100 protein-coding genes (1 of these 100 running past the window's edge) are annotated in these 113,158 nt (G+C 67.2%); 67 read left to right on the top strand and 33 right to left on the bottom strand.

All coding sequences use genetic code 11. The annotated features are described in order from the left end of the window. Together FK527_RS06855 and FK527_RS06850 are read right to left on the bottom strand one after the other, a co-directional pair. On the bottom strand, nt 1-898 hold the 5' portion of the coding sequence (locus FK527_RS06855) for an aromatic ring-hydroxylating oxygenase subunit alpha (RefSeq protein WP_144731494.1). Its footprint begins 239 nt before the window's first position; only the first 898 of its 1,137 coding nucleotides appear in the window; its start codon is at nt 896-898; its stop codon lies off the left edge, out of view. 191 nt (nt 899-1,089) lie between these two features. Next, nucleotides 1,090-2,319, bottom strand: a complete 1,230-nt coding sequence (locus FK527_RS06850) for a helix-turn-helix domain-containing protein (protein WP_144731491.1) — start codon at nt 2,317-2,319, stop codon at nt 1,090-1,092. Between the two features lie 240 nt (nt 2,320-2,559). On the opposite strand from FK527_RS06850, the gene FK527_RS06845 reads away from it, so the two are divergent. The 7 genes from FK527_RS06845 to FK527_RS06815 all read left to right on the top strand — a co-directional run bounded on the left by FK527_RS06845 (nt 2,560) and on the right by FK527_RS06815 (nt 10,573). Continuing rightward, entirely contained in the window at nt 2,560-3,027 is a 468-nt protein-coding gene (locus FK527_RS06845; RefSeq protein WP_144731488.1) for a (2Fe-2S)-binding protein, read from the top strand. A 31-nt stretch (nt 3,028-3,058) separates the two neighbouring features. Further along, nucleotides 3,059-5,446, top strand: a complete 2,388-nt coding sequence (locus FK527_RS06840; protein ID WP_144731485.1) for a xanthine dehydrogenase family protein molybdopterin-binding subunit — start codon at nt 3,059-3,061, stop codon at nt 5,444-5,446. Nucleotides 5,447-5,457: 11 nt separating this feature from the next. Continuing rightward, nucleotides 5,458-6,249 carry an FAD binding domain-containing protein gene (locus FK527_RS06835; RefSeq protein WP_144731482.1) on the top strand — a complete coding sequence of 264 codons (792 nt, stop codon included), beginning with the start codon at nt 5,458-5,460 and terminating at the stop codon, nt 6,247-6,249. Between the two features lie 102 nt (nt 6,250-6,351). Further along, entirely contained in the window at nt 6,352-7,275 is a 924-nt protein-coding gene (locus FK527_RS06830) for an AAA family ATPase (protein WP_144731479.1), read from the top strand. 230 nt (nt 7,276-7,505) lie between these two features. Then, the gene (locus FK527_RS06825; protein ID WP_144731593.1) at nt 7,506-8,780 is read left to right on the top strand and encodes a vWA domain-containing protein; all 1,275 of its coding nucleotides are present in this window, start codon (nt 7,506-7,508) and stop codon (nt 8,778-8,780) included. A 58-nt stretch (nt 8,781-8,838) separates the two neighbouring features. Then, on the top strand, nt 8,839-9,432 hold the full coding sequence (locus FK527_RS06820; RefSeq protein ID WP_144731476.1) for an SRPBCC family protein: 594 nt from the start codon (nt 8,839-8,841) through the stop codon (nt 9,430-9,432). A gap of 52 nt (nt 9,433-9,484) precedes the next feature. Then, complete coding sequence (locus tag FK527_RS06815) at nt 9,485-10,573, top strand: XdhC family protein (protein ID WP_144731473.1); 1,089 nt, start codon at nt 9,485-9,487, stop codon at nt 10,571-10,573. A gap of 282 nt (nt 10,574-10,855) precedes the next feature. Here the strand turns inward: FK527_RS06815 and FK527_RS06810 are convergent, their stop codons facing one another. Beyond that, on the bottom strand, nt 10,856-11,215 hold the full coding sequence (locus FK527_RS06810) for a HepT-like ribonuclease domain-containing protein (RefSeq protein ID WP_144731470.1): 360 nt from the start codon (nt 11,213-11,215) through the stop codon (nt 10,856-10,858). Further along, nucleotides 11,212-11,502, bottom strand: coding sequence for a nucleotidyltransferase family protein (locus FK527_RS06805; protein ID WP_144731467.1), 291 nt, complete (start codon nt 11,500-11,502; stop codon nt 11,212-11,214). The genes FK527_RS06810 and FK527_RS06805 overlap by 4 nt, the downstream gene beginning before the upstream one ends. Before the next feature lie 211 nt (nt 11,503-11,713). Between FK527_RS06805 and FK527_RS06800 the strand changes: the two genes are divergently transcribed. From FK527_RS06800 to FK527_RS06785, 4 genes are all read left to right on the top strand, one after another. Next, entirely contained in the window at nt 11,714-11,959 is a 246-nt protein-coding gene (locus tag FK527_RS06800) for an exodeoxyribonuclease VII small subunit (RefSeq protein ID WP_144731464.1), read from the top strand. Beyond that, nucleotides 11,956-12,909: a polyprenyl synthetase family protein gene (locus tag FK527_RS06795; protein WP_144731461.1), complete on the top strand. Its 954-nt coding sequence runs from the start codon at nt 11,956-11,958 to the stop codon at nt 12,907-12,909. The genes FK527_RS06800 and FK527_RS06795 overlap by 4 nt, the downstream gene beginning before the upstream one ends. Nucleotides 12,910-13,004: 95 nt before the next feature. Next, nucleotides 13,005-14,909, top strand: a complete 1,905-nt coding sequence (gene dxs / locus FK527_RS06790) for a 1-deoxy-D-xylulose-5-phosphate synthase (RefSeq protein ID WP_144731458.1) — start codon at nt 13,005-13,007, stop codon at nt 14,907-14,909. A gap of 138 nt (nt 14,910-15,047) precedes the next feature. Continuing rightward, on the top strand, nt 15,048-16,130 hold the full coding sequence (locus FK527_RS06785) for a TRAP transporter substrate-binding protein (protein WP_144731455.1): 1,083 nt from the start codon (nt 15,048-15,050) through the stop codon (nt 16,128-16,130). 98 nt (nt 16,131-16,228) lie between these two features. Here FK527_RS06785 and FK527_RS06780 read toward each other — a convergent pair whose 3' ends face one another. From FK527_RS06780 to FK527_RS06755, 6 genes are all read right to left on the bottom strand, one after another. After that, nucleotides 16,229-18,061 carry a TRAP transporter large permease gene (locus tag FK527_RS06780; RefSeq protein WP_144731452.1) on the bottom strand — a complete coding sequence of 611 codons (1,833 nt, stop codon included), beginning with the start codon at nt 18,059-18,061 and terminating at the stop codon, nt 16,229-16,231. Nucleotides 18,062-18,082: 21 nt separating this feature from the next. Next, nucleotides 18,083-18,700 carry a TRAP transporter small permease subunit gene (locus tag FK527_RS06775; RefSeq protein WP_144731449.1) on the bottom strand — a complete coding sequence of 206 codons (618 nt, stop codon included), beginning with the start codon at nt 18,698-18,700 and terminating at the stop codon, nt 18,083-18,085. Between the two features lie 216 nt (nt 18,701-18,916). Next, nucleotides 18,917-20,614, bottom strand: coding sequence for an ABC1 kinase family protein (locus tag FK527_RS06770; protein ID WP_144731447.1), 1,698 nt, complete (start codon nt 20,612-20,614; stop codon nt 18,917-18,919). A gap of 96 nt (nt 20,615-20,710) precedes the next feature. Then, a complete protein-coding gene (locus tag FK527_RS06765) occupies nt 20,711-22,279 on the bottom strand; it encodes an alkaline phosphatase D family protein (RefSeq protein ID WP_144731444.1) in 1,569 nt (522 codons plus the stop codon). Nucleotides 22,280-22,329: 50 nt separating this feature from the next. Further along, nucleotides 22,330-23,868 carry a GGDEF domain-containing protein gene (locus FK527_RS06760; RefSeq protein ID WP_144731441.1) on the bottom strand — a complete coding sequence of 513 codons (1,539 nt, stop codon included), beginning with the start codon at nt 23,866-23,868 and terminating at the stop codon, nt 22,330-22,332. 56 nt (nt 23,869-23,924) lie between these two features. Then, nucleotides 23,925-24,902 carry an NADPH:quinone oxidoreductase family protein gene (locus FK527_RS06755; protein WP_144731438.1) on the bottom strand — a complete coding sequence of 326 codons (978 nt, stop codon included), beginning with the start codon at nt 24,900-24,902 and terminating at the stop codon, nt 23,925-23,927. Between the two features lie 99 nt (nt 24,903-25,001). Between FK527_RS06755 and surE the strand changes: the two genes are divergently transcribed. The 15 genes from surE to der all read left to right on the top strand — a co-directional run bounded on the left by surE (nt 25,002) and on the right by der (nt 40,410). Then, entirely contained in the window at nt 25,002-25,820 is an 819-nt protein-coding gene (gene surE, locus FK527_RS06750; protein ID WP_144731435.1) for a 5'/3'-nucleotidase SurE, read from the top strand. Beyond that, nucleotides 25,820-26,587, top strand: coding sequence for a protein-L-isoaspartate(D-aspartate) O-methyltransferase (locus FK527_RS06745; RefSeq protein ID WP_144731432.1), 768 nt, complete (start codon nt 25,820-25,822; stop codon nt 26,585-26,587). The genes surE and FK527_RS06745 overlap by 1 nt, the downstream gene beginning before the upstream one ends. A gap of 13 nt (nt 26,588-26,600) precedes the next feature. Next, nucleotides 26,601-27,518, top strand: coding sequence for a peptidoglycan DD-metalloendopeptidase family protein (locus FK527_RS06740; protein ID WP_144731429.1), 918 nt, complete (start codon nt 26,601-26,603; stop codon nt 27,516-27,518). A 21-nt stretch (nt 27,519-27,539) separates the two neighbouring features. Then, complete coding sequence (locus FK527_RS06735) at nt 27,540-28,580, top strand: RluA family pseudouridine synthase (protein WP_144731590.1); 1,041 nt, start codon at nt 27,540-27,542, stop codon at nt 28,578-28,580. Nucleotides 28,581-28,724: 144 nt separating this feature from the next. Then, entirely contained in the window at nt 28,725-29,381 is a 657-nt protein-coding gene (scpB, locus tag FK527_RS06730) for an SMC-Scp complex subunit ScpB (protein WP_144731426.1), read from the top strand. A 41-nt stretch (nt 29,382-29,422) separates the two neighbouring features. Continuing rightward, nucleotides 29,423-30,799 (top strand): pseudouridine synthase, encoded by a 1,377-nt coding sequence (locus FK527_RS06725; RefSeq protein ID WP_144731423.1) that lies wholly within the window; start codon nt 29,423-29,425, stop codon nt 30,797-30,799. Nucleotides 30,800-30,904: 105 nt separating this feature from the next. After that, nucleotides 30,905-31,330: a nucleoside-diphosphate kinase gene (ndk, locus tag FK527_RS06720; protein WP_144731420.1), complete on the top strand. Its 426-nt coding sequence runs from the start codon at nt 30,905-30,907 to the stop codon at nt 31,328-31,330. A 76-nt stretch (nt 31,331-31,406) separates the two neighbouring features. Next, nucleotides 31,407-32,558 (top strand): dual-specificity RNA methyltransferase RlmN, encoded by a 1,152-nt coding sequence (gene rlmN, locus FK527_RS06715; protein WP_144731417.1) that lies wholly within the window; start codon nt 31,407-31,409, stop codon nt 32,556-32,558. Between the two features lie 101 nt (nt 32,559-32,659). Beyond that, the gene (gene pilW / locus FK527_RS06710) at nt 32,660-33,424 is read left to right on the top strand and encodes a type IV pilus biogenesis/stability protein PilW (protein ID WP_425460419.1); all 765 of its coding nucleotides are present in this window, start codon (nt 32,660-32,662) and stop codon (nt 33,422-33,424) included. Next, nucleotides 33,417-34,436 (top strand): helix-turn-helix domain-containing protein, encoded by a 1,020-nt coding sequence (locus FK527_RS06705; RefSeq protein ID WP_144731414.1) that lies wholly within the window; start codon nt 33,417-33,419, stop codon nt 34,434-34,436. Before pilW ends, FK527_RS06705 begins: the two co-directional genes overlap by 8 nt. Continuing rightward, on the top strand, nt 34,436-35,743 hold the full coding sequence (gene ispG, locus FK527_RS06700; RefSeq protein ID WP_144731411.1) for a flavodoxin-dependent (E)-4-hydroxy-3-methylbut-2-enyl-diphosphate synthase: 1,308 nt from the start codon (nt 34,436-34,438) through the stop codon (nt 35,741-35,743). The genes FK527_RS06705 and ispG overlap by 1 nt, the downstream gene beginning before the upstream one ends. A 99-nt stretch (nt 35,744-35,842) precedes the next feature. Beyond that, nucleotides 35,843-37,174, top strand: coding sequence for a histidine--tRNA ligase (gene hisS / locus FK527_RS06695; protein WP_144731408.1), 1,332 nt, complete (start codon nt 35,843-35,845; stop codon nt 37,172-37,174). Between the two features lie 17 nt (nt 37,175-37,191). Next, complete coding sequence (locus FK527_RS06690) at nt 37,192-37,893, top strand: YfgM family protein (protein ID WP_144731406.1); 702 nt, start codon at nt 37,192-37,194, stop codon at nt 37,891-37,893. Beyond that, nucleotides 37,890-39,038 carry an outer membrane protein assembly factor BamB gene (bamB, locus tag FK527_RS06685; RefSeq protein ID WP_144731403.1) on the top strand — a complete coding sequence of 383 codons (1,149 nt, stop codon included), beginning with the start codon at nt 37,890-37,892 and terminating at the stop codon, nt 39,036-39,038. Before FK527_RS06690 ends, bamB begins: the two co-directional genes overlap by 4 nt. A 28-nt stretch (nt 39,039-39,066) precedes the next feature. Then, complete coding sequence (gene der, locus FK527_RS06680; RefSeq protein WP_144731400.1) at nt 39,067-40,410, top strand: ribosome biogenesis GTPase Der; 1,344 nt, start codon at nt 39,067-39,069, stop codon at nt 40,408-40,410. Nucleotides 40,411-40,443: 33 nt separating this feature from the next. Here the strand turns inward: der and FK527_RS06675 are convergent, their stop codons facing one another. Further along, nucleotides 40,444-41,883, bottom strand: a complete 1,440-nt coding sequence (locus FK527_RS06675) for a bifunctional serine/threonine-protein kinase/universal stress protein (RefSeq protein WP_144731397.1) — start codon at nt 41,881-41,883, stop codon at nt 40,444-40,446. After that, nucleotides 41,880-42,653 (bottom strand): metallophosphoesterase family protein, encoded by a 774-nt coding sequence (locus FK527_RS06670; RefSeq protein WP_144731394.1) that lies wholly within the window; start codon nt 42,651-42,653, stop codon nt 41,880-41,882. The genes FK527_RS06675 and FK527_RS06670 overlap by 4 nt, the downstream gene beginning before the upstream one ends. Nucleotides 42,654-43,045: 392 nt before the next feature. On the opposite strand from FK527_RS06670, the gene FK527_RS06665 reads away from it, so the two are divergent. The 3 genes from FK527_RS06665 (at nt 43,046) to FK527_RS06655 (ending at nt 45,618) form a co-directional block, all read left to right on the top strand. Next, nucleotides 43,046-43,756 (top strand): TerC family protein, encoded by a 711-nt coding sequence (locus FK527_RS06665; RefSeq protein ID WP_144731391.1) that lies wholly within the window; start codon nt 43,046-43,048, stop codon nt 43,754-43,756. Between the two features lie 7 nt (nt 43,757-43,763). After that, nucleotides 43,764-44,237, top strand: a complete 474-nt coding sequence (locus FK527_RS06660; RefSeq protein ID WP_246072697.1) for a hypothetical protein — start codon at nt 43,764-43,766, stop codon at nt 44,235-44,237. 70 nt (nt 44,238-44,307) lie between these two features. After that, nucleotides 44,308-45,618: a lipase family protein gene (locus FK527_RS06655; protein ID WP_144731388.1), complete on the top strand. Its 1,311-nt coding sequence runs from the start codon at nt 44,308-44,310 to the stop codon at nt 45,616-45,618. A 61-nt stretch (nt 45,619-45,679) separates the two neighbouring features. Here the strand turns inward: FK527_RS06655 and FK527_RS06650 are convergent, their stop codons facing one another. From FK527_RS06650 to purE, 4 genes are all read right to left on the bottom strand, one after another. After that, nucleotides 45,680-46,636 carry an SGNH/GDSL hydrolase family protein gene (locus FK527_RS06650; protein ID WP_144731384.1) on the bottom strand — a complete coding sequence of 319 codons (957 nt, stop codon included), beginning with the start codon at nt 46,634-46,636 and terminating at the stop codon, nt 45,680-45,682. Between the two features lie 76 nt (nt 46,637-46,712). Next, nucleotides 46,713-47,900, bottom strand: coding sequence for an L-threonylcarbamoyladenylate synthase (locus FK527_RS06645; RefSeq protein WP_144731381.1), 1,188 nt, complete (start codon nt 47,898-47,900; stop codon nt 46,713-46,715). 20 nt (nt 47,901-47,920) lie between these two features. Beyond that, a complete protein-coding gene (locus FK527_RS06640) occupies nt 47,921-49,093 on the bottom strand; it encodes a 5-(carboxyamino)imidazole ribonucleotide synthase (RefSeq protein ID WP_144731378.1) in 1,173 nt (390 codons plus the stop codon). Continuing rightward, nucleotides 49,090-49,590 carry a 5-(carboxyamino)imidazole ribonucleotide mutase gene (gene purE, locus FK527_RS06635; RefSeq protein ID WP_144731375.1) on the bottom strand — a complete coding sequence of 167 codons (501 nt, stop codon included), beginning with the start codon at nt 49,588-49,590 and terminating at the stop codon, nt 49,090-49,092. The genes FK527_RS06640 and purE overlap by 4 nt, the downstream gene beginning before the upstream one ends. 105 nt (nt 49,591-49,695) lie before the next feature. On the opposite strand from purE, the gene trxA reads away from it, so the two are divergent. Further along, the gene (trxA, locus tag FK527_RS06630; RefSeq protein WP_144731372.1) at nt 49,696-50,610 is read left to right on the top strand and encodes a thioredoxin; all 915 of its coding nucleotides are present in this window, start codon (nt 49,696-49,698) and stop codon (nt 50,608-50,610) included. 26 nt (nt 50,611-50,636) lie between these two features. On the opposite strand, the gene FK527_RS06625 is transcribed toward trxA, so the two are convergent. After that, nucleotides 50,637-51,737: a sensor domain-containing diguanylate cyclase gene (locus tag FK527_RS06625; protein WP_144731369.1), complete on the bottom strand. Its 1,101-nt coding sequence runs from the start codon at nt 51,735-51,737 to the stop codon at nt 50,637-50,639. Between the two features lie 62 nt (nt 51,738-51,799). Then, nucleotides 51,800-52,720, bottom strand: coding sequence for a phosphoribosylaminoimidazolesuccinocarboxamide synthase (locus FK527_RS06620; protein WP_144731366.1), 921 nt, complete (start codon nt 52,718-52,720; stop codon nt 51,800-51,802). Nucleotides 52,721-52,944: 224 nt separating this feature from the next. Here FK527_RS06620 and hpf point away from each other — a divergent pair, with 224 nt between their 5' ends. From hpf to hprK, 3 genes are all read left to right on the top strand, one after another. Beyond that, nucleotides 52,945-53,280, top strand: coding sequence for a ribosome hibernation-promoting factor, HPF/YfiA family (gene hpf / locus FK527_RS06615; protein WP_144731364.1), 336 nt, complete (start codon nt 52,945-52,947; stop codon nt 53,278-53,280). Between the two features lie 257 nt (nt 53,281-53,537). Beyond that, the gene (locus tag FK527_RS06610) at nt 53,538-54,008 is read left to right on the top strand and encodes a PTS sugar transporter subunit IIA (RefSeq protein WP_144731361.1); all 471 of its coding nucleotides are present in this window, start codon (nt 53,538-53,540) and stop codon (nt 54,006-54,008) included. A gap of 48 nt (nt 54,009-54,056) precedes the next feature. Next, nucleotides 54,057-55,019 carry an HPr(Ser) kinase/phosphatase gene (gene hprK / locus FK527_RS06605; protein WP_144731358.1) on the top strand — a complete coding sequence of 321 codons (963 nt, stop codon included), beginning with the start codon at nt 54,057-54,059 and terminating at the stop codon, nt 55,017-55,019. Nucleotides 55,020-55,042: 23 nt separating this feature from the next. Here hprK and fur read toward each other — a convergent pair whose 3' ends face one another. Then, nucleotides 55,043-55,474 (bottom strand): ferric iron uptake transcriptional regulator, encoded by a 432-nt coding sequence (gene fur, locus FK527_RS06600; RefSeq protein ID WP_144731355.1) that lies wholly within the window; start codon nt 55,472-55,474, stop codon nt 55,043-55,045. Between the two features lie 82 nt (nt 55,475-55,556). Here fur and FK527_RS06595 point away from each other — a divergent pair, with 82 nt between their 5' ends. The 8 genes from FK527_RS06595 to FK527_RS06560 all read left to right on the top strand — a co-directional run bounded on the left by FK527_RS06595 (nt 55,557) and on the right by FK527_RS06560 (nt 65,427). Beyond that, a complete protein-coding gene (locus tag FK527_RS06595; RefSeq protein ID WP_144731352.1) occupies nt 55,557-56,129 on the top strand; it encodes an outer membrane protein assembly factor BamE in 573 nt (190 codons plus the stop codon). A 102-nt stretch (nt 56,130-56,231) separates the two neighbouring features. Beyond that, entirely contained in the window at nt 56,232-57,065 is an 834-nt protein-coding gene (gene dapB / locus FK527_RS06590; protein WP_144731349.1) for a 4-hydroxy-tetrahydrodipicolinate reductase, read from the top strand. A gap of 19 nt (nt 57,066-57,084) precedes the next feature. Continuing rightward, nucleotides 57,085-57,756 carry a MotA/TolQ/ExbB proton channel family protein gene (locus FK527_RS06585; RefSeq protein WP_144731346.1) on the top strand — a complete coding sequence of 224 codons (672 nt, stop codon included), beginning with the start codon at nt 57,085-57,087 and terminating at the stop codon, nt 57,754-57,756. Between the two features lie 12 nt (nt 57,757-57,768). Further along, the gene (locus FK527_RS06580) at nt 57,769-58,194 is read left to right on the top strand and encodes an ExbD/TolR family protein (RefSeq protein ID WP_144731343.1); all 426 of its coding nucleotides are present in this window, start codon (nt 57,769-57,771) and stop codon (nt 58,192-58,194) included. A 97-nt stretch (nt 58,195-58,291) separates the two neighbouring features. Beyond that, a complete protein-coding gene (leuS, locus tag FK527_RS06575) occupies nt 58,292-60,997 on the top strand; it encodes a leucine--tRNA ligase (protein WP_144731340.1) in 2,706 nt (901 codons plus the stop codon). 5 nt (nt 60,998-61,002) lie between these two features. Beyond that, on the top strand, nt 61,003-61,611 hold the full coding sequence (locus FK527_RS06570; RefSeq protein ID WP_144731337.1) for an LPS-assembly lipoprotein LptE: 609 nt from the start codon (nt 61,003-61,005) through the stop codon (nt 61,609-61,611). Between the two features lie 73 nt (nt 61,612-61,684). Continuing rightward, entirely contained in the window at nt 61,685-62,740 is a 1,056-nt protein-coding gene (gene holA, locus FK527_RS06565; RefSeq protein ID WP_144731334.1) for a DNA polymerase III subunit delta, read from the top strand. A gap of 350 nt (nt 62,741-63,090) precedes the next feature. Next, nucleotides 63,091-65,427: a protein-disulfide reductase DsbD family protein gene (locus tag FK527_RS06560; RefSeq protein WP_144731331.1), complete on the top strand. Its 2,337-nt coding sequence runs from the start codon at nt 63,091-63,093 to the stop codon at nt 65,425-65,427. A gap of 46 nt (nt 65,428-65,473) precedes the next feature. Here the strand turns inward: FK527_RS06560 and argB are convergent, their stop codons facing one another. The 3 genes from argB to FK527_RS06545 all read right to left on the bottom strand — a co-directional run bounded on the left by argB (nt 65,474) and on the right by FK527_RS06545 (nt 68,637). Next, the gene (argB, locus tag FK527_RS06555; RefSeq protein WP_144731329.1) at nt 65,474-66,364 is read right to left on the bottom strand and encodes an acetylglutamate kinase; all 891 of its coding nucleotides are present in this window, start codon (nt 66,362-66,364) and stop codon (nt 65,474-65,476) included. A 74-nt stretch (nt 66,365-66,438) separates the two neighbouring features. Continuing rightward, nucleotides 66,439-67,539: a glycosyltransferase family 4 protein gene (locus tag FK527_RS06550; protein ID WP_144731327.1), complete on the bottom strand. Its 1,101-nt coding sequence runs from the start codon at nt 67,537-67,539 to the stop codon at nt 66,439-66,441. Nucleotides 67,540-67,659: 120 nt separating this feature from the next. After that, nucleotides 67,660-68,637, bottom strand: a complete 978-nt coding sequence (locus FK527_RS06545) for a GMP reductase (RefSeq protein ID WP_144731324.1) — start codon at nt 68,635-68,637, stop codon at nt 67,660-67,662. 254 nt (nt 68,638-68,891) lie between these two features. Here FK527_RS06545 and FK527_RS06540 point away from each other — a divergent pair, with 254 nt between their 5' ends. Then, on the top strand, nt 68,892-71,351 hold the full coding sequence (locus FK527_RS06540; protein WP_144731321.1) for a UvrD-helicase domain-containing protein: 2,460 nt from the start codon (nt 68,892-68,894) through the stop codon (nt 71,349-71,351). Next, nucleotides 71,348-71,596, top strand: a complete 249-nt coding sequence (locus FK527_RS06535) for a hypothetical protein (RefSeq protein ID WP_144731318.1) — start codon at nt 71,348-71,350, stop codon at nt 71,594-71,596. The genes FK527_RS06540 and FK527_RS06535 overlap by 4 nt, the downstream gene beginning before the upstream one ends. 81 nt (nt 71,597-71,677) lie before the next feature. Here FK527_RS06535 and FK527_RS06530 read toward each other — a convergent pair whose 3' ends face one another. The 4 genes from FK527_RS06530 to FK527_RS06515 all read right to left on the bottom strand — a co-directional run bounded on the left by FK527_RS06530 (nt 71,678) and on the right by FK527_RS06515 (nt 76,127). Then, nucleotides 71,678-73,618 (bottom strand): PhoX family protein, encoded by a 1,941-nt coding sequence (locus FK527_RS06530; protein ID WP_144731315.1) that lies wholly within the window; start codon nt 73,616-73,618, stop codon nt 71,678-71,680. A gap of 101 nt (nt 73,619-73,719) precedes the next feature. After that, nucleotides 73,720-74,520 (bottom strand): BPSS1780 family membrane protein, encoded by an 801-nt coding sequence (locus FK527_RS06525; protein ID WP_144731312.1) that lies wholly within the window; start codon nt 74,518-74,520, stop codon nt 73,720-73,722. Nucleotides 74,521-74,637: 117 nt separating this feature from the next. Beyond that, nucleotides 74,638-75,588: a homoserine kinase gene (locus FK527_RS06520; protein ID WP_144731309.1), complete on the bottom strand. Its 951-nt coding sequence runs from the start codon at nt 75,586-75,588 to the stop codon at nt 74,638-74,640. Between the two features lie 101 nt (nt 75,589-75,689). Then, entirely contained in the window at nt 75,690-76,127 is a 438-nt protein-coding gene (locus FK527_RS06515) for a hypothetical protein (protein WP_186298401.1), read from the bottom strand. Nucleotides 76,128-76,216: 89 nt separating this feature from the next. Here FK527_RS06515 and polA point away from each other — a divergent pair, with 89 nt between their 5' ends. Next, nucleotides 76,217-79,024 (top strand): DNA polymerase I, encoded by a 2,808-nt coding sequence (gene polA, locus FK527_RS06510; protein ID WP_144731303.1) that lies wholly within the window; start codon nt 76,217-76,219, stop codon nt 79,022-79,024. A gap of 290 nt (nt 79,025-79,314) precedes the next feature. On the opposite strand, the gene FK527_RS17490 is transcribed toward polA, so the two are convergent. Then, nucleotides 79,315-80,865, bottom strand: coding sequence for an aspartate aminotransferase family protein (locus FK527_RS17490; RefSeq protein WP_246072696.1), 1,551 nt, complete (start codon nt 80,863-80,865; stop codon nt 79,315-79,317). A 196-nt stretch (nt 80,866-81,061) separates the two neighbouring features. Here FK527_RS17490 and speB point away from each other — a divergent pair, with 196 nt between their 5' ends. The 12 genes from speB (at nt 81,062) to gabT (ending at nt 95,954) form a co-directional block, all read left to right on the top strand. After that, nucleotides 81,062-82,012: an agmatinase gene (speB, locus tag FK527_RS06495; protein ID WP_144731300.1), complete on the top strand. Its 951-nt coding sequence runs from the start codon at nt 81,062-81,064 to the stop codon at nt 82,010-82,012. Beyond that, a complete protein-coding gene (locus FK527_RS06490; protein WP_144731297.1) occupies nt 82,009-83,322 on the top strand; it encodes an NAD(P)/FAD-dependent oxidoreductase in 1,314 nt (437 codons plus the stop codon). The genes speB and FK527_RS06490 overlap by 4 nt, the downstream gene beginning before the upstream one ends. A gap of 202 nt (nt 83,323-83,524) precedes the next feature. Beyond that, nucleotides 83,525-84,286: a gamma-glutamyl-gamma-aminobutyrate hydrolase family protein gene (locus FK527_RS06485; protein ID WP_144731294.1), complete on the top strand. Its 762-nt coding sequence runs from the start codon at nt 83,525-83,527 to the stop codon at nt 84,284-84,286. Between the two features lie 74 nt (nt 84,287-84,360). Next, nucleotides 84,361-85,767: a glutamine synthetase family protein gene (locus FK527_RS06480; protein ID WP_425460417.1), complete on the top strand. Its 1,407-nt coding sequence runs from the start codon at nt 84,361-84,363 to the stop codon at nt 85,765-85,767. Nucleotides 85,768-85,822: 55 nt separating this feature from the next. After that, nucleotides 85,823-87,223 carry an aspartate aminotransferase family protein gene (locus FK527_RS06475; protein ID WP_144731291.1) on the top strand — a complete coding sequence of 467 codons (1,401 nt, stop codon included), beginning with the start codon at nt 85,823-85,825 and terminating at the stop codon, nt 87,221-87,223. Nucleotides 87,224-87,378: 155 nt separating this feature from the next. Further along, nucleotides 87,379-88,473, top strand: coding sequence for a polyamine ABC transporter substrate-binding protein (locus FK527_RS06470; RefSeq protein ID WP_246072695.1), 1,095 nt, complete (start codon nt 87,379-87,381; stop codon nt 88,471-88,473). A gap of 111 nt (nt 88,474-88,584) precedes the next feature. After that, nucleotides 88,585-89,706 carry an ABC transporter ATP-binding protein gene (locus FK527_RS06465; RefSeq protein ID WP_246072694.1) on the top strand — a complete coding sequence of 374 codons (1,122 nt, stop codon included), beginning with the start codon at nt 88,585-88,587 and terminating at the stop codon, nt 89,704-89,706. An 11-nt stretch (nt 89,707-89,717) separates the two neighbouring features. Continuing rightward, nucleotides 89,718-90,644 (top strand): ABC transporter permease subunit, encoded by a 927-nt coding sequence (locus tag FK527_RS06460; RefSeq protein ID WP_144731282.1) that lies wholly within the window; start codon nt 89,718-89,720, stop codon nt 90,642-90,644. Continuing rightward, nucleotides 90,641-91,501, top strand: coding sequence for an ABC transporter permease (locus tag FK527_RS06455; protein WP_144731279.1), 861 nt, complete (start codon nt 90,641-90,643; stop codon nt 91,499-91,501). Before FK527_RS06460 ends, FK527_RS06455 begins: the two co-directional genes overlap by 4 nt. 55 nt (nt 91,502-91,556) lie before the next feature. Next, nucleotides 91,557-92,990, top strand: coding sequence for a DUF3138 family protein (locus FK527_RS06450; RefSeq protein WP_144731276.1), 1,434 nt, complete (start codon nt 91,557-91,559; stop codon nt 92,988-92,990). Nucleotides 92,991-93,068: 78 nt separating this feature from the next. Next, nucleotides 93,069-94,586, top strand: coding sequence for an aldehyde dehydrogenase (locus tag FK527_RS06445; RefSeq protein WP_144731273.1), 1,518 nt, complete (start codon nt 93,069-93,071; stop codon nt 94,584-94,586). 84 nt (nt 94,587-94,670) lie between these two features. Beyond that, nucleotides 94,671-95,954 carry a 4-aminobutyrate--2-oxoglutarate transaminase gene (gene gabT, locus FK527_RS06440; RefSeq protein ID WP_144731270.1) on the top strand — a complete coding sequence of 428 codons (1,284 nt, stop codon included), beginning with the start codon at nt 94,671-94,673 and terminating at the stop codon, nt 95,952-95,954. Between the two features lie 86 nt (nt 95,955-96,040). On the opposite strand, the gene FK527_RS06435 is transcribed toward gabT, so the two are convergent. Continuing rightward, on the bottom strand, nt 96,041-96,508 hold the full coding sequence (locus FK527_RS06435) for a bacteriohemerythrin (protein ID WP_144731267.1): 468 nt from the start codon (nt 96,506-96,508) through the stop codon (nt 96,041-96,043). 113 nt (nt 96,509-96,621) lie between these two features. Between FK527_RS06435 and glcE the strand changes: the two genes are divergently transcribed. Genes glcE through FK527_RS06420 form a run of 3 tightly spaced genes read left to right on the top strand, consistent with a single transcriptional unit; the run spans nt 96,622 to nt 100,180 of the window. Then, a complete protein-coding gene (gene glcE / locus FK527_RS06430) occupies nt 96,622-97,797 on the top strand; it encodes a glycolate oxidase subunit GlcE (RefSeq protein ID WP_144731264.1) in 1,176 nt (391 codons plus the stop codon). Nucleotides 97,798-97,805: 8 nt separating this feature from the next. Then, nucleotides 97,806-99,053 carry a glycolate oxidase subunit GlcF gene (gene glcF / locus FK527_RS06425; protein ID WP_144731261.1) on the top strand — a complete coding sequence of 416 codons (1,248 nt, stop codon included), beginning with the start codon at nt 97,806-97,808 and terminating at the stop codon, nt 99,051-99,053. Between the two features lie 53 nt (nt 99,054-99,106). After that, entirely contained in the window at nt 99,107-100,180 is a 1,074-nt protein-coding gene (locus tag FK527_RS06420) for a ProQ/FINO family protein (RefSeq protein ID WP_246072693.1), read from the top strand. 90 nt (nt 100,181-100,270) lie between these two features. On the opposite strand, the gene FK527_RS06415 is transcribed toward FK527_RS06420, so the two are convergent. From FK527_RS06415 to lplT, 3 genes are read right to left on the bottom strand one after another with little or no spacing between them, the layout of a single operon-like run. After that, on the bottom strand, nt 100,271-100,507 hold the full coding sequence (locus FK527_RS06415; protein ID WP_222116135.1) for a hypothetical protein: 237 nt from the start codon (nt 100,505-100,507) through the stop codon (nt 100,271-100,273). After that, a complete protein-coding gene (locus tag FK527_RS06410; protein ID WP_222116134.1) occupies nt 100,494-100,712 on the bottom strand; it encodes a hypothetical protein in 219 nt (72 codons plus the stop codon). The genes FK527_RS06415 and FK527_RS06410 overlap by 14 nt, the downstream gene beginning before the upstream one ends. Before the next feature lie 55 nt (nt 100,713-100,767). Beyond that, on the bottom strand, nt 100,768-102,069 hold the full coding sequence (lplT, locus tag FK527_RS06405; protein WP_144731255.1) for a lysophospholipid transporter LplT: 1,302 nt from the start codon (nt 102,067-102,069) through the stop codon (nt 100,768-100,770). 139 nt (nt 102,070-102,208) lie between these two features. Here lplT and alr point away from each other — a divergent pair, with 139 nt between their 5' ends. From alr to FK527_RS06370, 7 genes are all read left to right on the top strand, one after another. Continuing rightward, nucleotides 102,209-103,315, top strand: a complete 1,107-nt coding sequence (gene alr, locus FK527_RS06400) for an alanine racemase (protein WP_144731252.1) — start codon at nt 102,209-102,211, stop codon at nt 103,313-103,315. 337 nt (nt 103,316-103,652) lie between these two features. After that, nucleotides 103,653-105,659, top strand: a complete 2,007-nt coding sequence (locus FK527_RS06395) for a proton-conducting transporter transmembrane domain-containing protein (protein WP_144731250.1) — start codon at nt 103,653-103,655, stop codon at nt 105,657-105,659. Then, complete coding sequence (locus FK527_RS06390; protein WP_222116133.1) at nt 105,656-106,597, top strand: respiratory chain complex I subunit 1 family protein; 942 nt, start codon at nt 105,656-105,658, stop codon at nt 106,595-106,597. The genes FK527_RS06395 and FK527_RS06390 overlap by 4 nt, the downstream gene beginning before the upstream one ends. Nucleotides 106,598-106,599: 2 nt before the next feature. After that, nucleotides 106,600-107,235, top strand: a complete 636-nt coding sequence (locus FK527_RS06385) for a hypothetical protein (RefSeq protein WP_144731247.1) — start codon at nt 106,600-106,602, stop codon at nt 107,233-107,235. Beyond that, the gene (locus FK527_RS06380) at nt 107,232-108,686 is read left to right on the top strand and encodes a proton-conducting transporter transmembrane domain-containing protein (RefSeq protein ID WP_144731244.1); all 1,455 of its coding nucleotides are present in this window, start codon (nt 107,232-107,234) and stop codon (nt 108,684-108,686) included. The genes FK527_RS06385 and FK527_RS06380 overlap by 4 nt, the downstream gene beginning before the upstream one ends. Before the next feature lie 5 nt (nt 108,687-108,691). After that, nucleotides 108,692-110,215, top strand: a complete 1,524-nt coding sequence (locus tag FK527_RS06375; protein WP_144731241.1) for a hydrogenase large subunit — start codon at nt 108,692-108,694, stop codon at nt 110,213-110,215. Between the two features lie 6 nt (nt 110,216-110,221). Further along, complete coding sequence (locus tag FK527_RS06370; RefSeq protein WP_144731238.1) at nt 110,222-110,968, top strand: NADH-quinone oxidoreductase subunit B family protein; 747 nt, start codon at nt 110,222-110,224, stop codon at nt 110,966-110,968. Nucleotides 110,969-110,988: 20 nt separating this feature from the next. Here FK527_RS06370 and tgt read toward each other — a convergent pair whose 3' ends face one another. Continuing rightward, nucleotides 110,989-112,161 (bottom strand): tRNA guanosine(34) transglycosylase Tgt, encoded by a 1,173-nt coding sequence (gene tgt / locus FK527_RS06365; protein ID WP_144731235.1) that lies wholly within the window; start codon nt 112,159-112,161, stop codon nt 110,989-110,991. Between the two features lie 81 nt (nt 112,162-112,242). Here tgt and FK527_RS06360 point away from each other — a divergent pair, with 81 nt between their 5' ends. Then, nucleotides 112,243-112,683 carry a universal stress protein gene (locus FK527_RS06360; RefSeq protein WP_144731232.1) on the top strand — a complete coding sequence of 147 codons (441 nt, stop codon included), beginning with the start codon at nt 112,243-112,245 and terminating at the stop codon, nt 112,681-112,683. A 42-nt stretch (nt 112,684-112,725) separates the two neighbouring features. Here FK527_RS06360 and FK527_RS06355 read toward each other — a convergent pair whose 3' ends face one another. Beyond that, the gene (locus FK527_RS06355; protein WP_144731229.1) at nt 112,726-113,121 is read right to left on the bottom strand and encodes a hypothetical protein; all 396 of its coding nucleotides are present in this window, start codon (nt 113,119-113,121) and stop codon (nt 112,726-112,728) included. Nucleotides 113,122-113,158: the final 37 nt, after the last annotated feature.

Genomic DNA, 113,158 nt, shown 5'->3' with positions numbered 1-113,158 from the left:
ACTCCACCATGTTCAGCGTCTTGTCGAGGCTGACCGGGTGCACGGTGGAGACGGTGAGCACGTGCGGGTACCACTCGATCATGATGTGCGGGTAGTACGTGAGCCAGATCGCGCCGCGCTCGGGCATCTTGCCGTTGCGGTATTTGAGCAAGACCTCGTGCCACTTCTTGTAAACGTCGGAGCCGGGCCGCGCGAAGGTTGCGGCCACGCCCACGGTCTGCACCGAGAAGTTCTCGCGGAACTCCCAGCGCAGGTCGTCGCAGGTCACGAAATTGCCCAGGCCCGGGTGGAACGGGCCGACGTGGTAGTCCTCGAGATAGACCTCGATGAAGGTCTTCCAGTTGTAGTTGCACTCGTGCAGCTCGACGCGGTCGAGCGCATAGCCGCTGAAGTCGAGTTCGGCACGCGGGCCGAGCTGCGCGAGGTCGGCGGCTATGTCGCGCCCGTTGTCTTCGAACAGCAGGCCGTTCCAGGAGCGCAGCGGGTAATTGCGCAGGTTCAGGCACGGGTCTTGCGCAAAGTGCGGCGCGCCCAGCAGTGCGCCCTGCGCGCTGTAGGTCCAGCGGTGCAGCGGGCACACGATGTTGCCGCCCGCGCTGCCTTTTTGCTGCGTGTAGAGCGATCCGCGCCCTTGCAGCATCACCGCCTGGCGGTGGCGGCAGACGTTCGAGACCAGTTGCACCTGCCCTTGCGCATCGCGCACCAGCGCGCGGCCGCCGTTTTCCTGCGGCAAAGCGTAGTAGTCGCCCGCGTTCGGGACGCAGAGTTCGTGCCCCACATAGCGGGGCCCAGGCTGAAAGATGCGCTCCAGTTCGCGCTGGAACAGCGCCTCGTCGAAATAGCTGGAAACTGGTAGTTGGCTTGCGGCCTGCTGCAGTCGAAGACTTAAATCAGACATGGGTGACCTGACCTAAAGACTCCCCACAGGGAGGATGCGCCGTGCATCTTGACAATGAAACCGGCAGGAGCCAAGCGACCCCCGCCGGAAGGGAATGGGATTGTAGCGAGCAGGGTTATTTGCGGGGTGATTCCCGTAGGGGCCGTGCGTGAATTGGGGCGCGGCAAGAGCGTTTTGGCGTGTGCAGGCGGCTACGGCTTCTTTGGGTTGCCGAGCTTGCGATAGACCGTGGCCCGGCTGATGCCCAGGGCGCGCGCCGCCTGCGCGACGTTGCCGCGCGCGGCCCAGACGGCCTGGCGGATCAGCGCCGTTTCGGTTTCGCGCAGCGGCGCGGGCACGTTCGCTGCGGTTGCTGCGGTTGCTGCGGTTGCTGCGGTTGCTGCGGTTTCGGCGCTGGCACTCGGCGCGCCGGGCGGTGCGGTCAGCGCCACTAGCGTGCGTTGGGGCGCGGCCGGCAGTGCCAGGCCGTGCAGGCGCAGGCCCGACCACAGGGGTAGTTCGAGCGGGGCCGGCCCGTGGCGCGCGGCTTGCTGCGCCGCACCCAGCAACATGCCCCAAGGCAGCGCGCACAGGTGGCCCCAATGCAAGGCGGTGCCCGGCGGCAATTGGGGCAGCGGCATGAGCTGGCGCGCCACGCCGTTACTGCCGAGCACCTGCCCGTCGGCGTCCAGCACGAGCAAGCCGTCGCCTTCGCCGCCGAGCGGGCTGCCGGGCCAGTTCACGCGCAGCAGCAGCGCGTGCGCTTGCTGCAGCAGCAGCGCGTCTTCGATCGCGCGTGCCGAGCGCGCCGCGAGGTGGCGCAGCTCGGGGCGCTCGGGCACATCGACGCCCGTCAGGTCGAGCATGCCCATGCAGCGCCCCCAGGGGTCGAACAGCGGTGCGCCGGCGCAGCTGTAGCACGTGTTGTCCTCGAAAAAGTGCTCGCCGCGGTGCAGCCACACGGCTTGCTGCTCGGTCAGCGCCGCGCCTATGGCCGTGGTGCCCACGGCAGACTCGGACAGGTCTATGCCCACCCGCCCGATGGCACGGGCGCGTGGGTCGCCGTCCGCGGGCTGGCCGTGCAGGCCCTGCACTGCAAGCACGATGCCGCGCGCGTCGGTCAGCAGCGCAAAGTAGCGCATGCCGGTGATGGTGCGCGCGAGCTGCTCGAGCACAGGGCGGGCTGCTTGCAGCAGGTCGTGGTGCTGCTCGTGGATGCGGCGCAATGTGGCGGAGCCCACGGCGTCGAACACCACGCGCTGCGTCGGCTGCAGGCCGCTGGCTAGGCAACGCTGCCACGAGCGCGCGAGCCACGGCTCCAGGCCCGCGGCCGCGGCCAGCAGGGCAGTGGCATGTGCGCCTGGCGCGTCGCGCAGCGCCTGGCGTGCCTGCGCGACGAGCGCGAGGCGATCGGGGGACGCTGGCGGGGCGGTGAGGGACATCCGGGCCTCTCGAAAAGGTCGTGCGCAAACGGGCGCGCGCAGCCGGGCGCGTGATTCGGCGGATTCGTGCAGCAGGGTGGGAAAGATCATGCCCGGCCGCATCGTGCCGCATGTCACATTTTGAGAATATCCGCGCAGGGCCCAAGGAAATTCAGGGTTTTCCCCAAAAAACGGCGCGTGGACGCAGGTCAAAAATGGCAGGCGATCCACCTGTCCCACCCGCTTCGAGGAGACCCACCGATGCAAGTCCACTTCACCGTCAACGGGCGCGCCGCCAGTGTCGATGTGCCGCCCAACACCCTGCTCGTGCACGCGCTGCGCGAGCAGCTCGCGCTCACCGGCACGCACGTAGGCTGCGACACCAGCCAGTGCGGCGCCTGCACGGTGCTCGTCAACGGCCGCGCCGTGAAGTCCTGCGCCATGTTGGCCGTACAGGCACAGGGCGCCGAGGTGCAGACCATCGAGGGACTGGCCGCGCCTGACGGCACGCTGCACCCCATGCAGGCTGCGTTCAAGGAGTGCCACGGCCTGCAGTGCGGCTTTTGCACGCCGGGCATGGTGATGAGCGCAGTGGACTTGGTCAAACACCACCCGCAGGCCAGCGAGGCCGAGATCCGCGAGCTGCTCGAAGGCAACCTGTGCCGCTGCACGGGCTACCAGAACATCGTGCGCGCGGTGCAGCAGGGCCGCGAGGCCATGGGCGCCTGAACCCACCCACCACCTTTCAAGGAGATCAGACATGGGTGCTTCCGACTTTTCCCGCCTGCCGCACATCGGCGAATCCGTGCGCCGCAAGGAGGACTACCGCTTCCTCACGGGCGCAGGCCAGTACACCGACGACATCACGCTGGCCGCGCAAAGCTACGCCGTGTTCGTGCGCTCGCCGCATGCGCACGCCAAAATCAACAGCATCAACACCGACGCCGCCAAGGCCGCGCCCGGCGTGCTTGCCGTATTCACGGGCGCGGACGTCGCTGCCGACAAGATCAACGGCCTGCCCTGCGGCTGGCTCATCACGAGCACCGACGGCCAGCCCATGAAGGAGCCCGCGCACCCCATCCTGGCGCAGGGCAAGGTGCGCCACGTGGGCGACCAGGTGGCCATGGTGGTGGCGCTCACGCAGCAGCAGGCGCGTGATGCAGCCGAGCTCGTCGAGGTTGATTACGACGTGCTGCCCGCCGTGGTCAACGTGGCTGACGCCGCAGCGGGCGCGGTGCCCGGCGCCGTGGTGCACGACGAAGCGCCCGACAACCGCTGCTTCCAATGGGCCATTGGCGACAAGGCCGCGGTCGATGCAGCGTTTGCGGGCGCGGCGCACGTCACGCGCCTGGACCTCGTGAACAACCGCCTGATCCCCAACGCCATGGAGCCGCGCGCGGCGATCGGCGCCTACAGCCGCGCGAGCGACGAATACACGCTCTACGTGGCGAACCAAAATCCGCACGTCGAGCGCCTGTTGCTCACGGCCTTCGTGATGGGCCTGCCCGAGCACAAGGTGCGCGTGATCGCGCCCGACGTGGGCGGCGGCTTCGGCTCCAAAATTTATCTCTACGCCGAGGACGTGTGCGTGACCTGGGCCGCGAAAAAGCTCAACCGCAGCGTCAAATGGGTGGCCGAGCGCAGCGAATCCTTCGTGAGCGACGCGCACGGGCGCGACCACGTGAGCCACGCCGAAATGGCCATGGACAAGGACGGCAAGTTCCTCGCACTGCGCGTGCACACGCACGCCAACCTGGGCGCATACCTTTCGACCTTCTCCACCGTGGTGCCCACCATCCTGTACGCCACGCTGCTCGCAGGCCAGTACGGCACACCGCAGATCTTTGCGCAGGTCGATGGCTGGTTCACCCACACCGTGCCCGTCGATGCCTACCGCGGCGCGGGCCGGCCCGAGGCGACGTACTTGATCGAGCGCCTGGTGTCGCGCTGCGCCTGGGAGATGGGCCTGTCGCAGGACGAAATCCGCAAGCGCAATTTCATTACGCAGTTCCCCTACCAGACGCCGGTGGCGCTGCAGTACGACACGGGCGACTTCCACGCCTGCATGAACAAGGCGCAGGAGCTCGCCGACGTGGCCGGCTTTGAAGCGCGCCGCGCCGCGAGCGCCGCCAAAGGTCTGCTGCGCGGCATAGGCTACAGCAGCTACATCGAAGCCTGCGGCCTCGCGCCGAGCAACATCGCGGGGGCGCTGGGTGCGCGCGCGGGCCTGTTCGAGGCTGGCGAGGTGCGCGTGCACCCCACGGGCAGCGTGACGGTGTTCACCGGCTCGCACAGCCACGGCCAGGGGCACGAGACCACCTTCGCGCAGGTGGTGGCGGCGCGCCTGGGCATTCCGGTCGAAAACGTGGACATCGTGCACGGCGACACCGGGCGCGTGCCCTTCGGCATGGGCACCTACGGATCGCGCTCGCTCAGCGTGGGCGGCTCGGCGATCATGAAGGCGCTCGACAAGATCGAGGCCAAGGCCAAGAAGATCGCCGCGCATCTGCTCGAAGCGAGCGACGCCGACATCGACTTCCAGGGCGGCGAATTCATCGTGCGCGGCACCGACAAAAAAATCCCCTTCGCGCAGGTCGCGCTCACGGCCTACGTGCCGCACAACTACCCGCTCGACAAACTCGAGCCGGGCCTGAACGAAACCGCGTTCTACGACCCGACCAACTTCACCTTCCCCGCGGGCACCTACATCTGCGAGGTCGAGATCGACCCGGCCACGGGCGCCACGCGCGTCGACCGCTTCACCGCGGTCGATGACTTCGGCGTGATCATCAACCCCATGATCGTCGAAGGCCAGGTGCACGGCGGGCTGGTGCAGGGCATCGGCCAGGCGCTGCTCGAAAACTGCGTCTATGACCGCGAAACCGGCCAGCTGCTCACCGGCAGCTACATGGACTACGCGATGCCGCGCGCGGACGATTTCCCCAATTTCCAGCTCGGCCATGTGTGCACGCCCTGCACGCACAACCCGCTGGGCTCCAAGGGCTGCGGCGAGGCGGGGGCGATCGGCTCGCCGCCCGCGGTCATCAACGCCGTGCTCGACGCCCTGCGGCCGCTGGGTGTCAAAGACTTCGACATGCCCGCATCGCCGCACCGCGTGTGGCAAGCCATCCAGAACGCCAAAGCCTGAGGAGAACCCGCATGTACGCCTTCACCTACGAAACCCCCGCCAGCGTGGCCGAGGCGGCCAGCCTGGCCGCGGCCGGCGGCAAACCCATCGCCGGCGGACAGAGCCTGCTGCCCTCGATGCGCCTGCGCCTGGCCAACCCGGGGCAGATCATCGACCTCAACGGCATCGCCGAACTCGCCGGCATCCGCCGCGAGGGCCAGGCGCTGCGCATAGGCGCCATGACGCGCCACATGGACGTGGCCGCGAGCGCCGAGGTGCAGTCGGCCATCCCTGCGCTGGCGCACCTTGCCGCGCACATTGGCGACCGCCAGGTGCGCGCGCGCGGCACGCTGGGCGGCTCGGTGGCCAACAACGACCCGGCAGCCTGCTACCCGAGCGCCGTGCTGGGCCTGGGCGCCACGGTCATCACGAACCGGCGCGAGATCGCCGCGGACGACTTCTTCCTCGGCATGTACGCCACGGCGCTCGATGAAGGCGAGCTGATCACCGCGATCCGCTTCCCCATCCCGCAGCGCGCGGCCTACCTCAAGTTCAAGCAGCCGGCCTCGCGCTTTTCGCTCGTGGGCGTGTTCGCGGCGCAGACCGCGGGCGGCGTGCGCGTGGCCGTCACGGGCGCCGCGGGCTGCGTGTTCCGCCACGCTGGGCTGGAGGCGGCGCTGAACCAGCGCTTCACGCCCGAGTCCGCCGCCGCGGTCAAAATCGACCCGAGCGAGCTCAACGCCGACATCCACGCCAGTGCCGAATACCGCGCGCAGCTCATCAGCGTGCTGACGCAGCGCGCCGTGGCGCAGATGCTGGGGTGAGCCCTTGCATGCGTCGGGGGCACTGCAGAGCCATCGAAAGTTAAGCAAAATCGCCGCTTTGCGCTTATGTAGAAAGCGCTAGTAGCTATCAAAAAATAAGCAATGCAAGCCCCCGCACCCCTACCACAACCCCTCAGCGTCGATGCCCTGCTGCACGCCCTGCAAGCCGAGGGCTACTTTGCCGACCGGCGCCTGGCTACCGCGGTGTTCCTGGCGCTACGGCTGCAGCGCCCGCTGCTGCTCGAAGGCGAGCCTGGCGTCGGCAAGACGGCGCTTGCGCAGGCGCTCGCGCGCGTGCTGGCGCGCAGCCTGATCCGACTGCAGTGCTACGACGGCCTCGAGCAGCGCGAGGCGCTGTACGAGTGGAACTACGCTGCGCAGCTCTTGCACATGCGCGCCGCCGAAGGCCGCGGCGGCGCCGACACCGCGCAGCTCGAGCGCGAGGTCTATCAGGAGCGCTACCTCATCCGCCGCCCGCTGCTGCAGGCGCTGCAGGCGCCCGCGCCCGGCGCGCTGCTGCTGATCGACGAGGTCGATCGGGCCGACGAGCCTTTCGAGGCCTTTTTGCTCGAATACCTCGGCGAGTACCAGGTCAGCATCCCGGAGCTTGGCACCATCCGCGCCCAGGCCACGCCCGTGACCATCCTCACGAGCAACCGCACGCGCGACCTGCACGACGCCGTCAAGCGCCGCTGCCTGTACCTCTGGCTCGACTACCCCGAGCGCGAGCGCGAGCTCGCCATCGTGCGTGCGCAGGTGCCGGGGGCGAGCGCGGCGCTCGCGGCGCAGGTGGCCGACTTCGTGGCGCGGCTGCGCAGCCAGCCTTTTGCCGACGCCTTCCAGCGCGTGCCCGGCATCGCCGAGAGCGTCGAATGGGCCAAGGCGCTCGTTGCGCTCGACACGCTGGTCGTCGATCCCGAAGTGGTGCGCGACACCGCGGGCGTGCTCTTCAAGCAGCGCGAGGACGTGGCCGCGCTCACGCAGGACATGGCCGCCGCGCTGCTGCAGCCCGTAGAAGCCGTGTGAGGCACCATGTCGGGGTGCAGCGCAGGAGCAAGGCGATGACGGGCTTTTCGCAGGGAATCCAAGCCGCAGCCGAAGCCCGAGCGGGGGGCCGAGCTGAGGCCGAGGGTGGGCCCGATCGGGCGGGCCATGGCGCGCCAGCGCTAGGAGCCTGTCGGACTTTGGGCGTCGAGAGCGAGAATGCGCCCCAGCGAGGCCAGTTTTTGCCGGATTCGCCGCCCCATAGTGGTGCTATGGGGCAAGAAGACGGTAAAAAATGGGCCGCTGCGGCGCATTCGCAGCCGACGATTCCAAAGGCCGACAGGCTCCTAGCGGTGTCCCAGCTCGGCGACGCGCGCCGCGGCAAGCTCGCCGAGAACCTCGGCGGCTTTGGCCGCGCGCTGCGCCGCGCCGGTGTGCGCGTCGATGCCGCGCGCATGGCCTTGGCGCAGCAGGCGCTGTTGCTCGTGGGGCTGGAGCGTGCAGACTTTCGCGCCGCGCTCGAGGCCGTGTTCGTGAGCCGCGCCGAAGACCGCGCGGTGTTCCACGAACTGTTCGACCTGTATTTCCGCAACCCCGAAGTCGCGCAGAAACTGCTCGCGCAGATGCTGCCGCGCGGCCCCGCCCCGGCACTCGCGCCGCCCCGGCGCCCGCGCGTGGCCGAGGCGCTTGCGCCCTTGCAGGCAGCGCAGCAGGCGCAGCCGCGCGCGGACGAAAAGTTCGAGCTCGACGTTGCGCTGGCCGCAAGCGCGCTGCAGCGTCTGCGCCAGGCCGACTTTGCGCAGCTCTCGGCGAGCGAATACCGGCTCGTGGAGCGCCTGGCGCGCGAGATCGCGCTGCCGCTGCCGCAGTACGCCGCGCGGCGCACGCGCCCGGGCCTGCGCGGCGCGCGCATGCACTGGCCCGGCGCGCTGCGCCGCGCCACGCGCCACGGCGGCGAAATCGTGCAGCTGCCGCGCCTGGCGCGCCAGGCGCGCCCCTTGCCGCTGCTGGTGCTGGTCGATGTGTCGGGCTCGATGGAGCGCTACGCGCGCCTGCTGCTCGCCTTTTTGCATGCGGCCACGGCATCGGGTGGTGCGCAAGGCGCCCTGCGGCGCGACGTGTTCGCCTTCGGCACCGACCTGACCGACCTCACGCCCGCGTTCCGTCAGGCCGACACCGACGCCATGCTCGCCGCGGCGGGCCGCGCCATCACCGACTTTGCGGGCGGCACGCGCATGGGGGCGAGCCTGGCGCAGCTGCGCACGCGGCACGCGCGCCGCCTCGTGGGGCGGCGCACGCTGGTGCTGCTCATCAGCGACGGCCTGGACACCGGCGCGCCCGCGCTGCTCGAACAAGAGCTCGCCTGGCTGCGGTGCCACAGCGCGCGCCTGCTCTGGCTCAATCCGCTGCTGCGCTTTGCCGACTACAAGCCCAGCGCGCGCGGCGCCACGGTGCTGCACCGCCAGGCGCACGCCATGCTCGCCGTGCACAACCTCGAACACCTGCAGCAGCTCGCCGCGAGCCTCGCGCGTCTGCTGCGGACATAGAACGGCAACACGCTCTTGGATTCGCCGATCGAAATATCTCGCAATAAAGGAAAACACCATGGAAATGCAAGCCAGCCGCACCCTCGCCGTGAGCCAGCAACAGGCCTGGGATGCGCTCAACGACCCCGAGGTGCTCAAGCTGTGCATCCCCGGCTGCGAAAAGATCGAAGCCACGGGCGAGAACCAGTTCAGCGTCGCGCAGGCACTCAAGATCGGTCCGGTGTCGGCCAAGTTCGCGGGCAAGATCAAGCTCTCGGACATCGTCGCGCCGCAAAGCTACACGCTCGCTTTCGAAGGCTCGGGCGGCGTGGCGGGCTTCGGCAAGGGTACGGCGCAGGTACAGCTCGTCGAGCTGCCGCCCGACGAATCGGGGCGGCCGCGCTGCGAGCTGCGCTACACCGTGCACGCCACCGTGGGCGGCAAGATCGCGCAGCTGGGCCAGCGCCTGATCGACGGCGCGGCCAAGTCCATGGCCGAGGACTTTTTCCAGCGCTTCGACGAAGAGCTGCAGCGCCGCTACCCGGCGCCCGCCGCCCCAGAGGCGGCCCCGGCACCGGCCGCCGCGCCGGCTGCGGGCGGCATCCCGACCTGGGTCTGGGCCGTGGGCGGCGCCGTGGTGGTGCTGCTGCTCGTCTGGTGGTTCGCGAAGTGAGCCCTCCTGACCGATGGCTTGGTGCACAAATGCGTGAGTGAAGGAGCGAACGATGGAAAACCTCGATCTCGTGGTGCTGCGCAGCCTGCACGGCTGGCGCGCAGCGGGCCGGCATGCGCTGCTGGCCACGGTGGTGCGCACCTGGGGCTCGTCGCCGCGGCCCGTGGGCTCGATCATGGCGCTGTGCGAAGACGGCGCGGTGGTCGGCTCGGTTTCGGGCGGCTGCATCGAAGACGACCTCATCGCGCGCTACACCAGCCGCTACCAGCGGCCTGCAGCGGCGCAGGCGCCAGCGCCGCAACAGAGGCAAGACCCGCACCGCATCGCGCCCGGCGCGCCTGAGTTCGTCAAATACGGCATCAGCGCCGACGAGGCGCACCGCTTCGGCCTGCCCTGCGGCGGCACGCTGGAGCTGCTGCTCGAATACGACCCCGCGCCCGAGCCGCTGGGTGAGCTGATCGCCGCGCTCGACGCGGGGCGGCTCGTGCAGCGCAGCGTGCGCCTGGCCGACGGCGCGGTCACGCTCACGCCCGCCGCTGCACCCGCCGCGCTGACGCTGGACGCGCAGCAGCTCACCAACACCTTCGGCCCCGGCTACCGCATGCTCTTGATCGGCGCGGGCCAGCTCGCCGAATACCTTGCCACCATGGCGCTGTTCAGCGGCTTTGCCGTCACGGTCTGCGACCCGCGCGAGGAATACCGCAGCGCCTTCCAGGTGCCCGGCGCCACGCTCGTGACCGACATGCCCGACGACGTGGTGCAGGCCTTTAAGCCCGACCGGCGCAGTTGCGTGGTCGCGCTCACGCACGACCCCAAGCTCGACGACCTCGCGCTCATCGAGGCGCTGCAGACCGAGGCTTTCTACATCGGCGGCATAGGCTCGCGCCGCAACAACGCCGCACGCCGCGCGCGCCTGATCGAGCACTTCGGCCAGACCGAAGAGAGCCTGCGCCGCCTGCGCGGCCCGATCGGCATCTACATCGGCAGCAAGACACCCCCCGAGATCGCCGTGAGCGTGATGGCCGAAATCCTGGCCGTGAAAAACGGCGTCACCCTGCCGCGCGACCTCGAAGTGGCGCAAGCCAAGGATTTGCGCGAGCTCGCGCACAACGATGCGGGCGGGCAGGTTTGCGGGGTGTGAGCGTCAGACTGCCGCCGAGAATCCGAGGAGCCTGTCGGACTTTGGGCGTCGATAGCGAGAATGCGCCCCAGCGAGACCAGTTTTTGCCGGATTCGCCGCCCCATAGTGGTGCTATGGGGCAAGAAGACGGTAAGAATGGGCCGCTGCGGCGCATTCGCAGCCGACGATTCCAAAGTCCGACAGGCTCCTAGGTCGGGTTTCATCCAATGGGCGGCGTCGGCGCCATCGAACACCTCATTCGGACGGCGGCTTTCTGGCCGATGCCGAGCGGCCCATGGCGTTTTATGGCGGAGCATCTTGGCGCACGGTGGCGAGTTGCTCGCGCAATTGCGGCAGTGCCGTTTGCACGGTATCCCACACCAGATCGAGGTTGATGTCGAAGTAAGCGTGTGCGATGCGATTGCGCATGCCGCGCATGGCACGCCACGGAACCAGAGCGTGCGTCTGGGTGAACTCGGCATGACGCTCCATCACCTGGGTCGCGGCCTCACCAATGATGACGAGGCTCATGATGACGGCCTGCTGCGTGCGCTTGTCTGCGAGGAAGTCCTCTTTGGCGAAGCCTTCTACGAAGCTGCAGGCATCGGTCGCGGCTTGCAGCATGTGGTCGAGGTAGTCGGGCAAGCGATGCTTTTCGCTCATACCGGCTGCGCCTGCGCGAGCACCTTGTCCCGGAATGTTGGTGGCAGGTCGCCAGGGGTCAGCACATCGACATCCACGCCGAGCAGGGCTTGCAGCTCTTCTTGCAGGTCGCCCAAGTCCAATAGCGTGGTTCCGGGAAGCGCATCGACCAGCAGGTCGAGGTCACTGCCGTCCTGATCGGTGCCACGCAGCACCGAGCCGAAAACGCGCGGGTTCGCCGTGCGAAAGTGGCGCACCGCTGCGCGCACCGCGCTTCGTTTCATCTCGAGTGCAATGGACGGGCGCATGGGCATCCTTTTTGGGGAACGAAACGTAGCATTGCAGTGCAATCCTCCGGGGGGGCGCGCTGGGGCGGCGGCAGCCCACAGGGGATTGCCATGGCAGGTGTCTGACCAAACGATCTTGAATTCGCCGGATGATAGGCAATCCATGGTGGAATTCCAAGCATTGGCTGCGGTCTAGAATCGCCTTTTCATCCCGCCCAGCCTCTTCTTGCCCATGCCCCAGGACCTTCCTACCGCTTCATCTTCCGAAGCCATGCCCGCGAGCTACGAAGCCGCGCTTGCCGAGCTCGAACAGCTCGTGGCGCGCATCGAGTCCGGGCAACTGCCGCTCGACGACATGCTCGCGGCGTACCAGCGCGGGGCGGCGCTGCTCGCGTTTTGCCGCGCCCGGCTCGAAGCCGTGCAGGAGCAGATCAAGGTGCTCGACGACGGCCAGCTCCAGCCCTGGACACAGGAATGAGCCGCGTGCAAACCGCCACCGCCGCCGAATTTGCGCTCGACGCCTGGAGCCGCGCCGAGCTCGCGCGCGTGGAGCGGGCGCTGTCGCAGTGGGTGGGCGTGGAGGCGCCCGATGGTCTGGGTGAAGCCATGCGCTACGCCGTGCTCGGCGGTGGCAAGCGCCTGCGTGCATTGCTCGTGCGCGCGGCCTTCGAGGCCGTGCGCAGCGGCGCAGCCCCCCATGACGCCGTGACGCAGTGCGCGCGCGAAGACATGGCGCTGCGTGCGGCCTGCGCGGTGGAGCTGATCCACGCCTATTCGCTCGTGCACGACGACATGCCCTGCATGGACGACGACGTGCTGCGCCGCGGCAAGCCCACGGTGCACGTGCAATACGGCGAGGCGCTGGCGCTGCTCGCGGGCGACGCGCTGCAGGCATTTGCCTTCGAGCTGCTCACGCCCGACGACGCGCCTGCTCTGGCCGAAGTCCAAGCCGCGCTGTGCCGCCTGCTCGCACGCGCTGCGGGCTCTGCAGGCATGGCGGGCGGGCAGGCCATAGACCTCGCGAGCGTGGGACGCACGCTCGACCTTGCGCAGCTACGCCGCATGCACGAGCTCAAGACCGGCGCGCTCTTGCAGGCCAGTGTGCGCATGGGCGCGGCCGCTGCGATGGCTTTGCAGGCGCCCGCGGGGGCCGCGCTCGCGCGCTACGGCGCTGCGCTGGGTCTGGCTTTCCAGGTGGTCGATGACATTCTGGACGTGACCGCCGACTCGGCCACGCTGGGCAAGACCGCCGGCAAGGACGCCGCGCACGGCAAGCCAACTTACGTTTCGCTGCTTGGCCTCGAAGGCGCACGCGCGCAGGCGCAGCAGTTATGGGCCGAGGCGCATGCTGCGCTCGCCGCGAGCGGCCTGCCCGACACCCGCGCCCTCGCCGCGCTCGCCGACATGGTGGTATGCCGCTCCCACTGAATGCACAGGCACCATGGCAGCCCCTTGAATATTCGTACAAAATCGGGCTCTAGCGCCCATCCCACAAGCGCAAGCAGCTATTGAAAAAGTAGTCTATGTCCCAGTCACCCTACGCTCTGCTGCAGACCATCGACAACCCGGCCGATCTGCGCCGCCTGCCGCGCGCGGAGCTCAAACGCCTGGCCACCGAACTGCGCGCCTTCGTGCTCGACAGCGTCTCCAAGACCGGTGGGCACCTGAGCTCCAACCTCGGCACGGTGGAGCTGACCATCGCGCTGCACTACGTCTTCAACACGCCGCACGATCGTCTGGTGTGGGACGTGGGGCACCAGACCTACCCGCACAAAATCCTCACGGGCCGGCGCGAGCGCATGGCCACGCTGCGCCAGCTCGGCGGCATCTCGGGCTTTCCGCTGCGCAGCGAAAGCTCCTACGACGCTTTCGGCACCGCGCATTCGAGCACCAGCATCTCGGCGGCACTGGGCATGGCGATCGCGGCCAAACTCGAGGGTGAGCAGCGCCATTGCGTGGCCGTGATTGGCGACGGCGCCATGACCGCGGGCATGGCTTTCGAGGCGCTGAACAACGCGGGCGTGGCCGAGGCCGACCTGCTCGTCATCCTCAACGACAACGACATGAGCATCAGCCCGCCCGTGGGCGCGCTGAACCGCTACCTCGCGCAGCTCATGAGCGGACATATCTACTCTGCGGCGAAAAACGTCGGCAAGACCGTGCTGCGTCCCGTGCCGCCACTGCTCGAGCTTGCCAAGCGCTTCGAGCAGCAGGCCAAAGGCATGGTGGTGCCGGCCACGCTGTTCGAAAAATTCGGCTTCAACTACATCGGCCCGATCGACGGCCACGACCTCGATTCGCTGCTGCCCACGCTGGAAAACATCAAGGAGCTCAAAGGCCCGCAGTTTTTGCACGTGGTGACCAAGAAGGGCCAGGGCTACAAGCTCGCCGAGGCCGACCCCGTGGCTTACCACGGCCCGGGCAAGTTCGACCCGGCCGTGGGCCTGGTGCCGCCCGCGGTGGCGCCGCGCCAGACCTTCACGCAGGTGTTCGGCCAGTGGCTGTGCGACATGGCGGCGCAGGACGAGCGCCTGGTGGGCATCACGCCGGCGATGCGCGAGGGCTCGGGCATGGTCGAATTCCACCAGCGCTTTCCCGCGCGTTATTTCGACGTGGGCATCGCCGAGCAGCACGCCGTCACTTTTGCCGCGGGCCTGGCCTGCGAAGGGCTCAAGCCCGTGGTCGCGATCTATTCCACCTTCTTGCAGCGCGCCTACGACCAGATGATCCACGACGTGGCGCTGCAAAACCTGCCCGTGGTGTTCGCGCTCGACCGCGCGGGTCTGGTCGGCGCCGACGGCCCCACGCATGCGGGCGCCTACGACATCGCCTTCATCCGCTGCATCCCCAACATGGCGCTCGCGTGCCCGGCCGACGAGCGCGAGTGCCGCCAGCTTTTGAGCACCGCCTATGCGCAGAACCACCCCGTGGCCGTGCGCTACCCGCGCGGCGCGGGCGTGGGGGTGGCGCCGTTGCCCGATCTTGAGGGGCTGCCCTTCGGCAAAGGGGAAGTCCGCCGCCTGCGCCGCGGCCACGCGGGCGAGGCGCCCGAGACCGCGCCGCGCATCGCCATCCTCGCGTTCGGCACGCTGCTGTACCCGGCGCTGCAGGCTGCCGAGGCGCTAGACGCCACCGTGGTCAACATGCGCTGGGCCAAGCCGCTCGACGAGGAATTGCTGCTCGAAGTCGCCGCGAGCCACGACGCGCTCGTGACCGTGGAAGAGGGCGCCATCATGGGCGGCGCGGGCAGCGCCGTCACCGAGGCGCTGAACGCCGCGGGCCTGCTGCGGCCCGTGCTGCAGCTGGGCCTGTCCGACCGCTTCATCGAACACGGCGACCCGGCCAAGCTGCTTGCGCTGCAGGGGCTCGATGCGGCAGGCATAGAGCGCAGCGTGCGGGAGCGCTTCGACCTGCCTGCGCAGGTGTGAAGGTGGAATGCCATGCATGCTGCTTCGGGGTGAAAACAGGGGTTTTCCCGTAATCGGTATGGGCAGCATATTTTTACAATGAACGCTTCGGGGGCTGGAGCGCGGCGTGCAGCCCATGTTTTACTCAGGAGAAAACCCATGGATCGTCGTTCCTTGATCAAAAATGCCGGTATCGCCGGCGTGCTGGCTGCAGGCGCAGCGCCGGCAGTGCACGCCCAGGCGGCAGTGCGCTGGCGCATGGCGTCGAGCTTCCCGAAGTCGCTCGACACCATCTTCGGCAGCGCGGAGAAGTTTTCGCAAACCGTCAAGGAACTCTCGGGTGGCAAGTTCGAGGTTTCCGTGCACCCGGCGGGCGAACTGATGCCGGCGTTCGGCGTGGTCGATGCGCTTGAAAAAGACACGATCGAAATGGCGCAGACGGCCGCGTATTACTTCGCCGGCAAGGACCCTATCTTTTCGATGAGCTGCGCCGTGCCCTTTGGTCTGACCACGCTGCAAGTGAGCGCCTGGAAAGACCACGGCAACGGCCGCAAGCTGCTCGACGCCTTCTTTGCCAAATACAACTTCCGCACCATGAGCGCCGGCAACACCACTACGCAGATGGGCGGCTGGTACCGCAAGGAAATCAAGACGCCGGCCGACCTCAAGGGGCTCAAAATGCGCCTGGGTGGCGGTATCTTTGGTGAAGCCATGGCCAAGCTGGGCGTGGTGTCGCAAAGCATGCCCGCAGGCGATGTGTACCAGGCGCTCGAAAAGGGCACCCTCGACGCGACCGAATTCGTCGGCCCCTACGACGATGAAAAGCTGGGCTTCAACAAGGTCGCGCCTTTCTACTACTACCCCGGCTGGTGGGAAGGCGGCGCCGACCTGGAGTTCTTCATCAACAACAAGGCCTTCGAAAAGCTCTCGGCCGAAAACAAGGCCATCGTCAAGGCGGCCGGTGCCGTCGCGGCTGCGGACATGACCGCCAAGTACGGCGCCCTGAACCCGCAGGCGCTCAAGCGCCTCGTGGCCAGCGGCACCAAGCTCAAGATGTTCCCCAAGCCGGTCATGGACGCAGGCTTCAAGGCTTCCATGGAGGTCTATGAGGAGCACCGTGCCAAGTCGCCCGAATTCAAGAAAATCTACGATGACATGCGCGCTTTCCAGCGCGACCAGATTTTGTGGAACCGCTTCTCGGAGTTCCCGTACAACCAGTACATGAACACCGTCAAGATCTGAGGCTGCCTCAATAGCTGCTGGGGGGCTCACCTCCAGCAGCTGCGCAACAAAAAAGCCGCGACGAATCGCGGCTTTTTTGTGTCCAAAACCAACGCGCGCTATTTCTTTTTCAGCGCATCGTTCATGGCCTTCATGGGGTCTTCGCCTTCTGCACCATAGCCCTGTGCATCGGGCGGGCTGGGCTCGGTGGGGCTTGCGGCGTCGGGTGCCGGCGCACCCTGGCTGGCGGCATCCATATCGGGCGTGGCAGCGGCGTCGTCGCCCGTGCCGTAGCCGCTGCTGCCTTCCAGGCTGTCGCGCATCTCGGCGCCCACGGCGTCCATGTCGACCTTGACCTGCGCGTCCAGGCTGCCCGTCACCAGGCCCGGGAAGGCGATCAGCACGCCCACCATCACCAGCTGCATCAACACGAAGGGAATCGCGCCCTTGTAGATCTGCATGGTGGTCACGGGCTCCATGCGCTTGCCGGTCACCTTGTCCATGTAGGGTTTTTCGGGCGCTACCGAACGCAGGAAAAACAGCGCAAAGCCGAAGGGCGGGTGCATGAACGAGGTCTGCATGTTCACCGCAAGCAGCACGCCAAACCAAATCAGGTCTATGCCCAGCTTGTCCGCCACCGGCCCGAGCAGCGGCACGACGATGAAAGAGAGCTCGAAATAGTCGAGAAAGAACGCGAGGAAAAACACCACCACGTTCGCAAAGATCAAGAATCCTACCTGCCCGCCAGGCAGGTTGCGCAGCAGCTCCTCCACCCACTTGTGTCCGTCTGCGGCCTGGAACACCATGCTGAACACGGTGGAGCCGATCAGGATGAACATCACGAACGAAGCCAGTTTGGTGGTCGATACCAGCCCCTGCTTGAGCAAAGACCAGCTCATGCGCCCGCGCAGCGCGGCCATGATCAGCGCGCCCACCGCGCCCATGGCCCCGCCTTCGGTGGGCGTGGCCACGCCCAGAAAGATGGTGCCCAGCACGAGGAAGATCAGCAGCAGCGGCGGAATCAGCACGAAGGTCACGCGCTCGGCCAGGCGCGACAGCAGGCCGAGCTTGAGCAGACGGTTGATCAGGGCGATCAGCCAGGCCACGAACACGCCGCCGCACATGGCGACCACGACTTTTTCGTCGGTCGGCACGGCATCGACCGCCTGGCCCTGCCACCAGCTGTGCAACTGGGGCATGTAGTGCGCCATGGCGCCTGCCACCGCTGCCGAAATGGCGAGCACCACGAACAGCGAAGGGTAGCCGCTGCTGCCGTTGGGCTCACGGTAGGTGCGCGCCTCGGGCGGCAGCGCGGGCACCATCGCGGGGCGGAAAATGGCCAGACCCACCACGAACAGCACGTACATGCCCACCAGGATGAAGGCTGGAATGAAGGCGCCCTTGTACATGTCGCCCACGCTGCGGCCCAGCTGGTCGGCCATGATGATCAGCACCAGCGACGGCGGGATGATCTGCGCCAGCGTGCCCGAGGCCGCGATCACCCCCGCTGAAACGGGGCGGTTGTAGCCGTAGCGCAGCATGATGGGCAGCGAGATCAGGCCCATGGAGATGACCGACGCTGCAACCACGCCCGTGGTGGCCGCGAGCAGCGCGCCGACGAAGATCACGGCCAGCGCGAGCCCACCGCGCACGGGGCCGAACACCTGCCCCACCGTGTCGAGCAAGTCCTCGGCCATGCCGCTGCGCTCCAGAATCAGGCCCATGAGCGTGAAAAAGGGCACGGCCAGCAGCGTATCGTTGGCCATGATGCCGATCAGGCGCTGCGGCAGCCAGGCCACGATGGAGGCCGGGAACACCCCGAGCTCGATGCCGATCAGGCCGAAAAACAGGCCGCAGGCCCCGAGGCTGAAGGCCACGGGAAAGCCCAGCAGCAAAAAGAGAATCAGCCCCGCGAACATGAACAGCGGGAAGTTGGCGGTCAACAATTCCATGGTGGTGGCTCCTGCCGGTGTTCAGCGAGCGCCGCCGGCAGCGGGCGCGGTGTCTTTGTTTTGGGTGGCGCGCAGCAGCTCTTCGGCGAGTTCTTCCTCGGCGGATTTCTCGCCCACGCGCCCCATCGGGTCGGGCCCCTGGCCGCGCAGGTAGGCAATGCGCTTGATCAGCTCCGACCAGCCTTGCAAGAGCAGCAAGGCAAAGCCCACGGGCAATGCGAGCCACACGGGCCAGCGCACCAGGCCGCCGGCGTTCGCCGACATTTCACCCGACTGGAATTTTTCGATCACCATTGGGATGTTGAGGTACAGCACCACCACGCACAGCGGCGTGAGGAAAAAGGCGAAGCCCAGAATGTCTATCCACACCTGCACCTTCTTGGGCAGGCGGCTGTTGAGCACGTCGATGCGCACATGCTCGCGCTGCAGCAGCGTGTAGCCCGCGGCCACCAGAAACGACCAGGCGAACAAGTACCACTGCACCTCGAGCCAGGCGTTGGAGCTGTAGTTGAACACCTTGCGCACCACCGCGTTGCCCGCGCTGATGAGGGTGGCGGCAAAAATCAGCCAGATGGCGTATTTGCCGACCTGGGCGTTGAGCCAGTCGATCGCTTTGGATAATTTGAGCAATGCCTGCATGCTGTCTCCTTGGTAAGGCGGTGCACGAGCCCGGCCCATCGATCAATGGGCGTAGGGGGCTCGGTGGGACAAACCCGCCATTGTACGAAGCGCTGCACGAAGCACTGTACGCGCCATGCAGGTGGCGCGGTGGCGGTGTTATCCCTGAGGATGCACGTGCCTGCCCGGCCCGCGTGGCCGAGCAGGCGGATTCACTCGTGGCGGGCTCACTCGGGCTCACTCGTCATCGCCGCGGTGGCTGCTGCGCCAGATCGCGCGCACCAGCCACAGGCCGCAGACCACGGCCGCGATGAAGCCCAGAAAGCCGAAGGCCGGCAGCCCGAACAGCGTAGGGCCGCCCTGCACGGTCATGACGATGGACGAGCCGACGATCAGCGCGGCAATCACCAGCGCCATGGCCAGGCGGTTGGCCGAGCGGTCGATCTGGTCGCCCACGCGCTTGAGGTGCGCGACCTCCACGTTCACCTGCAGACGCCCGCGCCGCGCGTTGCGCAGCAACCGCGTGAGGTCGTCTGGCAGGTGCTCCAGCGTGGCCAGGCTGCGGCGCAGCGCCTGCCAGGCGCGCCGGCCCACGGCGCGCGGTGCGTAGCGGGCCCGCGCCACCTGTTGCAGCAGCGGCTCGGCCTCGGCCGCCATGTGAAAGTCCGGGTCGAGGCCGCGGCCCATGCCCTCGAGCGTGATGAAGGCCTTGATGAGCAGCGCCAGATCGGACGGCAGGCCCAGCCGGTGCGTGCGCAGGATCGCGGTGACGTCGGTGAGCATCTGCGCGAGGCTCAGCTGCGCGAGCGGCACGTTTTGGTACTGATCGACGAAAGCCTCGATCTCGGTCTCGAGCTGCGCCAGGCTCACCGTGTGCGCGTTGCTCGTCCAGTCGAGCAAGACCTCGGCCACCGTGGGCGGCTGCGGCTCCACGAGCCCCAGCAGCAAGTGCAGCAGCTCGTCGCGCCGGCGCTGCGAGAGCCGCCCGACCATGCCGAAGTCGATGAAGGCGATGCGGTTGCCGGGCAGGTAGAACACGTTGCCGGGGTGCGGGTCGGCATGGAAAAAGCCGTCCTCGACGATGGTCTTGAGCACGGTGAGCGCACCGCGGCGCGCGAGCAGCTGCCGGTCGAAACCGGCCTCTGGCGTGAGCTGCTCGAGCGCGTTGCCGGGCACGCCCGCGATGAAGTCCTGCACGTTGATGCGCTCGCCGGTGTAGCGCCAGTGCACGCGCGGGATCAGGATGTAGGGCAGCGCCGCGAGGTTCGCTGCGATGCGCTCGGCGTTGCGGCATTCGGCTGCAAGGTCGAGCTCATGCCGCAGCGAGCGCGCGAACTCGCGCACCAGCTCCTGCGGGTGAAAGGGCCGCAGGTGGGGCAGCTCGGCTTCGGCGAGCGTGGCCAGGCGTTGCAGCAGGCGCAGGTCGGCTTCGATGACCTCGGCGATGCCGGGGCGGCGTATCTTGACCACAACCTCGGTGCCGTCGTGCAGCCGCGCGCGGTGCACCTGCGCGATCGACGCGGCGGCGAGCGGCTCGGGGTCGAAGTGCGCGAACACTTCCTCGGGCTCGCCGCCGAGGTCGGCGCGCAGCTGCGAGCGCAGCGCGTCCAGCGGCAGCGCGGGCACGTTGCTGTGCAGTTTTTCGAATTCGGCGATCCACGGCGGGCTGAACAGGTCGGCGCGCGCCGCGAGGATCTGCCCGAACTTGACGAAGGTCGGCCCCAGTTCCTCGAGCGCCAGGCGCACCTGCACGGGCGGCTCGAGCCGCGCCAGGTCCGTGGGTGGTTGCCAGTGCAGCCTGGCACCTGCACGCTCTAGCGTGTTCGCCAGCCCAAGCCGGCGCACCGTGTCGCCAAAACCGTGGCGCACCAGCACGCCCAGGATTTCTCTGAGGCGTCCCAGATCGCGTGCGGCTTCCAGGGTTTCTAGCAGCATGGCGGAAGAGACCGGCGTGTGGCCGCGCCGAAAAATGAGTGATTTCGGCCCCTTGTGCCCGTATTATCTGCGTAACAAGATATCATAAATATAGTATCAGGCGACCACGGGACCGGCCCGGCCATCTTCGACCACGAAGCGCGCCTGGGTGCTGACGCCGCTGTCCGCGTCCATCGCATCGTCGAGCACGCGCAGCGAAGTCGTCCAGCGCCCGGGGGTGATGTCGGCCAGGCCGTAGCCGCGCTGCTCGCAGCGCGCGAACAGCACGTGCGGGTTGTGGCGCGCGATCGCGTCCACCCGGGCCTGCGTGGTGCCGCTGCGCGAGCTGATCGAAGTGCCGCAGAACTCGCTCGCCAGCACGCGCGGCGCGCTACGGGCATCGGGCGCGGTGTCCTCCTGTACCTGACACACGTAGTTCTGGTGGATGTCGCCGCCCAGCAGCACGGTGTTGCGCGGCGCATGGCGGGCAATCGATTGCAGCAGGCGCGCGCGTGCCGCCGGGTAGCCGTCCCAGCCGTCGGTGGACTGCAGGCCCGTGGGGTAGCGGCGCGGCGAAAACAGCGTCTGCTGCGCGATCACGCTCCACTGCGTGTGTCCGCGCTGCGCATCTGCCGCCAGGCCCGCATCCAGCCAGTGCTCCTGCGCCGTGCCTAGCAGGCTGCGCTGCGGGTCGGCAAGTTCAGGGCAATCCGCGGACTGCACGGCGCCCGCGCTGCGTGTGCCCGGCCTGCGGCAGGCCTGCCAGTGGCGGTACTGGCGGTTGTCGAGCAGGTGCAGCTGCGCAAGCCGCCCCCAGCGCAGGCGGCGGTAGATCTGCAGCGAAGAAAATTCCGAGCTCAACATGCTCGCGGCGCGCAGTGGCATGTTCTCGTAGAACGCCTGCCAGCCGGCGTTGCGCTGCGCTACGAAGGCGGACGCATCCAGACTGCCTTGGTCGGCCGCATAGTCGTTTTGCACCTCATGGTCGTCCCACACCACGGCCCAGGGGCAGGCCGCGTGCGCCGCCTGCAGCGCCGGGTCGCTTTTGTGCAGGGCGTAGCGCGCGCGGTAGTCGGCCAGGGTGCGCGCCCGCGGCAGTGCGTGCGTCCGGGCAAGCCCGGTGCTGTCCGCAGCGATGGCGTTTTCGTAGATGTAGTCGCCCAGGAACAGCACCAGGTCGGGCGCGTCTGCGCAGACGTGCCGCCAGGCGGCGTAGTGCCCGTCCTCCCAGCGCTGGCAGGACGCAAACGCCAGGCGCAAGGCCGCGGGCAGCTGCGCGTCGGCGGGGGCAGTGCGCGTGCGGCCCGTGGCGCTCACGGCGTCGCCGAGCATGAAGCGGTAGTGGTACCAGCGATCGGCCTGCAGGCCCTGCAGCTCCACGTGCACACTGTGGCCGAGTGCGGGCCAGGCCTGCGCCTGTCCACGCTGCACGATGCGCCTGAAAGCCGCGTCGTGCGCGAGCTCCCAGTGCACGGTGAGCGGCCCCTGCAGGGCATCGGGCTCTGCGTCGGGCAGGATGCGCGTCCACAGCACCACGCCATCGGCCGTGGGCTCGCCGCTGGCCACGCCCAGGCGAAACGGGTCGTGTTGCAGCGCCGGGCCCAGGCTCCAGGCCCAGCGCGGCAGGGTCGCGGCCGTTGCTGCCAGGCTCGCGGACTGCAGGAAAGTGCGGCGGTGCAGGTTCATGGGTACCTCCTTTCGTGCGGCTTCCACTGGAGAGGCCGGCATTCAGCAACTCAGGCCGCCACGACGCGGTTCTTGCCCGCGCGCTTGGCCAGGTACATGGCGGCATCGGCGCGCAGCAGGGCCTCGGTGCTGTTTTCGGTGTCCTGCAATTGCACCACGCCCGCGCTGAAGGTGATCAGCACCTTCTCCTTGCCTTGCAGGAAAAGCCGCGTGGACAGTTCGCGCTGCAGGCGCTTCATGGCCGCGACGCCGTTTTCCAGCGCGGTGTCGGGCAGCAGCAGCACGAATTCCTCGCCGCCGTAGCGCGCCAGCAAGTCTTGCGGGCGCATGACTGCGCGCGCCACCTCGGCCAGATGCACCAGCGCGGCATCGCCGCTCAGATGGCCCAGGCGGTCGTTGAGCTCCTTGAAATTGTCGAGGTCCAGCAGCGCCAGGCACAGCGGCGCGCCGAGGCGGCGTGCGCGCGCGATTTCGCGCTCCATGGCTTCGTCGAGGCCCTTGCGGTTGAGCGCGCCGGTGAGCGGATCGTGGCGCGCCTGGGCGCTGACTTGCTCGAGCTCCTCTTGCAGGCGCAGGATTTCTTCCTGGCGCTGCTCGGTGCGGGTGCGCAACTCTTGCAGTTCGGTGTGCATCAGCCGGCTGTCCAGCGCCATGTTGCGGGTTGCCTGCATGGCCTCCTGCAGCACGGGCGCGATTTCTTCGAGCGTCGTCGCCTGGCCAATCTGCGTCGCACAGCGCTCCATGGTCTCGTGGTAGGTGCCGCTGGCTGCGGTCATCTTGGCCAGGCGCTCGATGAAGCTGGCCAGCAAGGCCTTCATCTGCTCCTGCGCCTCCAGGCTGCGCCCGTGCGCTTCCCCCTGCTTGATAATCACGTCCTTCAAGCGGCTTTGCACACCGTCGAGCCGGCGCAGCGTGATCGGCGGCGTGGCCGCGGCTTTCAGGGCTTCGGCCTGGCCCTGCAGCCAACGGTCATCGGCGCTCAGCACGGCGATGTTCTCGAACACCATGTGCAGCAATTCGAGCAGGCGCGCGCGGATGGCGGCCTGCTCCTCGGTGGCGAAGGACAGGCGGTAACTGAAGTTGCCCAGCATCAGCTGCACGGTGGACAGAGGAGGGTCCGGCTCGCGCAAAAAGGCGACGAGTTGCTGCGCCATGTCGTGGATGCGCACGTCTTCCTCGCCGAGCGCGGGCAGCGTGGTCTCGACCAGCCGGGCCAGCATTTCAGCCAGTTCCTTGGGCAAGGCGGCCATGCCGGGCGTGTCCGCTTGCGCGCCGCCCGCGGCCGCGGCGGTGGCGGTCGGAGACAGTCCGAGGCCGGCATAGCCCACCATGACGCTTTGCAGCAAAGCCCAGTCTTTGTGCGCCACCGCACGCTCGAACTGATCGAGCAGACGCTTTTGTGCCGGCGTCTGCGCCGGCAGAACGCGCAGAATGCCGCGCAAGTGGGTCTCTGGAAAGGGCGCAGGGGTGCGCCCGCCGGAGATCTCCTCGTACAGCGCGCGGTAGTGCTCCGGCGTGGGCGGCAGGCGGCGCGCAGCCAGCTGCTTGAGGGTTTCGCGCGCGATCTCGGAAGCGGGACGGTCGGCCATGGAGAGGCGGTGATGGAAGTGTCAGGGGCGGCGGACCGGATGGGGCAGGAGTGGCTTCAGTCGTTCACCAGCACCAGTTTGCCCTGCACACTGCGCGCCCCCATGTACGCATATGCGGCGGGCAGTTCGGCCATGGGCAGCGCGCGGTCGATCACGGGCTTGATCTTGCCCTGCAGATACCAATCGACCAGCTCGGCCATCATCCTGGCGTAGGCCTGCGGCTCGCGTTTGGCGCATTCGCCGAGCGACACACCCACCACGGACGCACCGCGCAGCAGGGCCAGGTTGAGCGGCAGGGACGGGATGGCACCCGAAGCAAAGCCCACGACCAGATAACGGCCGCGCCAGGCGATCGAGCGAAAAGCCGGCTCGGCCAGATCGCCCCCCACGGGGTCGTAAATCACATCGGGGCCTTTGCCGCCCGTGAGCGCCTTGAGCGCTTCGCGCAGGTTTTGCTGGCTGTAGTTGATGGCCTCGTCGGCGCCGATGGAGCGGCACAGGGCGCACTTGCTGTCGCTGGACGCCGCCGCGATCACGCGCGCCCCCAGGTTTTTGGCGATCTGTATGGCCGCCGTGCCCACGCCGCCGGCGGCGCCGAGCACGAGCACGGTTTCGCCCGCTTTGAGCTGCGCGCGATCGACGAGCGCATGGTGCGAAGTGGCATAAATCATCACGAAAGCGGCGGCATCCACGTGCGAAAAGCCCGCTGGCAGCGGTAAACACTGGGCGGCAGGCACCACGGCATGGGTGGCAAAACCGCCCACGCCGGGCATGCACACCACATGCTGGCCCACCTGCAACTGCGTGACGCCCGGCCCGAGCGCCTGCACCACGCCGGAAAACTCCGAGCCTGGTACGAAAGGCAGCGGCGGCTTGATCTGGTACTTGTTCTGCACGATCAGCAAGTCGGGGAAGTTCAGGCTCGCCGCCTTGATTTCGATCAGGACCTCGCCCTCTTTGGGCGTGGGAGTGGGCAGTTCGCTCCAGGTGAGCGCATCGGCGCCCACGGGGTTGCTGCAAAGCCAAGCGTGCATGGAAAGTCTCCTTTGGGTCGGTACCGTGGTTTGGACAAGGGATCATAAGCGCGCGCCCTGCTCCTACAATGCCGCTCCATCCCCGCACACGGACCCAGGATGAAGATTCTCCTTTGCAATGATGACGGCTACCAGGCCCCGGGCATCGTGGCCTTGCACGCAGCGCTCCAGTCCATCGCCGAGGTGGAAGTGGTCGCGCCGGAGCACAACAACAGCGCCAAGTCCAACGCCCTCACTTTGCATTCGCCGCTGTACGTGCACTGCGCGGCGAACGGTTTTCGCTATGTGAACGGCACGCCGGCCGACTGCGTGCACATTGCGCTCACGGGTTTGCTCGGCTATCGGCCCGATCTGGTGATCTCGGGCATCAACAACGGCGCCAACATGGGCGACGACACCATTTATTCGGGCACCGTGGGCGCCGCCATGGAAGGCTACCTTTTCGGAATTCCTGCGATCGCTTTTTCTCAGGTGGACAAGGGCTGGGGTGAACTCGAAGCCGCCGCACACAAAGCGCGCGAGGTGGTTCAGCAGTTGCTCGCGCTGCCGCGGCCCGACCAGGAGCCCTGGCTGTTCAACGTCAACATCCCGAACATGCCGCTAACTGCGTTGCGCGCGCCCAAGTTCTGCAGGCTCGGCCGGCGCCACGCCGCCGAGCGGGTGATCACCCAGCAGAGCCCGCACGGCGAGGTGATGTATTGGATCGGCGGCGCCGGCCCGGCCAAGGACGATGCTGAAGGCACGGACTTCCATGCCACGGCGCAAGGCCATGTGTCCATCACGCCGCTGCAGATCGATCTCACCGACCACGCCAGACTCGTCCACTGGGCCCGCGCCGCGGCGTATTGGACAGGTGCCGAGCAGCCACTGCCTTTGCAGGGCAACATATCCCATGAAAAGATCGTGAACAGGTTCTGATGGCCCGCAAACCCGGCTTTCCCGCCCAGCTCGACCTGCCAGGGGCAGTGGCCAAGGCTGCGCGCCCTGCGCCAGCGCTGCGGTCAGCACCAGCGGCCGCGCCGCAAGGCGTGGGCCTGGATTCAGCGGCGGTGCGCGCGCGCATGGTGCAAAAGTTGGCCGCCAGTGGCGCACGCAATGCCGCCGTGCTGCACGCCATGGCCACCGTGGAGCGCCATCGCTTCGTGGACAGCGCGCTCGTCAACCAGGCCTATGAAGACACCAGCCTGCCGATCGGCCTGGGGCAAACCATCTCCAAGCCCAGCATCGTGGCACGCATGAGCGAACTGCTGCTCGGGGCAGAGGCTGCGCGTGACACGGGACTTGGCCGCGTGCTCGAAATCGGCACCGGCTGCGGCTACCAGGCGGCCGTGCTGAGTTTGCTCGCGCGCGAGGTCTATAGCATGGAGCGCCTGCGCGCTTTGCACGAAAAAGCGCGCGACAACCTGCGCCCCTTGCGCCTGGCCAACGTGCACTTGCTGCTCGGCGACGGCATGCTCGGTTACGCCCAAGGGGCGCCATACGCGGGCATTCTGGCCGCAGCGGGCGGCGCAGCGGTGCCGCAAGCGTGGACGGATCAATTGGCCGTCGGCGGGCGGCTGGTGGCCCCGATGGCGCTCGCGGGGGGGCAGCAGGCGCTGCTGGTGCTCGACAAGACTGCACACGGGCTGCAACAAACCTTGCTCGAGCCGGTGCACTTCGTCCCCCTAAAATCGGGGATTGCCTGAAGGAAAGTCGATCATGTCGCTATCGCGTAGTCTCGTCACGGGTTGGTTCATGGTGCTTGCGGCTGCGGCGCTGGTCGGCTGCAGCTCGACCCCCCTGGGCAAGGCGCCGGTCGAGGATCGCAGCAGTGGGTCTGGCGCAGCTGCCGCAGTCAAACCGCCACCGCCTGGCATAGAAAACGCCGGCAAACCGGGCTACTACACCGTCAAGCCGGGCGACACCCTGATCCGCATCAGCCTGGAGAACGGGCAGAGCTGGAAAGACGTGGCGCGCTGGAACAACCTCGACAACCCCAATCTGATCGAAGTCGGCCAGGTGCTGCGCGTGGTGCCGCCGGGCGCGGCCGCGCCTGCTTCGACCACCGCCGCGGCGGGCCCCGGTGTGGTCGCGCACCCCGTGGCGTCCTCGAGTGTGGCTGCCACCGCCCCTGCCGCCACCGCAGCCAGTGCGCCCAAATCGGCGGCTTCCGCTGCGGCCCCAACTTCCGGCGCTGCAGGCACGACCGTAGCAACGGCTGCGCCCAGCCCTGCCGCATCGGCGACTCCACCGGCCGCGATGGCCGAAGACGACATCTCTTTCATCTGGCCAGCCTCTGGCAGTCTGATCGCGGGTTTCGACGAGGCGCGCAACAAGGGCTACGACATCGCCGGCAAAGCGGGCGACCCTGTTTACGCTGCAGCCGACGGGCGCGTGGTGTATGCGGGCGCGGGGCTGCGCGGCTATGGCAACCTCATCATCCTCAAACACAGCAACACCTTCCTGACGGCTTATGCGCACAACCAGGCCCTGCTCGTCAAAGAGGACCAGACCGTGAAGCGCGGGCAGAAAATCGCTGAAATGGGCAGCACGGACGCCGACCGCGTGAAGCTGCACTTCGAAATCCGCAAGCAAGGCAAACCGGTCGATCCGGCGCGCTATTTGCCTTCGCGGTAAACCTTGCTTCCTCCACCAGCGATGCGCCGTTGCGGGCCGGGGCCGCAAGCCGGAATTCCTGCGGCAAGCCTTGCGCAGGAGCCGGGCGACGAAGACAGCTTCGCGGAAGAGATCGGCGAGCTTGCCGCTGCCCCTATTGAGTTGCGGCATATCGAGGTCAACGCCGCCCAGCATGGCGCGCGCCTCGACCGGGCGCTGGCCGAGCTCGTGCCCGAGTTCTCGCGCAGTTACCTGCAGCAGTTGCTCGCGCAGGGGCTGGTGCGGCGCAACGGTCAGCCCGCACCCAAGGCGGCTGCGCGCGTGCATGCGGGCGACCGGCTGCAGGTCGAACTGCGCCCCACCCAGCAAAGCCAGGCCTTCAAGCCGCAGGCGCTGCCGCTGGACGTGGTCTATGAAGACGCCCATCTGCTCGTGATCCACAAGCCCGCCGGCATGGTCGTGCATCCGGCGCCTGGGAACTGGAGCGGCACCCTGCTCAACGGCCTGCTCGCGCGCGACCCCAAGGCTTTCGAGGTGCCGCGCGCGGGCATCGTGCACCGGCTCGACAAAGACACCAGCGGCCTGCTCGTGGTGGCGCGCGAGCGCAGCACCATGGACGCGCTGGTGCGCATGATCGCCGCACGCAGCGTGCGCCGCGAGTACCAGGCGCTCGCGCACCACCGCTGGGCGGGGCCTAAGCTGCGCCGCATCGATGCCCCCATTGGCCGAGATCCGCGCAACCGCCTGCGCATGGCCGTGGTGGACCTGTCCGTCCATGCCGGCAAGCCGGCGTGCACCGACGTGCGCTGGCTCGGCGGCGACGACAGCTTCTGCTGGGTCGAGTGCAGCCTGCACACGGGCCGCACGCACCAGATCCGCGTGCACATGGCTTCGATAGGGCACCCGCTGGTGGCCGATGCCTTGTACGGCGGCGCCCCCGCGCTGGGGCTGCAGCGCCAGGCCTTGCACGCCTGGCGGCTCGCCTTCACGCACCCGGTGACGGGGCAGGCCATGGAATTCGTCGCTCCCCTGCCGCAAGACCTGCGGCAGGCCTTGCAAAGGCTGGGCTACAATCCGCCCTGATTTTTTTGGCTCTGCTTACGACGAGCCCGCCCGGTGTGAGAGGCCAGCGCAAAAATGTTGTGGCCATGCACTCCACAGGGTCATGGACGCGAGGCCCTGCTTTCGTGACGCAGCGAGCATGCACGCAGCACTTTTCCTGAACCAATGAACACGATGGATGCCCAGCGCGTCCTCGAAGCCGCCTTGCTCTGCGCACCGCAAGCGCTTGCGATGCGCCAGTTGCGCACCCTGTTCGACGATGCGCTGGACGCACAGGCGCTGGAGCAGATATTGCAGGCCTTGCAACAGGAATGGGCAGAGCGTGGCCTCGAGCTGGTGCAGGTCGCGGGCGGCTGGCGCTTTCAGAGCCGGCCGCAGCTGCAGCCGTATCTGGAGCGTTTGCATGCAGAAAAACCGCAGCGCCATTCGCGTGCCGCGCTCGAGACGCTGGCCATCATCGCGTACCGGCAGCCAGTCACGCGCGGCGACATCGAGGACATTCGCGGCGTCACCGTGAACAGCCAGACGCTGCGGCAGCTCGAAGAGCGCGGCTGGATCGAGGTCGTGGGGCACAAGGAAGCAGTGGGGCGGCCGGCATTGTTTGCGACCACGCGCCAGTTTCTCGACGATCTGGGGCTGCAGTCGCTCGACCAGCTGCCTGCGCTCGACGAGCTCGCGGGCGGGGCGCAGGCATTGGTGGACAGGGTCATGCAGTTACAGGATGGCGCTGTGGCCGCGGCGCGCGAAGTGGCCCTGCCCCCCGCAGCCCCGCAGCCGACGCCGGCGCAGCAGGCCGGGCCTGGCGACTCTATGCGCACGTAAAAAAGTGGGGTGCCCGAAGTGGTGCCCGGAGGAAGTGATTGATGAACGATTCCACGCTCGACTTGCAAAGTGCCGCAGCCGACACCGCGCCCGCCGCGAAGCCGGCGCGCCAACGCCCGGCACGCCCCCAAAAGGCCGCGCCCGAGAGCGCTGCGGCGCCTGTTTTGCCTGCAGACGAGCCCACGCCGCAAGCGCCACTGCCGGGGCAGGCCGCCGTGGGCGGCGAGGGTGCGCAGGCGCCGACCTCCAGCGCGCACCGCGCTGCGCCGCGCGCGCGCAGCCAAGGTGCGCGCGGCAAGAAGCAGCCGCCTGCTGCAGCGCACGGTACGCAGGGCTACCAGTTTGCCGACGTGGTGTCGGGGCGTTTCGATGCCGACGAAGCCAGCGAGGCACCCGCAGTGCACAAGCGCGTGCTGCTGCCGCAGGCCGAAACGCCCAAGCTGCACAAGGTGCTCGCGCAGGCGGGGCTGGGTTCGCGCCTTGAGATGGAGCAGTTGATCCTCGAGGGACGCATCTCGGTCAACAACGAGCCTGCGCACATCGGCCAGCGCATCCAGTACGGCGACCAGGTCAAGGTCAACGGCAAGCCGCTGCGCGTGCGCATCGCCCCGCCGCCCACGCGCGTGATCGCCTACCACAAGCCCGTGGGCGAGGTGGTGACGCACGACGACCCGCAAAACCGCCCCACGGTGTTCCGCAAGCTGCCCAGGCTGGTGCAGGGCAAGTGGCAATCCGTCGGGCGGCTGGACTTGAACACCGAAGGGCTGCTGCTCTTCACCAATTCCGGCGCGCTGGCCAATCAGCTCATGCACCCGCGCTTCGGCCTCGAGCGCGAATACGCGGTGCGTGTGCTCGGCGCGCTGAGCGAAGAAGAAAAACAGCGCCTGCTCGAAGGTGTGCGGCTCGAAGACGGCATGGCCTCGTTTCGCAGTATCGAAGAAGGCGGCGGCGAGGGCGCGAACTGCTGGTACCGCGTCACGATCGCTGAAGGGCGCAACCGCGAGGTGCGACGCATTTTCGAGGCCGTGGGCCACGCGGTCAGCCGCCTGATCCGCATCCGCTACGGCGCCATGGTGCTGCCGCGCGGGCTGCGGCGCGGCGCCTGGCTGGAGCTCGACTCGCACGAGGTGCGGGCGCTCATGCAGGCCGCCGGTGTCGATGTCGATGAAGGCCAGGGCCGCGGCGCCGACGCTGGGCGCCAGCGCGGCACGAAACAAGGTGGTGCACCCGTGGGCAAGGGCGGCCCTTTGCGCAGCCCCCCATCGCGGCGTGGCAAGGCCGACGGCCAGGGCTCGCGCGCGAATGCCCAGCCCGACCCCATGAAGACCTCGGTCGGCTACATCGGCCGGGACAGCCTCTCGCGCCAGCGCCAGACGCAGCGCCGCTCCGGCGGTGGGCGCTATGGCGGTGGGCGCTGAGCAGCGCCATGGCGTGATGTGTAAACCCAGCGGTTTAGAATCAAAAGCTTTGCCCGCCGGGCGAGAATTTATTGAACAGATTTACAAACTACCTAGGAAATGTTTATGGCCATCGAACGCACTCTTTCCATCATCAAACCCGACGCCGTTGCCAAGAACGTGATCGGCCAGATTTACGCCCGCTTCGAGGCTGCCGGCCTCAAGATCGTGGCGGCGCGCATGGCGCAGCTCTCGCGCCGCGAAGCCGAGCAGTTCTACGCGGTGCACAAAGAGCGCCCCTTCTTCAAGGACCTGGTGGACTTCATGGTTTCCGGCCCGGTGATGATCCAGGTGCTCGAAGGCGAAAACGCCATCCTCAAGAACCGTGATCTCATGGGCGCCACCGACCCCAAAAAGGCGGCTGCCGGCACCATCCGCGCCGATTTCGCCGACAGCATCGATGCCAACGCTGTGCACGGCTCCGACGCTGCCGAGACCGCACAGGTCGAAATCGCCTTCTTTTTCGCTGGCATGGACATCTGCTCGCGCTGACGTGCTGACCTGCGCCTGCGCGTGCTGACTCGGCGCAGTGGCTGCAGGCACGGCACTTCCGGGCAAGGGGATGCGTATGAAGACCAACCTGCTGGAGTTCGATCTCGACGGGCTCGCGGCTTGGTGCGCCCAGCTCGGCGAAAAGCGCTTTCGCGCGACGCAGTTGTTTCGCTGGATCCACCAGCGCGGTGCGCGCGACTTCGACGCCATGAGCGACCTCGCCAAGTCGCTGCGCGACAAGCTCAAGGCGCTGGCCTGCGTTGCGCCGCTGCCCGTGGTGAGCGAGCAGGTCTCGCGCGACGGCACCATCAAGTGGCTGTTCGACGTGGGCGATGGCAATGCCGTCGAGGCGGTCTTCATCCCCGAAGACGACCGCGCGACCTTGTGTGTTTCGTCGCAGGCGGGTTGCGCCATCGGCTGCCGCTTTTGCTCGACCGGGCACCAGGGCTTCAGTCGCAACCTCACGACGGGCGAGATCATCGCCCAGCTCTGGTGGGCCGAGCACGAACTGCGCCGGCGCTTTGGCACGAGCGAGCGCGTCATCTCCAACGTCGTGATGATGGGCATGGGCGAGCCGCTGCAGAACTACACGGCGCTCGTGCCGGCGCTGCGCGTGATGCTCGACGACCATGGCTACGGCTTGTCGCGCCGGCGCGTCACCGTGTCCACCTCGGGCGTGGTGCCCATGATGGATCGGCTCGCGCAGGACTGCCCCGTGGCGCTGGCTGTATCACTGCATGCGCCCAACGATGCGCTGCGCGACAGCCTGGTGCCGCTCAACCGCAAATACCCGCTGCACGAGTTGCTCGATGCCTGCCGGCGCTATCTGGCGCACGCGCCGCGCGACTTCATCACCTTCGAATACTGCATGCTCGACGGCGTGAACGACCAGCCCGAGCACGCTGAGCAGCTGATCGCCCTGCTGCGCCCCACCGCAAGCGGCGGCGGGGTGCGCTGCAAGCTCAATCTCATCCCGTTCAATCCGTTCCCCGCCTCGGGCCTGCAGCGCTCCCCGGCGGCGCGGGTCGCGGTCTTTGCCAAAATGCTCAGCGACGCAGGCATCGTCACCACCGTGCGCAAGACGCGCGGCGACGACATCGACGCGGCCTGCGGACAGCTGGCCGGCGACGTGCAGGACCGCACGCGCGCTGCCGAACGCATGGCGCGCCAGCGTACCGTGGTGCTGCACCGGGCCCCGGCGCAGCCGCGCGATTCCGTGCGGCCATAGGCATGAATGACCTGGAGGTGTTCCGTATGAAGGCGAGAGAGGTTCTTGGCAGCACGCTGCCGCGCGGCGCTTACCGCTGGGTGCTCGCGGGCCTGATGCTGATGGCGTCGGTTCTGGCGGGCTGTGCGGCGCCGCCGGGGGCGGCGACGGCTGCACGTTCCGGCGAGGTCGTCACCGCTTCGGACGAAACCGAGGGGCAGCGGCGTGCGCGCATTCGGCTGGAGCTGGCAGCGGGTTATTTTGAGGCCGGCAAAACCACCGTGGCGCTCGATGAGGTCAAGCAGGCGCTCATCGCCGACCCGAATTCCGCCGACGCCTACAACCTGCGCGGCTTGATTTACATGCGCCTGAGCGACTACGGCATCGCCGAAGACAGTTTCCGGCGCGCGCTCGCCTTGCGCCCCGGCGATCCCGACTTGCGCCACAACTATGGTTGGCTGCTGTGCCAGCAGCGCCGGTTTGCCGAGGCCGACCAGAATTTCGCCGCCGCCCTGGCCAGCCCCATTTACCAGGCCAAGGACAAGACGCTGATGGCGCGCGGTCTGTGTCTAGAAGCTGCACAGCAGTACGCCGAGGCCGAGCAGTCTTTCTTCAAAGCCTATGAACTCAACCCGGCCAATCCGGTGGTCGGCTACCAGCTGGCCTCCCTGCTGCTGCGCCGCAACGATGCCGAAAGAGCGCGCTTTTACATCCGGCGCGTGAACAACAGCGAATTCGCCAACTCCGAGTCGCTGTGGCTGGGCATCAAGATAGAGCGCGCCTTGGGCAATACCGTGGCCATGGGGCAATTGGCCGAGCAGTTGCACAAGCGCTTCCCCGATTCCCGCGAGTGGACCGCCTACGAGCGCGGAGCTTTCAATGAGTGATTCGCCCTTGACGCCCGCAGGAACTGCGCAGGATGCTTCCAATAAAGAAGCAGATGCGGTGCGCGCAGGCGCCTTGCTGCGCGCCGCGCGCGAGGCCGCGGGGGTGCACATCGCGACCCTCGCAGGAACGCTGAAGGTGCCGCTGGACAAACTACAGGCGCTCGAAAACGGCGATCTTGCCGCCCTGCCGGACATGGTTTTTGCGCGCGCGCTGGCTTCGAGCGTGTGCCGCAGCCTCAAGATCGACCCCGCGCCCGTGCTGGCCCTGTTGCCCAGGGTGGCGCCGGGTTCGTTGGCCGGGCAGACGGAAGGCATCAACACACCCGTCAAAAACTTGGCCGGGAAGTCGCTGGACTTTTCTCCCGCCCACGGGAAACACCGCTGGCTGGGCTGGCTCGTGCTGGCTTTGCTGCTGGGCGCTCTGGCCCTCATTTTCTGGCCGCACGGTGCGCCAGACAGGAGCACCGAAGGGCTGAAGCCGGCGGGCGCGGGGGCCTCTGCCGCGACGGCGCAGCAACAGCCCGAACTGCAGACGCCCTGGACCCCATCCTCTACGCCTGGGCCTGCGGCGGTGCAAATGGAACTGGCGCAAACCCCCGCTTCTGCTTCTGGCGCTGCTGCGGCTTCTGCGCTTGCGGGCGAAGGGCTTCGCCCCGCGGGCAGCGCTTCGCCCACGGCAGCCATCCCAGGCGGCGCAGCCGCGGCTGCGGCGCTGGCGCCTTCCGCAGCCGCCTCTGCAGCCGCAGAACCCGTGCGCGTCGCCCCTGCGGCGGGCGCGGAGCTGCTGTTGCTGCGCGCACGCAGCGCTTCCTGGGTCCAGGTGCGCGACGCTGCCGGCAAGGTGGTGTTGGAGCGCACGCTGCAAGCTGGTGAATCAGCGCCCGTGGCGGGTACGCTACCGCTTGCGGTGGTGCTCGGGCGCGCCGATGCGGTCGAAGTGTTCGTGCGTGGCCAGCCGTTCGTGCCGCCTGCGGTGTCCAAAGGCAATGTGTCCCGTTTCGAGGTGAAGTAGTGGCAAACAGCGCCCCTGGCAGTTCTCTTTCCCCCGCGCCCATCCCCCTGGCGCAGCCGGCGCCGCGGCACTCGCGCCAGGCGCGCGTGGTCTGGGGCGCACATGTGGTCACCGTGGGCGGTGACGCGCCCGTGCGCATCCAGTCGATGACCAACACCGACACAGCCGACGCCGTGGCCACGGCGATCCAGGTGCGCGAGCTCGCGCGCGCGGGCTCGGAGCTCGTGCGCATCACCGTGAACACGCCCGAGGCCGCGGCTGCCGTGCCCTACATCCGCGAGCAGCTCGACCGCATGGGCGAGAGCGTGCCGCTGGTCGGCGACTTCCACTACAACGGCCACCGCCTGCTCACCGAATACCCGGACTGCGCGCAGGCGCTGTCCAAATACCGCATCAATCCCGGCAACGTGGGCCACGGCGACAAGCGCGACAAGCAGTTTGCGCAGATGATCGAAGCCGCCGTGCGCTGGGACAAGGCCGTGCGCATCGGCGTGAACTGGGGCAGCCTGGACCAGGCCCTGCTGGCCCAGCTCATGGACGCCAACAGCCGCCGCAGCACGCCCTGGGACGCGCGCCAGGTGATGTACGAGGCGCTCATCAGCTCGGCCATCGATTCGGCGCGCCAGGCCGAGCGCCTGGGGCTTGCGGGCGCGCAGATCATGCTCTCGTGCAAGGTCAGCGGCGTGCAGGACTTGATCGCGGTGTACCGCGAGCTCGCGCACCGTTGCGACTATGCGCTGCACCTGGGTCTGACCGAGGCGGGCATGGGCACCAAGGGCACGGTGGCATCGAGCGCGGCGCTCGCCATTCTGCTGCAGGAGGGCATTGGCGACACCATCCGCGTTTCGCTCACGCCTGCGCCCGGCGAGGCGCGCACGCAGGAGGTCGTGGTCGCGGCGGAGATTTTGCAGGCGCTCGGGCTGCGCAGCTTCGTGCCCAGCGTCACGGCCTGCCCCGGCTGCGGGCGCACCACCAGCACCACCTTTCAGGAGCTGGCGAAGCAGATCGACGACTTTTTGCGCGCGCAGATGCCGCATTGGCGCGCGCGCTACCCCGGCGTGGAGGGCCTCAAGGTCGCGGTGATGGGCTGCATCGTCAACGGCCCCGGCGAGAGCAAGCACGCCGACATCGGCATCAGCCTGCCCGGCACGGGCGAGGCCCCGGCCGCGCCCGTGTTCATCGACGGCGAAAAAGCCTTGACCCTGCGCGGCGAGCACATCGCGCGCGATTTTCAGCAGGTGGTGGAAGACTACGTGCAGCAGCGCTTCGGCGCGCAGCAAGAAGCTGTGCAAACCCCCTCGGCGTAGGCTGCCTTCAGGGCAGCCCAAGGGCGCTGCAAAAAAACAGGAAAAAACGCCCGCAGCGCCCTATGGGCGCGCCATGATGCATCAAAAAACAGAGCACGCATGACAGAGAAAATCGAGAAAAAGGCGCCCGCCGGCAAACCCGAAAAGCTGGTCGCCGTGAAAGGCATGAACGACATCCTGCCGCCCGAATCCGCGCGCTGGGAGTGGCTCGAAGGCAAGGTGCGCAGCCTCATGGCGCGCTACGCCTACCGCAACCTCCGCACGCCCATCGTCGAGCCCACGGCGCTGTTCGTGCGCGGGCTGGGCGAGGTGACGGATATCGTCGAAAAAGAGATGTATTCGTTCGAAGACAAGCTCAACGGCGAACATCTGACGCTGCGCCCCGAGGCCACGGCGGGCGTGGTGCGCGCGGTGGTCGAGCACGCACTGCTCTACGACGGCGGCAAGCGGCTTTACTACATGGGGCCGATGTTCCGCCACGAGCGGCCGCAGCGCGGGCGCTACCGCCAGTTTCACCAGATCGGCGCCGAGGCGCTGGGCTTTGCGGGCCCCGAGGTCGATGCCGAGCTGATTTTGCTCGCGCATGCGCTGTGGCAGGAGCTGGGCCTGCGCGACGTGCGCCTGGAGCTCAACAGCCTGGGCCAGCCCGAGGAGCGCAAGGCGCACCGCAGCGCCTTGATCGCGCACTTCGAGCAGCACTTCGGGCAGCTCGACGAAGACGCGCGCCGGCGCCTGCACAGCAACCCCTTGCGCATCCTCGACACCAAAAACCCCGCCATGCAGCCCATCGTCGAGGCTGCGCCGCGCCTGCTCGACTTCCTCGGTGCGGCGTCGCGCGCGCACTTCGAGCGCGTCACGGCCATTTTGGACGCGAGCGGCGTCGCCTGGCGCATCAACCCGCGCCTCGTGCGCGGCATGGATTACTACAACCTCACGGTGTTCGAGTTCATCACCGACCAGCTCGGCGCGCAGGGCACGATCTGCGGCGGCGGGCGCTACGACTACCTGATCGAGCAGATCGGCGGCAAGCCTGCGCCTGCCGTGGGCTGGGCGCTGGGCGTCGAGCGCGTGCTCGAATTGCTCAAGGAACAAGGCGAGGCCCCACCTGCGCCCGTGCCCGACGCCTACGCCGTCGTGCCCGACGCAACCGCGCTGCCCACCGTCATGGCCACGCTGCAAGGCTTGCGGGCGCTGGGCGTGTGCGTGCAGATGCATGCCGCGCCGAGCGCGGACGCGGGCATGGGCAGCATGAAGTCGCAGTTCAAAAAAGCCGACGCAAGCGGTGCCCGCTTCGCGCTCGTGTTCGGCGCGGACGAGCTCGCGCGCGGCGCGCTCACCTGCAAGGCGCTGCGCGACGGCAGCGGTGCGCAGACCGAACATGCGCTCGCCGACCTGCCCGCCCTGGCCGCCACCCTACAATCGCAGCGCTGATTTCCCCACCACCATCCATGGCCCAACACCTAGACCTCGAAGAACAAGAGCAGATCGAGCAGCTCAAGCATTTCTGGAACACCTGGGGCACCCTGATCACCGCCGTGCTCGTGCTGGTGTTCGGTGCGCTCGCTGCCTGGAACGGCTACCAATACTGGCAAAACCGCCAGGCCACGCAGGCGGCCGCCCTGTTTGACGCGCTCGACACTGCGGCCAGCGCCGGCGACATGCCCAAAATGGAGCGGGCTTTCGCCGATCTGCGCGCTTCTTACGGCAGCACGGTGCAGGCCGCACAAGCCGGTTTGCTGCTCGCCAAAGCGCAGGTGGACAAGGGCCAGCTCGATGCCGCCAAAGGCACGCTGGATTGGGTGGCGAGCCACGCCGGTGACGAGGCCTACCAGGCGCTCGCGCATCTGCGCCTGGCGGCCGTGCTCATGGAGCAAAAGGTTCTGGACGACGCGCTCAAGCAAGTCTCGGGCAACTTTCCGGCGCAGTTCGCGGCGCTCGTGGCCGACCGCAAGGGCGACATCCTGATGCTCCTGGACAAGCGCAAAGAAGCTGCTGCCGCTTACACCGATGCTTACAAAGCATTCGATGCTGAGAGCCCCTACCGCCGCCTCGTCGAAGTCAAGCTGCAGGCCCTGGGTGCGGCGCCCGAAGCGAAAGCAGCGAACGCGGCTTCGGCACCCAGCCCAGCAACCAAAGAGGAACGCTCATGACGATCAAAGCCTGCGCTTTTGTGCGCCCTGCGCTCCTGCTGGTGCTCAGCGCCGTGCTCAGCGCCTGCTCATGGCTGGGTATAGGCAGCAGCGCCAAGCAAAAACCGGCCGAGCTGGGGCCCAACGTGCCCGTGCTTGCGGTGCGCCAATCGTGGACGGCGCGCATCGGCAGCGTCGAAGGCTTGCCGCTCGAGGCGCAGGTCAACGGCCATGTGGTCACGCTCGCCGCGCGCGACGGCACGGTGGCCGCGCTCGACGGGCGCACGGGTGGCGACATCTGGCGCACCGACTTGCACACCCCGCTGTCTGCGGGCGTGGGCAGCGACGGCAAATGGACGGCCGTGGTCACGCACGATAACCAGCTCGTGGTGCTCGAAGGCGGCAAGGAGCTGTGGCGCCAGCGCCTGGGCACGCAGGTGTTCACGCCGCCGCTGGTGGCGGGCTGGCGCGTGTTCGTGCTCGGCGCGGACCGCTCGGTGAGCGCCTTCGACGCCGCCACGGGCCGGCGCCTGTGGGCGCAGACGCGCACCAGCGATCCGCTGGTGCTGCGCCAGGCCGGCGTCTTGCTGCCCGTGCGTGACACGCTCGTGGCCGGCATTTCCGGGCGCATGGTGGGCTTCAACCCCGACAACGGCAGCATCCGCTGGGAGGCGCCGATCGCGAGCGCACGCGGCACGAACGACCTCGAACGCCTGATCGACCTCGTCGGGCGCGTGAGCCGCGAGGGCGACAGCGTCTGCGCACGCGCCTTCCAGGCGGCCGTGGGCTGCGTGGACACGGCGCGCGGCACGGTGGCGTGGACGCAGCTGGCCAGCGGCGCCGAAGGCGTGCACGGCGACGCGGACTACGTCTATGGCACCGAGAGCAACGGCCTCGTCGTGGCCTGGCGGCGCCGGGACGGCACGCGCGCCTGGACGGTGGACCGGCTCAAATTCCGCAAGCTGACTGCGCCGCTCGCGCTCGGCCGCGCCGTGGTGATCGGCGACAACACCGGCTTGGTGCACCTGCTCGCGCGCGACGACGGCGCGCCGCTCAATCGCCTGAGCACCGACGACTCCGGCGTTGCCGCTGCGCCTGTCGTGGCCGGCGAAACGCTGGTCGTCGTCACGCGCAAGGGCAACGTCTATGGTTTTCGCCCCGAATGACCGCCATGAATGATCGGATACCGAGCGCATGAAACCCGTGATCGCCCTCGTCGGGCGGCCGAATGTCGGTAAATCGACGCTGTTCAACCGCCTCACCAAGTCGCGCGACGCCATCGTGGCCGACTTCGCGGGGCTCACGCGCGACCGCCACTACGGCCAGGGCCGCCAGGGCAAGTACGAATACATCGTCATAGACACCGGCGGCTTCGAGCCCGACGCCGCCAGCGGCATTTACCACGAGATGGCCAAGCAGACGCAGCAAGCCGTGGCCGAGGCCGACGTGGTGCTGTTCGTCGTCGACGCGCGCGCGGGGCTTTCGGCGCAAGACCACGACATCGCGAATTACCTGCGCCGCCTCGGCAAGCGCTGCGTGCTCGTGGCCAACAAGGCCGAGGGCATGAGCGAAGGCGCGCAGCTCACCGAGTTCTACGAACTCGGCCTGGGCGAGGTGCACCCCGTCTCGGCCGCGCACGGCCAGGGCATACGCAGCCTGATCGAGCTCGCGCTCGAACCCCTGCAAGGCCCCGAACCTGAAGAAGCCCCCGAAGACACTGCGGCGGCTGACGTGATCCGGCTGGCCGTCGCAGGGCGGCCCAACGTGGGCAAGTCCACGCTCATCAACGCTTGGCTCGGCGAGGAGCGGCTCGTCGCCTTCGACCTGCCGGGCACCACGCGCGACGCCATCAGCGTGCCTTTCGAGCGCAACGGCCAGCGCTTCGAACTCATAGACACTGCGGGCCTGCGCCGCAAGGGGCGCGTGTTCGAGGCCATCGAAAAATTCTCGGTTGTCAAGACGCTGCAGGCCATAGAGTCGGCGCATGTGGTGCTGCTGCTGCTCGACGCGACGCAGGGTGTCACTGACCAGGACGCGCACATCGCAGGCTTTGCGCTCGAGAGCGGCCGCGCCGTGGTGCTCGCGGTCAACAAGTGGGACGCGGTGGACGAGTACCAACGCCAGCTGCTCGAGCGCTCGATCGAGACGCGGCTGGCCTTTCTGAAGTTTGCCAAGATCCACTTCATCTCGGCCAAAAAGCGCCAGGGGCTGGGCCCTTTGTGGGCGTCGATCATCGAGGCCTACCAGTCGGCCACGCGCAAAATGCCCACGCCCCAGCTCACGCGCGTGCTGCAAGAGGCCGTGCAATACCAGGCACCCAAGCGCGCCGGCATGTTCCGCCCCAAGCTGCGCTACGCCCACCAGGGCGGCATGAGCCCGCCCGTGATCGTGATCCACGGCAACTCGCTCGAGCATGTCGCGGACGCCTACAAGCGCTACCTCGAAGGGCGTTTCCGCAAGGAGTTCAAGCTCGTGGGCACGCCCTTGCGCATCGAATTCAAGACCTCGCAAAACCCCTACGCCGACAAAGGCGAGTGAGCGCAGCAGGGCCGTTTTCCGAAAGAACGGCTTTCAGGCGCCGTCCGCCGCCCCGACGCGCGCGAGCGCCTCGAACGGCAGCGTCTGCTTGACCAGAATCAGCGTGCAGGGCGCATCGCGCGCCACACGCATGGGCACGGTGGCGACGAAGCGCTGCAACTGCAGACCGTGCGTGGCCGCGCCCAGGATCATCAGGCTGACATGGTTGCCCGCGGCATAGCGCACCAGCGCCTGCGCCACGTCGCCCGCTTCGAGCACGTGGTGGCTCACGCTGTGGCCGTGCAGGTCGAGCGGCGCCACCCACTCCTTGAGGCGGGCAATGTGCTGGCGGTGCAGGCGGGTTTCGCTGCGTGCACTGTCGATGGTGCTGCTGGCCGAGGGCGAGAGCACCGTCACGCAGGCCAGGCGTGCGCCTGGGCGTATGCCCAGCGAGCGCGCCACGGCCTGGCGCAGCGAATGCAGCGTAGCGTCGTTCACGTCCTCGTGCGGCACGGCCACCATGACGATGGGCACCTCTTCGATCTGGCGCGCGGGCAAGGGGCTGGGCTGGTAGTGCATGCCCATGGCCTTGAGCCAGCGCCGCAGCTGGCTGCGCAAGGTGGGCCCGCGCAACTCTTGGCCGCGCTCGGTCAGCGGCACTTGCTCGGGGTTGCGCAGGTCGAAAGCCAGGTGCGCAGCCGAGGGGTAGCGCCGCGCGGCTTCGGCTTCGAGGCAGCGCAGGATGACTTCCTGCAGCCAGGGCGGCAAGTCGGGCCGGTGGCGGCGCGGCGGGGTGGGTGCCAGCCACAGACGCTGGCGCATGCCGCCGCGCGTGGTCGGGGCGCCAAAGGGCAGCTCGCCCGTGGCGAGCTCGTAGAGCATCACGCCGATCGCGAAGATGTCGCTGCGCGGGTCGCCGCGCACGCCCACCACCTGTTCGGGCGCGATCCAGACGGGCGAGCCCACGGCTAGGCGCAGCTCTTCGGCGAGCAAATCGGGGTAATGCGCATGCCAAGACAGCCCGAAATCGAGCAGCACGGCGTGGTCGGGCGTCTTGAACAGCACGTTGCCGGGCTTGAGGTCGAGGTGGCAGGCGTTTTGCTGGTGCAGGCTGTGCGCGGCGTCGGCCATGGCCGCGCCCAGGCGCGCAATCTCTTCCGGCGCGAGGCTTTGGCCCAGCCAATGCTCTAGCGTCTGGCCGGGGATGTATTCCATCACCAGGTAGGGCAGGCGTTGCAGGTCGCCTGCCGCGACGAAGCGCGGCACGTGCGGGCCCGTGAGTGCGGGCAGGATTTGCAGTTCGACCTCGAAGCTCACGATGTTCTCCGCGCCGTCGCTCGTCGTCATGCGCGGGATTTTCATCGCCATCGGAAAGCCCGGGTCGGGCGCGCCCTGCGCATACTCGACGCGGTAGATATGCGCCATGCCGCCCGCGTGTATGCATTCGAGCACGCGAAAACCATCGACCTGCGCGCCGGCCTCGAGCAGTTTCATTGCCCATGCTCCAGCCGCTGGGCAAAAAACTCTGGCAGCGCACCCGTGGCACGGATCGCTGCGGCTGCGGCCTCGTGGTCGTACGCCACGCGCTCAAAGCGCAGCAGCCAGGCGCGGGTGTCGAGCAGCGCGTACATCGCACGCGCGTCGCCGTCGCGCGGCTGCCCGACCGAGCCCACCGTAGCCAGCCACTGCCGGTGCGGCGCAACGGGGATAGCCACGCCAGCCACCGGCGCAAAACGCATCAGGCCGCGCCCCGTGCCGCGGTAAAAAAGGTTTTGCTGGTGCACATGGCCGCAGAACACGTGCTGCACCCCCGGGTGCTGCATGGCGGCGTCCAGGCTTTGCTGCGCGACCACCACGTTGTCCGCGTAGCGCCAGCGCTCGGGCGCATCGGCGGTGGCGTGCACGAGCAACACCCCGTCGAGCACGGCCGTGAGCGGCAGCGCCGCGAGAAAGTCGCGTTCTTCGGCGGCAAGCTGCGCGTGCGTCCAGGCCGCGCTCAGCGCCGCCATGGACGGGGCTTGCTGCGCCGCTGCCGAAACCGCAGGCGGATCTGCGGCCTGCGCGTCGTGGTTGCCCTGCACGAGCACAGCGCCCTGCGCCGCAAGCGCCATGGCCTGCTGCACCACATAGCGCGGCTCGGCCCCGTAGCCCACGAGATCGCCGAGCAGCGCAAAGCGCTCGGCACCTTGCGCGCGCGCGTGCGCCATGCAGGCATCGAAAGCCTGGCGGTTCGCGTGCAGGTCGGACAAAAGGGCGAGTTTCATGGCGATGCTGGCAAAGCCCCATGGTAAACGCCTGAACGCGCCGGCAGGCTCCTAGCCGTCTTGCGCCCGGCGTTTGCGCTGACCCTCCAAACATGGTGCACAATTGCCTCCCTCGAAGGGGAGTAGCTCCCTGCGTGCGGCGCCGCTTGCTGATGCCGCACAGCATCGGAAACGTCGTCAATACGAGGCGCGACGGTTGGTAAAACCGTGGCGCTTCCGGCCTTCCGGGCAAATGGCCAGCGCCGTTTGCCGAGCAAGACCTTCGGTTGGACCCATTGCTGGACTGGCCGAAGTGCGCTTGCGTCCCGCCTTTTTGCGCAAGACGCGGGCAGGGCAAGCAGATCCAGCGGGCAATGGGTGATTCTCTGGTCTTCACCTGGAAGAAACTGCCCATGGAAATTTTTTCTGCCCAATGGTTCACGGCCCTGCTGGCCATCATTCTCATAGACCTCGTGCTCGCGGGCGACAACGCCATCGTGATCGCGCTGGCCGCGCGCAGCCTGCCCAAGCATCTGCAGCGCAAAACCATCGTCTGGGGCACGGTGGGCGCGATCGTGGTGCGCGCGCTCATGACGCTGGTGGTGGTGTGGCTGCTCAAGATTCCTGGTCTCATGCTCGTCGGCGGGCTGGGCCTGCTGTGGATCGCCTACCAGTTGCTGGCCGAAAAAGACGAGGACGACGCGCATGGCGCCGCCACGGTCACCTCTTTCTGGGGCGCGATGAAGACCATCATCGTCGCCGACGCGCTCATGGGCATAGACAACGTGCTCGGCGTCGCGGGTGCGGCGCAAGGCTCCATGGCGCTGGTCATCGCCGGCCTCTTGATCAGCGTGCCCATCGTGGTGTTCGGTAGCACCGTGGTGCTCAGGCTGGTCGAGCGCTTTCCGGCCATCATCCAGCTGGGAGCGGCGGTGCTGGCGTTCACGGCGGGCAAGATGATCGTGAACGAAAAACTGCTCGCGTCCGTCTTCAAGGGGCCTGAATGGACGCACCAGCTGGCCTATTGGGGCTTGATCGTTCTTGCCATCGTCGCCATCCTGGGCGCGGGTGCGTGGCAAAAGCGCCGCCGCGCCGCGGCCCTGCAGAAAAAGGCCGTCCACTGAGCTTGCCATGAACACACCGACCCCATCTTCGCGCGCATGCAGCCCGGCCACGGCGGCCATGCCGGTGCTCGTCTACCTCGACGATGCCGCGCACGCGCAGCAGCACATGGCGCAACTGGCCGCTGGCGCCCCGGCCTCCCACTGGATCTTGGTGGCCTGTGCGCCGCGCATCACGCACCGCATCAGCAAATGGGTTAGCCACAGCAGCCGCGAAAACTGGCGCAAGCGCTGGGCCGACAAGCTTTTTGCCCAAATGCGACCCTGGCTGCAGGAGCGAGGCGCGCGGGCCACTACGGTGCTCGCCACGGGGCCGCTGGAGGAGCTCACGCAGGAGCTGCAGGCCGAATGGGGCGCCTTGCACATCGTGGACGCGCGCCGCCCCAAGCTGGAGGCACAGTTCACGTCCGACGCGGCAGCATCCGGGGGGCTGCGCAGCTTTTTGCTTGGATTCGGTGTGCTGCTGGCGTTGCAGGCGGATTGATTGGCGTTAATCCCGATAGTCTGGGCGGCTGAATTGCCGGCATGATGGGGATATTTCCCAAAGGATTTCCATGACGCCCTTTCGCCTGACCTGTATCGTTGCGAGCGTGTTGGCCCTGAGCGCCTGCGGTGGTGGCTCCGACGAGCCCGGCCGCGGCGCCTTGCTCGAGTCGCCCACTACGGTGGCCACGCTCAGCGCCGCGCAAATCGATGCGACTTCAACCAGCCTGGGCCTGCGGCCCTTGAGCGGCACGGCGCGCTGCGACGTCAAGGTGGTGGCCTTGCACTACGCCACGCCGGGTGCGCGGGCGGGTGAGCACAGCGATGCCTCGGGCGTGCTGCTCGTGCCTGCGGGGAGCGATGCCGCTTGTTCTGGCCCCGCGCCGCTCCTGGCCTATGCGCCCGGCACCTCGGTGGAAAAGCCGCGCACCCTCGCAGACCCGCAAAACGGTGAAACCTTTCTGCTCGCCGCGATGTACGCGGCGCAGGGCTATGCCGTGGTCGCAACCGATTACCTCGGCTACGCCAAGTCGAGCTACAGCTTCCATCCCTATCTGCACGCGGATTCCGAGGCGAGCTCGGTGCTCGACGCGATCCGCGCCGCACGCACGGCAGCGGCATCGGTGGGGGCCAGCCTGTCGGGCAAGACCATGCTGGCCGGTTATTCGCAAGGCGGGCATTCTTCGGCAGCGGCGCAGCGCGCCGCCGAACGCGACGCGCCGGCAGAGTTCAACATCGTGGCCGCGGCGCACATGGCGGGCCCCTACAACCTCTCGGGCTCGCTGCGCGTGCCCGAAGCCATCGCGGGCATACAGTTCTTCGTGCCGTTTTTCATCACGGCCTGGCAAAAAATCTACGGCGATGTCTATACCGACGTGCGCACAGTATTCAAAGACCCCTACGCGGCCGCCATCGAAAACCTGCTGCCCAGCCCCACGCTGACCTACACCACGCTGGTCACGACGGGCAAGCTGCCGGGCGGCACGCCCGCGCAGGCGCGCGAGGCGCTGTTTCAGCCCGCGTTCCTCACGGGCATACAGACCGACGCCAACCACCCGCTCGCGGTCGCGGCGCGCCGCAACGACCTGCTGGGCTGGACGCCGCGCGCCAAGGTGCTGCTGTGCGGCGGCGCGGGCGACCCGACCATCCCGTCTGCGGTGCACCAGAACGTGCTGAAGGCCGACTTCGACAGCCGCGGCGTCACCAATGTCGTCTCCGTCGATGTCGATGCGCAGGTGCAGGCCACGTTCGGCCCGGGCGGTGCCGCGCCCACCGACCCTACGTCTGCCGCATACGCGACCTATTACGGCAACTACCATGGTAGCTACGAGCCGCCGTTTTGCCATGCGCAGGCCAAAGCGCTGTTCGACAGTGTGAAGTGAGTTTCACGCTCTGGCACGAAAAAGGCGCCCTTGGGCGCCTTTTTCATTCAGTGGCAGTTTTTTACCAACGCAGCGTGAGCTGGTCGTAGGCGTAGTCGCCCAACTGGCGGTGCGCCGAGGGCGTGAGGTAGACCGGGTCGGCAAAGACGTATCGGAGCGGGTCTGCCCCCGCGACAAGGGTCGCGCTCGTGCACAGCGCCGAATTGACCTGGTTCGTGCCTATGCCTATGCCGTTGGCCGGGTCTATGGACGTGCACAGCGGCTTGTCCGTCACGGAAAAGCTGAACGAGCCGGGGGAGTTGACGTAGAGGTTCACGTAGTACTCGCTGTCGAGGTACAGCACGTTGGCCCCGAGATCGACGATGCTGACCTTGAGGCTGTCATTGAGCGCGCGGCTGGCCTTGTAGAGCAGGTCTTTTTGATCGATGGTTGCGGCCCAGGGTGTCTTGCTGAGGTCATAGGCGGCCGCCAGAAGTACGTGCTTGGCGCCGGCGTTGACCAGGCGGCGCACCTGCGCGCCCAGGTCTTTGCCGGTCTGGGTCGCGGCGGCCAGCATGGCGTCGGACGTCATGCTGCCGGCGAGCACGGCCTGCATGGCGACGATCAGGTCGCTGATGCCGCCGTCGATCACGACCAAGTCGTCCGAAGAAAACTGGTTCGCGGCGAGAAAGGCGTCGATCTGCGCGGAAAGCGGCGGCGCGCTGCCGCCCGCGGCGTCGGGCGTGGCGAGCACGCGCGCGTTGCCCCAGGCGTAACTCAGGCCGCCGGCCGACGAGGGCGTGATGGTCTTGCCGTAGTGCGAAGCGAGCTGCAGCGTCCAGTTGTTGACCGAGCCGTCGTTGACCGTGTAGCGCTTGCCGCCGCTTTGTCCGATGTCGCTGAGCGCATCGCCGAAGACGATGAAGCGGCTCGGCGTGAGTGCCGACGCGACGGAACTCGAGCCGCAGGCCGCGAGCACCATGGCCGTGGCGCCCACGCACAAGGTGAGGGCGATGCGGCGCATCCAATTTGCTGCCATAGGGGTTTCTCCAAAAATGAAGCGCTAAGTTTAACGAGGCGCAAGAAAGCGGGCCGCGTGCCGGTGCAGGCCGAGTTCAGGCTGCCGCCGCGCGCTGCAGCCGGTCGCGCACGCCCTCCCACGCGGGGGTGTCGGGCGGGGTTTCGATCCAGAGCAGCGCCACGCCTGCGGCATCGAACGCGCGCAGCGCGGCGAACAACTCCTGCGCTGCGGCGGCGGCGTCCTCGGGCATGCGCCGCAGCACAACCTGGGGCGCGGCGCAGCGCAGCGGCGTGCGCGCATACACGCCAAGCCGCGCCGCGTCCGCGCCTAGGAGCCTGTCGGACTTTGGAATCGTCGGCTGCGAATGCGCCGCAGCGGCCCATTTTTTACCGCCTTCTTGCCCCATAGCAGCACTATGGGGCGGCGAATCCGGCAAAAACTGACCTCGCTGGGGCACATTCTCGCTATCGACGCCCAAAGTCCGACAGGCTCCTAGCAGGTCGAGCGCCGTCTGCAGCGCGCGCGCGTCCATGAGGCGCACCTTGGCCGTCGGCGCATAGTGCGCCTCCAGCGTGCCTGACGCCCGCGGGGTCTGCATAGGCAGATCCTCTTTCGAGAGCGGCGCGAGCCCGCAGGCGGCGGCGATCTGTGCGCGCGTGATGGCTCCGGGGCGCAGCAGCACGGGACGCCCGCGCGTGCCGTCGATGATGGTCGATTCGATGCCCACGGCGCAAGGGCCGCCGTCGAGCACCAGGAGCTCGTCGCCGAATTCGGCCTGCACGTGCGCGGCCGTGGTCGGGCTCACGCGGCCGAAGCGGTTTGCGCTCGGCGCGGCGAGGCCGAATACGCGGCGCTCGTCCTTCCCCGCCTCGGGCGGCGCCGCGCAAGCCTGTAGCACGGCCTGCGCCACGGGGTGCGCGGGGCAGCGCAGGCCCACGCTCGCCTGGCCGCCCGCCGCGGCCGTGGCCACGCCGGCGCGGCGCGGCAGGATCAGCGTGAGCGGGCCGGGCCAGAAGGCGTCCATGAGCGCCTGCGCGAATGGCGGCACCTCGCTCGCAAAATGCGGGACGGCTGCGGCACGCTCGCTGTCGGCCACATGCACGATCAGCGGGTGGTCGCTCGGGCGGCCCTTGCGCGCGAAGATCTGCGCCACCGCGGCCGGGTCGTCGGCGTCGGCCGCGAGGCCATACACCGTTTCGGTCGGCAGGCCCACGAGCGCGCCCGTGCGCAAGGCGTGCGCGGCGGCGGCGATGGTTGCGGGGTCGGTGCCGGGCAGGATCATGGTGTGTGCAGCTGGACGATTCAGAACGGCGCGATGCCCAGCAACGCTGCGGCCTGCAGGGCGGCGGCGCGCGCGGCCTCGGGTGTGGGCGCGGTGACGCTCAGATGGCCCATCTTGCGCCCGCGCCGCGGCTGCGCCTTGCCGTACAGATGCAGGTGCATGCCGGGCAGCGCGAGCAGTGCGGCCCAGGGCGGGGTGTGCGCCGCTTCGCCCTGCGTGAACCACAAGTCACCGAGCAGATTCAGCATGACGGCCGCGCTGTGCTGGCGCGGCGGCGTGAGCGGCAGGCCGGCGAGTGTGCGCACCTGCAGCTCGAATTGCGACAGGTCGCAGGCGTCGAGGCTGTAGTGGCCGCTGTTGTGCGGGCGCGGCGCGATCTCGTTCACGACCAGGCGGCCGCCGTGCAACACGAAAAACTCCACGCACAGCACGCCCACATAGGCCAGGCCGTTTGCTATTGAAGTTGCAGCTTCTAGCGCTTGCTGCATGAGTGTTTGCGGCATATTTTGTGCATAAACCTCGGTCACCGCGAGGATGCCGTCGCGGTGCAGGTTGCGCTGCGGCGGCAGGTGCACGCACTGGCCGTCGCTGCCGCGCGCGACGATGACCGAGCATTCGAAGTCCAGCGGCAGCAGTTGTTCGAGCACGCAGGGTACGCCGCCCAGCGCTTGCCAGGCGGCGGCGAGCTCTTGCAGCGTGTGCACACGCGCCTGGCCTTTGCCGTCGTAGCCCAGGCGCGCCGTTTTGAGGATGCCCGGCAGCAGCGCGGCGTGCGCGGGCGCGGCGCAGTCCTGCGCGCTGCTGATCAGCGCATGCGGCGCGCAGGGCACGCCGCAGCGCACGAAGTGCGCTTTTTCGGCGGCGCGGTCCTGCGCCACGGCCACGGCTGCCGCCGCAGGGGCCACGCGGCGGCGCTGCGCGAGTGCCTCCAGCACCTGCGCGGGCACGTTTTCGAATTCGGTGGTGATGGCGTCGCACAGCTGCACGAGGCGCGCGAGGCCCTCATGGTCGTCGTAGGCGGTCTGGATGTGGTGGTGGCTCACGCGGCCGGCAGGACTGTGCGGGTCGGGGTCGAGCACGGCGGTGTAGTAGCCCATGCTCTGCGCCGCATGCACGAACATGCGCCCGAGCTGGCCGCCACCGAGCACGCCCAGCGTCGCGCCGGGCAAAAGGGGCGTGGCGGCGGGCTTCATACGGCGGCGGGCGGGGGCAGGGTCATGGCGCGCGCGGCGGCGGTCTGCTCGGCACGAAAGGCCAGCAGGCGCGTGCGCAGCGCGGCGTCTGCGTTGGCCAGCAGCGCCACCGCGAACAATGCCGCATTTGCGGCGCCGGCGGCGCCTATGGCAAACGTGGCCACCGGGATGCCCTTGGGCATTTGCACGATGCTGTGTAGCGAATCCACGCCCTGCAGGTGGCGCGAGGCCACGGGCACGCCGAGCACGGGCACGGGCGTCTTGGCCGCGAGCATGCCTGGCAGGTGCGCCGCGCCGCCCGCGCCCGCGATGATGGCCTTGAGCCCGCGGCCCGCAGCCGCTTCGGCGTAGGCGAACATGTCGTCGGGCATGCGATGCGCCGAGACCACGCGCGCCTCGTGGGCGATGTCGAATTGCCGGAGAATCTCTACTGCGTGCTGCATGGTGTCCCAGTCGCTGCTGGAGCCCATGACGACGCCGATATGTATGCTGGTCATAATGCTGGAGGTGCGGCGCTGCGCCGCCGGCCGGGCCGGTGTTGGTGTTGGCAGCGCGCGATTTTACTTTTGCCATTCACAAGCCACATTCGAGGCCCACCTCCCATGATCGATGTCACCCTGGAAAATTTTGAAACCGAGGTCGTGAACGCCTCGTTGAGCGTGCCCGTGCTGGTCGATTTCTGGGCGCCATGGTGCGGCCCGTGCCGCTCACTGGGCCCCATCCTCGAAAAGCTCGAAACCGAATACGCGGGCCGCTTCAAGCTGGTCAAGATCAACTCCGACGAGCAGCAGGAGCTCGCGGGCATGTTCGGCATCCGCAGCATCCCGACCTGCGTGCTGCTCCAGGGTGGCCAGCCCGTCGATGGCTTCATGGGCGCGTTGCCCGAAGGCCAGGTGCGCGCCTTTCTCGACAAGCATGTGCCCCCCGCCGATGAGACGCAGGCTGAAGCCGAGGTGCAGGAGGAGTCCGCGCAGGACGCCCTGGCCGCGGGCGATGTTGCCACCGCGCTCGAAAAACTGCAGCACGCGGTGGCCACCGACCCGGCGAACGACGAGGCGCGTTTCGACTACGTCAAGCTGCTGCTGCAGCTGGGCCGCGTCGCTGAGGCCCAGGCCGCATTCGCGCCGGTGCAGGCCAAGGTTGCGGTGGATCGGCGGCTGGGCGCCCTCAAAGTTTGGCTTGATGCTATTGAATTCATTGCTGCCAATGGCTATGACGCCTCGGCTGGAGCCGAATTCGACGCGAAAATCGCGGCGAACAAGCGCGACTTTGAGACGCGCTTTGCGCGCGCACGCTGGCTCATGGCGCAGCAGCGCTGGACCGAGGCCATGGACGAGTTGCTCGAAATCCTCATGCGCGACAAGCACTGGAATGAGGACGCGGCGCGCAAGACCTACGTCGCCATCCTCGAGCTCATCGAGCCGCCCAAGCCCAAGGTGGCCGAGGGCCAGATTCCGCCCGAAGACCCGGTGGTGGCGAGCTACCGCCGGCGGCTCTCGAGCGTGGTGCTGAGCTGAGCGGCTGGGCTGAACGTCAACGCTGCTCAGCCCGCCGCGGCAGGGAGCGCGAGTTCGACGCGGTTGCGCCCCAGGTCCTTGGCGCGGTACAGCGCCGCGTCGGCGCTGCGGATCAGCGCATTGGCCGAGTCGCCGTGTTCTGGGAACGTGGCCACGCCGGCAGACAGCGTCACGGGGATGGACGCATTCCCCACCAGCAAAGGCTGCGCGGCGAAGCTTGCGCGGTACTGCTGCGCCCGCTCCAGTGCCGCGGCCTGCGGCATTTCGGGGCACAGCAGCAGAAATTCCTCGCCACCGTAGCGGCAGACCACGTCGCCCACACGGGCCTGCTGGCGCAGCAGCTGGGCAAGGTGGACGATCACGGCGTCTCCCGCCTGGTGGCCAAAACCGTCATTGATGCGCTTGAAGTGATCTATGTCCACGAGCAGGATGCTCAGCGGCAGCCCCGCGTGCGCGCAGCGCGCCAGCTCGCGCGCCATGGCATCCACGAGGTAGCGGCGGTTGAACAACCCTGTGAGCGGGTCCTGCGTCGATTGCTCCTGCAGCTGCTGCTGCAGTGCCAGGACCTCCTCCATCTTGGCACGCAGCTGCTGGCGCGTCTGGAACAGCATCAGCGACCGGGCATAGGCGTCCTTGGCCACGACCAGCAGGTACAGCGACAGCGTTGCGATGCTCAGGCTGGTAGTGAGCGGCGCCGTGGCAGGCTCGGCATGCAGGCCGAACACTGCCGCTCCCAGCAGGGCGCCGCAGGCAATGACCGCCGCAGCCAGCAAGGCCCCCGCGGCGCCGCGGAACACCGTCATGTTGATGGCCGCGCCGATGAACAGCATGTAGCTGATCCAGAGCGGGAACTTCAACACCGCCATCCAGATGCCGAACATCAGGCCGTCGAGCAGCATGTTGCCGAACTCGGTGCGCATCTGGTTTCTGGAACGCACCGCCGCGAGATATGCCACGTGTGGATAGACCAGAAACTGCAGGCCCAGCAGCACCCAGGCCACCGGGCCATAGCCGCGTCCCCACATGTGGGCCGCAAGCACCAGCAGCACCCAGACGAAGGCCATCGTGCGGTTGCGGCGGTTCATGCGCACGATCCAGTGCACAGGACGTTTCACGCTCTGTGGCATGGGCGCTCCGCTGCCGAAGGTGGTGGGAATATTTTGGGGCGCCGCCATGCCCGGGATTTTTCTCAGCCTACGAGCCGCTGCAGCGCCTCGCGGTATTTTTCGGCGGTTTTTGCGATCACCTCGGTGGGCAGCCGCGGGGCCGGCGGCGTCTTGTTCCAGGGCTTTCCGTCCACCTGCGCCTGCTCCAGCCAGTCGCGCAGAAACTGCTTGTCGAAGCTCGGCGGGTTCTGGCCCGCGGCCAGCGCGGCTTCATAGCCTTCGACGGGCCAATAGCGCGAGCTGTCGGGCGTGAGCACCTCGTCCATCAGCACCAGGCTGCCATCGGGGGCCAGGCCGAATTCGAACTTGGTGTCGGCAATGATCAGGCCCCGGCCGAGCGCGAATGCCGCCGCGGCGCGGTACAGGGCAATGCTCAGATCGCGAATCTGCGCAGCGAGCGCCGGGCCCACCATGTGCACGGTGCGCTCGTAGGTGATGTTTTCATCGTGCTCGCCCACGGCCGCCTTGGCCGCTGGGGTGTAGATGGGCTCGGGCAGGCGCGCGGCATTCGAAAGCCCCGCCGGCAGCGGCACGCCGCATACCGATTGCGTCGCCTGGTATTCCTTCCAGCCGCTGCCGGCCAGATAGCCGCGCACCACGGCTTCGATCGGCACGGGCTGCAGCCTGCGCACGAGCATGGAGCGGCCGCGCACCTGCTCGACTTCGTCGGGCTGCACCACGCTCTCGGGCGCCTGGCCCGTCAGGTGGTTGGGGCAGATGCCTTGCAGCCGCTCGAACCAGAACAGCGCCATTTGCGTGAGCAGCACGCCCTTGCCAGGGATGGGGTCGTCCATGATCACATCGAAGGCCGAAATTCGGTCCGTGGCGACCATGAGGATGCGGTCCTGGCCCACGGCATAGTTGTCGCGCACCTTGCCGCGCGCCAGCAGGGGCAGAGAGTGCAGGTGGGAGGTGTGCAGTGCAGGAAGGCGGGGCTCGGCCATGGTGAAAAAGCATGAGAAAAACCAACCGGCCATTCTACGAGGCCGGCGCGCGCCCACTGGCACGCAGTTACCCGCCCCGCAAAGCAGGATTGGTGCGCCGTATTGCTTTTCGGGGCTGCGGGGAGCATAGTGAACTCGCGTTCGCTTTTTGACCGCGCCGCCCGCACCTCGCCATGGCGCAGCAGGCGGCACATGTTTCCCTCGAAACCCTAGGAGACTTTCTCATGAACCTGACGATCAGTGGTCACCACCTCGAAGTCACTCCGGCACTGCGCAGCTACGTCGCCAGCAAGCTGGAGCGGGTCACAAGGCACTTTGATCAGGTGGTCGATGTCAAGGTGCTGCTCACGGTGGAAAAGCAGAAGGAAAAAGAAAAGCGCCAGCGCGCCGAGTGCAACATCCACGTCAAGGGCTGCGACCTGTTTGCCGAAACCGCCCATGCCGACCTGTACGCGGCCGTCGATGAGCTGATGGACAAAATGGACCGGCAGGTCGTGCGCCACAAAGACCGGCTGCAAAGCCACCACCACGAGGCATTGAAGCGCGAGTTGCAGGCCTGAGCGTAAAAACCTCGCTCGCCAGCCGCCCGCCGGGGCGGCTTTTTCGCGTGCGTGCAACCTCGCCGCAGCCGCGCGGATAGGCCGTTTGGTGCGGGGAGTTTTGCAAACCTTGTGCATAATTGTTACCCTAAATGCGGCAGTTGGGCGCGCAGCGCTGCCACCCATGGGTGAACGCGGTTGTGCGCAAAATCCTCTGTGAAGTCAAAGAGTTGCATCCGGAAAACAGCGGTCAACTGCCGAATTTAGGGCTAATCACCATGAACCGACTCGCCTCCATCCTGCCCGCAGCGCAAGTGCTCGTGCATGTCGATGCCACCAGCAAAAAGCGCGCTTTCGAAGAAGCGGGGCTGTTGTTCGAAAGCCAGCAAGGACTCTCCCGGGCCCTGATTACCGACAGTCTGTTTGCGCGCGAGCGCCTGGGCTCGACGGGGCTGGGCCATGGCGTGGCGATTCCGCATGGCCGCATCAAGGGGCTCAAGGCGCCCATGGCCGCGGTGTTTCAGCTGCAAAACCCGATAGGCTTCGACGCCCCCGACGAGCAGCCCGTAAGCCTGCTGATCTTTCTGCTGGTGCCCGAGGCGGCGACGCAAAAACACCTGCAAATCCTCTCCGAGATTGCCGAGCTGCTCAGCGACGCCACGCTGCGCGAAAAGCTCAAAACCTGCGATAACGCCGCCGAGCTGCATGAGCTGATCGCCCACTGGCATTCGGCCCAGCAGCCGGCCTGACGTGAACGAACCCGCCGTGCGCGCCGCTTTTTCCATCCTGCCTTTGCCATGAAACCCAACGTCATCAGCGCCGATGTGCTGTTCGAAGAATTTCGCAGCACGCTGAAGTGGGAGTGGGTGGCCGGGCTCGGGGCGTCGGAGCGGCGTTTCGACGAGGAAGTCGTGCGCTCGGCGCGCTCCGGCGCCGACCTGGTGGGGCACCTGAACTACATCCACCCCTACCGGGTGCAGGTGCTGGGCGCGCGTGAGATCGCCTACCTCACCAACGCCACGCCCGAGGATTGCAAGCGCCGCATCGCGCGTATCGTCACGCTCGAGCCGCCCGTGCTCGTGCTGGCCGACGACCAGATCGTCCCCGATGCGCTGTTGTCCATGTGCGAGCGCGCCCAGATTCCGATGTTTGCCACGCGCGAATCCTCGGCCTTCGTGATCGACGTGTTGCGCACCTATTTGTCCAAATACTTTGCCGAGCGCACCACCATGCACGGCGTGTTCATGGACATTCTGGGCCTGGGGGTGTTGATCACGGGGGAGTCTGGCCTGGGCAAGAGTGAACTCGGGCTCGAGCTGATCTCGCGCGGCAATGGGCTCGTGGCCGACGACGCGGTCGATCTGTACCGCATCAACCAGGGCACGATCGAAGGCCGCTGCCCCGATCTGCTGCAAAACCTGCTCGAAGTGCGCGGCATCGGCCTGCTCGACATCCGCGCGATCTTTGGCGAAGCGGCGGTGCGGCGCAAGATGCGCCTGCGCCTCATCGTGTACCTGGTGCGCAAGGAAACGATGGAGCGCGAATACGAGCGCCTGCCCTACGAGCCGCTCACACAGGACGTGCTGGGCGTGCCTATCCGCAAGGTGGTGATCCAGGTGGTTGCCGGGCGCAACATGGCCGTGCTGGTGGAAGCGGCGGTGCGCAATACCATCTTGCAGATGCGCGGCATCAACACCTACCAGGAATTCGTCGCGCGCCATCGCCGCGCGATGCTCGGTGATTCTGCGCCGGCAGACTGATCCTCAGCGCACCTCGCGCGCACTCAATCTGTTTGCGTTTGCTTTTGGGCGCAGCTTGCACATTGCCCATACAGGGCCAGCGAATGGTCTTGCACGCGCCAGCCCTTGGCCTTGGCAATCGCTTGCTGGCGCTGCTCGATCTCGGGGTCGTAAAACTCCTCGACCTTGCCGCACGAGGTGCAGACGAAGTGGTCGTGGTGCTGGCCTTCGTTGATTTCGTAAATCGCCTTGCCGCTCTCGAAATTGCTGCGGATCAGGATACCGGCCTGCTCGAACTGCATGAGCACGCGATAGACCGTGGCCAGGCCGATGTCGGAGCGCTCGTCGAGCAGCACGCGATAGACGTCCTCGGCCGTCATGTGGCGCTGCCCACCGCGCTGGAAGATCTCGAGGATCTTCAGGCGTGGCAAGGTGGCCTTGAGGCCCGTGCTCTTGAGTTCGTCGATGTTCGCCATGGCGCTGATCTTGGGTTGTTGGCGCGCCGCCCGAAAAGGCCAGCCGCTACAATGGTCCGATCATATCCCGCATGCTTTTCCCATGTCCGTCAACGCCCATCGCAGCGCCCGCCCGGGACTGCCCTTGCTGCTTGCTGCCACCGCTTTGCTCGCCAGCGCCTGCAGCAGCCTGAACAACGCCACGAACAGCCTGGCCGGGATGGTCAGCCCTTACCGGGTGGAGGTGGTGCAGGGCAACTTCGTCTCGCGCGAGCAGGTCGAGGCGCTGCAGCCCGGCATGAGCCGCGAGCAGGTGCGCGAAATTCTGGGCACCCCGCTGGTCACCAGCCTGTTCCATGCCAACCGCTGGGAATACGTCTTCACGATCAAGCGCCCGAACGAGGCGCCGCAGACACGCAAGCTGACGGTATTTTTCGAAAACGACGTGCTGCAGCGCTACGAGGGCGACCCGATGCCTTCGGAGACCGAATTCGTCGCATCGCTGGACAAACGCGCTGCGCCAGGCAAGGTGCCGCCGCTCGAAGCCACGCCGCAGCAGCTCGCGCGCTTTCCGGCGCCGGCGCATGCAGTTGCCTCCGAGCCCGCCGGCGCCGAGGCTGCAGAGCCGAGCCCGACCACGACCAGTTACCCGCCGCTCGAATCCTCGCTGCGCTGAAGCACTCAGCCCCGCCGCGTGCGGCGTGCAGTGACTGCGCATGTACCCAAAGCATCCGCTGCGCGCCCAACGAAGCCCTCACCCACCTGTTCTTTCGCCCCCATGAGCTCTTCTTCCTCCCCTGCATCCGCCGCGCAACCCTGCCGCATCACCGTCGCCGGCGCCTCGGGCCGCATGGGCCGCATGCTGATCGAGGCCGTGCGCGCCAGTGGCGACTGCGTCCTCGCGGGTGCGCTCGACCAGCGCGGCAGCCCGGCAGTGGGCAGCGACGCTGCGGCCTTTCTGGGACAAAGCAGCGGCGTGCTGATCACCGATGACCTGCAGGCCGGCTTGCAAGGCGCCGACGTGCTGATCGACTTCACGCGCCCCGAGGGCACGCTTGCGCACCTCGCGGTGTGCGGCGCGCTCGGCGTGAAGGCGGTGATTGGCACCACGGGTTTCAGCGAGGCGCAAAAAGCCGAGATCGCGGCCCACGCGCAGCGCGCGGCGATCGTGTTTTCGCCCAACATGAGCGTGGGCGTGAACGTCACGCTCAAACTGCTCGAACTCGCTGCGAAGGCATTGGCCACCGGCTACGACATCGAAGTCATCGAAGCGCACCACCGCCACAAGGTCGATGCGCCCTCGGGCACGGCGCTGCAGATGGGCGAGGTCGTCGCCCGGGCGCTGGGGCGCAATCTGCAGGACTGCGCGGTGTATGCGCGCCACGGCGTGACGGGCGAGCGCGACCCTTCGAGCATAGGCTTTGCCACCATCCGCGGCGGCGACATCGTGGGCGACCACACGGTGCTGTTCGCGGGCACGGGCGAGCGCATCGAAATCACGCACAAGTCGTCGAGCCGCGCCACCTACGCACAGGGCAGCCTGCGCGCGGCGCGCTTTCTGATGGCGCACGAGCGCGGCTTGTTCGGCATGGCCGACGTGCTGGGCTTGTAAGGGTTCCAAGGCCCGGCGCATGTCCTTGCTCGCTTGGTGGCTCAAAACGGACGCGCTCACGCAAGTCGCGGCGCTGGTGCTGCTGGCCATGTCCGTCATGAGCTGGGTGGTGATTCTTTGGAAGGCGCGCCAGCTGCGCCGCGCGAGCGCCGACCTGCCGCGCTGCCTCGCGGCGTTCTGGCAGGCGCCCGATCTCGCGGCGGCGGCCCAGCGTTTGCAGCATTTCGACCGCGAAGCGCTCGTCCTGCCTATGGTAGTAGCTTCTCATTCTGTAGTAATGCAAGCGGCGGATGGCTCGCTGGCCACGGCAGGTGCGCGCGCGCAGCAGCTCACGCGCGCGTTGCGCGACGCGCTGCACGGCGTGCTCGCGCGCCTGCAATGGGGCCAGGTGCTGCTCGCCACGGCGGGCGCTACCGCGCCTTTCGTCGGGTTGCTGGGCACGGTGTGGGGCATCTACCATGCGCTGCGCGTGCTGGCCCAGACCTCGAGCGCGCAGGTCACGCTTGCGCAGGTCGCGGGCCCGGTGGGCGAATCGCTGGTCATGACCGCGGCGGGCCTGGCCGTGGCGATCCCCGCGGTGCTGGCCTACAACGGCTTTGGCCGCGTGCTCGCGCGCCTCGAGGCCGAGCTCGAAGGCTTTGCGCTCGACCTGCGCGAGTTGCTCGCCGATGGCGCAGTAGCGAATCCCTGAGGCACCCGCAGCATGCCCTTTGGCCGCCTCGAACGCCGCGCCGCGCCGCAGCCCATGAACGAGATCAACATCACGCCCATGGTCGATGTGATGCTGGTGCTGGTGGTGATTTTCATCCTCACGGCGCCGCTGCTCGCGAGCGCCCTGCGCCTGGAGCTGCCGCGCGCGCAGGGCACCACGACGGCCGGCGCGGCGGCGCCCGCAGTCACGCTGGTGCTCGATCGCGCGGGGCAGGCCTACCTGGGCGACCAGCCGCTCACGCAGGCGCAGCTCGCCGAACGCCTTGCGCGCATTGGCGCGAGCCAGCCCGACACCGAAGTGCAGTTGCGCGCCGACGCCCGCGTGCCCTATGGCCGTGTGGTCGAAGTCATGGGCCTGGCGCACCAGGCCGGGCTGCATCGCATAGGCTTCGTGGCCGAGCCGCAGCCCGCGCGCTGAGGCCGCCCGCGCAAGCTACGTCGAACGCGCGCCGCAAGCCAACGCCTAAAATCGGCGCGGCCGGGCCTGCACAGGCCCTTTTCTTTCCTTCGCCCTCATGCAAGAAAAATACTCCCCCCAAGACATAGAGCGCCAAGCCCAGGCCGAATGGGCCGCGCGCGACGCCTACCGCGTGACCGAAGACGCGAGCAAGCCCAAGTTTTACGCCTGCTCCATGCTGCCCTACCCGAGCGGCAAGCTGCACATGGGCCACGTGCGCAACTACACCATCAACGACATGCTCACGCGCCAGCTGCGCATGAAGGGCTACAACGTGCTCATGCCCATGGGCTGGGACGCCTTCGGTCTGCCGGCAGAGAATGCGGCGCTGAAAAACGGCGTGCCACCCGCGCAGTGGACGTACGACAACATCGCCTACATGAAGCGGCAGATGCAGGCCATGGGCCTGGCGATCGACTGGAGCCGCGAAATCGCCACTTGCGACGCGAGCTACTACCACTGGAACCAGTGGCTCTTCTTGAAGATGCTGGAAAAGGGCATCGCCTACCGCAAGACGCAGGTGGTCAATTGGGACCCGGTCGATCAAACCGTGCTCGCGAACGAGCAGGTGATAGACGGGCGCGGCTGGCGCACCGGCGCGCTCGTGGAAAAGCGCGAGATTCCGGGCTACTACCTCAAGATCACCGACTACGCCGAAGAGCTGCTCGATTACGTCACGGGCGACAAGCTGCCGGGCTGGCCCGAGCGCGTCAAGCTCATGCAGGAGAACTGGATAGGCAAGAGCGAGGGCGTGCGCTTTGCCTTCCCGCACGACATCCGCGGCGACGACGGCGCACTCATCGGCGATGGGCGCATGTACGTATTCACGACGCGCGCCGACACCATCATGGGCGTGACGTTCTGTGCCGTCGCGCCCGAACACCCGCTGGCCATGCACGCCGCGCGCACCAATCCTGCGCTCGCGGCCTTCATTGAAGAATGCAAGACCGGCGGCACCACCGAGGCCGAGCTCGCCACGCAAGAGAAAAAGGGCCTGCCCACGGGCCTCACGGTGACGCACCCGCTCACCGGCGCAGCGGTGCCGCTGTGGGTGGGCAACTACGTGCTCATGGGCTACGGCGACGGCGCCGTGATGGGCGTGCCCGCGCACGACGAGCGTGATTTTGCGTTTGCGCGCAAGTACGGCATCCCCATCCAGCAGGTCGTGCAGGTGCCCGGCGAGCAGTTCGACGCCACGCGCTGGCAAGACTGGTACGCCGACAAGCAGCGCGGCGTCACGGTCGATTCGGGCCCGTTCAGCGGCCTGCCGTGCAAGGCCGCCGTCGATGCTGTGGCCGCGGCGCTCGCGGCCAAGGGCCTGGGCGAGAAAAAAACCACCTGGCGCCTGCGCGACTGGGGCATCAGCCGCCAGCGCTACTGGGGCACGCCGATCCCCATCATCCACTGCGAGGCCTGCGGCGCCGTGCCCGTGCCCGAAAAAGACCTGCCCGTGGTGCTGCCGCAAGACCTGGTGCCCGACGGCAGCGGCAACCCACTGAACAAGTGCGAGGCCTTCCTGCACGTCGCCTGCCCCTGCTGCGGCAAGCCCGCGCGGCGCGAGACCGACACCATGGACACCTTCGTCGACAGTTCGTGGTATTACATGCGCTACTGCGATCCGCACAAGGACCAGGCCATGGTGGCCGAGGGCGCGCGCTACTGGATGCCGATGGACCAATACATCGGCGGCATAGAGCACGCCATCTTGCACCTGCTGTACGCGCGCTTTTGGACCAAGGTCATGCGCGACCTGGGCCTGGTGCAGATCGACGAGCCCTTCACGCGCCTGCTCACGCAGGGCATGGTGCTCAACCACATCTACAGCCGCCGCACCGAAAAGGGCGGCAAGGAATACTTCTGGCCGCAGGACGTGGAGCAGGTGCTGGACGAGCACGGCAAAGTCGTGGGCGCGCGCCTCAAGCGCGCCGTGGGTGAGCTGCCCGCAGGTACGCCGGTGGACTACGAGGGCGTGGGCACCATGTCCAAGTCCAAGAACAACGGCGTCGATCCGCAAGACCTGATCGAAAAGTACGGCGCCGACACCGCGCGCCTGTACACCATGTTCACCGCGCCGCCCGAGGCCACGCTCGAATGGAACGACGCAGCCGTCGAAGGCAGCTACCGCTTCCTGCGCCGCGTGTGGCAATTCGGCGTGCAGCTTTCTGCTATGGATATGCAAGCTGCCAGCGCGCTTGCAGCAAGCCTGGGCGCGCAAAAAGACCCCAAAGGTTTGCAGGACATGCGCTTTGGCAAACAGGCGCAGGCGCTGCGCCGTGAGGTGCACAGCGTGCTCAAGCAGGTCGATTACGACTACCAGCGCATGCAATACAACACCGTGGTCTCGGGCGCGATGAAGATGCTCAACGCGCTCGAAGACTTCCGCGCCGCTGCTGCCAATGACGACGCCGGCGCGCAGATCGCGCTTGCCGAGGGCTTTGGCATCCTGCTGCGCTGCCTGTACCCGGCCACGCCGCACCTCGCACACCACCTCTGGCAAGAACTCGGCTACGCCAAAGTGTTCGGCGAATTGCTCGACGCGCCCTGGCCGCAGGTCGATCCCAGCGCGCTGGTGCAGGACGAAGTCGAGCTCGTGCTGCAGGTCAACGGCAAGCTGCGCGGCGCGATCCAGGTGCCCGCGCAGGCCGACAAGGCGGCGATAGAGCAGATCGCCCTTGCGAGCGAAGCCTTCCAGAAGCACGCGCAGGGCGCTGCCGCGAAAAAAGTCGTGGTCGTGCCGGGCCGGCTCGTGAACATCGTGGTTTGAACGCCATGCGCACGCTGCATCGCCCGCCTCTTGCATCTACGGATGCGCCCACAGCTGCGCCCGTTGCGCCGGCCGGTTCGGATTTGGCCGCCGCGCCGAATCTCCACCGCCGGCGCCTGCTCGGCCTGGCCACCGCGGCAGCGCCCGCACTCGCGCTCTCGGCCTGCGGCTTTCGCCTGCGCGGCGTGCCCGAGTTCGCCTTCCGCTCGCTCTACATCATGGCGCCGCCGGGCATGCCGCTCGCACGCGAGCTCCAGCGCACCATCGAATCCTCAGGCAGCAGCCTGCAACTCGTGACCGACCCGGCAGCCATGCCCACAGCCGAAGTCATCCTCGAGCTGCTGTCGGCGCGGCAGGAGCGCGTCGTCGTGGGTCGCAACGCCTCGGGCGAGGTGCGCGAACTCGAGCTGCGCCTGCGCGTGCAGTTCCGGCTGCGCACGCCCACGGGCGTCGAGCTGATTCCACCCACCGAACTGCTGCAAAAGCGCGACATCAGCTACAGCGAATCCATCGCGCTCGCCAAGGAGGCCGAAGAAGCGCTGCTGGTGCGCAACATGCAGACCGACGTCGTGCAGCAGCTCATGCGCCGGCTCGCCGCGGTGCGCATGCCTTGATGCTGCACTAATAGTAGCTTCTTGCGCATGTATTCATTGGGCTGAAGGCCGATCTGGCTCTTAATTTTCCCCCATGCAGCTCGCCCTGAATCAGCTCGCCGCACACCTGCAAAAAGGCTTGCGCGCGCTCTACACGCTGCACGGCGATGAGCCCCTGCAGCTGCAGGAAGCAGCCGACGCCATCCGCGCCGCGGCGCGCGCGCGCGGCTACAGCGAGCGCAGCGTGTTCAGCGTGAGCGGCGCGCATTTCGACTGGAGCGGGGTGCTCGCCGCACGCAACAGCCTGAGCCTGTTCGCCGACAAGCAGATCGTCGAGCTGCGCATCCCCTCGGGCAAGCCCGGCAAGGAGGGCGCCGCCGCCTTGCAGGAACTCGCCGCCGCGACGCAGGACGGCGGCGGCACGCTCATGCTCGTGCACCTGCCGCGCCTGGACAAGGCCACCAAAAGCACGGCCTGGTTCGGTGCGCTCGAGGCGCACGGCGTCACCCTGCAGATCGACCCCATCGCGCGCGCTGCGCTGCCGCAGTGGATTGCGCAGCGTCTGCAGCAGCAGGGCCAGCGCGTGGCCGCGGGCGAAGCGGGGCAGCGCACGCTGCAACTCTTTGCCGACCGCGTCGAAGGCAATCTGCTCGCGGCGCACCAGGAGGTGCAAAAGCTAGGCTTGCTCTACCCGCCGGGCGAACTCACGCTCGCGCAGGTGCAGGAGGCCGTGTTCAACGTCGCGCGCTACGATGTGTTTCAGCTCTCCGAAGCCGTGCTCGGCGGCCAGCCCGCGCGCGTGCAACGCCTGCTCGACGGCCTGCAGGCCGAGGGCGAGGCCCAGGTGCTCGTGCACTGGGCGCTGGCTGAAGACATCCGAGCGCTGCACCGCGCGAAAGCCGCGCTGAACGCCGGCCGCCCCCTGCCCATGGTGCTGCGCGAGCAACGCATCTGGGGTCCCAGGGAACGCCTGTTCGAACGCCTGCTGCCACGCCTGAACGAGGCCACGCTCGCGCAATGGCTGCAAGCCGCGCACGTGGTCGATGGCATCGTCAAAGGCCTGCCCCAGCCCGACTGGCCCGCCGACGGCTGGCAGGCGCTGCAGCGCCTGGCGCTGCAGGTGTGCACGCTGGCGCAGGGGTCGAGGTAAGCGGGGCGTTTTTTCCAGGAGCCGAGCGCAGCGAGTTTCGCGCGCCCCCGCCGGGCGCGAGCACCGCAGGTTGCCCTGACCGCCGCGAGGCGGGCAGGGACGCAGGCAGTAGGGTCGCCTTCTTTTGCCTTCTTTTCTTGGCGAGACAAGAAAAGAAGGTGCGCCGCCGGGCGCACATCCCGGCATCCTCCCTCTGCCCCCGCACCATCTTCACCACCCTCGATAATCCCCACCAATCACCCACCCGCAGTAGCCCACTCTGAACCTGTCTCAAAATAGCAGGTGTTCAGGTTTCTTTCCCGCAGTCAAGTCGCTGCCGCGACGCCCTCGAAACTCACCGCCTGCACCCCATGCCTTCCACTTCGTTGTCGCGTCTTCTGCGTATCCTGTTTTTGATAGCACTCAGCGCAGTTTGGGCGGGCGCGCATGCTGAATTTGCCCTGCAACTCGGTGGGCGCAAGGACGCCCTGGGCGCCGCCAGCGTGAGCACGCCGCATGTGCGCGCCGAGTTGCTGGCGCATGCGCCCGAGGGTGTGGCGCCGGGGCGGCCGCTGTGGCTGGGCCTGCAGATCAGCCACCAGCCCGGCTGGCACACCTACTGGAAAAACCCCGGCGACTCTGGCCTGCCCACCGAGCTGCGCTGGCAGCTGCCGCCTGGCCTGCAGGCGGGCGAAGTCGCCTGGCCCGTGCCGCGTGTGCTGCGCGTGGGTGATCTGGTCAACTACGGTTACGAAGGCCAGGTGCTGCTGGCCGTGCCGGTGCAGATCGCGCCGGGCTTTGCCGCCCCCGCGGGGCAGGACGCGCTGCCCGTGCGCCTGCACGCGAGCTGGCTCGTGTGCCGCGTGGAGTGCATCCCCGAAGAGGGCGAATTTGCGCTGCAGCTGCCGCTGCGCGGCGCCATTGCCCTGAACGCGGCGGCGTTCGCGCAGGCGCAGGCGGCGCAGCCCGCCGCCCTGCCCGGCGCCAGCAGCGCGCAGGTCGAAGGCGAAAGTCTGCGGTTGCGTGTGGCGGGCCTGCCCGCAGATTTGCGCGGCCAGAAACTGGCGCTGCTGCCCGAGACGCCCGAAGTGCTGGCGCCGTCCGTGCTGGCGGGCCAGAGCTGGCAGCAGAGTTGGGACGGCGCGGTCTGGTCGGCGCAGCTGCCGCTGGCGCCGCAGCGCGGCCCCACGCCTGCGGCGCTGGCGCTGGTGTTGATGCCTGCTGCGGCCACAGCGGGATTGGGCGCGCATGCCGGCGCGGGCGCCGCCCAGCCGCGCGCCTCGCCCTCCCAGCGCGCCTGGCGCGCCATGCCCACGGTGCAGGGGCAGTGGAGCACGCCGCAGCGCGCCGAAGTGCCCGCTGCGCTGACAGCCGCGCTCGCCGCCAATAAGGCAGCGCAGGCGGCGCCGGTCGCGTCGTCTGCCTTGCCTTCCTCGCCGGCGCTCGCCTCTGCCGTGGCGCCCGCCGCCGCAGCCTCGGGCGGCGCGGTTTCCGGCACCGGCCTGCTCGCGCCCTTGCTCGGCGGTTTGCTGGGGGGCTTGCTGCTCAACCTGATGCCCTGCGTGTTCCCGGTGCTCGCGATCAAGCTGCTGGGCCTGGCGCGCCACGGCGGCCAGCGCCGCGCGCAGCGCCTCGCGGGCCTCGCCTATACGGGCGGGGTGCTGCTGTCCTTCCTCGCGCTCGGCGGCCTGCTGCTGGCCCTGCGCGCGGCGGGCGCGCAACTGGGCTGGGGCTTTCAGCTGCAGTCGCCCGCGGTGGTGGCGCTGCTCGCGGCGCTGTTCACGCTGCTGGGTTTGAACCTGGCCGGCCTGTTCGAATTCGGCGGCTTCGTGCCCAGCCGCCTTGCCACGTTGCAGGCGCGCCATCCGGTGGTGGATGCGTTTTTGTCGGGCCTGCTCGCGGTACTCGTGGCCTCGCCTTGCACGGCGCCTTTCATGGGGGCGTCGCTGGGCTTTGCGCTCGCGCTGCCGCCCGCGCAGGCGCTCGCGGTGTTTGCCGCGCTGGGGCTGGGCATGGCCTTGCCTTTTCTCGCGGCCGCGCTGGTGCCCGCGGTGGTCGGCTGGCTGCCGCGCCCCGGCGCGTGGATGCAGACTTTTCGCCATGCCATGGCCTTTCCCATGTTTGCCACGGTGGCCTGGCTGGTCTGGGTGCATGGCCAGCAAACCGGCATGGACGGCGCCGGCGCGCTGCTGCTGCTGCTGGTGGCGCTCGCGGCCGTGGTCTGGGCGCTCACGCTGCGCGGGCGCACGCGCCTCGTGCTTGCAACTGTTTTGATAGCTGCCGGCGCTTTACTGATGGGCGCTACTGGCCAAAATGTGCTCAAGCCCGTGGGCGCGGGGGCAGAGGGCGCTGTGGCGCGCGGCGCAGACGAATCGAGCCCCTGGCAGCCATGGTCGCAGGCGCGCGTGGCCGAACTGCTTGCGCGCGGCCAGCCGGTGTTCGTCGATTTCACCGCCGCGTGGTGCGTGACCTGCCAGTTCAACAAGCGCACCACGCTTTCCGACGCCGGGCTGCTCGCCGACTTTGCCGCGCGCCGCGTGGCGCTGCTGCGTGCCGACTGGACGCTGCGCGATCCCGCCATCACCGCCGCGCTCGCGCAGCTTGGGCGCAGCGGCGTGCCCGTGTACGTGCTCTATGCGCCGGGCCGGGCCCCGCAGGTGTTCAGCGAGATTTTGAGCGTGCAGGAAGTGCGCGCGGCGCTGCCGTAACGAAGAGATCGCTGCGCCCCGCCGCCGCGCGGACGAAGGCCGCCGCTCAATGGCTGCGGATCATGGTGCCGTAGGCTTGGTCGGTGAGGATTTCGAGCAGCATCGCGTGCGGCACGCGCCCGTCGATGATGTGCACTGCGTGCACGCCCGCCTTGGCGGCGTCGAGCGCGCCGGATATTTTGGGCAGCATGCCGCCCGAGATGGTGCCGTCGGCAAACAGGGCGTCGATCTCGCGCGCCGTGAGGTCGGTGAGCAGGCGGCCTTGCTTGTCGAGCACGCCCGGCGTGTTGGTCAGCAGCATCAGTTTTTCGGCCTGCAGCACCACGGCGAGCTTGCTCGCGACCACGTCGGCGTTGATGTTGTAGCTCTCGTTGTTCTCGCCAAAGCCGATCGGGCTGACGACCGGGATGAAGGCGTCGTCCTGCAGCGCCTTGACCACGCTGGGGTCAATGGCCACGATGTCGCCGACCTGGCCCACGTCGTGTTCGATGTTCGGGTCTTTGGGGTCGAGCATGCGCAGCTTTTGCGCGCGGATCAGCCCGCCGTCGCGCCCCGTGAGGCCCACGGCCTTGCCGCCGGCCTGGTTGATCAGGCCCACGATGTCCTGCTGCACCTCGCCGGCCAGCACCCATTCGACCACCTCCATGGTCTCGGCGTCGGTCACGCGCATGCCCTGGATGAATTCGCCCTTCTTGCCCAGGCGATGCAGCGCGGTCTCGATCTGCGGGCCGCCGCCGTGCACCACCACGGGGTTCATGCCCACGAGTTTGAGCAGCACCACGTCCTCGGCAAAATCGGCCTGCAGCGCCGGGTCGGTCATGGCGTTGCCGCCGTATTTGATGACGATGGTCTTGCCGTGGAATTTGCGGATGTAGGGCAGCGCCTGGGCAAGGATTTCTGCCTTGTCGCGCGGGGAGATCGAGAGCAGGTCGGTCATGGCGGCGGGCCGTTCGGTGGTTGATGCACAAGGCGCAAATTGTGCCGCATCGCCATGGCACGAAAGGTGGCAGTTCAACGCTGCAGCCAGGGCGGCACCTTGAAGCGCACGATGGCCAGGTAGGCCGCCACGTAAATCACGATGAAAAGCAGGCAAAACGCCATGAGCACCGGCGTATTGCCCCAAAACAGCAGCGCCGGCGCTACCGAAAGCATGGTGAAGCCCCACAAATAGGGCGCGGTGCGGTTGTTGCGCATCAGCATGCGCCGCGCCGCGTCGTCGTGGAACACGCTGCGCACGATGCGCCGGTAGATCAGCTGGTGAAAGTGCAGCGCATCGGCCACGCCCGGCGACACACCGCGCGCGAGCTTGCGGTAGATTGAAAACAGCGTCTCCCACACCGGATAGACGAGCAGCAGCATGGGAAACCACGGCGACACCTGGGGGTGGCGCTGCACCAGCGCGATGCTCCCGAGCGCGATCACCACGCCCCAGACGTAGGCGCCGCCGTCGCCGGCAAAGAGCAGGCCGCGCGGGTAATTCCACAGCAAAAAGCCAGCCGTCACGGCTGCCGTGGAGACCATGAGCGCCGCGAGCGCGCGGTCGCCCACCTGCAGCGCCACGTGCGCCAGCGCCAGGCACACGATCAGCGCCACCATGCCGGCCAGGCCGTTGTAGCCGTCGATGATGTTGAACGCATGCGGCAGGCCTGCGACCGCGAGCAGTGCGATGCCTGCGCCCAGCCACGGCGCGGCGCCGATCAGCGCGTCCAGCCAGGGCAGCCCCAGGCGCGGCACGGCAAGGCCCAGCCAGGCAACGGCAAGCACCGCCGAGACGCCGGTCAGCGCCAGCCGAAAGCGCACCGGCAGGCGCTGCGTCAGGTCTTCAGTGATGCCGCCAAGCGCCGCGGGCAGCAGCGTCACGAGCCACGCGCCCACCCAGCCGCCGAGGTACAAGTTGCTGACATTGCCGGCACTGGTATGCCAGATGCCCAGCAGCCAGCTGCAAGCGAGGCCGAGCAACATCGCCGCACCACCGAGCCGCGGCACGTCGCCCCAGTGAAAGCGCTGCGGCACATCGTGGCCGTAGCATTGCGCATGGCCGCGCAGCCAGCGCACAACCAGGCCCGAAGACATCCAGGCCACGAAAAAGGCCACCATGGACAACCAGATCATGCGCCGATGGTAACGGTGCCGTGCAGGCGGGACGTAACGCGGTGTGGCATGGTGCGCCAGGGCACCAAGCGAGTGGGGCGCCTGGGTGCGGCGGGCAGTGGGCAGTGGGCCGGCAAGGGTTCACATCAGCAGGTGTTCGCCCGCGTTGTCGCCGCCGAGGATCACGTAGTTCACCTTGCGGATGTCGAGCAGCCTGGTGCCGCCCGCGTAGCTGATGGAGCTTTGCAGGTCTTGCTCCATCTCGGTCAGCGTGTCGGCGATCTTGCCCTTGATGGGCTCGAGGATGCGCTTGCCCTCGACATGCCGGTATTCGCCTTTGTTGAAGTCGCTCGCCGAGCCGTAATACTCTTTGTAGAGCTCGCCATCGACCTCCACCGTCTGGCCCGGCGATTCTTCATGGCCCGCGAGCAGCGCGCCGATCATGACCATGGTGGCGCCAAAGCGTATGCTCTTGGCGATGTCGCCGTGCTCGCGGATGCCGCCGTCCGCGATGATGGGGCGCGTGGCCACGCGCGCGCACCACTTGAGCGCGCTGAGCTGCCAGCCGCCCGTGCCAAAGCCCGTCTTGAGCTTGGTGATGCACACCTTGCCCGGCCCTATGCCGACCTTGGTCGCGTCCGCGCCCCAGTTTTCGAGGTCTATGACGGCCTCGGGCGTGCCCACGTTGCCCGCGATCACGAACGCGCCGGGCAGCTTGCGCTTGAGGTGGGCGATCATCTTCCTCACGCTGTCGGCGTGGCCGTGGGCGATGTCTATGGTGACGTATTCGGGCGTGATGCCTTCGGCCGCGAGCCGATCGACCGCCTCGTAGTCGGCCTTTTTCACGCCCAGAGAGATCGAGGCGTAGCAGCCGCGCGCGTGCATGGTGCGTGCGAACTCGACGCTGTCGAGGTCGAAGCGGTGCATCACGTAAAAATAGCCGTGCTGCGCGAGCCAGGTGCACAGCGGCTCATCGACCACGGTTTTCATGTTCGCGGGCACCACGGGCAGGCGAAAACTGCGCCCGCCGAGCTCCGCGCGCGTGTCGCATTCGGCGCGGCTTTGCACGCGGCACTTGCGCGGCAGCAGCAGGATGTTGTCGTAGTCGAAGATTTCCATGGGATTCCAAGCTCCATTGCACGATGCCTCTCAGGGCGGACAGAGGGCGCTTGGCTTGGCATCCGGTGTCTTGGGCGTGTAGCGCTGGCGCGCGTGGGCACAAAAAACCGGGCGCCAAGAAACTTGGGCCCGGTGATTGATTCTAGACTTGTGGCGGCCACCTATGGCGCAGCGTGCTGAATCCTGCACTCTGAAATGGGTTTGCGCCGCAGCGCGCGGGCAGTTTTGCACGGCGTGCTTTTTACAATCCCTCCATGCCCCCACACTCTTTTGCCCCGGCCGAGCCGTCCGGCCTGGCCGATTCGCCCACCTCCGAGCCTTTGCTCGCGGGCCTGAACCCCGAACAGCGCGCCGCCGTCACCTTGCCCGCGGGGCATGCGCTGATTCTGGCGGGCGCAGGTTCGGGCAAGACGCGCGTGCTCACCACGCGCATTGCCTGGCTGCTGCAAAACGGCTACGCGACGCCCGGCGGTATCCTGGCCGTGACCTTCACGAACAAGGCTGCGCGCGAGATGCTCACGCGCCTGTCGGCCATGCTGCCCGTGAACGTGCGCGGCATGTGGATAGGCACTTTCCACGGCCTGTGCAACCGCATGCTGCGCGCGCACCACAAGGCCGCGGGGCTGCCGCAGACGTTCCAGATTCTTGACACGCAAGACCAGCTCTCGGCCATCAAGCGCCTGTGCAAGCAATACCAGATCGACGAAGAGCGCTACCCGCCCAAGCAGTTGCAGCAGTTCATCGCCCACTGCAAGGAAGAGGGCATGCGCCCGCGCGACGTGCCCCAGCACGACAGCGTGGCGCGCAAGAAGGTGGAGATTTACCAGCTCTACGAAGACCAGTGCCAGCGCGAGGGCGTGGTGGATTTTGGCGAACTGCTGCTGCGCAGCTACGAGCTGCTGCGCGACCACGACCCCATCCGTGCGCACTACCAGCGCCGCTTTGCCTACATCCTCGTGGACGAATTCCAGGACACGAACCGGCTGCAATACGCCTGGCTCAAGCAGCTGGCCGGTGACGTGGTCGAGGGCCACCTGCAGACGCAGGGCAGCGTGATGGCCGTGGGTGACGACGACCAGAGCATTTACGCCTTTCGCGGCGCGCGCGTGGGCAACATGCAGGACTTCGTGCGCGAATTCGACGTGCGCCAGCAGATCAAGCTCGAGGAGAACTACCGCAGCTATAGCAACATCCTCGACTCGGCGAATGCGCTGATCCGCCACAACAGCCGCCGCCTGGGCAAGGAGCTGCGCACGCAGCAGGGGCCCGGCGAGCCCGTGCGCGTCTATGAGGCCGCGAGCGACCTGGCCGAGGCGCAGTGGCTGGTCGATGAAATCCGCCAGTTGGTGCAGGGTGGCATGGCGCGCAGCGAGGTTGCCGTGCTCTACCGCAGCAACGCGCAAAGCCGCGTGATCGAATCGGCGTTGTTCAACGCGGGCGTGCCGTACCGCGTCTATGGCGGCCTGCGCTTTTTCGAGCGCGCCGAAGTCAAGCACGCGCTCGCGTACCTGCGCCTGTTGGAGAACCCGCACGACGACACGAGCTTTTTGCGCGTGGTGAACTTTCCGCCGCGCGGCATAGGCGCGCGCAGCATAGAGCAGTTGCAGGACGCGGCGCGCAGCGCGGGCTGCTCGCTGCACGACGCCGTCTCGGCCGTGCCGGGCCGCGCGGGCACGCACCTGGGCGCGTTCGTCGCGCTCGTCGATGTGCTGCGCGAGCAGACGCAGGGGCTGAACCTGCGCGCCATCATCGAGCGCATGCTCGAAGCCAGCGGCCTGATCGAGTATTACCGCAGCGAGAAAGAGGGCGCAGACCGCATCGAAAACCTCGAGGAGCTGGTCAACGCCGCCGAGAGCTTCGTCATGCAAGAGGGCTTCGGGCGCGACGCCGTGGCGCTGCCGCTGGACGCGCAGCGCGCCGCCTTGCGCCAGAGCCCCGCAAGCCAGGGGCTGAACCCCGACGCGCCGCGGCTCGATCTGCCGCTGCCCGCCGTGGACACGGCTGCGCGCACGGGCGCCGGGGCCGCTGACGTGGACTTGGAAACGGGCGAGACCCTGTCGCCGCTCGCGGCCTTTCTGACCCACGCGGCGCTCGAGGCTGGCGACAACCAGGCGCAGGCCGGGCAGGACGCCGTGCAGCTCATGACCGTGCACGCGAGCAAGGGGCTGGAGTTCGACGCCGTGTTCATCAGCGGCATGGAAGAAGGCCTGTTCCCGCACGAAAACGCACTTTCCAGCCAGGAAAGCCTCGAAGAAGAGCGCCGCCTGATGTACGTGGCCATCACGCGCGCGCGCCGGCGCCTGTACCTGAGCCACGCGCAGACGCGCCTGCTGCACGGCCAGACACGCTACAACCTGCGCAGCCGTTTCTTCGACGAGCTGCCCGAGCACGCGCTCAAGTGGCTTACGCCCAGGCACCCCGGGTTTGCCTCGTTTGCTTCCAGTTTGGGAGCTGCTTACGCAGGTACATCAAGCGCTAGAGGCCAATTTGGCTTGAAATCCGAGAGCCCGGCCAATGCGCCCCTGCCAGCGCAGAAAACGGCGCCGGCGCATGGCCTGCGCGTGGGTGCGGCGGTGTTTCACACCAAGTTCGGCGAGGGCAAGGTGCTTGCGCTCGAAGGGCAGGGCGAGGATGCACGCGCGCAGGTGCAGTTCCCGCGCCACGGCACCAAGTGGCTCGCGCTGGCCGTGGCCAAACTCACGGTGGTGGAGTGAGCAGAGTGCTAGGAGCCTGTCGGACTTTGGGCGTCGAAAGCGAGAATGCGCCCCGGCGAGGCCAGTTTTTGCCGGATTCGCCGCCCCATAGTGGTGCTATGGGGCAAGAAGACGGTAAAAAATGGGCCGCTGCGGCACATTCGCAGCCGACGATTCCAAAGTCCGACAGGCTGCTAGCCTGCCGCAGCATGGGTGATGCGGGCGCAGGTATTGCACGGCCGAATCCCGCTGCGCTTTTCGTGTAGTCCCAGAAATGAAAAAGCCCAGCCATGCGCCGGGCTTCGGTCACGGCGGCCGGCAAAGCCGAGCCGGCCGCGGGCGCCTTGTTACCAACTCAGCTTGGGCTGCGTGGGCGTCGCCGTGAGGTAGCCCACGGCGGCGCCGTAGCGGTCTTTGTAGTTCGCGCGGATCAGCGGATCGAGCACGGGCTGGACCACGTTGTGGATGCCGCCCCAGTCGCCCGGGTGCTGGAAGTTGCTCGTGATGTACGTCCAGCCGTTGATTTCATCGACAGCCTGCAGGCCCGTGGATTCACCACCCGCGGGCACCGACATCACGCGTGACAGCGTTTTGGTGTCCACGTTGTAGGCCCACAGGAAGTTGTTCACGTGCTGGCCGCTGTCTTCGCCGATGAACAGCGTGCGCATTTTTTCCGAGAACTTGAGGTTGTCGGGGTTGGATATCTTGTCGGGGTTGGCGGTGTTGCCCAGTGCGTCGGGCGTGGCCAGGTCTTCACCGACAAGGGCGGCGGGGGCGGCCATATCTACGGGCACCCAATCGCTGTTGATCGCGGCACCCTTGGTGTCCTTGATCGCGGACTTGAGATTCAGCGCATAGACAGCGCCAGCGCGAATCTGTTTGTCGAGCTCGATGCTGCCCGCTTGAGCCGCTGCGTGGCCCTTGACCATGGACGCTTCGAGGCGCGACATGGCCGAATAGGCAATTTTGTCCTTGACGTTGAGCGTGGTGCCTTCCATCTTGGTGAAACCCATGCTGGCGCCCATCAAAGCGGCGTAGCGGTGCGTTTCGAGGAAGGCGGCAGCCTTTTCCATGCCAGGTTTGAGCTTGACCCAGTTGAATGTGCCGCTGTAATTGATCTTGGTGTAGGTGGCGTCCAGGGGGTCGGCCGTCTTGACATCCATGATGTCGGTGGGTTTGAGGGTTTTGGCCATGGTCTCGATGTCGGCGCTGGTGGCGCTGCCGAGCTTGATCCATGTCAGCGTGCCAGAGCCTGCACCAGCCGATGAAGTTTGCGTCCACTTGGCCACGTACAGCGAACCAGCCGAAAGGTCGCGCGCCTTGTCGGCGACGAACATGAACAGGCCGCCATTGGTCCAGTCGTCGCCGCACAAAATGGTGCGTTCGTCCGGCATGACTTGCACGAGCTCTTTCGAGATACGGCCAGTGCAGTAGTGCTTTTTGATGCTGCCCGTGCCGTCGGGATTGACGGTGACTTCAGGCAGGTGACCGTACAGATAGGGGTTGGCCTTGGTGGCGTCGCCATACAGGTTGAGGCTGTAGGCATCCATGTTGTTCCTGTCACGCGCGGCAAAGGCGTCGGGCTCGTATTCTTCGCTCGAAAGATGCGTGCCCCAGGGCGAGAGGCTCGCGCCGCAGGTGATCCAAAGGCCATTGGCGCCGCTGGTGTCCACGTTGTGGTACTTGACCAGGCTGAGCTTGCCCGTGTTCGGGTCTTGGTCGAGCGTGAGCACGGCGATGGGCGAGGGCAGTTTGCCGTACATGTCGGTCTTGCCGTCTTGAGCCCAGCTGGTGTATTCGAACTGCACCACGGCAAACACCGGTTTGCCTTTGACGCCATCGACCTTGGCATTGGGCACGGTGAGCAGCGACATGCCGTCGGGGCAGTCGGAGAAGAACTGACGCGGTGTGCTGCCCGTGGTGTCCATGATGGGCTTGTTGTTGATGTCGTAGTAGCCGCCCGCGAGGATTGTGCCGCCCTTGCCGTCGGGCACCATGTCGCCCGTGATGAAAAAGGGCTGGTAGCTCAGCGTGTAGTCGCGCGTCGATTGGTCGCTGAACTTGACCTGCAGGGTAGAGGCCACGGTGGTCGTGGCCATCGCGGCGGCGTTGGCCAGCGTAGGCGCCGCCATCGAGGTGAACGCGGCCGAAACGTAGCTCGGATCGTCATCGTCACCGCCGCAGCCCGTGAGCAACGAAGCCATGGCGCCCGTGCCCAGGGGCAGCAAAGGGGCGCCGGCGAGAACTTGCAGCGCCTTGCGGCGCGAGGGAAGAGGATGTGCAGACATATCGGGTTGTGCTCGCAAAAAGAAAGCTGGAAACGACCGGGTGCCGTTTCCTGCGCGCGATGCTAAAAACCCGATATGTCAGGAATTTGAAAGGGACGCTGCTAGGACTGCAACGCAGTGCCGGCTCTATCGGGCGGCTCGAAGCAGTCGCGGAAGGTGAACACCACCGAGGTGAAGAACATGGCCGCGAGCAGCATGGCCGCGGCCATCATGATGCCCGCCGCAAAGCCGGCGCCGAGCACGCCTATGAGCAGCCCCGTGGCGAGTGCCACCGCCAGGCCTGCGATCAGAAACACGCCCAGCCATGCGAACCCGAACACGGTAAAGGCCCAGAAATTGCGCACGCAGGCCACGATGCTGAAAAACAGCGCCTTGACGGGCGGCACCTTGTGCCAATACACGAGCCCCGGCGCATGCCAAAACAAGAGCGAAAGCGGCAGGTACAGCGCCATCGCAAGCCACATTGCAGCCTGAAACGAGGGCTCTTCGGCGAGTTCGCGCGACAGCGGCGCGTGGCCCAGATACACCTTGGCAAACTGCCCGCCATCGACCAGGGCCGAGAGCGCGATCACGCCGAGAAAGCCCACGGCATAGAGCGCGCCCAGCGCCAGCATGGAGCGCAGTTGCTCGCGTCCTGTGCGAAACGTGGCAAGCAGCACCGTGGGCGTTGGAAAGTGCCCCTGCATGGCTTCGGCCGCCGCGACCATCATTGCGAGCGTGGCCGAAGGCAGCAGGGCCAGCGCCAGCGCGGGCCCGATGAGGGGCACCATGGTGGCGATGGACATGGCCGCCATCGCCATGAAAAACAGCGCGGCGAGCGCCATCGGCTGGCGCCAGAAAGCCCGGATGCCGAGGCGCACCCATTGCAGGCCGGTGCGTGCGGGAACGAGGTGGAGTTTCATGCAACAAGCGAAAACGAGGTGGTGCGGGAGTGCACATGCGCGACCCGAAGGACTGTAGCAGCCTCGCGTGCGGCGTGACGAGGCTGCGTTGCCACCATCGGTGGGTGGAGCGCGCCGTCAAAGTTGCAACGGATGGGCGATGCGCTCGCGCAGCACGCGCTCGAAGTGCGTGGGATCGTGCGGCGTGAGCAATGCCGCCTCGCGCGGCAGATAAAAGTCCCACAGGCGCGAGAGCCAAAAACGCAGCGCACCTGCGCGCAGCATGGCGGGCAGCAAGGCGCGCTCGGCTTGGGTGAGTGCGCGCTCGGCTTCGTAGGCGCCAAGCAGCGCCTGCGCGCGCGCCGGGTGGTGCGCACCCGTGGCCCAGTCGATGCACCAGTCGTTCATGCACACGGCCAGATCGAACAGCCAGGTGTCCACACCCGCAAAATAAAAGTCGAAGCAGCCCGTGAGCGTTTCGCCTTCGAACAGCACGTTGTCGCGGAACAGGTCGGCGTGCACGGGCCCGCGCGGCAGCGCGGCGTAGTCGGGCGTGGCGGCGACGGCATTTTGGTAGGCCAGTTCGGAGCGCAGCAGTTCGGCCTGCTGTGGGCCCAGATAGGGCAGCACCACGGGCACGGTTTGGTTCCACCACGCGAGGCCGCGCAGATTCGGCTGCTGGCGCGTGAAGCTGCGCCCCACGAGGTGCAGGCGTGCGAGCGTCTGGCCCATGGCTGCGCAATGCTGCGGGCCGGGCGCGAGCTGGCTCTTGCCGGGCAGCCTGTTGACGAGCGCCGCGGGCTTGCCGCACACGCTGTGCAGGATGTTGCCCTGCGCGTCGGCGCGCGGATTGGGCACGGGCAGGCCACCTTGCGCGAGGTGCTGCATCAGGTACAGGTAAAACGGCAGCTGCTCGGGGCGCAGACGCTCGAACAGCGTGAGCACGAATTCACCCTGGCTGCACGTGACGAAGTAATTGGTATTTTCAATGCCGCCGGCGATGCCTTGCAGCGCCAGCAGTTCGCCGAGCTGCAAGCGCTGCAGCAGCGCGCGCGCCTCCTCGGGCGGGACTTCGGTGAAAACGGCCATCGGTGGGGGAAAGGCGGTAAAGCGACGGGAAAGCGGGGGCGGCGGGACGGTAGGACGAGCGTGGAGGGCGCGGCCCGGCCTGCGGCTTCAGTCGGGAAGCCTTAGAACTTCTTAATGTTCCACACGGGTGGCGCGGTGTTGACCTGCGAATCGTTGCCGGTGCCGGCCTGGCCACGCGTGACGTCGGGCGGTTTGACCTCGTACTCGGGCGCATTGCCGGACTTGGGCTGTACGGTGATGCGCTTGGTCTGCCCGCCCACGCGCAGCTCCTCGATGCGGCTGCCCTCGTCTTCGACCTTGATGTGCTCTATGCGCTGATTGGCGCGGCCGGAGGCGCGCTGCTCGGCTTTGCTCGGTTGCGCGCTTGTTGCCGCATCCGGCGAAGGTGTGGACGCGGCCTGGGGGGCCCGGGGGGAGGCGGGCGCAGGCGCCGGCTTGGCCTCCTGGGCGAAGACGCTGGTGCCCAGACCCAGCAAGGCGAAAAAGCAGGCGAGGTGGTGTGTGGCGCGCATGATGCGCAGGATTGTAGAGTGTGCCATCGCGCCCGGGCGGATTTTGCTCTGCTGGCACGCGGGCGCAAGGCCTTGCCGCACGCGCACCGGGCACAATCGCCGCGATGAGTGACACCATGAACACGAGCAACAAAAAAACCCTGGTGCTGGTCGATGGCTCCAGCTATCTGTACCGCGCCTACCACGCCATGCCCGACCTGCGCGCCGTGCCCGGTGATCCGCACAGCGCCGCGACGGGCGCGATACGCGGCATGGTCAACATGCTGCAGGCCCTGCGCAAGGAAATACCCGCCGATTACGCGGCCTGCGTGTTCGATACCAGCGGCCCGACGTTCCGCGAAGCGCTCTACGCCGACTACAAGGCGCATCGCCCGCCCATGCCCGAGGACTTGCGCGCGCAGATCGAGCCCATCCACGAGGTCGCACGCCTGCTCGGCTGGAAGGTGCTGGCCATCCCCGGCGTCGAGGCCGACGATGTGATCGGCACGCTCGCGCGCGCGGCCGCGCAGCAGGGCGTGGAGGTGATCATCTCCAGCGGCGACAAAGACCTCGCGCAGCTCGTCGATGAACACGTGACCATCATCGACACCATGAGCGGCAAAAAGCGCGATGTGGCCGGCGTGATCGCCGAATTCGGCGTGCCGCCGTCCTTGATGCTGGACTTTCAGGCCCTCGTCGGTGACGCCGTGGACAACGTGCCCGGCGTGCCCAAGGTCGGCCCCAAGACGGCCGCCAAATGGCTGCAGCAATACGGCTCGCTCGACGCGCTGATGGCGCACGCGCACGAGATCAAAGGCGTGGTGGGCGACAACCTGCGCGCGAGCCTCACGTGGCTGCCGCAGGCGCGTGAGCTGCTGCGCATCAAGACGGATTGCGACCTTGGCGCCTATATCCCCGGCTTCCCTGCTTTGGATGCGATAGCTATCAGCGCACCAGACACCGAGGCTTTGCGCCCGTTTTATGAGAAATACGGATTCAAGACGCTCGCGCGCGCGCTGGCGCCGGCGGCGAGCGCTGCCCCGGCAGGGCAGGGCGTGGACGCGGCTGCGCTGGCGCAAGGCGACCCGCCCGTGGCCGAGGGTGTGGCTTCTTCTGGCGCGCCTTCCGCGCCTTTAACGTCCCCGCGGCATTACGAAGTCGTCCTCACCTGGCCCGATTTCGAGCGCTGGCTTGCCACGGTGCAGGCCGCCGAGCTCGTCGCGCTGGATACCGAAACCACCTCGCTCGACGAGATGCGCGCGCAAATCGTGGGCATCTCCCTGGCGGTGCGCGGCGGCGAGGCCGCGTACATCCCGCTGCGCCACGACGGGCCTGATGCGCCTGCGCAGCTGCCGCTGGACGCAGTGCTCGCGCGCCTCAAGCCTTGGCTCGAGGACGCGGCACGGCCCAAGCTCGGCCAGCACGTCAAATATGACCGGCATGTGTTCGCCAACCACGGCGTGCAAGTGCATGGTTACGCGCACGACACCATGCTGCAAAGCTACGTGCTCGAAGTGCACAAGCCGCACAACCTGCGCAGCCTGGCCGAGCGCCACCTCGGGCGCGAGGGCATCAACTACGAAGACCTGTGCGGCAAGGGCGCGCACCAGATTCCATTCGCGCAGGTCGCGGTCGAGCGCGCCGCCGAATACGCCTGCGAGGATGTCGATGAGTGCCTGGGCGTGCACGAGGCGCTGTGGCCGCTGCTCGCAGCGAGTGCGCCGCTGGGGCGCATTTACGCGCTCGAAATCGCCTGCAGCGAGGTGCTCTTTCGCATGGAGCGCAATGGCGTGCTGATCGACACGGCGGTACTTGCCGCACAAAGCCGCGACTTGGGCCAGCGCATCATGGAGATAGAAGCCGAGGCCTACGCGCTCGCGGGTCAGCCCTTCAACCTGGGCAGCCCCAAGCAGCTCGCGGAGATTTTTTTCGACAAGCTGGGCATGCCGGTGATCAAAAAAACCGCCTCGGGCGCGCGCAGCACCGACGAGGAGGTGCTGGAAAAGCTCGCAGAGGATTACCCGCTGCCCGCCAAGCTGCTCGAACACCGCAGCCTGAGCAAGCTCAAGAGCACCTACACCGACAAGCTGCCGCAGATGGTCGATGCGCGCACGGGCCGCGTGCACACGCACTACGCGCAGGCCGTGGCCGTGACGGGGCGGCTGTCGAGCAACGAACCGAACCTGCAAAACATCCCTGTGCGCACGCTCGAGGGGCGGCGCATCCGTGAAGCCTTCATCGCGCCGCCGGGCTGCCTGATCGCCAGTGCCGACTACAGCCAGATCGAGCTGCGCATCATGGCGCACCTGAGCGGCGACCACGCGCTGCTGCACGCCTTCCAGCAAGGGCTGGACGTGCACCGCGCCACCGCCGCCGAGGTGTTCGGCGTCTCGGTGCACCAGGTCACGAGCGAGCAGCGGCGCTACGCCAAGGTCATCAACTTCGGCCTGATCTACGGCATGAGCAGCTACGGCCTGGCGAAAAACCTGGGCATAGAGCCCAAGGCCGCCGCCGCGTACATAGACCGCTACTTTCAGCGCTACCCCGGCGTCAAGCAATACATGGAAAGTACCAAGGCGCTGGCCAAGCAGCGCGGCTACGTCGAAACCGTGTTCGGCCGACGCCTGTACCTGCCCGAGATCAACTCGCCCAACGGCCCACGCCGCGCCGCTGCCGAGCGCGCCGCGATCAACGCGCCCATGCAGGGCACGGCGGCCGACCTGATCAAGATGGCCATGGTCGCGGTGCAACAAACGCTGGACGCCGAAAAACCCACAATCAAGATGATCCTGCAAGTGCACGACGAATTGGTGTTCGAGCTGCCCAGCGCCGAAGAAGCCTGGGTGCGCCACGAAATCCCGCGCCTCATGGCCAGCGTGGCCGACTTGCGCGTGCCGCTGCTTGCCGAGGTCGGCGTGGGGCCGAACTGGGAGCGGGCGCATTGAGTGGAGAAGGGTGTGAACTTGAGTTCCATCATCACGGATACCCGTGTTGCGGTCTTGGTGGACTGCGATAACCCCAGATTGTTCATTGGGACGCGGGATGATGGCGAGGCGACTGGCGTGGCAGCTTGGTCGCTGGTGAGAAGACCATGGCCGGTGCCATGGACGTCGAAGCAGCGGCCAAAATGACCGGCAGACCGTCCGCCAGCGCCCGCGCAGGAGCGTAGCGCCGCCTCATGGACAACCTGGGTTGAACCTACGCCCACTGCATACACTGAAACCCGCGCTCCGTCTCAAGCCCCCGCCAGCCCATCCAACGCATCTGCAAACGCCGCGACCAGCGTGTCGGCGTCCTGCGCGGTGTGCGCCGGGCAGGCGAGCACCATGTTGTGAAAGGGCGTGAGCAGCACGCCGCGGTTGAGCAGGGCGAGCTGCAAGGCGGCTTCGAGGTCATTGCGGAAGGCGGCGCGGGCTTCGCTGCCGTTGCGCGGTGGCGTGGGGCGGAACTGCACTTCGCAGCGTGCGCCTATGCGCGTGACACTCCAGGGCAGTGCGCGTGCGGCGATCTGGGCCTGCAAACCCTCGGCCACGCGCGTGGCGGTGGTGAACATGCGCGCGTAGGCGGGCCCGTCCATGACTTCGGCGAGCATGGTGCGCATCAGGCGCAGCGTCAGCAGGCCCGCGGACAGCGTCGTGCCTATGCCCGAGTGACCGGGCGCGGCGGCGGCTTTGACGGCTTGCATGCGTGCGCCGACTTCGGCGCTGAAGCCATACGCCGCGCCCGGCGTGCCGCCCGCAATCGGTTTGCCGAGCACGAGCATGTCTGGCTCCAGGAGCCTGTCGGACTTTGGAATCGTCGGCTGCGAATGCGCCGCAGCGGCCCATTTTTTACCGGCTTCTTGCCCCATGGTGGCGCCATGGGGCGGCGAATCCGGCAAAAACTGGCCTCGCTGGGGCACATTCTCGCTTTCGACGCCCAAAGTCCGACAGGCTCCTAGCCCGTCGGCGCGCGTATAGCCGCCGGGCCCGCAGGAGATGGTGTGCGTCTCGTCGAAGGCGAGCAGCGTGCCGTGCCGGCGCGTGAGCGCGCGCAGCGTCTGCAAAAAGCCGGGCTCGGGCAGCACCATACCGATGTTGGTGAGCACGGGCTCGGTGAGTACGCAGGCCACGTCGCCGGGGGCGAGTGCGGCTTCGAGCGCGGCGCTGTCGTTGAACTCGACCACGCGCGTGGTGGGCGTCAGGTCGTGCACCTGGCCCAGCAGGCTCGCGCGCATACGTGTGCCGCCGCCCTCGGCGAGGTCGATGAAAGTGTCATCGACGGTGCCGTGGTAGCAGCCGTGGAACACGAGGATGCACGGCCGGCCCGTGATGGCGCGCGCCCAGCGCAACAAAAAGCGGTTCGCGTCGCTCGCCGTCGCGGTGAACTGCCACATCGGCAGGCCAAAGCGCGCTTCGAGCAGCGCCGCGACCTCGAGCGCGACCGCCGAGGGCAGCATGGTGGTGGCGCCCTGCGCGCCGAACTCGGCCAGCGTGCGCGCGATGGGTGCGGGGCTGTGGCCGAACATCGCGCCCGTGTCGCCCAGGCAGAAGTCGATGATTTCGTGCCCGTCGGCATCGACCAGGCGCGCGCCCTGCGCGGCATCGACGAAGAGCGGAAATGGCGCGGGCGTATCGGCCATCCAGTGCATGGGCACGCCGAACAGAAAATGCCGCTGCGCCTGCGCGTGCAGCGCCGCACAGCGCGGGTGCGTGGCGCGAAAGCGTTGCGACTCGGCCGCGAAAAAGCGCGCGATCTGGGCGCTGGAAAAGTCGGCTTGAGGGGCGTCAGCGGCAGCGTTGGGCATGGCAGCAGTTCAGCGGAGAACGAAAAATGCGGGCGTTGCGCAAGCCAAGCATGCCATGCGCCGGGCGCGTTCGGCGCAAGCGCGCAAGTGGTTTTGCATGGCGCAGGCGAATTGGCACCATGGCACGCGCGACGGCGCCTTTATGCTGCGCTCCACCCGGCGGCATCCGCCATTGCTTTTCACTTCATTCTTTGCCATGACCCAGCACGGTTTCGCCTTCTTGGATCAAGCATCTTTTTTGGCCTCAGCGCACGTCCCACCTGCGCAAGCAGCTCCTTTTGGAATAGCTGGCGTCGCCTGGGACGGCGCCGTGACCTACCGCCCTGGCGCACGCTTTGGCCCGGCGGCGATCCGCCAGGCCAGCCTGATGCTGTGCGACGCCACGCACCCGCTGTTCGACCTCTCGCCGGCGGGGCAGATCGTCGATCACGGCAACTTGGCGCTGCCCAACACCAGCCTGGTGGCGCTGCGCGCGGCGCTCGAGCCGCGTGCTGAGGCCCTGCTGCGGGCGCAGCACATGGTGTGGCTGGGTGGCGACCACTCGATCACGCTCTCGCTCCTGCGCGCCGCGCATGCCGTGCACGGGCCGCTCGCGGTGCTGCACTTCGACGCGCACTGCGACACCTGGAGCGACCATTTCGGCGAGCCTTCGGGCCATGGCACCTGGGTTTACGAGGCCATGGAGGAGGGGTTGGTCGTGCCCAGCGCCTTCGTGCAGATCGGCATCCGCTCGGCGGCACAGCGCGCGGCGCGCGAATATGTGGCGCAGCGCGGCGGGCGCATCTGCACGGCGCGCGAGCTGCGCGGGCGCGACGGCGCGGCGCTCGATCCGCTCATCGCCGAGCTCGCCGCGCGCCAGCGCGCCAGCGGCGCGCCGGTGTACCTGAGCTTCGACATCGATTGCCTGGACCCGGCCTTTGCGCCCGGCACGGGCACGCCCGAGCCCGGCGGCCTCAGCACGAGCCAGGCGCTGACGCTGCTCGAAGGCTTGTGCGCGCTCGACCTGCCCTTCGTGGGCATGGACTGCGTGGAAGTGGCGCCGGCCTACGACCATGCCGAGCTCACGGCCAACGCCGCCGCGGTGCTGGTGTGGACGTACTTGTGCGCGCGGCTGGCCGCGCAGCAAACGCACGGGGGCCGGCCATGATGCGGCTCGAACGCCAGGCGCAGGCCTTGCTCGCGCGCTCGTACTACCAGGACAGCGCACAGCCCTGGGAGCGCGGCCCGGCGCTTGCGGGCACGGTGCAGGCCGACGTGTGCATCGTGGGCGGCGGCCTCGCGGGGCTTTCCGCAGCGCTCGAGCTCGCGCGCGCCGGCATGCAGACGGTGCTGCTCGAAGCGCAGCAGGTCGGCTGGGGCGCCTCGGGGCGCAACGGTGGGCAGGCGCTCGCGGGCTATGCGAGCGAGCTGGAGCCTTTCGAGCGCCAGCTCGGGCGCGACGCCGCGCGCCAGGCCTGGGCGATGTCGCTCGAAGCGCTGGACTTGATGCGCACGCGCATCCGCGCACACCGCATCGCCTGCGACTGGACGGACGGCGCGCTGACGCTGGCCGTGCGCCCCGCCAAGGCGCGCGCCTTGCGCGCGTGGTACGAGCACATGCAGACGCACTACGACGCCGCGCACCTGCGCTGGCTGGACGAGGCGCAGACGCGCGCGCAAGTCCAGAGCGAGCGCTACGTGGCGGGCGTGTTCGACCCTTTGAGCGGCCACCTGCATCCGCTCAACTACACGCTGGGCATCGCGCGTGCGGCGCGTGCGGCAGGGGTGCAGATTTTCGAGGGCAGCGAAGCCGTACAGGTGCAAACGGCCGTGGCGGCGGGCGGGGGCAAGGCGCGCGTGCGCACCGCGCAGGGCGAGGTGCGCGCGCCGTTCGTGTTGCTCGCGGGCAACGTGCACCTGGGGCGCGTGGCGCCCGCGCTCGCACGCCGCATCATGCCCGTGGGCACCTACATCATCGCGACAGAACCCCTGGGCGCCGAGCGCGCGGCGGCGCTGATCCCGAGCCGCGCCTGCGTGAGCGACAACCAGTTCGTGCTCGACTACTACCGCCTGTGCGCCGGCGACCGGCTGCTGTTCGGCGGACGCGTGAGCTACTCCACGGTGTCGCCGCCCGACCTGCCCGCGACCATGCGACGCAGCATGCTGCGCGTGTTTCCGCAACTGCACGATGTGCGCGTCACGCACGCCTGGGGCGGCTTCGTGGACATCACCATGAACCGCGCGCCCGACTTCGGCCGGCTCGCGCCCGACGTGCTTTATCTGCAAGGCTTTTCGGGGCACGGCCTGGCGCTCACGGGGCTCGCGGGCCAGCTTGCGGCCGAGGCGATCCGCGGGCAGGCGCAGCGCTTCGACCTCTTTGCGCGCCTGCGGCACCGACCGTTTCCGGGCGGGGACTGGCTGCGCACGCCTTTGCTCGTGCTCGCGATGGCCTGGTATCGGCTGCGCGATGCTCTTTAATCCCAGATTGTTCGTTAGGACGCGGGATGATGGCGCGGCGGCTGGCGCGCCACAAGACACCATCGTAAAAGGCCATAGTGGCTCTGCAGTAAGTGCCCATACTCACTTACATTGGAATCACGTAGTCTTCGTCACCGGTGGGAAACCCTGGGTTTTTTGGCTTGTAAGAGAATTTGTCCACGCACCTTCGAACGTGAACGACATGACGACAGAGACCCCCTTGGTGGCCGTGTCCACCGACCTCAAGATGCTGGCCGGCCACCCGACTTACGCGGTCACGCAGAAATACGTGGACCCGGTGCTCGAACTTTCGGGCTGCCTGCCCTTGCTGCTGCCGGCGCTCGGGGCGCGGCTGCCGCTGGATGCGCTGCTGGAGCGCGTGCACGGCATCGTCTTCACGGGCTCGCCCTCGAACATCGAGCCGCACCACTATGGCCATGCGCTCACGCGCCCAGACTCGCCGGCCGACCCGGCGCGCGATGCCACCACCTTGCCGCTGATCCGCGCGGCGATTGCGCGCGGCGTGCCCGTCCTCGGCATCTGCCGCGGCTTTCAGGAGGTCAACGTTGCGCTCGGCGGCACCTTGCTGCAAGAGGTGCACCGCACGCCCGGCTACGCCGACCACCGCGAGGATGCAGACGCCGCCATCGACGCGCAATACGCCCCCACGCACGCTGTGCACGCCACGCCCGGCGGCTGGCTCGAGGCCCTGCTGGGCCGCTCGACCTGGCAGGTCAACAGCCTGCACGGGCAGGGCATAGACCAGCTCGCGCCCGACTTGGTCGCCGAAGCCACCGCGCCCGATGGGCTCATAGAGGCCTACCGCCACCGCAGCGCGCCGGGCTTTTTGCTGGCCGTGCAGTGGCACCCCGAATGGCGCGCGGCGCAGGATCCGGTCTCGCGCACACTGTTTGCCGCTTTCGGCGATGCGTGCAGGCGCTATGCCCAGCGCGGCGCGGCCTGAACCTGCGACCGAGCCGCCCCCAAGTCCACCCAAGTCCGCCTCCAGGTATCCCAATTTTCTTAACAGGCCCGACCATGACTTCCGCACCAGACACCCCGAACAGCCCCGTGGAGAGCCGCAAGCATTGGACTTTCATAGACCTCGAACGCTGGCTCAACGAGCGCCGTATCACCGAGATCGAATGCCTGGTGCCCGACCTCACGGGCGTGGCGCGCGGCAAGATTCTGCCGCGCAACAAGTTCACCGAAGACCGCGGCATGCGCCTGCCCGAGAGCATCATCGGCCTCACGGTGACGGGCAACTGGCCCGACGATCCGCAGCTCGACACCCTGATCGCCAACACCGACCGCGACATGAACCTCGTGCCCGACCCGAGCACCGCGCGCGTCGTGCCCTGGGCCACCGACCCTACGGCGCAGGTGATCCACGACTGCTACTTCAAGGACGGCGCGCCCGTCGATTACGCGCCGCGCACGGTGCTCAAAAACGTCATAGCGCTGTTCCATGCCCAGGGCTGGGAGCCCGTGGTCGCGCCCGAGCTCGAGTTTTACCTCGTGGACAAGAACACCGACCCCGACCAGCCGCTGCGCCCGCCCATAGGCCGCTCGGGCCGCGCCGAAACCTCGCGCCAGCACTACAGCATCGACGCCGTCAACGAGTTCGATCCGCTGTTCGAGGACATTTACGACTATTGCGATGCGATGGACCTCGACGTCGATACCTTGATCCATGAAATCGGCGCGGGGCAGATGGAGATCAACTTCCTGCACGGCAATCCGCTCGACCTTGCCGACAAGGTGTTCTTCTTCAAGCGCACGATCCGCGAGGCCGCGATGCGGCACAACATGTTCGCCACCTTCATGGCCAAGCCCATGGCGGGCGAGCCCGGCAGCGCGATGCATGTGCACCAAAGCGTGGTCGAGCGTGGCACGCGGCGCAACATCTTCAGCAACCCCGACGGCACGCCCTCGGCGCAGTTCTTCCACTACATCGGCGGCTTGCAAAAATACATCCCTTACGTGATGGCGTTCCTGGCGCCCTACGTAAACTCATACCGCCGCCTCGTGGCCAACACGGCCGCGCCGACCAATGTCGAATGGGGCGCCGACAACCGCACCGTGGGCATACGCGTGCCCAACTCCAACGCGGCCAACCGGCGCGTGGAAAACCGCGTGATCGGCGCCGACGCCAACCCCTACGTGGCCCTCGCCGCGAGCCTGGCCTGCGGCTACCTCGGCATGATGGAAAAAATCGAGGCGCTGCCGGAAATGAAGGGTAACGCCTACAACCTCCCCAACGCCACACCGCTGCCGCAAAGCCTGTCCGAATCGGTGCGCCTGCTCGACGAGGTGCCCGAAGTAGCGCGGCTGCTGGGCAAGCGCTTTTGCGGCATCTACAAGGCCGTGAAGATGAGCGAATACGCCGAGTTCATGAAGGTCATCAGCCCCTGGGAGCGCGAGCATCTGCTGCTGCATGTTTGAGATCGTGAACACGTTCTGACGCCCGCGCCCTTCTTCCTGTTTGCTGGAGCTTTCCATGCCGTCTTCCGACCTGCCCCGCTTCGACACCGCCACGCTGCGCGCGCAAGATGCCGCGCACCATCTGCACCCCTTCACCGACACGCAAAGTCTCAACGCCAGCGGCACACGCATCATCGTGCGCGGTGAGGGCGTGCGCATCTGGGATTCCGACGGCAACGAGATCATCGACGGCATGTCGGGCCTGTGGTGTGTGAACCTCGGCTACGGCCGGCAGGACCTCGTCGATGCCGCGACACGGCAAATGCAGACCCTGCCGTTTTACAACGCCTTCTTCAAGACCACCACGGTGCCGGCGATAGCGCTCGCCACCCTGCTGAGCGAGATCGCGCCGCCGGGCTTTCAACACGTGTTCTTCACCAATTCAGGCTCGGAGGGCAACGACACCATCATCCGCCTGGTGCGCCGCTACTGGGACTTGATGGGCCAGCCGCGGCGCAAGACCATCATCAGCCGGCGCAACGCCTACCACGGCAGCACGCTGGGCGGCGCCTCGCTGGGCGGCATGAGCGGCATGCACGCACAGGGCGACCTGCCGATTCCCGGCATCGCGCACATCGACCAGCCCTACCAGCTCCAGCACGGCCACGCGGGCGAGAGCACTGAGCACTTCGGCCTGCGCGCGGCCTCGTGGCTCGAAGCCAAGATCCGCGAGATCGGCCCCGAAAACGTCGCTGCCTTCATCGGCGAGCCGGTACAGGGCGCAGGCGGCGTCATCATCCCGCCCGCGAGCTACTGGCCCGAAGTCCAGCGCATCTGCGACCACTACGGCATCCTGCTCATCTCCGACGAGGTGATTTGCGGCTTCGGGCGCCTGGGCCACTGGTTTGGCTGCCAGCATCCGCACATAGGCACGCGGCCCGACCTCATCACCTTTGCCAAGGGCGTTACCTCGGGCTATCTGCCGCTGGGCGGCGTGCTCGTGGGCGAGCGCATCGCCAAGGTGCTGATAGAGCGCGGCGGCGAGTTCCAGCACGGCTTCACGTATTCGGGCCATCCGACCTGCTGCGCCGTCGCCGTGGCCAACGTGCGCGCCATGCGCAGCGAGGGCGTGATCGAGCGCGTCGCGCAAGACCTCGCGCCCTACCTCGCCACGGCCTTCGGCACCCTCGCCGACCATCCGCTCGTGGGCGATGTGCAGTCGCTGGGCATGGTGGCCGGGCTGGTGCTCTACAAGGACAAGGCCAGCCGCACGCTGTTCGACGCCGAGCTCGGCGTGGGCTACCGCTGCCGCGACCATTGCTTCCAGAACGGTGTGGTGATGCGCGCCGTCGAAGAGCGCATGATCATCGCGCCGCCGCTCGTCATGACGCACCAGGACATCGATGAAATGGTGCGCCGCATTCGCCGTAGCCTGGACGACACACTGGCTGGTTTGCGTGCGGATGGGCTGATATAAACCCGCCCTGGCAGCCGTGTTTGGCATCCAAATTGCATGCTTTTGCCGACCCACCCCTTTTCCTTTTTGGAGGAGCTTCGATGTCTCGTTCTATATGCATCCCCCGGCCGCTTCCGGCTGGCAAGAAACCCAAACCATCGTTGGCGCGCAAATTGATGGACGCCTTCGCGGTGAGCGCGGCGGCGTTGGCCGTGTTTGCGACAGCGCCCGCGCAGGCCCAAGACAAGGTGCTGAACATCTACAACTGGTCGGACTACATCGCCCCGACCACGGTCCCGGACTTCGAAAAGCAGTCCGGCATCAAGGTGCGCTACGACACCTTCGACTCGAACGAAACCCTGTTTGCCAAGCTGGTTGCCGGAGACACGGGCTACGACATCGTCGTGCCTTCGTCGAACTGGGGCGCCGTCGAGCTCAAGGGCGGTCTGTTCCAGCCGATCGACAAGTCCAAGATTCCCAACTACCAGAACCTCGACCCCCATCTGATGAAGCAGCTTGCGGCCGTCGATCCGGGCAACAAATACCTGATTCCGTGGATGTGGGGCTACACCACCGTGGGGATCAACGTGGACAAGGTCAAGAAGGCCCTGGGCGACACGCCCATGCCCGACAACCCCTTTGAGCTGGTGTTCAACCCCACGTACGCCAACAAGCTCAAGAGCTGTGGTATCTCCTTCCTCGACTCCGGTGGCGACATCATGGAGGCGGCGTTCAACTACCTGCAGATCCCGCAAAACAGCAACAAACCGGCCGATTACCAGAAGGCCTGGGAGATGCTGCAAAAAATCCGCCCCAACGTGAGCCAGCTCTCCTCGAGCGGCTATATCAACGACCTCGCGGGCGGCAACCTCTGCGCCTCGCTCGGCTGGTCGGGCGACATGGGCATTGCCGCGCACCGCGCCAAGGAAGCCAAGAACGGCGTGAACATCAAGGTCTTCCCGCCCACACACGGCGCGGTGATCTTCATCGACACCATGGCCATTCCCGTCGACGCCAAGCACGCCGAGAACGCGCACAAATTCATCAACTACCGCCTGCAGCCCAAAGTTGTCGCGGCCGATTCCAACACCGTCTATTACGCCAACCCGGTGCCCGCATCCATCCCGTTCGTGCTGCCGCGCGTGAAGGACAACGACTACGTCTTTCTTACGCCCGAGATGATGGGCAAGCTCATTGCGCCCAAGGTCTATAGCAGCGAGGAGCGCCGTCTGGTGACGCGCCTCTACACCAAGTTCAAAACGGGGCTGTAAAAAGGAAAAAGAGGGGTGGCTGCCGCGCTCGGGCGCGGGCGTGCGGCAGGGCTTTGCGCACGCAGCCGAACCGGCAGCCACCTGCACGGGATGGGATCACGAAGTCACACCATGGCACAAACCAGCACTGCAGCCGCCACCGCTGCAAAAGCCGACGAGGCCTTTTTGCGCATCGCGGGCGTGGCCAAACGCTTCGGCGAAGTCGTCGCGGTCCACGAGATCGACCTGGACATCGCCCGGGGCGAAATTTTTGCGCTGCTCGGCTCCTCGGGCTGCGGCAAATCCACACTTTTGCGCATGCTCGCGGGCTTCGAGGCGCCGACCAGCGGGCGCGTCTTTCTCGCGGGAGAGGACATCACCGAGCTGCCGCCCTACGAGCGGCCGATCAACATGATGTTCCAGTCCTACGCGCTGTTTCCGCACCTCACGGTGTTCGACAACATCGCATTCGGCCTGCGGCGCGACGGCATGGAAAAGGCCGCGCTGACACAGCGCGTCGAAGAAATGCTGGACCTCGTGCAGCTGCGCCCCTACGCCAAGCGCAAGCCGCACCAGCTCTCGGGCGGGCAGCAGCAGCGCGTGGCCCTCGCGCGCAGCCTGGCCAAGCGGCCCAAGCTCCTGCTGCTCGACGAGCCGCTCGCGGCGCTCGATAAAAAATTGCGCGAGCGCACCCAGCTCGAACTCGTGAACATCCTGCGCAAGGTCGGCGTCACCTGCGTGCTGGTCACGCACGACCAGGAAGAAGCCATGACCATGGCCGACCATATCGCCGTGATGCGCGAGGGGCGCTTTTTGCAGCTGGGAACCCCCAGCGAGCTGTACGAACACCCCAAGAACCGCTTCGTGGCCGACTTCATCGGCAACGTGAACCTGTTCGAGGGCCGGCTCGTGACCGACGAGCCCGATTACTGCGAGGTGCAGACCGACGAAGTGCTGTTTCGCATCGGTCACGGCATTACGGGCCCGCTGGGTATGGCGCTGGTGGTGGCACTGCGCCCGGAAAAAATCACGCTCCAGAACGGCCACCAGGAGGTATCCAGCAATGCCGTGCAGGGGCAGATCGCCGCGCGCTCGTACATGGGCAGCTACACGGCCTACGAACTGCAGTTGCCCAACCAGCGGCGCCTGCGCGTCACGGTTGCCAACACCGACCGCCACGCCGAGCCGTTCGAGGTGGGCGACGCCGTGACGGCGCAGTGGTCGGAAACTGCGCCCATGGTCATTGCCGAGTAAAGGGGCTTGCGATGGAAGATGTCCAGCCCCCTGAAGTGCACCGGCGCAGGCGGTTTTTCAATGGCGGGCGCCTGGCCGTCATCGGCCTGCCGCAGCTCTGGTTCGTGGCGTTCCTGCTCGCGCCCTTTCTCATTCTGTTCAAGATCAGCCTGTCGGCGAGCAACGAGCTGGGCGTGGGCTTCGAGCCGCTGGCCTCATTCCAGGACGAAGTGCTGCACATCCAGTTGCGCTTCAGCGCCTTTTCTGCGCTGCTGCGCGACCAGCTCTACCTGCTGACCTACCTGTCTTCGATCGGCTATGCGCTGCTCACTACGCTGCTGTGCCTGGTGATCGGCTACCCGTTCGCGTACTTTCTCGCACGCTCCAACCCGTCCGTGCGTCCGGCCTTGCTGATGCTCGTGATGCTGCCATTCTGGACTTCGTTTCTGATCCGCATCTACGCCTGGAAGAACCTCCTCGACATCAATGGGCTGGTGAATCAATTTTTGCTCTGGGCTGGCATCATCGACACACCGTTGCGCATGATGTTCACCACTTTCTCGTTCATGGTCGGCATGGTGTATGGCTACATCCCGTTCATGATCCTGCCGCTCTATGCGACGCTCGTGAAGCTCGATGGCCGCCTGCTCGAAGCTGCGGCCGACCTGGGCGCGACGCCCCTCAAGACCTTCTGGCTCGTGACGGTGCCGCTGTCGCGCGCGGGCATCATCGCGGGCTCGCTGCTCGTGTTCATCCCCGCAGTGGGCGAATACGTGATCCCCGAACTGCTCGCCGGCCCCTCGGTGCTTAACATCGGCCGCGTGATGTGGAACGAGTTCTTCCTCAACCTCGACTGGCAGCGCGCCGCGGCCGTGACCATCGTGATGGTGCTGCTCATCCTCGTGCCCATCGCGATCTTCCACCGCTACCAGACCAAGGTCATGGAGGCGGCATCATGAAACCCAAGCGCCTACTGTCCTTGTCCACGCTCTGGATGGCGCTCGTCTATCTGTTCCTCTACCTGCCCATCGTGGTGCTGGTCGTTTATTCGTTCAATGACTCGCGCATGGTGACTTTGTGGGGCGGCTGGACGCTGCGCTGGTACTTTGAGACGGTGCACGACGAAGCCGTGCTCAGCAGTCTGTGGCTGTCGCTCAAGGTGGCGCTGGCGACGGCCAGCGCCTCCATCGTGCTCGGCACGTTCGCGGCCTTTGCGCTCACGCGCTACCAGCGCTTTTGGGGCAAGGGCATGCTCAACCTGTTCATCAACATCCCCCTGGTGATGCCCACCGTGGTGATCGCGCTCGCCCTGCTGCTCTTTTTCGTCACGGTGCAGGATGTGCTGGGCTTCCCGCAAAAAGGCTTTTTCACGATCTTCATCGGGCACACGATGATGTGCGTCTCGTATGCGGCCGTGGTGATCCAGTCGCGCCTCAAGGAAATGGACCGCTCCGTCGAAGAGGCGGCGATGGACCTGGGCGCGCGCCCCTTGCAGGTCTTCATGCTCGTGACGCTGCCCGCCATTTCGCAGGCGCTGGTGTCGGCCTGGCTGCTGACTTTTTCGCTCTCGCTCGACGAAGTGGTCATCTCGGCATTTCTTTCCGGCCCCGGCGCGACCACCTTGCCCGTGGTAATTTTCTCGCGCGCACGCCTCGGTCTGAACCCCGAAATCAACGTCATCGGCGCCGTCACGGTGTATCTGGTGATCGTCGCGGTAGTGGCAAGCAGCCTGTGGATGGCGCGGCGTGAGCGCCGCCGGGCCCAGGAAAGCGCTGCGGCCTACCGCCAGGAAATGGAATTGCAAGCCGGCGCTTAGCGCGCGTTTCACGCGTCGGTTGCACAGTTTTGTCACCAAGCTGAGGGGAAAAACCATGCACCACAAGTTCCGCCTTCCCATTCTGACCCTGGCCCTGGCCCTGGAGCCCATGCTGGCGCGGGCCGACACCAACGCCGACATCCTGCGCGAGATCGAGGCGCTCAAGGCCAAGGTGCAGCAGCTCGAGGCGCAGGTCAGGAGCCAGCAGACCCAGATCGAGGAAAACCAGCGCGCCACCGCAGAGGCCGGCCAGACGGCCGACCGTGCCGATGTGCAGCTCAGTGGCGTCAAGCAGGCGCTGGAAACGTCGGGCTTCCGGGGGCTCACGATCACCGGCATGATCGCGCCGGCGTATGTTTACAACCAGGCGCAGCAGTCGGGCTCGTTCGTCTTCCTGAACCGCGCGAACGGCGCGGCGGGCGACAGCTCGATCTACAACTACGACAACTCGTATTTCGGCAGCGCCTACCTCTCGTTTGCCAAAGAGACCGAAGAAGGCACCCAGTGGACGCTGGTGCTCGCCCCCGAGCGCGGCGCGGGCGCGATCTCCAACGGCAGCTCCATCGTGCACGAGGCCTCGGTCTCTATCCCGCTCGAAGGCGACAAGAACACGCGCCTGATCGCCGGCCAGATCCCCGACTGGGAGGGCTACGAATCGACCTGGGGCAACGAGATGAAGCCCATCACCCACAACCTGCTGTTCGACTTTGCCGAGCTCACGTCCTACACCGGCGTAGGCATGCACCTCATACGCGGCAAGTGGGAAGTCAAGGCCATGCTCGCCAACATGAACTCGCCGCGCTACTACTACAGCGGCAACGGCGGACGCGCGCCCGCGGCGGTGTTCCGCGCCGACTACGCCATCCCCGGCTACGACGACGCAGGCGTGGGCTTCTGGGGCATGGTGGGCAAGCTGCCCAACGCCAACGTGAGCCCCGCCGACGGCGCCACGGCGCTGTACCGCACGGGCACTTCGTCGGCCGCAATGTTCGAGGTCGATGGCTTCGTCACCAAGGGCGACTGGGGCTACTACGGCCAGGTCGGCTACGGCCAGCAAACCGGCGCGGCCTACAACGGCGATACCGCGAAGTGGTGGGGCCTCTCGGGCATGATGACCTACAACTTCAGCCCGCGCTTCCTCGGTTTTGCGCGCGCCGACTACCTCAACAACAAGAAAAATGGCGGCGGCCTGCCCGGCGGCTACATGAACGTGTCGAGCGCAGGGCAGAGCTTCAACGGCGTCAACGGCTTCGGGCCCGGCTATGTGCGTGACCCGCTCACTGGCGAATGGGTCACGACGGACGGTAATTCCGGCGCGAACCGCTACGCCTTGTCGCTGGGCATGAACTACCTCTACAACCAGTCCACCACGCTCAAGCTCGAATACCGCTACGACCGCGCGAGCCGCGCAACCTTCCTCAACACGTCCGACGGCAGCTACCGCAAATACAACAACCTGCTCGCAGCCTCGGTGGTGGTGAGCTTCTGATCGGTTTGGCAAGCCAGGCCATGCCCCCACGGTGCCCGCTGGGGCTGCTGGCAGCCTCGAACTTGCTGGAGCTGTCCCATGAACAACGCCTCTTCCTCACGTGATTTCTGGCACGCGCGCGCGGCTGAACTGCTCGCACGCGGCATCGATGGCCGTATGTGGATCGAAGGCCGGCGCGAAGACGCGGCCGACGGCCAATGTTTCGATTGCATCTCGCCGCTCGACGGCCGCGTGCTCACGCGCGTGGCGCGCGGCCAGGCGGCGGACATCCACCGCGCCGTCGCGTCTGCGCGCGCCGCTTTCGTCGATAGGCGCTGGGCGGGCAAGTCGCCGGCCGCGCGCAAAAAAGTGCTGCAAGACTTTGCCGCCGCCATGCTCGCGGCACGCGAGGAGCTCGCCCTGCTCGAAACCCTGGACATGGGCAAGCCCATCCAGCACAGCCTCTGGGCCGACGTGCCCGGCGCGGCGCGCTGCATCCAGTGGTACGGCGAGGCCGTGGACAAGGTCTATGACGAAATCGCGCCCACGGCCGACAGCGCGCTGGCGCTGGTCACGCGCGAGCCTGTAGGCGTGGTCGGCGCCATCGTGCCCTGGAACTACCCCATGCTCATGGCGGCGTGGAAGCTCGGGCCCGCGCTTGCCGCGGGCAACTCGGTGGTGCTCAAGCCGAGCGAAAAGTCGCCGCTGACGGCCTTGCGCATGGCCGAGCTCGCGCTCACAGCCGGGCTGCCGCCGGGCGTGCTCAACGTGGTGCCGGGCTACGGCCACGAAGCCGGCGAGGCGCTCGCGCTGCACCTGGACGTCGATGTGATCGGCTTCACGGGCTCCACGCGCACGGGGCGGCGCATGCTCGAATACGCGGGCCGCAGCAACCTCAAGCGCATCTACAACGAGCTCGGCGGCAAGTCGGCGAACATCGTGTTTGCCGATTTCGACGACCTCGACGGCGCCGCCGCCACGGCCGCGGGCAGCATGTTCTACAACCAGGGCGAAAGCTGCAACGCGCCCTCGCGTCTGCTGCTGCAGGAGGACATCGCCGACGCCTTTCTTGAAAAACTGCTGGCCCAGGTGCCGCAATACGCGCCAGGCGACCCGCTCGACCCGCAGACCCAGCTTGGCGCGCTCGTCGATGCCACGCAGACGCAGACCGTGCTCGGCTACATCGCGTCGGGCCTGGCCGAAGGCGCGCAATGCCTCGTGGGCGGCACGCGCGTGCTCGAGCACACGGGCGGGCAGTTCGTCGCGCCCACGGTGTTCGACAAGGTGCACCAGCGCATGAAGATCGCGCAGGAGGAAATCTTCGGCCCGGTGCTCGCGGTGCTGCGCTTTCGCACCGAAGAAGAAGCCATCGCCATCGCCAACGATTCCACCTACGGCCTGCACGCCGCGGTGTGGACGCGCAATCTCGACCGCGCCGTGCGCGTGTCGCGCGCGCTCCAGGCCGGCACGGTGCACGTCAACCAGTACGACGAGGACGACATCACCGTGCCTTTCGGCGGCGTCAAGCAGTCGGGCAACGGGCGCGACAAGTCGCTGCACGCCTTCGACAAATACACCGAGCTCAAAACCACCTGGATGCGCATCGCGCCGCGCTGAGCGTGCTTTTTGTTGATCGCGGGGCCTGCGCTGCGCCGCGCTGGCCACTCCTGCCGCTCCTGTATTCTTCACGAGGAATTCCCCATGAACCACTCCCGCAATGAACAACTGCTGGCGCGCAAGGCCTCGGCCACGCCGCGCGGCGTCGGCGTGATGGCGCAGTTTTTTGCCGCGCGTGCCGAAGGCGCCGAGCTCTGGGACGTCGAGGGGCGTCGCTTCATCGATTTTGCCGGCGGCATCGCGGTGCTCAACGTCGGCCACCGCCACCCCAAGGTCGTGGCCGCGCTCACCGCGCAGCTGCAGCGCTTCACGCACACCTGCTACCAGGTCGTGCCCTACGAGAGTTACGTGGCGCTTGCAGAAAAGCTCAACGAACTCACGCCGGGCAAGTTCGCGAAGAAAACCGCGCTGTTTTCCACGGGCGCCGAGGCCGTGGAGAACGCGATCAAGATCGCGCGCGCCTACACCGGCCGCGCGGGCGTGATCGCCTTCGACGGCGCCTTCCACGGCCGCAGCCTGTTTGCCGTGGCGCTCACGGGCAAGGTGCAGCCCTACAAGGCGGGCTTCGGCCCATTCCCGCCCGAGATCTACCACGTGCCGTTTCCGCGTGAGGGCGGCGGCCTTGCTGAGGCGCAAAAAGCACTCGAGCGCCTGTTCAAGTCCGACATCGAGCCCACACGCGTCGCCGCGATCATCTTCGAGCCCGTGCAAGGCGAAGGCGGCTTCAACGTCATCGACCCCGCGGCCGTGCAATGGCTGCGCACGCTGTGCGACACGCACGGCATCGTGCTCATTGCCGACGAGGTGCAAAGCGGCTTCGGGCGCACCGGCAAGCTGTTTGCGATGGAGCACTACCACGCGCAGACCGGCGTGCTGCCCGACCTGCTGACCAGCGCCAAGTCGCTCGCCGCGGGGCTGCCGCTGTCGGCCGTCACGGGCCGCGCCGAGATCATGGACGCCCCGGCGCCGGGCGGGCTCGGGGGCACTTATGCGGGCAACCCGCTCGCGGTGGCCGCCGCGCACGCGGTGATCGAGGTCATGCACGAAGAAAAACTCCCCGAGCGCGGTGCGCGGCTGGGCGCGCAGCTGCAGGCGCGGCTCCAGGCCGTGCGCGCGCAGGTGCCGCAGATCGCCGAGGTGCGGGGCCTCGGCGCCATGGTGGCGGCCGAGCTGCGCGACCCCGCAACCGGCGCCGCCGACGCCGAATTCACGCGCCGCGTGCAGGCCGAGGCGCTGGCGCGCGGGCTGATTCTGCTCAGCTGCGGCACCGAGGCGAACGTGCTGCGCTTTCTGTTCCCGCTGACCATCCCCGACGCGCTGTTTGCCGAAGGGCTGGACCTCCTCGAAGCGGCGCTGCGCGCGGCATGAACTGTTTCCGCGCGCCGCCTGAGACACCTTGGCAAAAAACAAGCAAAAAAGCCATTAAGCCAAGGTGTATCAAGCGCAAGCAGCTACTATTTTTGTAGATTGCGCCGGATCACCACGGGCTTGCCGCCCAGGCGCCGCTTGCACATCCAGTGCGACAGGGCCGAGTCGAGGTAGTCGGCATGGCCCGGAAACCAGTTGGCGAGTGCCTGCGCGAGCGAGCGGCACACATCGCTGCGGCCTTGCGCGAGCACTTCGCGCACTTCGTGCACCGACTTCATCACCGCCGCATGCTCGTCGGCATGGCAGCCGCGCGCCGGGAAGTTGGTTTCTTCCATCCAGGCTTCCTCCTCACTGAAATGCCTTTGCGCATGCTCGGCAAAGGCATCGAGCAGACCTGGTAGGTCGGCATCGGGCGCGGTCTGCAACTGGTGCACGAGGGTCACGAACTCCTCGTGCAGCGCGTCCATGGGGCCGTAGCCAAGCAGATAGGCGTCGCTCCACTGCATGGGTGCAGCGTTGGCGATGGGAGTGTCGGGGGTTGCGGTCGGTGGCATGGTGCTTCCTGAGGTACGCTTTTGCGTGAGGTCGGGGAAAGTGTAGCGCGGCCACTGGTGGGCCAGCGCAAGAAACTGCAGAGCCGCTACCATTGCACCCCCACGGAAAGACCATGCACCCAGCCTTGCAACAGACCATAGACCAGGTGCGCGCCGCAGCCGCGGCGCGCACGCCTTTGCGTCTGCGCGGTGGGGGTACCAAGGATTTTCACGGCCTGGCCGGGCTCGGGAGCTTGCGAGGCGCCGTGCTCGACACGCGCGCACTCGCGGGCATCGTGAGCTACGAGCCGAGCGAACTCGTCGTCACGGCCTGGGCGGGCACGCCGCTGGCGCAACTCGAGGCCGCACTGGCCGAGCGCAGGCAGTGCCTGCCGTTCGAGCCGCCGCACTTCGCCGCGCCCGGTTCTGGCGCCGGGGCCACGGTGGGCGGCATGGTGGCCGCGGGTTTGAGCGGCCCCGCGCGCGTGAGCGTGGGCGCGGTGCGCGACTACGTGCTGGGCCTGCACCTGGTCAACGGCCGGGGCGAGGTGCTGTGCTTTGGCGGGCAGGTGATGAAGAACGTCGCGGGTTACGACGTCTCGCGCCTCATGGCCGGCGCCTGGGGTACGCTGGGTGTGATCACGCAGCTGAGCCTCAAGGTCTTGCCCGTGGCGCCGGCCGAGGCCACGCTGCGCTTTGCCTGCACCCAGGCCGAGGCCTTGCAGCGCGTGCTCGACTGGGCGCGCCAGCCCCTGCCGCTCAACGCGAGCAGCTGGGTGCCTGTGGATCACGCTGGTGGTGACGCTGGCAACGGCGATATGCAGCGGCAGCCGGGTTGCCTGCATGTGCGCCTGCGCGGCGCCGCGGCGGCGGTCGAGGAGGCCTGCCGCGCGCTGGGCGGAGAGCGGCTCGATGCGCAGGAAGCGGCTGCGCATTGGCAGGGCTGCCGCGAGCAGACCTTGCCCTGGTTTGCCGCGCGCGCACCCACGCATGCGCTGTGGCGCCTGTCGCTGCCGGCGACGGCGCCGGTGCTCGCCTTGCCTGCAGCGGCCAGCGCGCCGCTGCTCGAATGGCACGGCGCGCTGCGCTGGGTGCAAGCGCCGCTGGCAGACGCTGCGGTGCTCGTCGAGGCTGCACGGGCCGTGGGCGCAAGTGCATCAATTTTCAGAGCGCCTAGCGCAGGTGGATATTGCCATCAGGGCCTTTTTGGCGTGCAATCCCCGGCACTGCAAAAAATCCAGGCACGCGTGCGCGCGGCCTTCGATCCGGCGGGCATCTTCAACCCTGGCCGCATGGATCTGCACGGCTAGGAAAGCCCATGCAAACCCAGCTCACCCCCGAATACCGCGCCACGGCTGCAGGCCGCGAGGCCGAGGCCATTTTGCGCAAATGCGTGCACTGCGGCTTTTGCACGGCCACCTGCCCGACTTACCAGCTGCTCGGCGACGAGCTCGACGGCCCGCGCGGGCGTATTTACCTCATCAAGCAGGTGCTCGAAGGCGCCACGCCCACGCGCAAGACGCAGCAGCACCTGGACCGGTGCCTGACCTGTCGCAACTGCGAAAGCACCTGCCCGAGCGGTGTGCAGTACGGCCACCTGATCGACATCGGCCGCCAGCTCGTTGAAGAAAAGGTGCCGCGCCCCGTGGGCGCGCGCGCACTGCGCTGGCTGCTCAAAGAGGGACTGCCTTCGCCGCTGTTCGCGCCCGCGCTCAGGCTCGGGCAGGCGCTGCGCCCCTTGCTGCCCGCGGCGCTGCGCGCCAAGGTGCCACCTGTGCAGTCTGCCGGCACCTGGCCCACGCGCACGCACGCGCGCAAGGTGCTGCTGCTGGCCGGCTGCGTACAGCCCGCGCTGCTGCCCAATATCAACGCGGCCACGGCGCGCGTGCTCGATGCTGCGGGCCTGCAGACCGTACTGGCTCCCGAGGCAGGCTGCTGCGGCGCGGTGAAGTTCCACCTCAATGACCAGGAGGGCGGCAAGGCGCAGATGCGCGAGAACATAGCCGCCTGGTGGCCGTGGGTTGAGCCCGAAGGAGGGCAAGGCGGGGTGGAGGCCATCGTCATCAACGCTTCGGGCTGCGGCCTCATGGTCAAGGAGTATGGCTATCACCTGCGCGATGACCCCGCCTACGCCGACAAGGCCGCGCGCATCAGCGCGCTCGCGCGCGACTTGAGCGAGCTCTTGCCCGACCTGGTGCCGCGCCTGCAAGCGCGCATGCAGGGCGCAGATCGGGCGCGCGCGGCGCTCTACGCCTACCACCCGCCGTGCACGCTGCAGCACGGCCAGCAGCTGCGCGACGTGGTCGAGACGCAACTGGCCGCGCTGGGCCTGCGCCTGCAGCGCGCGCCCGCCGAGGCGCACTTGTGCTGCGGTTCGGCGGGCACCTATGCGCTGCTCGAGCCGAAAATCGCGCAGTCGCTGCGCGACCGCAAGCTCGGCCAACTGCAGACGCTGCAACCCGCGGCCATCCTGAGCGCCAACGTCGGCTGCATCACACACCTGCAAAGCGGCACCGAGCTGCCCGTGCGCCATTGGGTCGAACTGCTCGACGAATGCCTGTCCTGACCACAAACGCCTCGTGCCGTAGAAAATGAAAATGGCCGCCCCCATCCGACACCATGCCTGAACAAGAACTCCAAGCCCCTACCGCCCAGCCACCGCTCCCCGTGCAGGACATGGCCGGGATGCCCGAAGCCGCCCAGACGAGCAAGGCGGATGCCGCGCCCGAGGGTCCCGCCGCCCCTGAAACGCGCAGCAACGCCGGCGCGCAGGTCCCCATGGCGCAACCCGACATGCTGCAAGCAACAGTGCCTGGCGAAGAAGCCGCCGCGCAGCGCCAAGGCCGTGCGCGCCATCGGCGGCGCAAGCCGGCAGGGCGCACCGGGGCGGGAACACCCGCGCAGGCCCCGCAAGCGCGCGCAAGTGCCGATGGCCCTGCGCAAGCGGCGGCACTGTCGTCCACGTCTGCGTCTGCGCCTGCGCCAGGACAGCAAGCCGCTACCCGCACGCCGCGCCGCACGCACCCCGTGCTCGAGCAGCTCGCCGCGCTCTATCCGCAGCTCTTCGGCGCCGTGTTCCGTCCGCTCAAGCGCGGCATTTTTCAGGACCTGACCGCCGCGCACCCCGACGCCTTCGACCGCGCCGCGCTCAAGGAGGCGCTGGGCCTGCACACGCGCTCCACGCGCTATCTGCACAGCGTGGCCGCGGGCGGCAAGCGTTATGACCTCGCGGGCCAGCCAGTCGAAGACCTGGCGCCCGAGCATGTCTTGCATGCGCTGCTCGAGGTGCACCGCCGCCGCCAGGCGCGCGCCGGCGCCGATGCTGCGGCCACGGCAGACGCCAAGGATCAGCTGCGCCGGCGCATGGTGGCAGCCTTCGAGGCTTCAGGCCTCACGCGCGAGGCCTACATCGAGCGCGTGCGCAGCCGCGACGAGGCCGCCAACGCTTTGCTCGAAGAGGCCCTGGCCGAATGGGCGGCGCGCAACGCCAAGGACGAGGCCTTGCTGCGCGCCTTCGAGGCCAGCGCCGCCAGCCAGGCCAGCGCCGCCAGCCAGGCCAGCGCCGCCGCGCCAACGCCAGAAACCCAGCGCCGCGCCGAAGCGCAGTTTGCCGCGATGTACGGGCTCGAGCCGCGCAGCGTCACGCAAGCGCTCACGCGCGCACGCCGCGCCCGAAAAGCCAAAGCGGGTTAGCGGCTCGATGTAGCTCGCCGTTTTGATGCGGGCTTGCGAGTCGCATCCGTGATGGAGCCTGGCCGCTCCGCAAGGCGCCCTGTAAGGTACTTATGCAAGACGCTGGCAATTAACGTTTGGTACGGCACCCCCCTCTTCCAGGGCCTTCACCTGAATATCGTTAAGGTCGCCAGAAGACAGGCGGATATTGACCCTCCGATCCTTGATGGCAGTAGCACGCGCGGCAGCTTTGAACTTGGCAAGTTCGGCCTTCGTTGCAACAGATTTCAGTTGGTTTTTCTCGAAGGCGCTCAGCACTTCGAGTTCGTACTCATCAATTTTCGGCATCTGGCTCACCTTGATTCAGATAGTCCCGAGTAGCCTTGCGGCTCGGAATCAGGGTCTTGAGGAAGAAGTAATCTTCCTCCTCGACGAACGGCACCAAGTAGGCGTAGTTGTCGCACGAGACGACAAGAACGCGCTGCCTTGGATATTTCAACTGGTTCGGATGGGCCAGGATGTCCAGCAACCCGCCGGACTCGATGGCGACCACTATGCGCTCAAAAGAATTACCCCGCTCCGACGCGAGCGCTTCATTCTTCTCGGCGTCAGTGCGTATCGTGGCGCGCGGTGTGCAGCAGCTGCTCCATCTCGGCGCCGTAGCGCCTGCAGTTGTGCGCGTGCCAGCGCTGGATCAGCCACATCAGCCCCGCCACGGCGACGCCGAAGGCCGTGATGGCGCCAAACACCGACAGCCCCAGCTTGAGCGACAGGCTGTAGAACGCCCCCAGCCCGAGGATGCTGGCCTGCTCGTTGAAGTTCTGCACGGCAATCGAGCGCCCGGCGCCCATGAGTTTGTGTCCGCGGTGCTGCAGCAGCGCGTTCATGGGCACCACCAGAAAGCCGCCGAGCGCGCCGAGCAGCACCAGGTACGGCAGCGCCAGGCCAATGTGGTGGATGAAGATGATCAGCACCAGCAGCACGCCCATGCCTATGCCCAGCGGCAACACATGGGTGGCCTGGTCCAGGCGCATGCGCGCCGAGGCCGCCACGGCTCCCGCGGCCGTGCCCAGCGCCACCACGCCCGTGAGCGAAGAAGCCTGTGAGGTGTCGTAGCCCAGCGCGACGGCCGCCCAGGCCAGCACGATGTATTTGAGGTTGCCACCCACGCCCCAGAACAGCGTGGTCGTGGCCAGCGTGATCTGGCCGAGCTTGTCGCGCCACAGGCGCAGGTTGCAGTCCCAGAAGTCGGGCAGCAGCGCCAGGGTAGTTTGCAGCACGCTGTGCGCCTGGTGCTGGCGCAGCGCGCGCATTTCCACGCCCGTGTGCGGAATGCGCGTGTTGAACCAGGCTGCAAGCGCGTACACGATGATCAGTGCCGCGATGGCCGACTCGGCGGGGGTGTTCACGCCAGTGTCGATGAACGGAAAGTCGAACTGCAGCAGCCAGCGCGACAAATGCGGCCCCACGAGCTGCCCGCCCAGCACCACGCCCAGGATGATGGAAGCGATCGTGAGCCCCTCTATCCAGCCGTTGGCGCGCACCAGTTGCGAATGCGGCAGCAGCTCGGTGAGGATGCCGTACTTGGCGGGCGAATACGCCGCGGCCCCCAGCCCGACGATGGCGTAGGCCAGCAGCGGGTGCGAGCCGAACAGCATCAGCAGGCAGCCCAGCACCTTGATCGCATTGCTCAGGAACATCACCCGCCCCTTGGGCAGGGCATCGGCAAAGGCGCCCACGAATGGTGCCAGCACCACGTAAAACAGCGCGAACATGGGCACCAGTGCAGCGCGCTCCCACTCGGGGGCGCCGTTGCTGCGCAGCAGTTCCACGGCGGCGACGAACAAGGCATTGTCGGCCAGCGAGCTGAAAAACTGCGCTGCCATGATGGTGTAGAAACCGCGCTTCATTGCAGGAAAGAAAATGTCGCTGGCCAGCGCATGGGGTGAAAGTTCAGTCGCGGCGGGTTATATCACGGCCCCTTCGCCGCGCTGCCCGCGCTGCCAAAATTGCCGGCTACTGCTGGCGCACGTCACGAACCTCCAAACTATGCCACGCCCCATCCACGCCACCATCCACACCTGCGCCCTGCGCAACAACCTGGAGCGCGTGCGCCAAGCCGCGCAGGACGCCAAAGTCTGGGCCGTCGTCAAGGCCAACGCTTACGGCCACGGCATCGAGCGCGTCTATGCCAGCCTGCGCGCCGCCGACGGTTTTGCGCTGCTCGACCTGGCCGAGGCCGAGCGCCTGCGCGCGCTGGGCTGGCGCGGCCCCATTCTGCTGCTCGAGGGCGTGTTCGAGCCGCGCGACCTCGAACTTTGCTCGCGCCTGGGTTTGTGGCATGTGGTGCATTGTGACGAGCAGATCGACATGCTCGCCGCGCACAAGACGCAGCAGCCGCACCATGTGTGGCTCAAGCTCAACTCGGGCATGAACCGCCTGGGCTTCACGCCGCAGCGCTACCGCAGCGCCTGGGCACGGCTCAATGCGCTGCCGCAGGTCGATGAAATCGGCCATGTCACGCACTTCAGCGACGCCGACGGGCCGCGCGGCATCGCGCACCAGGTCGAGGCCTTCCATGCGGCTACGCTGGACTTGCCGGGCGAGCGCAGCCTGGCCAACAGCGCCGCGACACTGCGCCACGCCAGCGCCGCGCAGGTGCGCGCCGACTGGGTGCGCGCGGGCATCGCCTTGTATGGCAGCGCGCCCGACCACCCCGAAGGCCGCACCGCGCACTGGGGCCTGCAGCCCGCGATGACGCTGGCCACGCGCCTGATTGGCGTGCAGCAGCTGGCGGCCGGCGACAGCGTGGGCTATGGCTCGTGCTTCGTCGCCCCCGCACCCATGGCCATAGGCGTGGCTGCGTGCGGCTATGCCGACGGCTACCCGCGCCACGCCGAAACCGGCACACCCGTGCTCGTCGAAGGTGTGCGCACGCGCCTCGTGGGGCGCGTGAGCATGGACATGCTCGCGGTCGATCTGGAGCCCGTGCGGGCCGCAGGCGTGCACGCGGGTTTCGGCAGCGAGGTCACGCTCTGGGGACAGGCAGCGCATGGCGGCGCGATCCTGCCCATAGACGAAGTCGCGCACGCCGCGGGCACGATCGCCTACGAGCTCATGTGTGCGCTCGCGCCGCGCGTGCCCGTGGCGGATTGAGAGGCCGGCTGCATCGCGCGGCGCCATGCATCCCTGCGAGCGCCGCATGGTTGAGGCGTGGACAATGGGCCCAGAAACACGACGGCACAGGCACTTGCCGCTGCCGAATCGTTATTTCTACAATACCACCCCTATGCACCACTCGCATCGCATGAATTCCTACGGGCTGACGCTTGCGCCCTCCAAGCGCCGTCGGTTCGATATGCGGTTGCGCCATTGTGGGCCGCCGCACGTTGGCTGAACTTCTTTTCGACGTTCCTGCCACATGTGGAGTCCCCATGAAGTCATTTAGCCCCCCCTTCGCTTCGTTGACCTGCGTTTTGCCAGGGCAACCTTGATGAAACAGCTCATCGCGGCCGTGCTGCTGCTGATGCTAGGCGGTGCCTTGTGCCTGTTACCCGCAAGCAACCGGCTGCGCGCGAGCTTGGGGCTTGCATCGCAGGCCTTGGCGACCTTGCTGGTGTGGTCGGCCGTGTTTCCCGTGATGTTCGGCGCTCCCGGCCAGACGCTGCAATTGCCCTGGAGCTATCCCATGGGGGCGCTGCACTTCCATCTGGACGCGCTGGGCGCCTTTTTTCTGAGCTGGTCCCTGCCCATGACGCTGCTTGGCGGCGTCTATGCCGTAGGGTACATGCGCAAATACTTCGACAGTCCGCGGCATCTGGGCGTGCATTTCGGGCTGTTGAACATGGTTTCGCTGTCGTTCATCCTGGTCTATACCGGCGAGCATGCGGTGACGTTTTTGCTGGGATGGGAAATTGCGGCGCTTTCGGCCTGGTTGCTGGTGATCTGGGACTACACCAACCAGAAGGTGCGCTTTGCCGGTTTCAATTACCTGGTGTCCACCCATGTGGGGCTGATTTTTCTGGTGGCGGCGGTGATGATCCTCTACACCCATACCCAGTCATGGTATTTGGACGATTTTGGCGACTGGATGCGGCAAAACCCGGGCAGTGTGCGCAATACCGTGTTTTTGCTGCTCGTGACCAGCTTCGGCTTGAAGGCGGCATTTTTTCCATTCCACTCCTGGCTGCCGCGTGCGCATGCGGCAGCGCCCGCGCATGTATCGGCGTTGATGTCCGGCGTCATCCATAAGGCGGGGCTCTATGCGCTGGTGCATTTTCTGGCCATTTCGGGACGGCCGGACGAATGGATGGGCTGGTTTTTGCTGGCCTTTTCGGCTACTTCGGCGGTGGTGGGCGGCCTCTATACCACGGGGCAGCGCGACCTGAAGCGCCTGCTGGGCTATTCGTCGACGGAGAACGTGGGCATCGCCGGCATGGGTTTCGGGCTGGGCTGCCTGGGCCTGAGCTGGAGCCAGCCCGCCTTGGTGGTGCTGGGTTTTGGCGGCGGCTTGCTGCATGTGCTCAACCATGCATTTTTCAAGTGCCAGCTGTTTTATGCCGCCGGCTGCGTCTATCAGGCCAAGCAGGTGGTCGATATCGAGCGCCTGGGCGGGTTGTTTGCACGCATGCCTGTGACGGCGCTGTGTTTCCTCATCGGCGGGGTGGCCATTTCTGCGCTGCCACCGTTCAACGGCTTTGCCAGCGAATTTCTGCTCTATTCCGGCCTGCTGGGGCAGGGCAGCCCTTCTCTTGGCGCTCAGCTGGTGCTGGTGCTGGCGGCAGCGGCATTGGCTTTCGTGGGGGCGCTTTCGGTACTGAGCATGACCCGTGCCTATGGCGTGGTGTTTTTGGGCAGTGAGCGCGATACCAGCTTGGCGCCGAGCCAGGAAGCGAGCGCCTGGATGTTGGCTCCGATGGGCATCCATGCGGCGGGCAGCGTGCTGCTGGGCGTGGCGCCGGGGCTCGGTTTTGCCCTGGTGGCGGCGCCTGTCGCGCAGTTCCTGCAAGCTGCGCCAAGCCCTGCGGACGTGGCGGCGCTGCACGCGGCGGCGCAGACCCTGAACCACGTTGGCATCTTTTGTGCCGTCCTGGCGATTGTGGTGCTGGCGGTGTTCTGGCTGCGCGAGCGGCTGCTGCCTGACCGGCCCCTGCAAAGTGCCACCTGGGGGTGCGGCTACGGCGCGCCGCACGCACGCATGCAATACACCGGCGCCGGTTTTTCTGTCGACTTCATCACGCACTTCAAAAACATCGTGCTCATGCTCAAGCGCCAGAAGGCGCCCAGGGCTTATTTTCCGGACGACAGCTACGTGGTTGTCGATTGTGTCGATGCCGTCGAAAGACGCCTGTACGCGGTGATCGCCCAAGGGGATGCCTCTGCGAGCGACATTTCCGAAAAAATGCACGAGGACGATCCCCGCCTGGCTTTTGCCGCGGGGCTGGCCGCCATCGTGGTGATTGCCGCGCTGGTGGTGCTGGCCAACGGAGCGCTGCCATGACGCCGCTGGCTTTTGCTGCGCTGGCGCTGGTGCACGGGGCGCTGGTGCTGCTCATGCCCATCGTGCTCACAGGGGTGATCAACCGCACCAAGTCGTGGTGGGCGGGACGCAAGGGGCCACGGCTGCTGCAGACGGCGTCGGACTTGCGGCGGCTGCTGCGCAAGCGTCCCGTGGTCAGTAGCGTAGCCAGCCCATTGTTTCGGAGCGGGGCCTATGTCGTATTGGTGTGCAACCTGGTGGCAGCGGCCATGGCACCCATGCTGGGTGCCTTTGCTCCGCTGCAGTTTGCCTACGACTTCATCGCGGTGGCTTACACGCTGGGGCTGGCGCGCTTGGCGCTCATGGTTTCTGCCATGGATGTGGGCAGTTCCTTCGAAGGCATGGGGGCCGCACGCGAGGCGGCGTTTTCGGCGTTTGCTGAGCCGGCCCTGTTTTTGCTGTTCGGCACGCTGCTTGCAGCCACGGGTCTGAGCAGTTTCGCTGGCCTGATCGGGCATGTGCACCATACGCCGCATTACTTGCTGGTAGTACCGCTGGCCCTTGCGCTGCTCGTCTTGCTGCAGACCGAGGCCGCGCGTGTGCCCGTCGATGATCCGCTCACCCATCTGGAGCTGACCATGATCCATGAGGTGATGATCCTCGATCACAGCGGCCCCGAGCTGGCGGCCATGCAGTACGCCGCAGGCCTGAAGATGACGCTCTACGCTGGCTTGTTGGCCGCGCTGCTCAACCCGCTGGATGTGCGCGTCGAGCCGTTCGCGGCAACGCTGGCATCCATGGGTCTGATGCTGCTGGTGGCCTGTGTGGTGGGCTGCATCGAAGCGCTCACCGCCCGGCTGGCCATGCGCTGGGTGCCGCGCTATGTGCTGCTGGCCGCGGCTGCCGCGTTGCTGGGCATGCTGCTGGTATGGTGGCTTGCCGTTGGCGCGAGGGGGTGAGAATGGACGAGAGATTGCCGCTGATTCTTTTCCTGCTGGCCACCGTGATTCCACCGTTTTTCGGCAAGGTGGGAGCCACCCCCGCCTGGCTGGGCCTGCAAGGGCTGGCCATGGGCTGGATCAGCCTCACGCAGCACCATGCGCTGAGCGCCCATGCTTTGGCGGTCGGTCTGGAGGTGCTGCTGGTGCGTGCCTTGCTGGTGCCGACCCTGTTGCGCCGCGCCCTGGTTGGATCGGCTGCCGCACACGAAGACCTGATGCCCTCGAATCTGTTGATCTGGGGCGTGGCCCTGGCCTTGATCATTCTGGCGTTCAAGTTTGGCGACGGCGCGCGTGCCGACGTGCGTGCTCTGACCTTGGGCGTGGTGGCGGCCACCGGCACGATGGCGTTTTTGCTGCTGTCCACCAACCGCGCGCCGGTCGCCCAACTGGTGGCGCTGCTGTTCATGGAAAACGCGCTGGCGTTGTTCGAGTCCCTGATGTCCGAGCCCTGGTCCGTGCCTGTGCACCTGGGCGTCAGCGGCTTGTATGTGGGCACCGTGGTGGTCGGAGTATGGCTGGTGCGCGCACAGGCTGCGCCCGACCCCGGGGCTTCGGCTTGTGCGGCTTCGGATGACGCAGTGGCGAGGGAGCCATGAATACGGCCATAGACAGTGCACAACGCCATGCTCCTGTGACGCTGGCGGCGTCATCCTCCGGCAGTGCGCGTGGCAGCAATTGGGCGCCGCTGGCGCTGGTCGGCATCGCGCTGTTGCTTTGGCTGGCTTCCATGGCGGTGTTCCTTGTGTTCCCGCTGGAAGCATTGCCGCGGTATTTTGCGCGGCGCTATCTGGTGCTCGACGCCACCTCGCTGCTGTTCATCGGGGTGGTGAACACCGTGTTTCTCGGGATCAGCGTGTACCTTTTTTCGCGCCGGCGCACCTCGGCCCGGCTGGCGCGCGACTTTCTGCCAAGAGCCGCACTGTCGCTGCTGTTCATGCTCGTGACCAACCTGGCGGTGCTGTCCAACCACCTGATCGTGTTGTGGACTTTGCTCGAGCTCAGCACCTTGTGCGCCGCGCCGCTGGTGGCGCGAGGGGATACGGCTCTGCCCAAGGCCGTGGCCTGGCGTTTTGTGCTGTATTCGGCCATGAGCCTGTCGCTCACCTTCATGGGCTTCATGTGCCTGACGCAGTCGGCCGCTTTGCGCGGTGTCGATATCGACTTCGCCGTCGATGCGCTGGGCCAGGCACTCAGCCCCACGGGCGATGGCTGGCAGCATCTGGGGCTGGCGTTCATGGTTTTTGGCCTGGGCGGCAAACTGGGGCTGGCGCCGCTGTATAGCTGGCTGCCGGAAACCTACGAAACTGCACCCACCAGCACCAGCGCCCTGCTGGCAGCGGTGCAATTCAATATCAGCATGGTGGCGGTATTTCGCATTCTGCAGGTGTGCCGCGGTGTGGATACCAGCTTCGTGGCGCAGGAGCTGCTGGTCATGGGCTATTTGTCGCTGGTGGTGGCGGCCGTCAAAGTGATGGCGGTGCGCAATTACAAACGCCTCATTGCCTATGCGTGTATCAGCTCGTCCGGGGTCATCGCGCTGGGGCTGTCGGTGGGCCAAGCGGCCGCCTACGGTGTGGTGCTGTACGTGGTGAGCAATGCCTTCGTCAAGGCCTTGCTGTTCCTGACCGCCGGGCGGCTGCGCGCCACCTACGGCACCAATGACGTTGCGGCACTGAGCGGCGTCATCCGCATCCTGCCTTTTTCCGGGTCCCTGTTTACCGTGGGGATTTTTGCCTTGCTGGGCTTTCCACCTTTTGCCGGTTTTCTGGCGGAAATGCTGACCCTCTCGGGCATCGTCCAGGCGGGAAACCTGATGGCGTTCACACTGATGTGCGTGATGCTGACGGTGATCTTTGTGGCCACGGGGCGCTGTGTCTTTCCCATGCTTTGGGGTGCGCCCAGCCGCGAGGTGCCGACGGCGCACGAACCCAGGCTGACCACCGTGCCCAAGCTGGGCTTCGTGGCCATCCTGACCATGCTCGGCACCTACACGCCCGAACCGTTCACCCGACTGCTGCGGGCCGTGGCACAGTCGATCGGAGGGTAGTCGCCATGCCTGCGCACGCATTTTTGTCACCCTGGACGCTGAAGGCGCTGCGCGACATACCGCTGCAGGCGCTGCCTGATTTTGCGCAGAGTTGTACGCAGCGGCTGGCGGCGGGAGAGCGGTTGGTGACTTTGTTCGGACGGCCTGCATGCGCCGGCGAACCCGAGGATTGCGTTCTTACCGCCGTCTTTCAGCCGGCACAGGGGCCGCTGGAGGTACTGCGTGGCACGGCGCGAGGCGGCGCGCGCTACCCCAGTCTGACTTGCGCGCATCCTGCGGCGCAGATGTATGAGCGCGAACTGTGGGAGCAAACCGGTCTGCTCCCAGAAGGGCATCCCTGGCTCAAGCCGGTGCGTTTCGAGGGCGCTCGCCAGCAGCGCATGGCGGACTACCCGTTTTTCCAGGTGCGCGGGCACAGCGTGCACGAGGTGGGGGTGGGCCCGATTCATGCGGGCGTGATCGAACCCGGCCACTTCCGCTTCATGTGCCTCGGTGAAACGGTGTATCACCTGGAAGTCCAGCTGGGCTACCAGCACCGCGGCGTCGAAGCAATGCTGCTGCACCGCCCGGCCTGGACGCTGGCGCCTTTGCTGGAATCCGTCTGCGGGGATTCCGTCGTCGCCTATGCCTGGGGCCATTGCGCAGCCATCGAGGCGTTGAGTGGTCGCAGCGTGGGCTGGGGCACGGCGCTGTCGCGCGCCGTGGCGCTGGAGCTCGAGCGCGTGGCGATGCATGTCGCCACCCTTGGGGGCCTGGCCACGGACATTGCCTTTCTGCAGGGCGGCAGTACCTATGGCCGCTTGCGCACGGCGATCATCAACGCCACCCAGCGCGTCTGCGGCAACCGCTTCGGCCGCGGCTGGATCCGGCCGGGACGCTCCAGCGTACTGAGCGACGCATTGCGCGAGGACCTGGTGCAGACCTTGCGCGCTTTCGCCGTCGACTTTGCGCAAATCAATGAACGCATGCGCACGGCGCGCAGCGTCACAGCGCGCTGCCTCGGTGTGGGGACGGTCAGCACGCAGGCAGCGCGTGACCTGGGCCTGCTCGGTGTGGTGGCGCGCGCCAGCGGCGTGGCGCAGGATGTGCGCACCGAACTGCCGGGGCCGGTATATGGCGCTGCGCCTTTGTCCCTGGTGACCGAACCGCAGGGCGACTGCTGGGCGCGCGTGCTCCTGCGTATGCGCGAAGCGGAGCAGTCCGTCGCCTGGCTGTTGCGGGTGCTGGAGGAGGGCATGCCGGAGGGCGCAGAAGACGACCAGGGCATCACGGATGCTTCTTCCTTTGCAGCAGCGCCGCCGGCGCTGCAGCCCGAGGCCTTGTGCGTTTCGCTGACGGAAGGCGCGCGCGGGCCGGTGGTGCAGGTGCTGGAGACCGGCGCTGGCGGAGAGCTGCGCCATTACAAGGTGCAAGACCCCTCGCTGGCCAATTGGTACGGGCTCGCACTGGCCGTGCGTGACAACGCGATTTCCGACTTTCCCCTGTGCAACAAGAGCTTCGACCTCTCGTATTGCGGCAACGATCTATAAAGTCCCATGTTCAAATCTCTCGCCGTCCGAAGATCCCAGGGCACGCAATACATTGCCGATTTGCGCGCGGCGCAGGCCGCAGGCTTTCGCGGCAAGCCCGTCATCGGCGAAGCCGCATGTGCTGCCGGCTGCTCGGCTTGCGTGTCGGTGTGTCCGAGCCAGGCGCTGGCGCTGGAGCCGGTGCAGGTCGATCTGGGGCGCTGCGTGCTCTGTGGCGACTGCGCCGCCGTCTGCCCCAGCGGCAAGATCGGTTTCAGCAGCGATGTCAAACTGGCCGCCACGCAGCGCTCCGGCTTGGTGCTGAGCGCCGCGCGCCCCGACGTGGATCCGGTGCAGGTGTCCGCGGCATTGCATAGTCGCTTCGGCCGCTCGCTCAAGCTGCGTTCGGTCTCGGCAGGTGGCTGCAACGGCTGCGAGATGGAAATCAACGCGCTGGGCAACGTCAACTTCGATCTGGGCCGCTACGGCATCGACTTTGTGGCCTCCCCCCGGCACGCGGATGGCCTGGTGCTGTCGGGGCCGCTGACGCGCAACATGGCGCAGGCGCTGCAGCTGTGCTGGGACGCCATGCCAGAGCCCAAGCTGCTCATCGCTGTCGGGGCCTGCGCGATCTCGGGCGGTGTATTCGCGCAAAGCGCGGCCCTCGATCGGCAGTTTCTGGAGCGCATCCAGCCCACGCTGTATGTGCCCGGCTGCCCGCCGCACCCGCTCACTTTCATCTGCGGCATCCTGGATTTGCTCGGCATTCCTTGAGAGCGTGCCCGAAATAGGCGCTACACCCCGCGCGCACGCTCGGCCCGAAAGCGCGCACGAAAGGCGCTGAATTCGCCGGCTTCGAGCGCGCTGCGCATCTCCTGCATGAGCTGCAGGTAGTAGTGCAGGTTGTGGATGGTGCACAGCATGGGGGCGAGCATTTCGCCGCAGCGGTCCAGGTGGTGCAGGTAGGCGCGGCTGAAGCCCGTGCGCCCGCCCTCGTCCCAGGACACGCCCGAGGCGCCCGCGCAGGCCTCGCAGCGGCAGCTGGTGTCGAGCGGGCGCGGGTCGCTCTTGTGGCGTGCGTTGCGGATTTTCAGGTCGCCGTAGCGCGTGAACAGCGTGCCGTTGCGCGCGTTGCGCGTGGGCATCACGCAGTCGAACATATCGACGCCCTGCGCCACGCCCTCGACCAGGTCTTCGGGCGTGCCCACGCCCATGAGGTAGCGCGGCTTGTGCGCGGGCAGGCGGTGCGGCGTGTGCGCCATGATGCGCAGCATGTCCTCCTTGGGCTCGCCCACGCTCACGCCGCCCACGGCGTAGCCGGGCAAGTCCAGCGCGACGAGCGCGGCGAGCGACTCTTCGCGCAGGTGCTCGAACATGCCGCCTTGCACGATGCCAAACAGCGCGTTGCGGTTTTGCAGCCGCGCAAACTCCTCCTGGCTGCGGCGCGCCCAGCGCAGGCTCAGCTCCATCGAGGCGCGCGCCTCGCGCTCGGTGGTGATATGCCCTTTGGTCTCGTAAGGCGTGCACTCGTCGAACTGCATCACGATGTCGCTGTCGAGCACGGTCTGTATCTGCATGCTGATTTCGGGCGAGAGAAAGAGCTTGTCACCGTTCACGGGGCTCGCAAAATGCACGCCCTGCTCGGTGATCTTGCGCATCTCGCCCAGGCTCCAGACCTGAAAACCGCCCGAGTCGGTCAGGATGGGCTTGTGCCAGTTTTCAAAAGCGTGCAGGCCGCCGAAGTTGCGCAGCACGTCCAGCCCCGGGCGCATCCACAGGTGAAAGGTGTTGCCCAGGATGATTTGCGCGCCCATGGCGTGCAGGCTTTGCGGCAGCACGCCTTTGACGGTGCCGTAGGTGCCCACGGGCATGAAGATCGGGGTTTCGACGACGCCGTGGTGCAGCGTCAGGCGGGCGCGGCGCGCGTGGCTCGCGGGGTCGGTGGCAAGGAGGTCGAATTGCAGCATGGGGGCGCATTGTCCCAGAGCGGCGGGCCTGCCGCGCCCTGCCGCTACACTGCCGTGATCGGCAAACTTGGAAAGAATGCAATGAAGATTTTGATAGCAGTCGATGGCTCGGAACTCTCGCTCGACGCCGTGCACCACGGGCTCGCGCTGCTGCGCGCGGGCCTGCGCGCGAGCTTCGTGCTCGCTCATGTGCAGGAGCCGGCCTCGCTCTATGAACTCGTCACGACGCGCGACCCGGACCTGATCGCGGCTGCCGCGCGCGAGGCCGGCATGGACCTGACGGCCCCGGCGCGTGCGCTGCTCGATGCGGCTGCGGTCGAATACACGACCGAAATCCGCATGGGTGCGGCTGCGAACACGCTCGTGGACATCCTCGAAGAAACGGCTTGCGATCTTGCGCTCGTGGGCGCACGCGGGTTGGGCGGCTTGCGTGGCGCTTTGCTGGGCTCGGTGTCACAGGCGCTGGTACACGAAAGCCCGGTGCCCGTGACCATCGTCAAACACGCGCCGCAGGAGGAATGACGGCGCAGTGATCGGTATCTGACAGTCAGTGCGCGCTGGTTTTCAGGCTGCCTTGCGATAGTGTGCGTACGACTCGGCAGGGCGCTGGAATTTGCCGTGCGGCAGGCTGCCCAGGCGCTGCAGCAGGCGCCGGCAGTAGCCCTGGATGCGCAGGCACTTGTTGATTTCGTCCACGGGCAGCGGCCCCGAGACCACGACCAAATCGTCGGCTACGTCAGGCGCGCCCGCGGCGCGCAGGCGCCGGCGCGCCATGCTGGCCCACGAGAGGATGCGCGTGGGGCTGCCATGCTGGTGCAATTGCCCCGTGTGGCGATCGAAGGCCAGGGCAACCGACTCTGTCTTGAGCCGGAAGCGGCGCTCGCCCGTGGCGGCGCTGGGCGCATCACGCAGGTCGTACAGGTAATAGCTGCCGGCCTTGAGTTGGTATTGCATGTCCATGGCGTGTTCCTCTGGCGAGGCATTTTGCGGCTTGTGG

It is taken from the genome of Extensimonas perlucida (assembly GCF_007655255.1).
Taxonomy (GTDB): domain Bacteria; phylum Pseudomonadota; class Gammaproteobacteria; order Burkholderiales; family Burkholderiaceae_C; genus Extensimonas; species Extensimonas perlucida.
This window is presented reverse-complemented; position numbering and strand designations above follow the sequence as displayed.

Coding starts and splice junctions, on each gene's coding strand:
- speB (WP_144731300.1), top strand. CDS start 81,062: ATGACCCAGCACGGTTTCGCCTTCTTGGATCAAGCATCTTTTTTGGCC.
- FK527_RS06835 (WP_144731482.1), top strand. CDS start 5,458: ATGTACGCCTTCACCTACGAAACCCCCGCCAGCGTGGCCGAGGCGGCC.
- FK527_RS06545 (WP_144731324.1), bottom strand. CDS start 68,637: ATGGAAATCTTCGACTACGACAACATCCTGCTGCTGCCGCGCAAGTGC.
- FK527_RS06785 (WP_144731455.1), top strand. CDS start 15,048: ATGGATCGTCGTTCCTTGATCAAAAATGCCGGTATCGCCGGCGTGCTG.
- rlmN (WP_144731417.1), top strand. CDS start 31,407: ATGAAGACCAACCTGCTGGAGTTCGATCTCGACGGGCTCGCGGCTTGG.
- FK527_RS06515 (WP_186298401.1), bottom strand. CDS start 76,127: ATGGCACACTCTACAATCCTGCGCATCATGCGCGCCACACACCACCTC.
- FK527_RS06670 (WP_144731394.1), bottom strand. CDS start 42,653: ATGAAACTCGCCCTTTTGTCCGACCTGCACGCGAACCGCCAGGCTTTC.
- FK527_RS06690 (WP_144731406.1), top strand. CDS start 37,192: ATGGCCCAACACCTAGACCTCGAAGAACAAGAGCAGATCGAGCAGCTC.
- FK527_RS06845 (WP_144731488.1), top strand. CDS start 2,560: ATGCAAGTCCACTTCACCGTCAACGGGCGCGCCGCCAGTGTCGATGTG.
- FK527_RS06570 (WP_144731337.1), top strand. CDS start 61,003: ATGCGCACGCTGCATCGCCCGCCTCTTGCATCTACGGATGCGCCCACA.
- glcE (WP_144731264.1), top strand. CDS start 96,622: ATGCACCCAGCCTTGCAACAGACCATAGACCAGGTGCGCGCCGCAGCC.
- FK527_RS06485 (WP_144731294.1), top strand. CDS start 83,525: ATGACGACAGAGACCCCCTTGGTGGCCGTGTCCACCGACCTCAAGATG.
- FK527_RS06435 (WP_144731267.1), bottom strand. CDS start 96,508: ATGCCACCGACCGCAACCCCCGACACTCCCATCGCCAACGCTGCACCC.
- FK527_RS06775 (WP_144731449.1), bottom strand. CDS start 18,700: ATGCAGGCATTGCTCAAATTATCCAAAGCGATCGACTGGCTCAACGCC.
- FK527_RS06540 (WP_144731321.1), top strand. CDS start 68,892: ATGCCCCCACACTCTTTTGCCCCGGCCGAGCCGTCCGGCCTGGCCGAT.
- FK527_RS06760 (WP_144731441.1), bottom strand. CDS start 23,868: ATGGCCGACCGTCCCGCTTCCGAGATCGCGCGCGAAACCCTCAAGCAG.
- FK527_RS06735 (WP_144731590.1), top strand. CDS start 27,540: ATGCGCCGTTGCGGGCCGGGGCCGCAAGCCGGAATTCCTGCGGCAAGC.
- FK527_RS06525 (WP_144731312.1), bottom strand. CDS start 74,520: ATGAAACTCCACCTCGTTCCCGCACGCACCGGCCTGCAATGGGTGCGC.
- FK527_RS06830 (WP_144731479.1), top strand. CDS start 6,352: ATGCAAGCCCCCGCACCCCTACCACAACCCCTCAGCGTCGATGCCCTG.
- FK527_RS06755 (WP_144731438.1), bottom strand. CDS start 24,902: ATGCACGCTTGGCTTTGCAGCAACCCCGTGGGCGCCGATGCGCTCACC.
- FK527_RS06840 (WP_144731485.1), top strand. CDS start 3,059: ATGGGTGCTTCCGACTTTTCCCGCCTGCCGCACATCGGCGAATCCGTG.
- surE (WP_144731435.1), top strand. CDS start 25,002: ATGAAGATTCTCCTTTGCAATGATGACGGCTACCAGGCCCCGGGCATC.
- FK527_RS06795 (WP_144731461.1), top strand. CDS start 11,956: ATGAGCCGCGTGCAAACCGCCACCGCCGCCGAATTTGCGCTCGACGCC.
- FK527_RS06415 (WP_222116135.1), bottom strand. CDS start 100,507: ATGCCGAAAATTGATGAGTACGAACTCGAAGTGCTGAGCGCCTTCGAG.
- FK527_RS06465 (WP_246072694.1), top strand. CDS start 88,585: ATGGCACAAACCAGCACTGCAGCCGCCACCGCTGCAAAAGCCGACGAG.
- FK527_RS06385 (WP_144731247.1), top strand. CDS start 106,600: ATGGACGAGAGATTGCCGCTGATTCTTTTCCTGCTGGCCACCGTGATT.
- FK527_RS06375 (WP_144731241.1), top strand. CDS start 108,692: ATGCCTGCGCACGCATTTTTGTCACCCTGGACGCTGAAGGCGCTGCGC.
- gabT (WP_144731270.1), top strand. CDS start 94,671: ATGAACCACTCCCGCAATGAACAACTGCTGGCGCGCAAGGCCTCGGCC.
- FK527_RS06380 (WP_144731244.1), top strand. CDS start 107,232: ATGAATACGGCCATAGACAGTGCACAACGCCATGCTCCTGTGACGCTG.
- FK527_RS06655 (WP_144731388.1), top strand. CDS start 44,308: ATGACGCCCTTTCGCCTGACCTGTATCGTTGCGAGCGTGTTGGCCCTG.
- FK527_RS06640 (WP_144731378.1), bottom strand. CDS start 49,093: ATGAAGCCCGCCGCCACGCCCCTTTTGCCCGGCGCGACGCTGGGCGTG.
- der (WP_144731400.1), top strand. CDS start 39,067: ATGAAACCCGTGATCGCCCTCGTCGGGCGGCCGAATGTCGGTAAATCG.
- FK527_RS06765 (WP_144731444.1), bottom strand. CDS start 22,279: ATGAACCTGCACCGCCGCACTTTCCTGCAGTCCGCGAGCCTGGCAGCA.
- FK527_RS06445 (WP_144731273.1), top strand. CDS start 93,069: ATGAACAACGCCTCTTCCTCACGTGATTTCTGGCACGCGCGCGCGGCT.
- trxA (WP_144731372.1), top strand. CDS start 49,696: ATGATCGATGTCACCCTGGAAAATTTTGAAACCGAGGTCGTGAACGCC.
- pilW (WP_425460419.1), top strand. CDS start 32,660: ATGGCGTCGGTTCTGGCGGGCTGTGCGGCGCCGCCGGGGGCGGCGACG.
- FK527_RS06455 (WP_144731279.1), top strand. CDS start 90,641: ATGAAACCCAAGCGCCTACTGTCCTTGTCCACGCTCTGGATGGCGCTC.
- FK527_RS06580 (WP_144731343.1), top strand. CDS start 57,769: ATGCCCTTTGGCCGCCTCGAACGCCGCGCCGCGCCGCAGCCCATGAAC.
- FK527_RS06620 (WP_144731366.1), bottom strand. CDS start 52,720: ATGGCCGAGCCCCGCCTTCCTGCACTGCACACCTCCCACCTGCACTCT.
- FK527_RS06470 (WP_246072695.1), top strand. CDS start 87,379: ATGGACGCCTTCGCGGTGAGCGCGGCGGCGTTGGCCGTGTTTGCGACA.
- FK527_RS06625 (WP_144731369.1), bottom strand. CDS start 51,737: ATGCCACAGAGCGTGAAACGTCCTGTGCACTGGATCGTGCGCATGAAC.
- fur (WP_144731355.1), bottom strand. CDS start 55,474: ATGGCGAACATCGACGAACTCAAGAGCACGGGCCTCAAGGCCACCTTG.
- tgt (WP_144731235.1), bottom strand. CDS start 112,161: ATGCTGCAATTCGACCTCCTTGCCACCGACCCCGCGAGCCACGCGCGC.
- dxs (WP_144731458.1), top strand. CDS start 13,005: ATGTCCCAGTCACCCTACGCTCTGCTGCAGACCATCGACAACCCGGCC.
- FK527_RS06395 (WP_144731250.1), top strand. CDS start 103,653: ATGAAACAGCTCATCGCGGCCGTGCTGCTGCTGATGCTAGGCGGTGCC.
- FK527_RS06820 (WP_144731476.1), top strand. CDS start 8,839: ATGGAAATGCAAGCCAGCCGCACCCTCGCCGTGAGCCAGCAACAGGCC.
- FK527_RS06825 (WP_144731593.1), top strand. CDS start 7,506: ATGGGGCAAGAAGACGGTAAAAAATGGGCCGCTGCGGCGCATTCGCAG.
- FK527_RS06770 (WP_144731447.1), bottom strand. CDS start 20,614: ATGCTGCTAGAAACCCTGGAAGCCGCACGCGATCTGGGACGCCTCAGA.
- FK527_RS06780 (WP_144731452.1), bottom strand. CDS start 18,061: ATGGAATTGTTGACCGCCAACTTCCCGCTGTTCATGTTCGCGGGGCTG.
- FK527_RS06460 (WP_144731282.1), top strand. CDS start 89,718: ATGGAAGATGTCCAGCCCCCTGAAGTGCACCGGCGCAGGCGGTTTTTC.
- FK527_RS06480 (WP_425460417.1), top strand. CDS start 84,361: ATGACTTCCGCACCAGACACCCCGAACAGCCCCGTGGAGAGCCGCAAG.
- alr (WP_144731252.1), top strand. CDS start 102,209: ATGCCACGCCCCATCCACGCCACCATCCACACCTGCGCCCTGCGCAAC.
- FK527_RS06550 (WP_144731327.1), bottom strand. CDS start 67,539: ATGATCTGGTTGTCCATGGTGGCCTTTTTCGTGGCCTGGATGTCTTCG.
- FK527_RS06650 (WP_144731384.1), bottom strand. CDS start 46,636: ATGGCAGCAAATTGGATGCGCCGCATCGCCCTCACCTTGTGCGTGGGC.
- leuS (WP_144731340.1), top strand. CDS start 58,292: ATGCAAGAAAAATACTCCCCCCAAGACATAGAGCGCCAAGCCCAGGCC.
- FK527_RS06705 (WP_144731414.1), top strand. CDS start 33,417: ATGAGTGATTCGCCCTTGACGCCCGCAGGAACTGCGCAGGATGCTTCC.
- FK527_RS06450 (WP_144731276.1), top strand. CDS start 91,557: ATGCACCACAAGTTCCGCCTTCCCATTCTGACCCTGGCCCTGGCCCTG.
- FK527_RS06390 (WP_222116133.1), top strand. CDS start 105,656: ATGACGCCGCTGGCTTTTGCTGCGCTGGCGCTGGTGCACGGGGCGCTG.
- ndk (WP_144731420.1), top strand. CDS start 30,905: ATGGCCATCGAACGCACTCTTTCCATCATCAAACCCGACGCCGTTGCC.
- lplT (WP_144731255.1), bottom strand. CDS start 102,069: ATGAAGCGCGGTTTCTACACCATCATGGCAGCGCAGTTTTTCAGCTCG.
- FK527_RS06595 (WP_144731352.1), top strand. CDS start 55,557: ATGTCCGTCAACGCCCATCGCAGCGCCCGCCCGGGACTGCCCTTGCTG.
- FK527_RS06725 (WP_144731423.1), top strand. CDS start 29,423: ATGAACGATTCCACGCTCGACTTGCAAAGTGCCGCAGCCGACACCGCG.
- scpB (WP_144731426.1), top strand. CDS start 28,725: ATGAACACGATGGATGCCCAGCGCGTCCTCGAAGCCGCCTTGCTCTGC.
- FK527_RS06475 (WP_144731291.1), top strand. CDS start 85,823: ATGCCGTCTTCCGACCTGCCCCGCTTCGACACCGCCACGCTGCGCGCG.
- FK527_RS06420 (WP_246072693.1), top strand. CDS start 99,107: ATGCCTGAACAAGAACTCCAAGCCCCTACCGCCCAGCCACCGCTCCCC.
- FK527_RS17490 (WP_246072696.1), bottom strand. CDS start 80,865: ATGCCCAACGCTGCCGCTGACGCCCCTCAAGCCGACTTTTCCAGCGCC.
- FK527_RS06810 (WP_144731470.1), bottom strand. CDS start 11,215: ATGAGCGAAAAGCATCGCTTGCCCGACTACCTCGACCACATGCTGCAA.
- dapB (WP_144731349.1), top strand. CDS start 56,232: ATGAGCTCTTCTTCCTCCCCTGCATCCGCCGCGCAACCCTGCCGCATC.
- FK527_RS06560 (WP_144731331.1), top strand. CDS start 63,091: ATGCCTTCCACTTCGTTGTCGCGTCTTCTGCGTATCCTGTTTTTGATA.
- FK527_RS06850 (WP_144731491.1), bottom strand. CDS start 2,319: ATGTCCCTCACCGCCCCGCCAGCGTCCCCCGATCGCCTCGCGCTCGTC.
- bamB (WP_144731403.1), top strand. CDS start 37,890: ATGACGATCAAAGCCTGCGCTTTTGTGCGCCCTGCGCTCCTGCTGGTG.
- FK527_RS06490 (WP_144731297.1), top strand. CDS start 82,009: ATGATGCGGCTCGAACGCCAGGCGCAGGCCTTGCTCGCGCGCTCGTAC.
- FK527_RS06610 (WP_144731361.1), top strand. CDS start 53,538: ATGAACCGACTCGCCTCCATCCTGCCCGCAGCGCAAGTGCTCGTGCAT.
- FK527_RS06815 (WP_144731473.1), top strand. CDS start 9,485: ATGGAAAACCTCGATCTCGTGGTGCTGCGCAGCCTGCACGGCTGGCGC.
- FK527_RS06370 (WP_144731238.1), top strand. CDS start 110,222: ATGTTCAAATCTCTCGCCGTCCGAAGATCCCAGGGCACGCAATACATT.
- FK527_RS06745 (WP_144731432.1), top strand. CDS start 25,820: ATGGCCCGCAAACCCGGCTTTCCCGCCCAGCTCGACCTGCCAGGGGCA.
- argB (WP_144731329.1), bottom strand. CDS start 66,364: ATGACCGACCTGCTCTCGATCTCCCCGCGCGACAAGGCAGAAATCCTT.
- FK527_RS06800 (WP_144731464.1), top strand. CDS start 11,714: ATGCCCCAGGACCTTCCTACCGCTTCATCTTCCGAAGCCATGCCCGCG.
- polA (WP_144731303.1), top strand. CDS start 76,217: ATGAACACGAGCAACAAAAAAACCCTGGTGCTGGTCGATGGCTCCAGC.
- FK527_RS06660 (WP_246072697.1), top strand. CDS start 43,764: ATGAACACACCGACCCCATCTTCGCGCGCATGCAGCCCGGCCACGGCG.
- hpf (WP_144731364.1), top strand. CDS start 52,945: ATGAACCTGACGATCAGTGGTCACCACCTCGAAGTCACTCCGGCACTG.
- purE (WP_144731375.1), bottom strand. CDS start 49,590: ATGACCAGCATACATATCGGCGTCGTCATGGGCTCCAGCAGCGACTGG.
- FK527_RS06805 (WP_144731467.1), bottom strand. CDS start 11,502: ATGCGCCCGTCCATTGCACTCGAGATGAAACGAAGCGCGGTGCGCGCA.
- FK527_RS06675 (WP_144731397.1), bottom strand. CDS start 41,883: ATGAAACTGCTCGAGGCCGGCGCGCAGGTCGATGGTTTTCGCGTGCTC.
- FK527_RS06585 (WP_144731346.1), top strand. CDS start 57,085: ATGTCCTTGCTCGCTTGGTGGCTCAAAACGGACGCGCTCACGCAAGTC.
- FK527_RS06740 (WP_144731429.1), top strand. CDS start 26,601: ATGTCGCTATCGCGTAGTCTCGTCACGGGTTGGTTCATGGTGCTTGCG.
- FK527_RS06520 (WP_144731309.1), bottom strand. CDS start 75,588: ATGGCCGTTTTCACCGAAGTCCCGCCCGAGGAGGCGCGCGCGCTGCTG.
- FK527_RS06645 (WP_144731381.1), bottom strand. CDS start 47,900: ATGATCCTGCCCGGCACCGACCCCGCAACCATCGCCGCCGCCGCGCAC.
- glcF (WP_144731261.1), top strand. CDS start 97,806: ATGCAAACCCAGCTCACCCCCGAATACCGCGCCACGGCTGCAGGCCGC.
- FK527_RS06355 (WP_144731229.1), bottom strand. CDS start 113,121: ATGGACATGCAATACCAACTCAAGGCCGGCAGCTATTACCTGTACGAC.
- FK527_RS06530 (WP_144731315.1), bottom strand. CDS start 73,618: ATGTCTGCACATCCTCTTCCCTCGCGCCGCAAGGCGCTGCAAGTTCTC.
- holA (WP_144731334.1), top strand. CDS start 61,685: ATGCAGCTCGCCCTGAATCAGCTCGCCGCACACCTGCAAAAAGGCTTG.
- FK527_RS06360 (WP_144731232.1), top strand. CDS start 112,243: ATGAAGATTTTGATAGCAGTCGATGGCTCGGAACTCTCGCTCGACGCC.
- hisS (WP_144731408.1), top strand. CDS start 35,843: ATGACAGAGAAAATCGAGAAAAAGGCGCCCGCCGGCAAACCCGAAAAG.
- FK527_RS06665 (WP_144731391.1), top strand. CDS start 43,046: ATGGAAATTTTTTCTGCCCAATGGTTCACGGCCCTGCTGGCCATCATT.
- hprK (WP_144731358.1), top strand. CDS start 54,057: ATGAAACCCAACGTCATCAGCGCCGATGTGCTGTTCGAAGAATTTCGC.